The organism is Paenibacillus sp. CH40 (genome assembly GCF_024213605.1).
Classification (GTDB): domain Bacteria; phylum Bacillota; class Bacilli; order Paenibacillales; family Paenibacillaceae; genus Paenibacillus; species Paenibacillus polymyxa_B.
Genome location: NZ_JANAVQ010000004.1, coordinates 288,358 through 403,700, shown reverse-complemented (window position 1 = coordinate 403,700; position 115,343 = coordinate 288,358). Strand labels below are relative to the sequence as shown.

At 46.8% G+C, this 115,343-nt stretch carries 108 protein-coding genes, 1 pseudogene and 1 riboswitch (2 of these 110 only partly in view); of the genes and pseudogenes, 92 read left to right on the top strand and 17 right to left on the bottom strand.

From position 1 onward, the window contains the following. The 11 genes from NLX73_RS15125 to NLX73_RS15075 all read left to right on the top strand — a co-directional run. Positions 1-84 carry the end of a hypothetical protein gene (locus NLX73_RS15125; RefSeq protein ID WP_254326555.1) on the top strand. 2,502 nt of this gene lie to the left of the window's left edge, so the window shows 84 of its 2,586 coding nt (coding positions 2,503-2,586); the start codon falls outside the window, past its left edge; it ends in the stop codon at positions 82-84. 10 nt (positions 85-94) lie between these two features. Further along, positions 95-706, top strand: coding sequence for a hypothetical protein (locus NLX73_RS15120; protein ID WP_254326554.1), 612 nt, complete (start codon positions 95-97; stop codon positions 704-706). Between the two features lie 19 nt (positions 707-725). After that, on the top strand, positions 726-992 hold the full coding sequence (locus NLX73_RS15115) for a hypothetical protein (RefSeq protein ID WP_254326553.1): 267 nt from the start codon (positions 726-728) through the stop codon (positions 990-992). Between the two features lie 83 nt (positions 993-1,075). Beyond that, a complete protein-coding gene (locus tag NLX73_RS15110) occupies positions 1,076-1,522 on the top strand; it encodes a phage holin family protein (RefSeq protein ID WP_254326552.1) in 447 nt (148 codons plus the stop codon). A 157-nt stretch (positions 1,523-1,679) separates the two neighbouring features. Then, the gene (locus NLX73_RS15105) at positions 1,680-2,633 is read left to right on the top strand and encodes a glycoside hydrolase family 25 protein (RefSeq protein ID WP_254326551.1); all 954 of its coding nucleotides are present in this window, start codon (positions 1,680-1,682) and stop codon (positions 2,631-2,633) included. Positions 2,634-3,401: 768 nt separating this feature from the next. After that, a complete protein-coding gene (locus tag NLX73_RS15100) occupies positions 3,402-5,057 on the top strand; it encodes an ABC transporter substrate-binding protein (protein ID WP_254326550.1) in 1,656 nt (551 codons plus the stop codon). Between the two features lie 29 nt (positions 5,058-5,086). Beyond that, entirely contained in the window at positions 5,087-6,091 is a 1,005-nt protein-coding gene (locus NLX73_RS15095; RefSeq protein ID WP_069291317.1) for an ABC transporter permease, read from the top strand. Positions 6,092-6,126: 35 nt separating this feature from the next. Next, positions 6,127-7,038, top strand: a complete 912-nt coding sequence (gene nikC / locus NLX73_RS15090; RefSeq protein ID WP_103048940.1) for a nickel transporter permease — start codon at positions 6,127-6,129, stop codon at positions 7,036-7,038. A 229-nt stretch (positions 7,039-7,267) separates the two neighbouring features. Then, positions 7,268-8,683 carry a deoxyguanosinetriphosphate triphosphohydrolase family protein gene (locus NLX73_RS15085; protein WP_061830290.1) on the top strand — a complete coding sequence of 472 codons (1,416 nt, stop codon included), beginning with the start codon at positions 7,268-7,270 and terminating at the stop codon, positions 8,681-8,683. A gap of 69 nt (positions 8,684-8,752) precedes the next feature. Further along, on the top strand, positions 8,753-9,697 hold the full coding sequence (locus NLX73_RS15080) for an MsnO8 family LLM class oxidoreductase (RefSeq protein WP_254326658.1): 945 nt from the start codon (positions 8,753-8,755) through the stop codon (positions 9,695-9,697). Between the two features lie 13 nt (positions 9,698-9,710). Beyond that, the gene (locus tag NLX73_RS15075; protein ID WP_254326549.1) at positions 9,711-10,697 is read left to right on the top strand and encodes a TRM11 family SAM-dependent methyltransferase; all 987 of its coding nucleotides are present in this window, start codon (positions 9,711-9,713) and stop codon (positions 10,695-10,697) included. A 4-nt stretch (positions 10,698-10,701) separates the two neighbouring features. Here NLX73_RS15075 and NLX73_RS15070 read toward each other — a convergent pair whose 3' ends face one another. Beyond that, a complete protein-coding gene (locus tag NLX73_RS15070) occupies positions 10,702-11,658 on the bottom strand; it encodes a D-2-hydroxyacid dehydrogenase (RefSeq protein ID WP_254326548.1) in 957 nt (318 codons plus the stop codon). A gap of 227 nt (positions 11,659-11,885) precedes the next feature. Between NLX73_RS15070 and thpR the strand changes: the two genes are divergently transcribed. The 24 genes from thpR to NLX73_RS14950 all read left to right on the top strand — a co-directional run bounded on the left by thpR (position 11,886) and on the right by NLX73_RS14950 (position 43,491). Next, entirely contained in the window at positions 11,886-12,452 is a 567-nt protein-coding gene (gene thpR, locus NLX73_RS15065; RefSeq protein WP_254326547.1) for an RNA 2',3'-cyclic phosphodiesterase, read from the top strand. 111 nt (positions 12,453-12,563) lie between these two features. Continuing rightward, positions 12,564-13,376, top strand: coding sequence for a cell wall hydrolase (locus NLX73_RS15060; RefSeq protein WP_209941246.1), 813 nt, complete (start codon positions 12,564-12,566; stop codon positions 13,374-13,376). Between the two features lie 135 nt (positions 13,377-13,511). After that, positions 13,512-14,195, top strand: coding sequence for a metal-dependent hydrolase (locus NLX73_RS15055; RefSeq protein WP_029516186.1), 684 nt, complete (start codon positions 13,512-13,514; stop codon positions 14,193-14,195). A gap of 463 nt (positions 14,196-14,658) precedes the next feature. Further along, entirely contained in the window at positions 14,659-19,257 is a 4,599-nt protein-coding gene (gene gltB / locus NLX73_RS15050) for a glutamate synthase large subunit (RefSeq protein WP_254326546.1), read from the top strand. 320 nt (positions 19,258-19,577) lie between these two features. After that, positions 19,578-21,215, top strand: a complete 1,638-nt coding sequence (locus NLX73_RS15045; RefSeq protein WP_061830283.1) for a sensor histidine kinase — start codon at positions 19,578-19,580, stop codon at positions 21,213-21,215. Between the two features lie 116 nt (positions 21,216-21,331). After that, positions 21,332-21,970, top strand: a complete 639-nt coding sequence (locus tag NLX73_RS15040) for a response regulator (protein ID WP_069291324.1) — start codon at positions 21,332-21,334, stop codon at positions 21,968-21,970. A 274-nt stretch (positions 21,971-22,244) separates the two neighbouring features. Next, positions 22,245-22,988 carry a YveK family protein gene (locus tag NLX73_RS15035; protein WP_023987416.1) on the top strand — a complete coding sequence of 248 codons (744 nt, stop codon included), beginning with the start codon at positions 22,245-22,247 and terminating at the stop codon, positions 22,986-22,988. Further along, positions 22,972-23,610 (top strand): CpsD/CapB family tyrosine-protein kinase, encoded by a 639-nt coding sequence (locus tag NLX73_RS15030; RefSeq protein WP_013309150.1) that lies wholly within the window; start codon positions 22,972-22,974, stop codon positions 23,608-23,610. Before NLX73_RS15035 ends, NLX73_RS15030 begins: the two co-directional genes overlap by 17 nt. A 38-nt stretch (positions 23,611-23,648) precedes the next feature. Next, a complete protein-coding gene (gene galU, locus NLX73_RS15025) occupies positions 23,649-24,542 on the top strand; it encodes a UTP--glucose-1-phosphate uridylyltransferase GalU (RefSeq protein ID WP_013309151.1) in 894 nt (297 codons plus the stop codon). 16 nt (positions 24,543-24,558) lie between these two features. Then, on the top strand, positions 24,559-25,257 hold the full coding sequence (locus tag NLX73_RS15020; protein ID WP_013309152.1) for a sugar transferase: 699 nt from the start codon (positions 24,559-24,561) through the stop codon (positions 25,255-25,257). Beyond that, a complete protein-coding gene (locus tag NLX73_RS15015; protein WP_061830280.1) occupies positions 25,257-26,192 on the top strand; it encodes a glycosyltransferase in 936 nt (311 codons plus the stop codon). Before NLX73_RS15020 ends, NLX73_RS15015 begins: the two co-directional genes overlap by 1 nt. A 10-nt stretch (positions 26,193-26,202) precedes the next feature. Next, positions 26,203-27,540: an O-antigen ligase family protein gene (locus tag NLX73_RS15010; protein WP_071639860.1), complete on the top strand. Its 1,338-nt coding sequence runs from the start codon at positions 26,203-26,205 to the stop codon at positions 27,538-27,540. A 4-nt stretch (positions 27,541-27,544) separates the two neighbouring features. After that, the gene (locus NLX73_RS15005) at positions 27,545-28,315 is read left to right on the top strand and encodes a WecB/TagA/CpsF family glycosyltransferase (protein WP_028543109.1); all 771 of its coding nucleotides are present in this window, start codon (positions 27,545-27,547) and stop codon (positions 28,313-28,315) included. 5 nt (positions 28,316-28,320) lie between these two features. Further along, entirely contained in the window at positions 28,321-29,763 is a 1,443-nt protein-coding gene (locus NLX73_RS15000; protein ID WP_061830308.1) for an O-antigen ligase family protein, read from the top strand. 5 nt (positions 29,764-29,768) lie between these two features. Further along, entirely contained in the window at positions 29,769-31,148 is a 1,380-nt protein-coding gene (locus tag NLX73_RS14995; RefSeq protein WP_165176469.1) for a lipopolysaccharide biosynthesis protein, read from the top strand. Between the two features lie 22 nt (positions 31,149-31,170). Then, on the top strand, positions 31,171-32,010 hold the full coding sequence (locus NLX73_RS14990) for a glycosyltransferase family 2 protein (protein ID WP_254326545.1): 840 nt from the start codon (positions 31,171-31,173) through the stop codon (positions 32,008-32,010). Next, positions 31,997-33,184: a glycosyltransferase family 4 protein gene (locus tag NLX73_RS14985; RefSeq protein ID WP_254326544.1), complete on the top strand. Its 1,188-nt coding sequence runs from the start codon at positions 31,997-31,999 to the stop codon at positions 33,182-33,184. Before NLX73_RS14990 ends, NLX73_RS14985 begins: the two co-directional genes overlap by 14 nt. Next, positions 33,181-34,329: a glycosyltransferase family 4 protein gene (locus NLX73_RS14980; RefSeq protein ID WP_023987423.1), complete on the top strand. Its 1,149-nt coding sequence runs from the start codon at positions 33,181-33,183 to the stop codon at positions 34,327-34,329. The genes NLX73_RS14985 and NLX73_RS14980 overlap by 4 nt, the downstream gene beginning before the upstream one ends. Positions 34,330-34,357: 28 nt before the next feature. Next, the gene (locus tag NLX73_RS14975) at positions 34,358-35,458 is read left to right on the top strand and encodes a glycosyltransferase (RefSeq protein ID WP_023987424.1); all 1,101 of its coding nucleotides are present in this window, start codon (positions 34,358-34,360) and stop codon (positions 35,456-35,458) included. Positions 35,459-35,463: 5 nt separating this feature from the next. Continuing rightward, positions 35,464-36,792, top strand: a complete 1,329-nt coding sequence (locus NLX73_RS14970) for a UDP-glucose dehydrogenase family protein (protein ID WP_254326543.1) — start codon at positions 35,464-35,466, stop codon at positions 36,790-36,792. Positions 36,793-37,455: 663 nt separating this feature from the next. Beyond that, positions 37,456-38,832, top strand: coding sequence for a sugar phosphate nucleotidyltransferase (locus tag NLX73_RS14965; RefSeq protein WP_013309163.1), 1,377 nt, complete (start codon positions 37,456-37,458; stop codon positions 38,830-38,832). A gap of 157 nt (positions 38,833-38,989) precedes the next feature. Beyond that, positions 38,990-39,070: riboswitch (cyclic di-GMP riboswitch) on the top strand. Positions 39,071-39,084: 14 nt separating this feature from the next. After that, on the top strand, positions 39,085-40,653 hold the full coding sequence (locus tag NLX73_RS14960) for a glycosyl hydrolase (RefSeq protein WP_165176463.1): 1,569 nt from the start codon (positions 39,085-39,087) through the stop codon (positions 40,651-40,653). Positions 40,654-40,701: 48 nt separating this feature from the next. Next, a complete protein-coding gene (locus tag NLX73_RS14955) occupies positions 40,702-42,996 on the top strand; it encodes a PD-(D/E)XK nuclease family protein (RefSeq protein ID WP_254326542.1) in 2,295 nt (764 codons plus the stop codon). A 312-nt stretch (positions 42,997-43,308) separates the two neighbouring features. Continuing rightward, positions 43,309-43,491 (top strand): hypothetical protein, encoded by a 183-nt coding sequence (locus NLX73_RS14950; protein ID WP_061830271.1) that lies wholly within the window; start codon positions 43,309-43,311, stop codon positions 43,489-43,491. A gap of 53 nt (positions 43,492-43,544) precedes the next feature. On the opposite strand, the gene NLX73_RS14945 is transcribed toward NLX73_RS14950, so the two are convergent. Continuing rightward, on the bottom strand, positions 43,545-43,913 hold the full coding sequence (locus NLX73_RS14945; protein ID WP_025720479.1) for a helix-turn-helix domain-containing protein: 369 nt from the start codon (positions 43,911-43,913) through the stop codon (positions 43,545-43,547). A 327-nt stretch (positions 43,914-44,240) separates the two neighbouring features. On the opposite strand from NLX73_RS14945, the gene NLX73_RS14940 reads away from it, so the two are divergent. From NLX73_RS14940 to NLX73_RS14910, 7 genes are all read left to right on the top strand, one after another. Then, positions 44,241-44,990, top strand: a complete 750-nt coding sequence (locus NLX73_RS14940) for a YveK family protein (protein WP_039269541.1) — start codon at positions 44,241-44,243, stop codon at positions 44,988-44,990. Next, positions 44,971-45,657 (top strand): CpsD/CapB family tyrosine-protein kinase, encoded by a 687-nt coding sequence (locus NLX73_RS14935; protein WP_061830270.1) that lies wholly within the window; start codon positions 44,971-44,973, stop codon positions 45,655-45,657. The genes NLX73_RS14940 and NLX73_RS14935 overlap by 20 nt, the downstream gene beginning before the upstream one ends. 85 nt (positions 45,658-45,742) lie before the next feature. Further along, the gene (locus NLX73_RS14930; RefSeq protein WP_039269544.1) at positions 45,743-46,441 is read left to right on the top strand and encodes a sugar transferase; all 699 of its coding nucleotides are present in this window, start codon (positions 45,743-45,745) and stop codon (positions 46,439-46,441) included. Positions 46,442-46,477: 36 nt separating this feature from the next. Further along, positions 46,478-47,416, top strand: coding sequence for a GDP-L-fucose synthase family protein (locus NLX73_RS14925; RefSeq protein WP_250267672.1), 939 nt, complete (start codon positions 46,478-46,480; stop codon positions 47,414-47,416). Positions 47,417-47,438: 22 nt separating this feature from the next. Then, positions 47,439-48,428 (top strand): GDP-mannose 4,6-dehydratase, encoded by a 990-nt coding sequence (gmd, locus tag NLX73_RS14920; RefSeq protein ID WP_061830268.1) that lies wholly within the window; start codon positions 47,439-47,441, stop codon positions 48,426-48,428. A gap of 122 nt (positions 48,429-48,550) precedes the next feature. Continuing rightward, a complete protein-coding gene (locus tag NLX73_RS14915; RefSeq protein WP_254326541.1) occupies positions 48,551-49,894 on the top strand; it encodes a flippase in 1,344 nt (447 codons plus the stop codon). Further along, complete coding sequence (locus NLX73_RS14910; RefSeq protein WP_254326540.1) at positions 49,881-51,143, top strand: hypothetical protein; 1,263 nt, start codon at positions 49,881-49,883, stop codon at positions 51,141-51,143. The genes NLX73_RS14915 and NLX73_RS14910 overlap by 14 nt, the downstream gene beginning before the upstream one ends. Positions 51,144-51,154: 11 nt before the next feature. Here NLX73_RS14910 and NLX73_RS14905 read toward each other — a convergent pair whose 3' ends face one another. Further along, the gene (locus tag NLX73_RS14905) at positions 51,155-51,331 is read right to left on the bottom strand and encodes a hypothetical protein (RefSeq protein ID WP_254326539.1); all 177 of its coding nucleotides are present in this window, start codon (positions 51,329-51,331) and stop codon (positions 51,155-51,157) included. 602 nt (positions 51,332-51,933) lie between these two features. Between NLX73_RS14905 and NLX73_RS14900 the strand changes: the two genes are divergently transcribed. The 9 genes from NLX73_RS14900 (at position 51,934) to NLX73_RS14860 (ending at position 61,331) form a co-directional block, all read left to right on the top strand. Continuing rightward, positions 51,934-53,166 carry a glycosyltransferase family 4 protein gene (locus NLX73_RS14900; RefSeq protein WP_254326657.1) on the top strand — a complete coding sequence of 411 codons (1,233 nt, stop codon included), beginning with the start codon at positions 51,934-51,936 and terminating at the stop codon, positions 53,164-53,166. Further along, positions 53,163-54,404 carry a glycosyltransferase family 4 protein gene (locus tag NLX73_RS14895; protein WP_254326538.1) on the top strand — a complete coding sequence of 414 codons (1,242 nt, stop codon included), beginning with the start codon at positions 53,163-53,165 and terminating at the stop codon, positions 54,402-54,404. The genes NLX73_RS14900 and NLX73_RS14895 overlap by 4 nt, the downstream gene beginning before the upstream one ends. Further along, a complete protein-coding gene (locus tag NLX73_RS14890; RefSeq protein ID WP_028543099.1) occupies positions 54,382-55,191 on the top strand; it encodes a WecB/TagA/CpsF family glycosyltransferase in 810 nt (269 codons plus the stop codon). The genes NLX73_RS14895 and NLX73_RS14890 overlap by 23 nt, the downstream gene beginning before the upstream one ends. A gap of 51 nt (positions 55,192-55,242) precedes the next feature. Continuing rightward, positions 55,243-56,583, top strand: a complete 1,341-nt coding sequence (locus NLX73_RS14885) for a UDP-glucose dehydrogenase family protein (RefSeq protein ID WP_250268891.1) — start codon at positions 55,243-55,245, stop codon at positions 56,581-56,583. A 14-nt stretch (positions 56,584-56,597) separates the two neighbouring features. Further along, entirely contained in the window at positions 56,598-57,575 is a 978-nt protein-coding gene (locus NLX73_RS14880) for an LCP family glycopolymer transferase (RefSeq protein ID WP_250267680.1), read from the top strand. A gap of 132 nt (positions 57,576-57,707) precedes the next feature. Continuing rightward, positions 57,708-58,199 carry a hypothetical protein gene (locus NLX73_RS14875; protein WP_061830260.1) on the top strand — a complete coding sequence of 164 codons (492 nt, stop codon included), beginning with the start codon at positions 57,708-57,710 and terminating at the stop codon, positions 58,197-58,199. A gap of 109 nt (positions 58,200-58,308) precedes the next feature. Next, positions 58,309-59,229 (top strand): ABC transporter ATP-binding protein, encoded by a 921-nt coding sequence (locus tag NLX73_RS14870; RefSeq protein ID WP_061830259.1) that lies wholly within the window; start codon positions 58,309-58,311, stop codon positions 59,227-59,229. Next, the gene (locus NLX73_RS14865; protein ID WP_250267682.1) at positions 59,222-60,004 is read left to right on the top strand and encodes an ABC transporter permease; all 783 of its coding nucleotides are present in this window, start codon (positions 59,222-59,224) and stop codon (positions 60,002-60,004) included. Before NLX73_RS14870 ends, NLX73_RS14865 begins: the two co-directional genes overlap by 8 nt. 241 nt (positions 60,005-60,245) lie before the next feature. Further along, entirely contained in the window at positions 60,246-61,331 is a 1,086-nt protein-coding gene (locus NLX73_RS14860; protein WP_254326537.1) for an AI-2E family transporter, read from the top strand. 18 nt (positions 61,332-61,349) lie between these two features. Here NLX73_RS14860 and NLX73_RS14855 read toward each other — a convergent pair whose 3' ends face one another. Next, on the bottom strand, positions 61,350-61,811 hold the full coding sequence (locus tag NLX73_RS14855; protein ID WP_061830256.1) for a bactofilin family protein: 462 nt from the start codon (positions 61,809-61,811) through the stop codon (positions 61,350-61,352). Positions 61,812-61,856: 45 nt separating this feature from the next. Further along, entirely contained in the window at positions 61,857-62,888 is a 1,032-nt protein-coding gene (locus NLX73_RS14850) for a M23 family metallopeptidase (RefSeq protein WP_250267685.1), read from the bottom strand. Positions 62,889-63,034: 146 nt separating this feature from the next. On the opposite strand from NLX73_RS14850, the gene cls reads away from it, so the two are divergent. Further along, the gene (cls, locus tag NLX73_RS14845) at positions 63,035-64,465 is read left to right on the top strand and encodes a cardiolipin synthase (protein ID WP_250267687.1); all 1,431 of its coding nucleotides are present in this window, start codon (positions 63,035-63,037) and stop codon (positions 64,463-64,465) included. Positions 64,466-64,660: 195 nt separating this feature from the next. Further along, a complete protein-coding gene (locus NLX73_RS14840; protein WP_013309188.1) occupies positions 64,661-65,605 on the top strand; it encodes a YitT family protein in 945 nt (314 codons plus the stop codon). 69 nt (positions 65,606-65,674) lie between these two features. Here NLX73_RS14840 and ligD read toward each other — a convergent pair whose 3' ends face one another. Next, positions 65,675-66,577, bottom strand: coding sequence for a non-homologous end-joining DNA ligase (gene ligD / locus NLX73_RS14835; RefSeq protein WP_061830254.1), 903 nt, complete (start codon positions 66,575-66,577; stop codon positions 65,675-65,677). Between the two features lie 214 nt (positions 66,578-66,791). On the opposite strand from ligD, the gene NLX73_RS14830 reads away from it, so the two are divergent. The 8 genes from NLX73_RS14830 to NLX73_RS14795 all read left to right on the top strand — a co-directional run bounded on the left by NLX73_RS14830 (position 66,792) and on the right by NLX73_RS14795 (position 75,548). After that, positions 66,792-68,060 (top strand): sulfotransferase family protein, encoded by a 1,269-nt coding sequence (locus NLX73_RS14830; RefSeq protein WP_250267688.1) that lies wholly within the window; start codon positions 66,792-66,794, stop codon positions 68,058-68,060. Further along, positions 68,057-69,982, top strand: a complete 1,926-nt coding sequence (locus tag NLX73_RS14825; protein ID WP_254326536.1) for an asparagine synthase-related protein — start codon at positions 68,057-68,059, stop codon at positions 69,980-69,982. The genes NLX73_RS14830 and NLX73_RS14825 overlap by 4 nt, the downstream gene beginning before the upstream one ends. Before the next feature lie 53 nt (positions 69,983-70,035). Continuing rightward, on the top strand, positions 70,036-70,164 hold the full coding sequence (locus NLX73_RS14820) for a paeninodin family lasso peptide (protein ID WP_134902123.1): 129 nt from the start codon (positions 70,036-70,038) through the stop codon (positions 70,162-70,164). Positions 70,165-70,354: 190 nt separating this feature from the next. Continuing rightward, positions 70,355-71,398 (top strand): dephospho-CoA kinase, encoded by a 1,044-nt coding sequence (locus NLX73_RS14815; protein ID WP_254326535.1) that lies wholly within the window; start codon positions 70,355-70,357, stop codon positions 71,396-71,398. Beyond that, positions 71,385-71,687, top strand: coding sequence for a lasso peptide biosynthesis PqqD family chaperone (locus NLX73_RS14810; protein WP_025720436.1), 303 nt, complete (start codon positions 71,385-71,387; stop codon positions 71,685-71,687). The genes NLX73_RS14815 and NLX73_RS14810 overlap by 14 nt, the downstream gene beginning before the upstream one ends. Before the next feature lies 1 nt (position 71,688). Next, entirely contained in the window at positions 71,689-72,174 is a 486-nt protein-coding gene (locus NLX73_RS14805) for a lasso peptide biosynthesis B2 protein (RefSeq protein ID WP_254326534.1), read from the top strand. Between the two features lie 45 nt (positions 72,175-72,219). Further along, entirely contained in the window at positions 72,220-73,716 is a 1,497-nt protein-coding gene (locus tag NLX73_RS14800) for a nucleotidyltransferase domain-containing protein (protein ID WP_254326533.1), read from the top strand. Between the two features lie 20 nt (positions 73,717-73,736). Next, on the top strand, positions 73,737-75,548 hold the full coding sequence (locus NLX73_RS14795; protein ID WP_254326532.1) for an ABC transporter ATP-binding protein: 1,812 nt from the start codon (positions 73,737-73,739) through the stop codon (positions 75,546-75,548). Positions 75,549-75,570: 22 nt separating this feature from the next. On the opposite strand, the gene ku is transcribed toward NLX73_RS14795, so the two are convergent. Beyond that, positions 75,571-76,485: a non-homologous end joining protein Ku gene (ku, locus tag NLX73_RS14790; protein ID WP_013309197.1), complete on the bottom strand. Its 915-nt coding sequence runs from the start codon at positions 76,483-76,485 to the stop codon at positions 75,571-75,573. A 211-nt stretch (positions 76,486-76,696) separates the two neighbouring features. Here ku and NLX73_RS14785 point away from each other — a divergent pair, with 211 nt between their 5' ends. Together NLX73_RS14785 and NLX73_RS14780 are read left to right on the top strand one after the other, a co-directional pair. Then, positions 76,697-76,936 carry a hypothetical protein gene (locus NLX73_RS14785; protein WP_061829618.1) on the top strand — a complete coding sequence of 80 codons (240 nt, stop codon included), beginning with the start codon at positions 76,697-76,699 and terminating at the stop codon, positions 76,934-76,936. Positions 76,937-76,992: 56 nt separating this feature from the next. Further along, positions 76,993-77,172: an H-type small acid-soluble spore protein gene (locus NLX73_RS14780; RefSeq protein ID WP_250243683.1), complete on the top strand. Its 180-nt coding sequence runs from the start codon at positions 76,993-76,995 to the stop codon at positions 77,170-77,172. A gap of 245 nt (positions 77,173-77,417) precedes the next feature. Here the strand turns inward: NLX73_RS14780 and NLX73_RS14775 are convergent, their stop codons facing one another. From NLX73_RS14775 to NLX73_RS14755, 5 genes are all read right to left on the bottom strand, one after another. Continuing rightward, positions 77,418-78,074: a 3-oxoacid CoA-transferase subunit B gene (locus NLX73_RS14775; protein ID WP_165176411.1), complete on the bottom strand. Its 657-nt coding sequence runs from the start codon at positions 78,072-78,074 to the stop codon at positions 77,418-77,420. After that, on the bottom strand, positions 78,071-78,736 hold the full coding sequence (locus NLX73_RS14770; RefSeq protein WP_235307615.1) for a CoA transferase subunit A: 666 nt from the start codon (positions 78,734-78,736) through the stop codon (positions 78,071-78,073). The genes NLX73_RS14775 and NLX73_RS14770 overlap by 4 nt, the downstream gene beginning before the upstream one ends. A 41-nt stretch (positions 78,737-78,777) precedes the next feature. Further along, positions 78,778-79,518 carry an acetoacetate decarboxylase gene (locus NLX73_RS14765; RefSeq protein WP_254326531.1) on the bottom strand — a complete coding sequence of 247 codons (741 nt, stop codon included), beginning with the start codon at positions 79,516-79,518 and terminating at the stop codon, positions 78,778-78,780. Between the two features lie 55 nt (positions 79,519-79,573). Beyond that, positions 79,574-80,758, bottom strand: coding sequence for an acetyl-CoA C-acetyltransferase (locus tag NLX73_RS14760; RefSeq protein ID WP_254326530.1), 1,185 nt, complete (start codon positions 80,756-80,758; stop codon positions 79,574-79,576). Between the two features lie 610 nt (positions 80,759-81,368). Further along, positions 81,369-81,899 (bottom strand): cysteine hydrolase family protein, encoded by a 531-nt coding sequence (locus tag NLX73_RS14755; protein ID WP_061829613.1) that lies wholly within the window; start codon positions 81,897-81,899, stop codon positions 81,369-81,371. A 133-nt stretch (positions 81,900-82,032) separates the two neighbouring features. Between NLX73_RS14755 and tsaE the strand changes: the two genes are divergently transcribed. Genes tsaE through tsaD form a run of 4 tightly spaced genes read left to right on the top strand, consistent with a single transcriptional unit; the run spans position 82,033 to position 84,946 of the window. Further along, a complete protein-coding gene (gene tsaE / locus NLX73_RS14750; RefSeq protein ID WP_023987468.1) occupies positions 82,033-82,512 on the top strand; it encodes a tRNA (adenosine(37)-N6)-threonylcarbamoyltransferase complex ATPase subunit type 1 TsaE in 480 nt (159 codons plus the stop codon). A 3-nt stretch (positions 82,513-82,515) separates the two neighbouring features. Continuing rightward, positions 82,516-83,352: a tRNA (adenosine(37)-N6)-threonylcarbamoyltransferase complex dimerization subunit type 1 TsaB gene (tsaB, locus tag NLX73_RS14745; RefSeq protein ID WP_039269583.1), complete on the top strand. Its 837-nt coding sequence runs from the start codon at positions 82,516-82,518 to the stop codon at positions 83,350-83,352. A 17-nt stretch (positions 83,353-83,369) separates the two neighbouring features. After that, a complete protein-coding gene (gene rimI / locus NLX73_RS14740; protein WP_039269584.1) occupies positions 83,370-83,885 on the top strand; it encodes a ribosomal protein S18-alanine N-acetyltransferase in 516 nt (171 codons plus the stop codon). Then, positions 83,882-84,946 (top strand): tRNA (adenosine(37)-N6)-threonylcarbamoyltransferase complex transferase subunit TsaD, encoded by a 1,065-nt coding sequence (gene tsaD, locus NLX73_RS14735; protein ID WP_254326529.1) that lies wholly within the window; start codon positions 83,882-83,884, stop codon positions 84,944-84,946. The genes rimI and tsaD overlap by 4 nt, the downstream gene beginning before the upstream one ends. Positions 84,947-85,492: 546 nt before the next feature. Here the strand turns inward: tsaD and NLX73_RS14730 are convergent. Beyond that, positions 85,493-87,457 (bottom strand): ABC-F family ATP-binding cassette domain-containing protein, encoded by a 1,965-nt coding sequence (locus NLX73_RS14730; protein WP_039270134.1) that lies wholly within the window; start codon positions 87,455-87,457, stop codon positions 85,493-85,495. A 270-nt stretch (positions 87,458-87,727) separates the two neighbouring features. Between NLX73_RS14730 and NLX73_RS14725 the strand changes: the two genes are divergently transcribed. The 7 genes from NLX73_RS14725 to groL all read left to right on the top strand — a co-directional run bounded on the left by NLX73_RS14725 (position 87,728) and on the right by groL (position 93,072). Further along, on the top strand, positions 87,728-88,360 hold the full coding sequence (locus NLX73_RS14725) for a 5-formyltetrahydrofolate cyclo-ligase (RefSeq protein ID WP_254326656.1): 633 nt from the start codon (positions 87,728-87,730) through the stop codon (positions 88,358-88,360). 52 nt (positions 88,361-88,412) lie between these two features. Next, positions 88,413-88,901, top strand: a complete 489-nt coding sequence (gene moaC / locus NLX73_RS14720; protein WP_013309211.1) for a cyclic pyranopterin monophosphate synthase MoaC — start codon at positions 88,413-88,415, stop codon at positions 88,899-88,901. A gap of 113 nt (positions 88,902-89,014) precedes the next feature. Beyond that, on the top strand, positions 89,015-89,497 hold the full coding sequence (locus NLX73_RS14715; RefSeq protein ID WP_013309212.1) for a MogA/MoaB family molybdenum cofactor biosynthesis protein: 483 nt from the start codon (positions 89,015-89,017) through the stop codon (positions 89,495-89,497). A gap of 103 nt (positions 89,498-89,600) precedes the next feature. After that, on the top strand, positions 89,601-89,852 hold the full coding sequence (locus tag NLX73_RS14710; RefSeq protein ID WP_013309213.1) for a twin-arginine translocase TatA/TatE family subunit: 252 nt from the start codon (positions 89,601-89,603) through the stop codon (positions 89,850-89,852). 111 nt (positions 89,853-89,963) lie between these two features. Beyond that, positions 89,964-90,731, top strand: coding sequence for a twin-arginine translocase subunit TatC (tatC, locus tag NLX73_RS14705; protein WP_254326528.1), 768 nt, complete (start codon positions 89,964-89,966; stop codon positions 90,729-90,731). Positions 90,732-91,087: 356 nt separating this feature from the next. Then, positions 91,088-91,369 carry a co-chaperone GroES gene (gene groES, locus NLX73_RS14700; protein ID WP_007429271.1) on the top strand — a complete coding sequence of 94 codons (282 nt, stop codon included), beginning with the start codon at positions 91,088-91,090 and terminating at the stop codon, positions 91,367-91,369. Between the two features lie 74 nt (positions 91,370-91,443). Next, the gene (groL, locus tag NLX73_RS14695; RefSeq protein WP_013369880.1) at positions 91,444-93,072 is read left to right on the top strand and encodes a chaperonin GroEL; all 1,629 of its coding nucleotides are present in this window, start codon (positions 91,444-91,446) and stop codon (positions 93,070-93,072) included. An 80-nt stretch (positions 93,073-93,152) separates the two neighbouring features. Here the strand turns inward: groL and NLX73_RS25155 are convergent. Beyond that, a pseudogene (locus tag NLX73_RS25155) lies at positions 93,153-94,326 on the bottom strand (tyrosine-type recombinase/integrase); the annotation flags it as partial. Here NLX73_RS25155 and NLX73_RS14680 point away from each other — a divergent pair. The 8 genes from NLX73_RS14680 to NLX73_RS14645 all read left to right on the top strand — a co-directional run bounded on the left by NLX73_RS14680 (position 94,292) and on the right by NLX73_RS14645 (position 101,520). Further along, positions 94,292-95,302 (top strand): DNA-methyltransferase, encoded by a 1,011-nt coding sequence (locus NLX73_RS14680; RefSeq protein ID WP_231109421.1) that lies wholly within the window; start codon positions 94,292-94,294, stop codon positions 95,300-95,302. The pseudogene NLX73_RS25155 and the gene NLX73_RS14680 sit on opposite strands and share 35 nt — an antisense overlap. Positions 95,303-95,576: 274 nt before the next feature. Beyond that, the gene (locus NLX73_RS14675) at positions 95,577-96,083 is read left to right on the top strand and encodes a hypothetical protein (RefSeq protein ID WP_254326525.1); all 507 of its coding nucleotides are present in this window, start codon (positions 95,577-95,579) and stop codon (positions 96,081-96,083) included. Between the two features lie 294 nt (positions 96,084-96,377). After that, a complete protein-coding gene (locus NLX73_RS14670; RefSeq protein WP_061829608.1) occupies positions 96,378-96,677 on the top strand; it encodes a metal-sensing transcriptional repressor in 300 nt (99 codons plus the stop codon). A gap of 19 nt (positions 96,678-96,696) precedes the next feature. Further along, complete coding sequence (locus NLX73_RS14665; protein ID WP_367997106.1) at positions 96,697-98,067, top strand: MATE family efflux transporter; 1,371 nt, start codon at positions 96,697-96,699, stop codon at positions 98,065-98,067. A 108-nt stretch (positions 98,068-98,175) separates the two neighbouring features. After that, complete coding sequence (locus NLX73_RS14660) at positions 98,176-98,658, top strand: phage terminase small subunit-related protein (protein ID WP_061829606.1); 483 nt, start codon at positions 98,176-98,178, stop codon at positions 98,656-98,658. A 570-nt stretch (positions 98,659-99,228) separates the two neighbouring features. After that, positions 99,229-100,644 (top strand): helix-turn-helix domain-containing protein, encoded by a 1,416-nt coding sequence (locus tag NLX73_RS14655; RefSeq protein WP_165176391.1) that lies wholly within the window; start codon positions 99,229-99,231, stop codon positions 100,642-100,644. A 176-nt stretch (positions 100,645-100,820) separates the two neighbouring features. Next, positions 100,821-101,024 carry a hypothetical protein gene (locus NLX73_RS14650; RefSeq protein ID WP_165176389.1) on the top strand — a complete coding sequence of 68 codons (204 nt, stop codon included), beginning with the start codon at positions 100,821-100,823 and terminating at the stop codon, positions 101,022-101,024. Positions 101,025-101,097: 73 nt separating this feature from the next. Next, a complete protein-coding gene (locus tag NLX73_RS14645; RefSeq protein ID WP_372239070.1) occupies positions 101,098-101,520 on the top strand; it encodes a hypothetical protein in 423 nt (140 codons plus the stop codon). Between the two features lie 762 nt (positions 101,521-102,282). Here NLX73_RS14645 and NLX73_RS14640 read toward each other — a convergent pair. Beyond that, positions 102,283-102,690 (bottom strand): MerR family transcriptional regulator, encoded by a 408-nt coding sequence (locus tag NLX73_RS14640; RefSeq protein WP_254326524.1) that lies wholly within the window; start codon positions 102,688-102,690, stop codon positions 102,283-102,285. A gap of 228 nt (positions 102,691-102,918) precedes the next feature. On the opposite strand from NLX73_RS14640, the gene NLX73_RS14635 reads away from it, so the two are divergent. The 3 genes from NLX73_RS14635 to NLX73_RS14625 all read left to right on the top strand — a co-directional run bounded on the left by NLX73_RS14635 (position 102,919) and on the right by NLX73_RS14625 (position 106,782). After that, complete coding sequence (locus NLX73_RS14635) at positions 102,919-103,863, top strand: MBL fold metallo-hydrolase (RefSeq protein WP_250243743.1); 945 nt, start codon at positions 102,919-102,921, stop codon at positions 103,861-103,863. A gap of 608 nt (positions 103,864-104,471) precedes the next feature. Next, a complete protein-coding gene (locus NLX73_RS14630) occupies positions 104,472-105,353 on the top strand; it encodes an AraC family transcriptional regulator (RefSeq protein ID WP_254326523.1) in 882 nt (293 codons plus the stop codon). 100 nt (positions 105,354-105,453) lie between these two features. After that, on the top strand, positions 105,454-106,782 hold the full coding sequence (locus tag NLX73_RS14625; protein WP_254326522.1) for a prolyl oligopeptidase family serine peptidase: 1,329 nt from the start codon (positions 105,454-105,456) through the stop codon (positions 106,780-106,782). Positions 106,783-106,985: 203 nt separating this feature from the next. On the opposite strand, the gene NLX73_RS14620 is transcribed toward NLX73_RS14625, so the two are convergent. Further along, complete coding sequence (locus tag NLX73_RS14620; protein WP_190298823.1) at positions 106,986-107,774, bottom strand: polysaccharide deacetylase family protein; 789 nt, start codon at positions 107,772-107,774, stop codon at positions 106,986-106,988. 371 nt (positions 107,775-108,145) lie between these two features. Between NLX73_RS14620 and NLX73_RS14615 the strand changes: the two genes are divergently transcribed. Next, a complete protein-coding gene (locus NLX73_RS14615; RefSeq protein ID WP_165176370.1) occupies positions 108,146-108,520 on the top strand; it encodes a PH domain-containing protein in 375 nt (124 codons plus the stop codon). Between the two features lie 112 nt (positions 108,521-108,632). Here NLX73_RS14615 and NLX73_RS14610 read toward each other — a convergent pair whose 3' ends face one another. Further along, complete coding sequence (locus NLX73_RS14610; RefSeq protein WP_254326521.1) at positions 108,633-108,953, bottom strand: hypothetical protein; 321 nt, start codon at positions 108,951-108,953, stop codon at positions 108,633-108,635. Positions 108,954-109,145: 192 nt separating this feature from the next. Between NLX73_RS14610 and NLX73_RS14605 the strand changes: the two genes are divergently transcribed. From NLX73_RS14605 to NLX73_RS14580, 6 genes are all read left to right on the top strand, one after another. Further along, entirely contained in the window at positions 109,146-110,111 is a 966-nt protein-coding gene (locus NLX73_RS14605; protein ID WP_043882098.1) for a carbohydrate ABC transporter permease, read from the top strand. Further along, positions 110,108-110,929, top strand: coding sequence for a carbohydrate ABC transporter permease (locus NLX73_RS14600; RefSeq protein ID WP_061829595.1), 822 nt, complete (start codon positions 110,108-110,110; stop codon positions 110,927-110,929). Before NLX73_RS14605 ends, NLX73_RS14600 begins: the two co-directional genes overlap by 4 nt. 124 nt (positions 110,930-111,053) lie before the next feature. Continuing rightward, positions 111,054-112,418 carry an ABC transporter substrate-binding protein gene (locus NLX73_RS14595; RefSeq protein ID WP_103048871.1) on the top strand — a complete coding sequence of 455 codons (1,365 nt, stop codon included), beginning with the start codon at positions 111,054-111,056 and terminating at the stop codon, positions 112,416-112,418. A 257-nt stretch (positions 112,419-112,675) separates the two neighbouring features. Then, positions 112,676-113,260, top strand: a complete 585-nt coding sequence (locus tag NLX73_RS14590) for a TetR/AcrR family transcriptional regulator (RefSeq protein ID WP_025721531.1) — start codon at positions 112,676-112,678, stop codon at positions 113,258-113,260. A gap of 23 nt (positions 113,261-113,283) precedes the next feature. Further along, positions 113,284-114,648 (top strand): HlyD family secretion protein, encoded by a 1,365-nt coding sequence (locus NLX73_RS14585; RefSeq protein WP_235307717.1) that lies wholly within the window; start codon positions 113,284-113,286, stop codon positions 114,646-114,648. Position 114,649: 1 nt separating this feature from the next. Then, positions 114,650-115,343 carry the 5' portion of an ABC transporter permease gene (locus NLX73_RS14580; protein ID WP_254326520.1) on the top strand. It continues 530 nt past the right edge of the window, so 694 of the gene's 1,224 nt are visible here — the first part of the coding sequence; the start codon lies at positions 114,650-114,652; its stop codon lies off the right edge, out of view.

Genomic DNA, 115,343 nt, shown 5'->3' with positions numbered 1-115,343 from the left:
TCTGGCGGACAGGTGCAAATAGGAAATTCAGTGCCTGTCATATGGGTGAGATTAGATGGCATTCAGTTCATCGCAGAAAGGTAGGAGTTGACACATGAAAGTAGTACCTAAAGTAAATACAAACGGCCTCTATCTGGAGGACGAGTTGGTGGACGATGCCCTTTCGGGTGTCGTCCCTTTTTATACAGCATCTTCACCCACGCTATCTGATACAAGTCAGCAGCTAGACACCCATCGGCTTACTGACAGTAGCTCTAGTACCATAAATGAAAAAAGTTTAGAAAGCGTCCCTGCTGGTTATACAGTAGGGATCCCAGTACCACCTGGTCTATACCATCCTCGTTTTGACATCCAAGGTTGGCTGACCTATGAAGCGGAATATAATCAAAAGGTGATAGAAGCACAAAACGCATACGAGCAACTTAGCAAGGAGGCTCAGGCAACGTTTCAGAAGCTGCATGATGAATGGCAAAACAAGCCTGAAAACGAACGCGGGGATGAACCTGTATATTTTGCACAGACATTCACGGCTCCAGAACGAAGAGACCCAACGGCATTCTGGAATGAAGGATTGAGTGCCGAAGCGATTAAGGAACTTACACAAAAGGCAGAGCAACAGCCAAGTGAGACAGATCAATTGAAGCAGCGTATTGCAGATCTCGAAGTGACGCTGACCCAGCTTATGCTTGGAAATACACAAAAATAAACGAGGTGAAGTTATAACTATGACCGCTTTATCAGAGGCTCAATTGCGTATTTGTGCTCATGCTTGCATCACCCGCTATGAGCGAGGAGAGGGCGATATAGCAACGATCATGGGAAGCTACGCTTTAGATGAAGAACAACGTGAACAAGTAATGAAGATTATTTTATCCAAGTGTTCTGATTTAGTAGCGGACAACGTAGATAATTCATCATCAACCAATGCTCTGAATAAACAGGAAGAAACGGGTAAATGGTATAACTCTATTTTTCGTAAAAAAACAGTATAGAGAATAAAACAAAAAAATGTTTATTTGCCCTTGGACAACCAAGGGCATTCACTTTAAAGCTTGGTTCAAAAGGGGGAACAAACATGCATGAAAAGATCGATCAGATTTGGCTGGGGTTTTCCACGGGGACCTTGATCGGTTATTTTTTTGGGGGGTGGACCACAATGTTGACGTTGCTGTGGTGGATGGTCGTGATCGACTTTTTCACCGGATGGGCAGCGGCCTGGATTAATGGGGAGCTAAAAAGTCGCCAGGGGTATTACGGTATTTTTCGCAAGGTTACCGTGTTTTTGCTCATTACGGTAGCTCATCTAATCGACGGTATTCTCGGGGATGCACATTACTTCCGGGATGCCGTCGTTTTCTTTTATTTAGCGAACGAGCTGTTGTCCATTATTGAAAATGTGGGCAGAATGGGAGTGCCGATGCCGGATATTTTGCGGAATGCAGTAGCTATTTTTGAGTCTAAGTCGAGTGGAGAAAAAATAAAGCCAACCGACCCTTCCGAAAAAGAAAATAAAGCTTCATAAAGTGCGACCAGTGGCCACTACAAAATAGGCAGACTACCTTTTTGCCCTTTTTTCGGTGTAAAAGTGGAAAAGCCCAGACCGTATGGATGGTCCAAGCATATGGATAACAGAGACAGAGTGATCTACAACATTATGAATGATAAGGAGGGAACGCCTTATGCAGAATCGCAGCCCTAACGCTGCCGAAGGCATTGACGTATCCCGATACCAGGGAACGATAGATTGGAAGCGTGTACGAGCCGATGGTAAATCGTTTGCCTTTATTAAAGCGAGTCAAGGACAGCGTTACGTTGATCCGACATTTATCACGAATGCAAAAGGGATCAAGGCAGCCGGGCTCTTACTCGGAGCTTACCATTTTGTAGATGCCACCAGTGTAAACGCAGCAAAAGCGGAAGCCAGGCATTTCGCCGAGGTGCTGGATCAGGTGGGTGGTGCGAAAGCGCTGGACTTGCCAGCGGTGATGGATTATGAAAATAATCCGGGAGGGCTTAGCTCGGCCGCGATTCATGAGGTTGCGTTGGCATTTTTAACAGAATTTGAACGGGTAAGCGGCCGTAAGCCGATAGTATATACAGGGAATGCTTTTGCTGCCCATTTCAAAGCGCCATTGGGTAGTTATAAGCTGTGGATTGCACGTTATAGTACACGGGTGCCCGGCGACACCACAGCATGGAAGAACTGGGACTTTTGGCAATACAGCGATAGTGGACGGGTTGATGGAATTCAAGGGCCGGTTGACCTGAATGTATACGCCGGAACAGAGGCCGAGCTACGCCAAGCATTTGCAGGAGAAGAGGGGGATGAGCCAATGACAGCAGAGGAAAAAGCGGCATTTAAGGCCCTGCAGCAGCAGATCGCCGCTCTTGAAAACAGCAAAGATGTGCTCAAGCAGACGTTGAATGAACAAAGCGCTTATATTAAAAAGGTGGATCAGCGGGTAGCTGAATTGGAGGGGCGTCAGGCTATGCCTGTACCGACCTGGGCGAAGGAAGCGATGGCTGCCGCTGTTGCATTTAATCCGGCAAGCCCGATTGTGGATGCGAAACTGCCAAGCAGTTACGATTTTTATCGCTTACTGGTCGTACTGAACCGTCTGGATGTGTTTTAAAAAAATAAATGACCTTTTGCAAATCTTATGCCCGGAAGGGATTATTTTCATGTGAACCAAGCCATACACCTGAAACGTAAATTGACAGGCGGTTCAAAGGCAACCGCCTGCACTTATTGTAAAGTAATGTTCTTCATGATTTCTACATAAGCTGAACTCCAACGCTTTAAAAGTGTGAATCATTGGGTGAAAATGCAGCATGTCTACCAGCCGGATCGAGCTGTAAAGGCCCCTGTATGTTTGTTTATTTCAGAACATACCTGGGAATTAGGATATAAAGGATGTAGGTTTGGTGTTGAATACATTTTTGAGGTAAGATCATGCTCCTGCTTGGAGGTTGAAGACTCCAAGCAGGAGTATTTATTTGATATGATTGTGTAAATTGGTTTGTAATATTAATTGACATGATGTATAAAAACATATGGTAATGTATGAAAAACCCCCTTGTCTGCTTCCAGATTTTATAGTAAAGTATCCAATAATCAACTTTGTTTGAGCATAGTATTCACTGTTTGTGAGTATATATCACACTTTCACCACGACCTGACATACTCCTCTTTCTATTTATTACATCACATCTATTCATTACCCTACAGCATCTCTTACACCACTAGATTATGAACACTTCTGTCCTACTACACCTATTTGATGAACTCGGAATTTGGGACCACAGCTTGAGGACAAGCTTGTCATGTCAATCTAAAGGAATTGGCATTCATCCGGTATCAACGAATTAACAATATATAAGGTGTGAAAGGGGTTTGCTGCATGAGCAAAAAGTATGCAAAACACAAAATCTGGACCGTTCTGCTGGTGCTTGCGCTAGGAGCTGTTTTGGCGCTTTCCGGTTGTGGGGGATCAGGTGAAGGAGCAAAGCCAGAGGCAGGGAAAACACCAAGCGGAGCAGGAGAGGGCGTGCAGGACACACTCATTTATGGACGCGGCGGAGATTCCGTGGCGCTAGATCCTGCCATTGTGACTGAAAGCGAGTCGCTAAAAATCGGAATGCAAGTGTTCGACACACTGCTGGAATATAAGGAAAATACAACGGAGATCCAACCGGGGCTTGCAGAGAGCTGGGAAGTATCACCGGATGGACTGGTCTATACGTTCAAGCTGCGTCAGGGTGTGAAATTCCATGACGGAAGTGACTTTAACGCAGAAGCGGTTGTGTTTAACTTTGACCGCTGGGCTGATCCGAAAAGTCCATACAAATTTGAAGGTGACTCGTTTGACTATTATGATTCTATGTTCGGTCCTGAAGGAAGTAGGGTGATTAAGGAGGTTAAAGCGGTAGATGCGAGCAGCGTCCAGTTTATACTAAACAAGCCGCAGGCGCCGTTTTTACAAAATATCGCTATGCCATCCTTTAGTATTTCAAGTCCCAAGGCTATTCAGGAGAAAAAGGCTGATTTCAAAAGTAATCCGGTCGGCACGGGGCCTTTTGTATTTAAGGAATGGAAACGGAACGATACCATCACGCTGGAGAAGAATCCAAACTATTGGAAAGAGGGGCAGCCGAAGCTGGCTAAGATCATTGTTCGTTCCATACCCGACAATACCGCACGATTTAATGCTCTGCAAAACGGGGAAATTGACCTGATGGAGGATTTGAACCCGGATGATGCAAAGCAGTTAGACGGCAATAGCGAATTGGTGAAAATTGAACGTCCCTCCTTTAATGTGGCCTACATTGGCTTTAATTTAAAGAAAAAAACATTCAATAATCCCAAGGTGCGGCAGGCACTGAATCATGCAGTGAACAAGCAGGCTATTATTGATGCATTGTTTGCAGGGCAGGCTAAGCCTGCGGTCAATCCGATGCCACCTACGTTATGGGGGTACAACGATAGTATTCAGGATTACGCCTATGATCTGGATAAGGCTAAATCTTTGCTGGCGGAAGCGGGCTTTCCTAACGGGCTTCCCGAGCCTTTAACCTTCTATGCAATGCCCGTATCTCGTCCTTATATGCCTGACGGCAAAAAGGTGGCAGAGGCCATTCAAGCCGATTTTGAAAAAATAGGCGTCAAAGTAAACATCCAATCCCCGGAATGGGCTACGTATCTGGATGATCTTAAGGCGGGGAAAAAGGATGATCTGTATATGCTGGGATGGAACGGGGATAATGGTGACCCGGATAATTTCCTTTATACATTGCTGGACAAGGATACGATTCCAGGCAATAACCGTAGTTTTTATGTGAATGAGGAACTCCACAAAATATTGGTGAAGGCGCAGGTTGAGGTCGATCAGGACAAGCGTGCGGAAATGTATAAAGAAGCACAAGTGATTATTAAACAGGATGCGCCGTGGATTCCATTGGTTCACAGCACACCGCTGATGGCAGGTAAAGCGAATCTCAAGGGTTTTGTACCTTCTCCGGCAGGTATTGAAGCGTACGGAAATATTTATTTTGAATAGCCCAAACGCAAGCAGGCGGTGAATAGGATATGAACTCATATATTGTAAAAAGACTGGCCATATTGATTCCTGTATTACTGGGCATGACGCTCATCGTTTTTTCCATTATTCATGCTATTCCGGGAGATCCGGCTGAAACCATACTGGGAGATAAGGCTACGGAACAGTCCAAGCAGGCGCTACGTGAGCAATTGGGACTGAATAAGCCGTGGTTACAGCAATATGGGACCTATTTAGGTGAGCTGGCACAAGGGGACTTGGGCGATTCCATTCGCACCAAGCAGCCGATTGCCCGGGAAATGGTCCCTTATCTGGCGGCTACACTGGAGTTGACAGTAGCAAGCATGTTTTTTGCCGTTGTAGTCGGAATGAATGCCGGCATCGTGAGTGCCTGGAAGCGAAATTCCTGGTTTGACTATGTGAGCATGGTCATTGCACTGGTCGGAGTATCGATGCCGATTTTTTGGCTGGGCTTGATGGAGCAGTGGATCTTTGCAAATAAACTGCATTGGCTTCCTTCTATCGGACGCATGAATTCCCGTGATCCGGTGGAAGCTGTGACACATTTAGCCGTGATTGATGCGTTCATAGGTGGGCGTATGGATCAGGTATGGACCGTCATCAAGCATTTGATCCTGCCCAGTATCGCACTTGGAACGATTCCAATGGCGGTCATTGCGCGCATTACTCGTTCCAGCATGCTGGAGGTTATGGATGCGGACTATATCCGTACGGCTCGGGCGAAGGGGCTGGCATCTTTTCAAGTCGTGTACAAACATGCGCTTAAAAATGCTGCGATCCCCGTACTTACTGTCATCGGTCTTCAGACTGGATCACTACTGGGAGGCGCGGTACTAACAGAAACCATTTTTGCCTGGCCCGGCATCGGACGGTACATTTTTGAAGCGATCAGCTCGCGTGACTATCCGGTTATCCAAAGCGGAATTCTGATCATAGCGTTCCTGTTCGTCATCATTAATCTGATTGTCGATTTGCTGTACGCGGTGCTCGACCGGCGTATCCGTTATCAGTAATCAAGTCGTCAATTGTTCAAGGGGGAGCTTGTCCGATGTCACAATTTTCAATGGAACCCAACAACATACCGACGACACGCAGCACATTGGCGCATTTGCCTGTCGTGACTGGCCCTTGGAGAGACGCATGGAGGGCTTTCCGTCACAATAAAATGGCGTTCGTCGGCCTGAGCATTATTATCTTCTTTGTCATCATTGCTTTGATCGCGCCGTGGATTGCTCCTTTTGACTATAAAGAGCAAAATTTGGTGAGCCGTTTGCAGCCTCCTTCTGCGGAGCATTGGTTCGGTACGGATGATCTCGGTCGAGATTTACTGACTCGCACGCTGTATGGAGCCAGAATCTCGTTGTGGGTCGGTTTCTTGTCTGTTATTGGTTCAATGATTGTAGGAACAGCCTTAGGTTTAATCGCAGGATTTTACGGAAAATGGGCAGATATGGCCATTTCGCGGCTATTCGACATTTTACTGGCATTTCCGGGGATTTTGCTGGCCATTGCTATTGTGGCCATTTTAGGGCCTTCATTGGAAAATGCGTTGTACGCCATTGCCATTGTCAATGTGCCAACGTATGGACGGTTAGTTCGCTCTAAGGTGCTGAGTGTCAAAACGGAGGAGTATATCACTTCTGCTAGAGCGCTTGGAGCCAATAATACACGAATCATCCTCCGCTATATTTTGCCTAACAGCCTGACACCAATCATCGTACAGGGAACGTTGGGGATCGGAACGGCCATCATTGAAGCGGCAGCGCTTGGATTTCTGGGCTTGGGTGCACAACCTCCTGAGCCAGAGTGGGGTAAAATGTTGTCCGATTCGCGGCAATATATCCAGAACGCGCCGTGGACAGTTATCTTTCCGGGGATATCTATCATGCTGACCGTATTGGGATTTAACCTGATGGGAGACGGCCTGCGGGATGTATTGGACCCGAGGGCAAAGCGTTAGAGCAAAAGTGGTGAGGTATATAACGTTGAGTAAGAGGTGTTCTCTGGCCTGAAGCAAATGGCTGGAGAACACCTTTTTTATATGACATTTTTTGTATTGGAATAGAAAGCACCATCCGACTGCGCAGTGGCGCTAAAAGTAACTTTTACAGCTGAAAGTCATGTGAGCTTTCCTGAGGCGCGAAAAAAATGTATAATCACTCCAATTGAGTACGTAGGGAGTGGGCTTTATGACATGGCAGGACAAGAGAGAGCATCGGCAATTTGCGGAACAGACACGAAGCGACGCTTCACGGGCCGCATATGAACGGGACTACTCCCGTTTGATCCATTCACCGACTTTCCGGCGATTGCAGGGTAAATCACAGGTGTTTGGCGCAGGTACGGGCGATTATTACCGCACACGACTGACGCATTCTTTGGAGGTAGCGCAAATTGCGCGTGAAGCATCACGAAGCTTGCTGCGCCGCCATCCCGAAGTAGAGCTGGAACAGGCAGATAACGCAGGACTGATCATTGACCCTGAGGTGGTAGAATGTGCTTCCATTGCACATGACTTTGGGCATCCACCGTTCGGACACAAGGGAGAAGAGGTGCTGGACGGGATTTTAGATCAACTGATTGAAACAAAGGTAGAAAAGATATCCTCTGCCGGAGGCTTCACACCGGAGTCCAAGCGTGGACAGGAGGCCTATGCGCGTGAGCGACAAATTTATGAGCATTTTGAAGGGAACGCGCACAATTTCCGACTGATTATGTTTTTGGAGAAGCGTGAGAACGTGGATGGTTTGAATTTGTCGGACGCCGTGTTACTGGGGATCAACAAATACCCATACCCGGGGATTCTGAACAAAAAAGGGTTGTACCTGCATGAGTGGGAATACATACGTTCTATCCGCGAGGATTGGGGTATCCCTGATGGTAAAAAGACGCTAGAAGCCCAGCTTATGGACCTATGCGACGATATCGCTTATTCTGCGCATGATCTGGAGGATGGGATTAAGGCTGGGAAAATCGAGGTGCACGAGCATTTCTTATATGATCCGTATTTAATTCGTCTGATTACGGAGAAAATCACCACGTTGGAGGATAGCTTCTGGCAAGGCTGGCAACTGGCTCAGATTGAGCAGAAGGTAGCGGCTGTGCTGAGCGAATTTTTGAAGGTGTGGAATGGCAAGATGCCGATGTGTGAACACGATTATTCCCGTACTCGCCGTGAAGTGAAGGCATACTGGGTCAGCCTGTTTGTCAGCAGCTTGGGTGTAATTGATGATGGAAATTGGAAAAAGGTGACCTTCGTACGGGATGGAAGCGAAGATTTGGATATGCTGCGTACTGTGAGTGTGTTGAAAAGCTTTGCTTGGGTTACGATGATCCGCGATCTGCGCGTACAGCGACTGCAAAAACGGAGTGAGTGGATGCTCAGACGGCTGTGGCTGGCGTTTCTGGACCCGGAAACGTCCAAATCTATTATTCCAAGCGACTGGCTCCAGCGCTATGAGCGCGACCAAGCCAAGGCGAAACCGATCTGGACATGGGAGCATATGGTCATAGACTATATTGCAGGTATGACCGATGCTTTTGCTGAAAAAATCTATAATGAGTTATACGGTCTGAAGGTGGGTTCCATTTATGATCTGGATTGACCATTAAATTTCCCCTATATAGTAGAAGGAACTGGTTTGTAATGGATAGCAGGAGGGAGGGATGTGTCTATGCAATCTCGGTCTTTATCTATAAAAAGGTTGAATCTCGGTGTGCTCGATATGGTGCCGTTGCTGCCCGGTAACCGTCCGGAGCAAGCGGTTCAACGAGCTGGTGAACTAGCGAGACAGGCAGAAGCATGGGGATATACACGCTACTGGACCTCGGAGCACCATGATATGGAGGGGCTGGCTTCCTCTAGCCCGGAAGTGCTGCTGTCGCATATCGGGGCGGTGACGAAGACAATTAAACTGGGTGCGGGTGCTATTTTGCTCCCGCATTATAGTCCAGTCAAGGTCGCGGAATGGTTTCATCTACTGGCCGCTCTATATCCTGGCAGAGTCGAATTGGGCCTGGGGAGAGCACCTGGTGGGGGACCTCATGCTTCGATGGCACTGAGCGGTAATTTTCTTCAACATGTGGCGGAGCTGCCACAGACGATGGAAGCTCTATTGGCTTTGCTGGAAGGTACTTACGAATATGAACAGGTGCCTGTGTTTGCCCGGCCGATGCCTGAACAGCCGCCAGCAGTGTGGATGCTAGGTACAAACCGAAAAAGTGCCGAATATGCCGCCCAGTATTCAACAGGCTATGTATTCGGTCAGTTTATGAGTGAACAGCAAACGGAAGAAATGCTAAGCATTTACCGCTCCAGCTTTCAGCCATCCAACCGGATGGACAAGCCACGTACCATGGTGGCTGTAGGAGCAGTATGTGCCTTGACAAATGAACTGGCGCAGCAATGGGCTGTTCAGATTTCATTGGGCGACCCGGCAATGCGAGCCAGCTGGCTAGTGGGAACGCCGTCGGATATTGCCGAACGGTTACGCGGCTTGCAGATTAAATATGATAATGATGAGTTTCTGTTGGTCACACCGATTCCCGATTATGAGCAGCGGCTTCACTCCTACCGTCTAATAGCGGAGGCTGTAAATTCTAGCCTTGATTCCAAATGAAAAGAGATATGACATGAATAAACAGAAAACGAATATCGAAGAAATGAAACCAAGCTACATATATACCTATGCGTGTCATGAAACAGAGCGTGAGTTATGTCTTTTGGAATTGAAATGCTTGTTCGGTCAGCCGCCCGTGCAGGATTCCATCCTATTGTCCCATCGGCGGCTGGAGCCGGGTACCAGCCCGTTTATTCATCTTCGGCTGGATGTAATGACAGATGCGGGAACACTGGAAGAGCTATGCGAAGCAGCCTCTATGTTACAACTTGAGGAAGGAAAGACTTTCAAGGTGTTGTGCCTTAAAGAAGGTGACCATGAGGCCGACTATGACGAGCGGCGCGGAATCGAACGCCGAATTGGTGCACGCATTCATGGCCAGGCGCAAATGAAGACACCGGATATCACCCTTGGTGTTATTCGGATAGGAGAACGGTGGCTACTGGGCATGTGTCAGTATAGCGACAGATCGTGGCAGGAGCGTCGTCAGAAGCCGCAAAATTATTCTACTGGACTACCCGTTCTGGTAGCTAGGGCACTTGTGAATTTGGCAGCAACTGATCTAACAGCAGCAAAGGGAGAGTCAGGCTCATTGAAACTGCTAGACCCGTGTTGTGGTATGGGCAATGTAATGATTGAGGCATTGAGCATGGGGGAGGATATTCGCGGTTGTGACACCAACCCGTTGGCGGTGCGTGGGGCACGAGTGAATTTGCGTCATTTTGGATATGAAGAAGATCTAGTGAAGCTCGGGGATATGAATATGCTCGAAGGCACATACGATGCGGCCATATTGGATATGCCCTATAACCTGTGCTCCGTGCTCCCGACTGATGAACAAAAGAAGATGCTGCGCAGTCTGAGACGCTTGGCCGCGCGGGCAGTGGTCGTGAGCACGGAGCCGATGGAAACATTGTTATCCGAGTCAGGCTGGACCCTTACGGAGCAATGCCGCATACATAAGACAGGTATGAGTCGGGAAATCTGGATCTGTAAGTAGTGTATTAATACTGAGTTTTGTAGTTAACCAAATTCAGCGGTAACTCCTGATCAGCGGCATAGGCATTCAAATTAGTAAGAAAAATATCCACCGCCCGTTCGGCATATCGGTCCGTATCGCCTGCAATATGCGGTGTGATCAAGACATGGTCCAGACTCCATAGCGGATGTGAAGCAGGTAGCGGTTCTTCCTCGAATACATCCAGTCCGGCAAAGGCAATATGCTTTTGTTCCAAAGAGCGTACAAGCGCATCCGTATGAACGGTGCCACCGCGACCTACATTAATGAAGAAGGCACCCTTACGCATAGCTGCAAATGCTTTTTCGTCAAAGAAGTGATGGGTTTCCTCGGTGAATGGCAATATATTTACCACGATATCCGCTGCTCCCAATGCTTCGTGTAGTTGTTCGTTAGTATACATGTGCTCTACATGGGGAGCTTCCTTGCCAGAACGGCGGACTCCGATCACCCGCATGCCAAAGGCTTCTGCAATCCGCGCTGTTTCCCGGCCAATTTCGCCAACGCCTGTAATCAACAGCGTTTTGCCACGTAATTCCGTCAGTTGGCCTTTCGGTGGCTGCCATGTTTTCTGACGTTGCAAGAGAGCTGCTTGCTGTAAATAACGTGTATGCGATAGCAGCATTCCAAAGATCTGCTCTGTAATTGGAATTGCATGCACACCACTTGTATTCGTTAGTAAAATGTTACGCTTCTCCAATTCTGTAAGCGGTAGCTTATCAATCCCGGCCGACCAGGTTTGTATCCACTTCAGCTTGCTGTCTGGATGTAAGGCCTCTTCGGCAATATGCTTGGACCAGCCTAGAATAACCTCGGCCTCCCGAATTTGTTTAGACTCCAATTCCTGAGCTTTGCCAATAATCAACTCGTAGCCCGGAGCCGTTGCACGAACTTGTTTTTTTTGCTCTTCCGTAAGTTGATGTAAGCTTAAAATGTTTCCCATAGTTCATAGCCTCCTCGATTTTTGATTCCTTGGAGTTTCCAATATATTCTGGCGAACCATCCTTTCAAGAATAACAGATTGCCGAAAAAATTGCATAAGGAGGGTAAAAACGAGCTCGCAGTGTCACTATATATAACAACAAATGGCTTTACCCTGATCAGGGACAATCCAAACAGCTACTTTTTGAGATATCCACAAATATCAATTAGGAAAGGAGGTATAGGTTGATGAAAAATGAATCGCAAAGACTTTTTACAGCTATTGCTCTCCCGAATGAGCATAAGAAGAAGCTACATTATTGGGTGGAGCAGGATTTAAAAGACCTGACTTTTCGCAAATGGAGTGATTTCAGAGATTACCACGTGACACTTCAGTTTTTGGGTGATGTGGAGACCTCGCTTATACCGAAACTTGAGCAGGTTTTAGTTCAAGCTGCAGCTGAGCATGACCCGTTCACACTCGGCATTGGAGAAGCAGGTTTTTTTGGCCGTGAAGAATTTCCGCGTGTACTGTGGAGGGGAGTGACCGGGCAGCGTGATTCACTGGATCAACTGTACCAGTCCATACTCCAGGCTACCGAACCGCTGGGTTTTAAACCCGAGGAGCGACCTTATCGACCTCATATCACCCTAGCGCGTTCGTACACAGGAGAACAGCCTATTCCACCGTCTATTTGGCAGCCAAATGATCGATGCAGCGAGCCATGGAAAGTGGAAGAATTTGTTTTATATGCAACCCGAATGGGCCAAAAACCAATGTACCAAATAATTCAAACATTCCCATTAATGAGGTGAAAGCCTTGATCTATCAGCGAATTTAGTGATATAGTGTTTCAGCGTTATTCAAAAAGCGCATTTTAGGTTACATATCTGAGGAATGTGCTTATAGTTAACGGGAGGAACATTATGGAAATCGTTAAAGAACATCGTTGGTTTGCACCTCTATTGAGTGTGCTGCTTGTTTGTATATTGGGGATAGGCCTCTACGCTGAGGTTCAGCAAACACAGAAAAATCATAAAAATGCACCTATGCAATCTCTGAGCTGGTCAGGGAACTCTTCGTCTCCTACATATGGCGACAGGATGGGGACCCATAACGGGTCAAACAGGACAAGCCCCATCTTTGTCGCTGCTCATGGGCAGTCAAGCTGGAAAGAAATCATGCCGACTCCGTTACCTGCTTCCCAGATGAAGCAGGCGGAACAAGCTCGGAATAACGTTGCTACAGGCAAGAAAAAGCCTGAGGTCCAGCATAGCAAGTCCGCAATCCTAACCCCTCCTACAACCATCTACTTTACGAAGACAAAAATGCTCACGCAGGATGACAAGGCGTTGTCTACCTGGAGCTATCCTGTCTCCGCTAAAGAACTGCTCCTGCTGCAAAAAATAGTGATGGCAGAAGCAGAAGGCGAACCGTACGAAGGCAAAGTGGCAGTTGCCAACGTTGTCTTAAACCGGCTGCGGTCAGCCCCATTTCCCGATACGATTCAGGCAGTGATTTATCAAAAAGCGCAATTTAGTCCGGTCGCGAACGGGCGTCTTCGTCGTGTTCAACCCAACCAGGACAGCATCCGTGCGGTTACTGCTGCTTTGAACGGCCATAAAGCCGTGCCTGATAACACCTGTTTTTTCCTGTCGCTTACGTTGGCCCAGGACCTTACGGTTCATCATTCGCGTACGAAGGTGAAAACTATCGGTCATCATACTTTCTACAAATAACAGCCCTTTCTAAACAATAGGGTTCAGCTTTGTGAACGAATTTTAGGGTACAGGTGAAGCCAGTATGCAAAAGAGGTATAATAGGTAAAGGAAAGTAACCAAAATAATGAAAGTGACAAAGGAGGCGTAGATGATATGAAAATCACATATTATGGACATTCAGTTGTACTGGTAGAGGCAGAGGGGAAACGGATTATTATTGATCCTTTTTTGACGGGAAATCCTAAAGCAACCGTACAGGCGGAGGATATTCAGGTGGATGCCGTGTTGTTGACACACGGCCATGCCGATCATTTTGGAGATGCTGTTGAAATTGCCAAGCGCAATGATTGTCCAGTAATCGCAGTCGCGGAACTGGCCGAATATTGTTCATCCTTGGGGGCCAAAGCTCACGGTATGAATCTGGGTGGAGGTCACCACTTTGACGGTTTCCATGTGAAATTCACGCTTGCATTCCACAGCTCATCTTTGACGGTGGACGGGCAAACCATTTACATGGGAGAGCCGGCGGGGATCTTATTGACCATGGGAGGCCAAACCTTTTTCCATGCAGGGGATACTGGCCTGTTTGGCGATATGCGTCTCATTGGCGAAACTAACTCCATCGATGCTGCGGTATTGCCCATCGGAGATGGTTATACGATGGGACCGGAGGATGCACTGCTGGCAGCAAAGTGGCTGCGTGCAAGCCGCGTAATACCGGTGCATTACAATACGTTCCCGGGTATTGAGCAGGACGGAGACGGCTTCTGTGATCGTCTGCACAAAGAAGGCATTGAAGGGAAAGCATTGAAGCCCGGCGAAAGTCTCGAATTTTAATACGGATATCTGATTTACGGGAATATACTTGATGGTCTAAAAACTCATCAAATCTCCTTTGTCAGCCTTTTCTGTTCCTTAGAGGAATAGGGAAGGCTGTTTTTTAAAAGTGAATATTTATACATAAAAATGAGATATTTTTGCATTGATACGTTGAAGCTGTAATGTAAAAGATTTATTATCACAATCATAAAAACTTTGAATTGCTAACATGATAGGTCAATGATAAAATGATAGAACTAATTAGATTCATCAGTGGAATCGACGTATTTTTCAAGTCAAGCCATTGCATAATTATTGAAAAACATACGCATTCGGCGGACCGTACCGCCTTGAATACGTCACATGTTTTGTCCCCCATTCCTCGTAGTTGTTCTTTGAGTTACCTCTTGTCGCCACTGTCTTCTATTCGGCCGCCTGTATTTCAGGCCAGCATGACTTTATAACAGAAAGGTTGCGTTCCATGAGACAGACAGGTTTACCACCCAAACAGGGACTATATGATCCCCAATTCGAAAAAGACGCCTGCGGCATGGGCTTTGTTGCCCACATCAAGGGAAAACCATCGCACGATATTGTAAGTCAGGCTTTGACCATGCTCGTGAATATGGAGCATCGGGGCGGTCAGGGAAGTGAACCAAACTCCGGTGACGGAGCAGGGATCATGATTCAAGTTCCTCATCTGTTTTTTCAAGAGGAAGCGGAGCGATTGGGCTTTAAATTGCCAAAGGCCGGACATTATGGCGTGGGTATGCTTTTTGTATCCAATGATCCAAAAGTTCGTGAAGTGCATGAGCAGAAGCTAAGAGATATCATCGTGGACGAAGGTCAAAATTGTTTGGGTTTTCGCGATGTTCCAACTTATGACGAAATGCTGGGTAAATCGGCAAAAGCAGCTAAACCAGGCGTGCGTCAGGTATTCATCGGTCGCAGTAGCGATTTGAAGGAAGAGCTGGACTTCGAACGGAAACTGTATGTCATTCGCAAACGTGCAGAGCTTGCTATTCGCTATAACCAAGAGGATGAGAACCGTGAGTCGTTCTATATTCCAAGTTTGTCATGTCGCAAGGTTGTATACAAAGGAATGCTCACAACCGAGCAGGTAGGCAAATTTTATCTGGATTTGCAGGATGAGCGGGTGACATCGGCGATCGCGCTGGTCCATTCCCGTTTTAGCACGAATACGTTCCCGAGCTGGGACCGTGCGCATCCTTATCGTTTTATGATTCACAACGGCGAAATTAATACTATGCGCGGCAACGTGAACTGGATGCATGCTCGCCAGGCGCAGTTTGAAAGCGAAGCGTTTGGCGGAGATATCAAGAAGGTAAAACCAGTCATTAACCCAGATGGCTCAGATACAGCCATGTTTGATAATACACTAGAGTTTCTGTATCTGAGCGGACGTTCCCTTCCTCATGTAGCCATGATGATGGTGCCGGAACCTTGGAACAAGCATGAAACCATGGACCCGAAGAAACGAGCATTTTATGAATATCACAGCACCTTGATGGAGCCGTGGGATGGACCTGCTGCGATGGCGTTTACAGATGGTATCCAAATCGGGGCGATTCTCGACCGCAACGGTCTGCGTCCTGCACGTTACTATGTGACCAAGGACGATCTGATCGCACTGTCTTCAGAGGCGGGTGTATTGGATATTGCTCCTGAAAATGTGCTCTATAAGGATCGTCTCCGTCCGGGTCGTATGCTGCTGGTTGATACTCAAGAAGGCCGTATCGTTTCTGACGAAGAGTTAAAGGAACGTATTGCTTCCGAGGAACCTTATCAGCAATGGCTGGATGAGCACTTGGTTGATTTGGATGAGCTGCCGGAAGCACTAGAACAGCCGGAGCCTAAACATGAAAATGTAAATCAGCTTCAGCTCGCTTTTGGATATACGTTTGAAGAATTGCGCAAAATTCTGGAGCCGATGGCACTTACAGGTGCAGAACCGATTGGTTCAATGGGGTACGATGCACCATTGGCGGTGCTGTCTGATCGTCCGCAACGTTTGTACAATTACTTTAAACAAATGTTTGCTCAAGTCACGAACCCGCCGATTGACGCCATTCGTGAGGAGATTGTAACGTCAACCGCAACTACGATTGGGCCAGAGCGCAATTTACTGCATCCAGAACCGGAAAGCTGTCGTCAGATTCGTTTGGATTCGCCGGTGTTGTCGAATGAGGAGTTTGCTAAAATTCGCCACGTACACCGTCCTGGCTTCAAATCGATGACAATTCCGATCTTCTTTGAAGCGAAGGAAGGCGCTGAGGGCTTACGCAAGGCGCTGGAAGGATTGTTTGAGGCGGCTGACCGTGTCATTGACAAAGGTCATAACATCCTGATTTTGTCCGACCGTGGAGTGGATGCGGAAAATGCGGCCATTCCGGCGTTGCTAGCTGTTTCCAGCCTGCATCACCATCTGATTAAGCAGGGTACACGCACACGTGTGAGCATTTTGCTGGAGTCCGGGGAGCCAAGGGATATTCACCATTATGCGGTGCTGCTTGGCTACGGTGTGAGCGCGGTTAATCCGTATCTGGCTTTTGAAACGCTGGATGTCATGATTCAGCAGGGCTTGTTGCGCGGCATCTCGCACGAAAAGGCAGTTAAAAATTATATTAAAGCGGCAACGAAGGGTGTCGTTAAAATATTGTCCAAAATGGGTATTTCCACGATTCAATCGTACCGTGGAGCACAAATTTTTGAGGCTGTAGGTCTGAAGCAGGATTTTGTTGACCGTTATTTCACCTGGACACCTTCCCGCATTGGCGGTATTGGTCTGGAGGAAGTGACTACGGAAGCGCTGGTTCATCATAACCGTGCTTTCACTGACAAGGACGGCAACGACAAAGTACTGGATTCGGGCGGCGACTATCAATGGCGTAACGATGGGGAAGAGCATTTGTTTAACCCGCAAACGGTGCATTTGCTCCAGCAGTCGGTACGCTCGGGAGACTACGAGCTTTACAAGAAGTACGCCAAGCTGGTACAGGGTGAATCTGAACAGTATTTGACGATTCGCTCCATGCTTCAATTGAAGCCTGCTGGTGAGCCTGTGCCGCTGGATGAAGTGGAATCCGCTGCATCCATTATGCGCCGCTTCAAGACAGGAGCCATGTCCTTTGGCTCGATCAGTCAGGAAGCGCATGAAGATATGGCGATTGCGATGAATCGGATCGGGGGCAAGAGCAATACGGGTGAAGGTGGGGAGAACCCTGCACGTTTCATACCGGATGCCAATGGCGATTCTCGTCGCAGTTCGATTAAGCAGGTAGCGTCGGGCCGATTCGGTGTAACATCGAATTACTTGGTGAATGCCGACGAAATTCAGATCAAAATGGCGCAAGGCGCTAAGCCGGGCGAAGGTGGACAACTGCCAGGACGTAAGGTATACCCTTGGGTCGCTGAGGTACGTGGTTCTACGCCTGGAGTAGGTTTGATTTCACCACCGCCGCATCACGATATTTATTCTATCGAGGATTTGGCAGAGCTCATCTATGATCTCAAAAACGCTAATCCGCGTGCTGACATTAACGTGAAACTGGTGTCAGAAGTAGGCGTAGGCACGATTGCTACAGGGGTAGCAAAAGGCCGTGCTGACATTATTCTGGTCAGCGGTTACGACGGTGGTACAGGCGCTTCCCCGCAAGGCTCCATCCGCCATGCGGGTATGCCTTGGGAGCTGGGTCTGGCGGAGACGCATCAGACGCTGATGCTAAACAACCTGCGCGACCGCGTAGTATTGGAGACAGACGGCAAGATGCTGTCTGGCCGCGATTTGGTAGTAGCTGCCCTGTTGGGCGCGGAAGAATACGGCTTCTCTACAGCGCCGCTCGTAGCGTTGGGCTGTATTATGATGCGGGTATGCCAAATGGATACATGTCCGGTTGGTGTGGCTACGCAGAATCCGGAGCTACGCAAAAATTATATGGGCGATCCTGCCCATGTGGTGAATTTTATGCGTTTCATCGCAGAAGATGTCCGTGAAATTATGGCGGAATTGGGCTTCCGTACGATTCAGGAAATGATTGGACGTACGGATTGTCTGGATACCGTGAACGCCGATTCGCACTGGAAGAAGAAGGGCGTAGACCTGAGCTTGCTGTTGCATGTTCCTGAGTTGGAAGAAGGTAGTGTACGTTACCGCGTACAACGCCAAAATCACGGTCTGGAAGAAACACTCGACATGCAACAGCTCGTACCGATGGCTGCGGAAGCGCTGGAGAACGGAACGCCTGTTGAGGGTACCTTACCTATTACAAACGTGAATCGGGCGGTAGGAACGATTCTGGGCAGCGAGGTCACCCGTAAGTATGGAGCGGCGGGTCTGCCTGAGGATACAATTCGCTTTAACTTTATTGGATCGGCAGGTCAGAGCTTCGGGGCATTTATTCCGAAAGGCATCACGCTGAGCGTGGAAGGCGATAGCAATGACTATGTTGGTAAAGGGCTATCTGGTGGTAAGGTTATTGTGAAAAAGTCTCACAAAGCGACCTTTAAGGCAGAAGAAAACATTATTATCGGAAATACAGCCTTGTATGGAGCGACCAGCGGTGAAGCTTACATTAGCGGAATCGCAGGCGAGCGCTTTGCCGTTCGGAACTCCGGCGCACGTATTGTAGTTGAGGGCGTTGGTGATCATGGTTGCGAATATATGACGGGTGGACGTGTAGCTGTATTGGGTGGAACCGGACGGAATTTTGGAGCCGGAATGTCCGGAGGTATTGCCTATGTCTATGACCCTGAGGGGACGTTCCTGAGTCGTTGTAATCTGGAAATGGTGTTGCTGGAAGGTGTGGAAGATCCTGCAGAAGCAGCGGATTTGCGCGGCTTGATTCAACGCCATGTCACTTACACGGGTAGTGAAGCGGGACAACGTATTTTGGATGATTGGCAGACTGCGATTCAGCAGTTTGTACGAGTGATTCCAAAGGATTACAAGCGTATGGTTGAACAGATCCAAAAAGAAGAGGCAACTGGTTTGAGCGGAGATGAAGCTCTGTTGGCAGCATTTGAAGCCAATATGCGTGAATTGGCGCGTGCCGGGGGCTAAAATGTAGACTACCAAATTTACTAAAAAAGGACTCGCTGAATACCGCTGTTATAATCACGGTGGTACCAGCAAGTCTTTTTTAGGTTACTAAAATGTGATTTATTTCCTTGACAAACGTTATAAATTCTGACATTACCCCCAAAATGTTTTCCTGAAACGGTAAATATGTTATAAAAAGTACCAAATTTTTTGGAATGTAACCGTTTACGTAAGAGTTTATGTCTTGTTATTTATTTTTGGATTGGTTATGATTTTTTTAGAGTACACAAACAAACCTAATATGCCCATCGTCCCTTCAAAACACAGAATAGGGTGACAGGATGAAGTTGAGGAAGTCAGCAGAAGACCAAATGATTTTTTTATACCGTTATGTATCACTATCTTTAACGTCACTTGTTTTTCTGTTCGAATCATCTAGATTAATCGTGTGGCAGAAGCTATTACTGATTGGTTTTCTATTTTTATCCGTTACAGCATTTACTTGGATTTACCGCAAGTACAGACTTCATGATATGGTATTGAAATGCAGCATTGCGCTTGAAACAGCAGGGATCATTTTGTTGTTATTCCCAACCGGAGGGATGGATAGCCCGTTCAAATGGTATGTGATTACCCCCATGCTGGTGGCTTGTGCTCATCTGTCTATGAGATACAGTTGGACACTCCTCCTTTCTTATATCGGCTTGGTGCTTACATTTTGTTATATCTTTTTTACACCAGGTCAATATTTTTTGTGGGATCTTATATTGCAGAACATCAATTTGTTTCTGGTACTGATCGCAACTACGATGGCAATGCAGGTTATCGGCGTCATGAAGGACGAACTGAAGGTGGCTAAAGAACAAGCCAATGAGACGATGGATCATATCAAGTCGATTTACCACATCATGGAGACGACCAGCCACAATGAGGCTTTAAATCTCGGTCAAGTCATCTCGGACTATACGGTCAAGCTAACCAAGCAGAGCCGTGCATTTTTCTGGCTGGATAGTCAGGAGGAGGATGCACCGGAAAGCAGCCAGACAGGCTGGACGGTAGAGGAGGAGGAGCAGCTATTTGAGGAGCTGGGGAATTATCGGGAGGAATTCAGGGAAGAGCGTGAACCATTTTTTAGACATCTGCCAGAATGGGGCGATTTCCTCATGATTACCGTACCGATGACGACCCGTTTTGTAGCGACGATTGGCCTCAAGCTGGGCCCGGATCAAAGTCTGACAGGAAGACGCTGGCTCGTGCAACAACTGATATTCTTGGCTGAGCTGAGCGCTGTGTTCTTGGAGCGCTATGAGCTGGAGCGTATTGAAAATCAGCTGATTGTGACGAATGAGCAGAACCGGATTGCAAATGAAATGCATGACAATGTTTCTCAAAGTCTTTTTGGTATTGTGTACGCAACGCATTCTCTCCGGCAAACCTGGTGTCATCAGCCAAAGGAGCAGGTGGAGGAGCAAATTGATCTAATTCAGCAATCAGCCAACCAAGCGGTTAGAGAGCTGAAAGGGGCGATTCATAGTTTAAGTTCGAAAAAAAGCGGAGGCTCAACTTGGTTAGGGACGGTGAAAAGTCATCTGCATACACTCTCCAAGCTGAACCATGTACAAATTGATTTTGACATTCATGGTGATCATTATTCACTTCCGTATTTGTACCAAAAGGCTTTATTCCGCATCATTTCCGAAGCGGCGGGGAACGCAATCCGTCATGGATTGGCCAAGCGAATTGATGTGAAGTTAAAATTGACGCCCCAAGTGATTAGACTGTCTATTCATGACGACGGAGTAGGGTTTGAGACGGCGAGAATGGTAGCAGGAGGTGAGGCGGTCAGTGCAGGCGGGGGCCTGGGCATGATGAATATGGAATATTTAGCTCAATCGATGGGAGGCGAATTTGATATTTCAAGTCGAATCGGAGAGGGAACACAGATCCGATTGTCCATTCCGGTAAATGCTTATGAATGAGGATTTTGCAAAATCCTCGAATAAAATGTGTGAACATTCTGCAATACAAAATCTGCGGTAACAATCGGATACATAGGGATTATGCAAATCCTGAACTGTAGACAGGAGGCCGAATCATGAAAATTGTCATTGTCGATGATCATCCTTTAGTACGGAAAGGACTCGCTGCAGTTATATCCATGCAGCCCAATGTTCAGTTTGCGGGAGAGGCCCAGAATCAACAGGAAGCACTTGTGGTGATCGAGGAAACAGATCCGGATCTGGTGCTGCTGGATTTGAAACTAGCTGATGAATCGGGGCTGGATATTATCAAGATAGCGCGCGGACGCGGTTTCAGAAGCAAATTTATTTTGCTGACTTCTTCCGCAACACGTGAAGATTTTCTAAAAGCAGAGGAAGCTTCCGTGGACGGTTATGTGCTTAAGGAAGCATTGCCTGAGGAACTAATTTACGCGATTCATCTTGTCAACAAAGGACGCAAATATTATGATCCGGCTATTCTCGAAAACAAGCTGCGTGAAGATGCGGGCAATCTGACCGACGACCTGACGCCAAAGGAAAAGGAAGTACTGGTCGAGCTGGGACAAGGAGCTTGCAATCGTGAAATTGCATCCCGGTTATTTATCAGTGAGTTCACAGTCAAAAAGCATGTCAGTCAGATCTTGGCCAAGCTGCGGCTAGCGGATCGTACGCAGGCAGCATTGTATGCCAATGCCATCGGTCTGGCGAAGTACGAGCCAACAATGATGCGCTGACTCTATAAGCTACGCTGCACTTTCATGTGCGAGTGGAAAGAAAAGCCTCAAAATCACCAAGCTTTGTGATTTTGAGGCTTTTTTCGATTTCTTTTTCCATAATCGACAAAGCATGGTACAAAAGTATACCATGCCGTATCCGAAAGTATACATTTCCCTCCCCCCGTAGTGAGGGAGAAAGTGCCATTCGGTTCCATGTCGTTCAGACAACGGATTGTTACAATTAGATCATACTTAAAATAAGAAGAGAAATTGTGTAGGAGGGAGGATTTTTGTGGAGAAAACCATTTTGGATTATCTAGTCCTGATCAAAAGAAGATTGTGGCTGATCGCAATTTTTGTCATTCTCTCATGTGTAACAACATACTTTGTGAGCGACAATGTCGTGAAGCCAGTCTATTCCGCTTCAAGCCAACTGCTGGTTAATCATATTTCCGCCAAGCAGGGGAGCAACAATCTGAACGACGTCAACACAAGTCTTAATTTGGTGGAAAGCTACAAGCAAATTCTCACTTCACCTAAAATTATGGACGCTGTTGTAGCGGCTCATCCCGAATTCGGTTTGACACAGCAGAAGTTGGCAGAGAAACTGCAGATTAAATCCTCGGATAAAAGTCAGGTTATCGGTTTGACGTTTGAGGCAGGGAGCTATCCACAGGCCGCAGCGGTTGTAAACGCGGTAACCCAGAAATTCGTACAGACAGTTCCGGGATTGATGGAATTGAATAATGTGAAAATTTTAAATGAAGCGGACCCTCAGGCCAATCCTGACCCGATTAATGGGAACCCGCTCATGAATATTGCGATTAGTTTTCTCGTATCGCTGATGATTGCATTGGGCACGATTGTGTTCCTGGAAAGCATTAACGGTACGCTGCGCTCGGAGAAAGAAGCGGACGCGGACATCGGTATTCCGGTAATTGCATCGATTCCAGTCATTCGCAAGAAGGACGTCGATGGAGCAGCCGGAAATTCCAAAGAACGGGTAGGGGAGCGTAAATATGCTGCGATTGAATGACATGTTGATTACAGAAAGTAATCCATCATCGTATATCTCGGAATCATTTCGATCCCTCCGTACATACATTCGGCAGCAGGTGATTGGGCAAAAGGACCGTGGCACGGTTCTATTGTTGACCTCGCCGGAAAGCGGAGCGGGTAAAACAACACTGCTCGCCAACATCGGAGTTTCCTTCGCGCAAGAAGGAAAGAAGGTGGCTCTGGTGGATTGCAATCTGCATAAACCAGCGCTGCACGAGATATTCGGAATGGAGAATACCGGAGGTCTATCGGCTTATTTGCGCGGTGGGGCTTCTTCCAAGTCTATCGTTAGACATGGTGGCCTGGAGCTATCGGTTGTTCCCGGTGGAGACACCCTGTACAACGCAGCAGATCTGCTCGGTAGCGAACGTATGGCTGAGCTATTGGAAGAGCTCAAACGTGAATATGACATCATTTTACTCGATTCGGCTCCGGCGCTGAATTATACGGATGCTCGCCTGATTGCAGGCTTAACGGATGGTGTGATTCTCGTCGCTAGACATGGTCGTACCAAACGGGAAGATCTACGTAAAACAAAGCAACTCATGGAGCAGGCCAGTGCGACGCTGGTTGGAATTGTGATGAATCAGGTGAAGTAAGCAACACCAAAATTCGATAAGCAAGGAGAATGAGTGCGATGACGAAAAGAGTGAAAAAGGCCATTATTCCAGCAGCAGGGTTAGGTACGCGCTTCCTCCCTGCCACAAAAGCGATGCCTAAGGAAATGCTTCCAATTATCAATAAGCCTACGATTCAATATATCGTGGAAGAAGCGATTGCTTCTGGTATTGAGGACATTATTATCGTTACGGGTAAAGGCAAACGTGCCATTGAGGACCACTTTGACAACGCATTTGAGCTGGAATCCAAACTGCTCGAGGACGGTAAGCTGAAGCTTCTGGAGGAAGTACAGCGTTCTTCGGGAGTGGAAATTCACTACATTCGCCAAAAAGAACCCAAAGGTCTTGGACATGCGGTATGGTGCGCAAGACGCTTTATCGGGGACGAGCCGTTTGGTGTGCTGCTGGGCGATGATATCGTAACAGGTCAAAAGCCTTGCCTGCGCCAGCTGATGGATCAGTATGAGGAAACTCAAAATTCGGTTATCGGTGTGCAGCGGGTACCACAGGAATTTACGAACCGGTACGGCATCATTGAACCGGATCAGCAGGACGGACGCTTGTACCGAGTGAATAATTTTATAGAAAAACCGGCTCCAGGCACAGCGCCATCCGATTTGGCTATTATGGGTCGCTACGTGTTCTCGCCGAAAATTTTCAAATATCTTGATCTTCAAGAAAAAGGAGCTGGCGGCGAAATTCAGTTGACGGATGCGATCCAAAAGCTGAATCAGAGTGAGCGTGTGTACGCCTATGATTTTGAAGGCACACGTTATGACGTAGGTGAACGTCTTGGATATATTCTAACCACACTTGAATTTGCACTTGCCAGCGATGATTTGAAGTATCCGGTTATGGAGGCCATGAATGAATGGTTGAAAAAGACCGAGAAAGCAACCACGGCAGGTTGAGAGGGGGTACGTCAGCATGAGCATGGAAAATTTACCGGAGGACGGCGAGGCTGTCATGTCAGGTAAAGCGTTTTACATGCCATACGGAAATACACAAATTCAGGATAAAACGTCCTACCTGGTCACAAAACGCCTCCTTGATATGCTGCTGTCGTTCGTGGGCTTGATCGTCTTGCTTCCGCTTTTTGTAGTGGTAGGCGTTTTGATTAAGCTCGAAGACCCAAAGGGAAGCGTGTTTTTCAAGCAAACTCGGGTGGGCAAGAATGAGAAGTTATTCGATATGTATAAATTCCGTTCAATGGTGTCCAATGCTGAGGAACTGAAAAAGGACTTGATGGAGCTGAATGAAGTGAGCGGCGCCATGTTCAAAATTAAAAACGATCCTCGGATCACGAAAATTGGCAGTTTTCTGCGCAAGACGAGTATTGATGAGATTCCGCAGCTGTGGAACGTGTTGGTCGGCGACATGACTTTAGTCGGTCCGCGTCCGCCGTTGCCCAGCGAGGTCGAGCAATATTCCGATTATGATAAGCAACGCCTGATTGTAACACCGGGATGTACGGGTTACTGGCAGGTGAGCGCACGTAACAGTGTAGGCTTCGAAGAAATGGTGCAAATGGATTTGAAGTATATTCATGTTCGCAATACGTGGCTCGATTTGAAAATCATCATGAAAACAGGCGTTAAAATGCTGTTCTCCAAGGATGCTTACTGATGGATGCATTCAAGCGATGTCCCGCAGTGTCCGTCGTTATTTGCACCTATAACCGGGCGGACCTGCTGGAGAAAACGTTAATGTCCCTGCTGGAGTTGGAAGACCTTGCACTGGCTGAGATCATTGTGGTCGATAACCGATCCACCGATCATACAGCAGCGACGATCAAAAGGTTCACCGTCGCCCATGGTCAGAATATCCATCTCCGATATCATTATGAGCGCGAACAAGGACTGTCTGCTGCTCGTAATGCAGGCATTACGTTATCAAGAGCGGAAGTCATTGCTTTTCTCGATGATGATGCAATTCCGTGTGTTACATGGTTGCAAACGATTATGTCAGCATTCGGGAACAATCCTGAGCTGACGGCTATGGGTGGGAAAATTGACCCTATGTTTGAGACGGAACGACCGGGTTGGCTGACAGGCCCGCTTGAACTGCCTTACACGATTATTGATCTGGGCAAAGCCGTTCGTGAATATCCGTCGGGACTGAATCCATTTGGAGCGAATATGGCGATGCGCAAAACGGCTTTTGCCGCCGTTATGTTCCCGCTTCATCTAGGCAGAAAGGGAGACATCCTTCTATCTGGTGAAGAATCGTGGGTATTCGAGCAAATCCGTAAAAATGGTGGAACGATTATGTATCATCCACACATGTCTGTGGAACATTTTGTGCCTGCTTCACGGTTAACGAAAGAATGGATCATGAACCGCTACTATTGTCAGGGCATGTCTAACGCTGCTCAGGCCGTAGGTCTGCGCGGCAACGCGATGCTGATGGCGAAGACGGCAGCCAAAGTGTTATACATCACTGTGGATTCCCTGCTGGCGCGTAGTGAGGGCAGGAAGCTGTTGAACCGGTGCAGGCTTGAAAGTATCCGTGGGACGCTGGATACACTGCGCAACCGGAAAAGCGAGTCAGCTGCGGGGTGAAAGATGGAACATGAGTAACTATCCTTGGACTACTAGAATAAACACCATACAGCATGTTTTTATTTTTCTACTGGGCGCTCTTGCTGTAGGAATTGCGGCTACCTATCAGCCGGTGGTCAGTATTGCGGCGGTATGTTTACTGCTCTTGCTGGCTGTTTCCATACATCATCCGGAGCGCATCAGCTACGCTGTTTTGCTAAGTACAGCAGTCTCAGTCGATTCTCTGTATCAGGGTGGCGTGTTCGGTATTGAGATTTTGTCATTGTACAAATTGGGCATTTTGGCTCTGCTGGTGCCGTGCATGCTCGTGTATGGCATACGTCTCAAGTTCAGCTATCCGGTCTGGGCATTGGTGATCATGCTGGGGATCACATTTGGATTTTCAGCATGGCTGCCTTTGTTAACGACCTCGATTGCCGTCAAGGCGTTCGTCGGTTTATCACTCCCTTTCTTTTTTTTACTGATCCAGTGGAAAAAGGATGTGGCAGAAAAGCATATCCGACTGATCAGTTTGTTGCCCATTATTAGTGTGGTCATTGGACTGGGTTTGCAGGTTCTAGGGCTGCATTCGTTTACGGATGTAGAATTTACGGGCGCAGTCAGAGTACAAGGAGCGAATATACCGCCGCATCTGGCAATGCTCTCCTTTCTCGGAATTGCTGTCTCTCTAATTGAGGTCAAGCGTAAACCCAAGCAAGCCGCTTTTTATTACACTGTGTTGGCACTGAACTTTCTGATTCTGATCGCCACCGGTACACGTGGACCGATTCTGGCATTGTTATTAATGTTTGCTGTGTATCTGTTTGATATTGCCCGTCAGTACCTCAAGGGGAAAGTCAATTATTTGCTACCGCTGGCCGGATCGTTTTTGGTTGCTCTGGGGGCGGTGGCCCTGCAATGGAACAATTTAAAAAAACGCTCCTTCGAACGGGAGACCGATACAGGCATTGACCTGTCGGGACGCTCGGAGGCATGGGAATATTTTTTGAACAGAGTACATGATTACCCTTGGTCAGGAAGAGGTCTTGGCGCGGTAACGGTCGCGAACGACGGGACATTATTCAATGGCTTTGTTGTACCGCATAACGAGTATATACGCTTTTATTTTGACACGGGATATATCGGTTGCGGGCTATTAATGCTTTCATTGCTGATCGTGTTCGCTCTCATTTACCGGTCGCTTGCCAAGTCTATCAAACCTTATTTTGCAAGCTTAATTGCAGGCTTTCTGATCTACTCGTTTTCAGATAATACGTTGTCGACGGTTCAGATGATTATTCCATTTTGCTGGTATTTGAACGCGTTATACCAGACATCTACTCAAACCGATTTTCGCAAAGAGAAGTGATACGATGAGCAGAGTGAACATGTTCGATGTCAACTTTGATAATTACGATTTTAATGATCTACTCGAATTTATAGATACTTCTATTGAACATCAGCGTCATTCCTACATTTTGACCTGTAATGTCGATCATGTGATCAAGCTTCGCAAGGATGATGAATTCCGCAAGGTGTATTCGGATGCCGGAGCTGTAGTGGCCGATGGGATGCCTATCATATGGGCGTCCAAGTTACTGAAAAAACCCCTCAAACAAAAGGTGTCCGGGTCAGATTTGTTCACTCGGCTGGGAGAGGCTTTTGAGGATCGAGGCTATCGTTTATTTTTTCTGGGTGCAGCTGACGGTATTCCTGAGAAGGCTATGCTCAATCTCCAGGAATCTTATCCGAACATGAATGTGGTGGGCTGTTACTCTCCTTCTTATGGTTTTGAGAAAAACGAGGAGGAGAATAGGCACATTATCCAACTACTTCAAGAGGCTCGCCCGGACATCGTTTTTGTAGGTGTAGGCGCACCTAAACAGGAAAAATGGATCTACAGATATTATGAGACTTACCGTGCTCCGATTTCGATTGGGGTGGGAGCGACCTTTGATTTCCTGTCGGGAAATGTGAAAAGAGCACCGGAGCTGATGCAGAAGACGGGATTTGAATGGTTCTGGAGGTTGTCTCAGGAGCCTAAACGATTGTGGAAAAGATATTTGATTGAGGATTCCCAATTTCTCGTTCTGCTGTTTAAGGAGATGTTCAAGCGGAAACGGATGAAGGGAGGTCAGGGGTGAGAAACATGAGTCGGTTGGCAGATCAGCAGATTTCCGTTTGGCTAGGAAATCGGCGTGGAATCAGCATGATCGGCATGGGATTGCTGGCTTGTATGCTGCCACTCGCCATCGGATTTGTCAGCGCCAAGATGAATCCCACCATGAGCCAGCAGGGAGCCATATTGCTGGCGCTCGTTTTTCCGGCCTTCCTGCTGGCGATCCTGCAATCGCGGCTACTGATTCCTTACACACTGGCAGTGTGGGCAGTAGGCCCGGAAATCCGCCGCATTGCGGATTGGATGGAGGGAACGTATCACTCGGTTTCCTTGTTGAGCGTGGCACCGCTGCTGGTAAGCAGTATGTTGATTATTCCTGTGTTGCGAGGCATTCATCAGGCGGAAAAACCCTTGACCCGAATTGCTGTATTTTTCGGCATAGAATTGGCCTACGGAAGTGTGGTCGGGTTATTCAAAAATGGTATTGTTTTTGCTTATGATTTAGCCAATTATGTGGTTCCTTTGATCCTGTTGCCTTATCTTGCGATTAAGCCCATGAAGGCGAAGGAGCTGGACCGACTGCTGTATTCATATGCCAACATTGCTGTTCTTGTGGCAATTTACGGCATTATCCAGTACTTGACGGTGCCTCCGTGGGATGCATTTTGGATGAATCATGTAGAAATGAATTCCATTGGTGTTCCAGAACCACTTCAAATCAGAGTATTTTCTTCCATGAACTCGCCCGGTCCCTGCGCTATTTTCTTGGCGATGGCACTTGTACCCATGCTAATGGAAAAACGTTGGCGCGGCACTTTGGGATGGATCGGAATCCTGCTGACGGTCGTTTGTCTTTTAATCACGCTGGTACGTTCAGCCTGGCTAATTGCCTTCGTCATGTTGCTGGCTTACATTCTCAGTTCATCTTCCAAGGGAAAGTGGAAAACCTTGTTTCAACTAGCTATAGTTGGCCTTCTTCTCTACATCATTGTTCCAAAACTTCCAGGGGCAGAAGGTTTGGTGGCTCGCATGCAGACGCTGACGGATATTCAGCAGGATCATTCGTACAATGAACGTTTGGATTTACTGCATACGATGCTTCCGGCGATTGCTGGCAATCCGGTCGGGCAGGGAATCGGGAGTGTAGGAATCGGAACGAAGCTTGATAACGGCGGCGATCTCGGCGAACTTGGGATTATGGATAATGGATATATCGCCATTTTCCTCACCTTCGGTATTTTCGGGGCATTCTTTTTCTTCGGTGGTCTGTTCGTTATCATCAAGCGCCTTCTCGCCCGTATTGCCGAACGAGATGCCAGTCAGCCTTATATCAGACTGGCGTTGGCTACGTGGGCCGGAGCTGTAGCCAGTCTCATATCAGATAATGGTTTCCCCGGTATGCGCGGCTATCTGATCTGGATGATGATCGGAATAGGACTATGGGCAAAAGATGTCATCGCGGAAAGAAGGTAAAGGCTGTGCAAAACTTACAAGCATTATCCGCACCTGTCCGGACACTATGGTCCACAGTGATTCGGTTTGCCAAAAGCAAGGATAACAGCTCTGCAGCAGTAAAAACGATGATATTCAGTATGCTGATTCTCGTCGTGAATATGCTGACTGGTGTGCTAACGGCACGATTCCTGGGTCCTACTGGACGCGGGGAACAGACAGCGATGGTGAACTGGTCCCAATTTCTCGCCTTCTGCATGAGCTTCGGTGTCCCGTCTGCATTGATTTACAATGCGAAAAGGAAACCGGAGGAAACGGGCAAGCTGTATGGTCTGGCCTTGCTGCTGGCTACCATGTTCGGGGGCTTGGCGACACTCGTCGGAGTTTTTCTAATTCCTTATTGGCTGCGCTCTTTTTCTTCATCGGTCATACTTTTCGCGCAGTGCTCCATGATGATGTGTCCGCTCATAGCGATTTCACAGATCAATAATGCATTGCTTCAAGTTCGCTCGGAATATAAGCAGTACAATTTATTCCGGTATCTGGTACCGCTGAGTACACTGCTGGGTCTGGCGATTCTGATCTTAACCGGAAATATGAATCCGTACACCTCGGCATTGGCCTATTTACTGCCAGGCTTGCCGATTTATATCGGTGTCACGATACGAATGATTCGGCTGTACAAACCAAAGGTAAAGAACAGCTGGACGCAATTTAAAAATCTCTTTACCTACGGTATGGGTTCATACGGAAATGATCTCATGGGGCAGGTTTCCACTTATATTGATCAGATTTTGATTGCGGGTCTGCTCAGACCCGCTGATCTCGGTTTATATGCAGTAGCGGTCAGCTTGGCCAGGATGGTGAATGTATTTTCTACCTCGATCATTGTCGTGCTGTTTCCCAAAGCCTCTGGTCTGAATAAGGAAGAGGCGGTGGCCATAACATTTCGGGCATTTCGAGTGACATCAACGGCAACCTTTCTGGCTGCGGTGATGCTGATGCTGATTGCTCCGTTCGTATTTACATTGTTATATGGTCAAGAGTTTAAACAAGCGCTCACGGTATTCCGGTTCTTGGTGCTTGAGGTTGCTATCAGTGGAGGGACCATGGTGCTGGCACAACAATTTATGGCGTTGGGTAAGCCCAAACTGGTTACCATTCTACAGGGTGTCGGATTGTCGCTCGTCATTCCATTGCTGTCCATACTCGTGCCGAGATATGGATTGACGGGTGCAGGGATAGCAATGCTGTCTTCGGGGATTCTACGGTTCATTTTCATTTTATGTAATGTTAAATTCGTTCTAAAAATGAAGATTCCAAGACTGCTTATTTCCAAACAAGATTTTCAATGGCTCCGATCAACGATGTCGCACTACATCCGGAAAAAGCCAGTTAACGGTTAGATAAAGAAGGAGGCACCCGCTAATGAACCACATGTCTAGCGTTCCCGCGGACAACCGGATATCCGTAGTTATTATCGCTCAGGATGATGGCACTCGAATCACAGCCGCCATTAAATCCTGCAAGCCCTTTGCGGACGATATCGTCGTCATTGACGGAGGGAGCAAGGACAATACGATTCAGGTAGCTGAATCCTTGGGCTGTCGGGTGTTTTCTAACCCGTGGCCCGGGTATGCCAAGCAGCGCATGTTTGGTGTTGAAAAAGCGGAATTTGATTGGATATTCCTGATTGATACGGACGAAGTAGTGGATGCAGAGTTGCTTGGAGCCTTGTTGAAAGTAAAGGAAACGCTCCACGATCCGGCCAAAGCATATTCCGTATTCCGGATTGGAGATTTTCTCGGCAAATGGATGAACAAAGGTGAATACCTGGTTCGTTTGTACAATCGGCGTATTTATGGCATTACGAATAGTCTTGTTCATGAAATGCCGGATGTAGCCTCTTCCCAGATTGTCAATCTGGAGGGCGTGTTATGGCACTACGGCTTCCGCAGCATCAGTGATCATATGACCCGTTTTAACAAATATACAGATCTGGAAGCAGAGACGGCATTTAACAAAGGAAGATCCTTTCGGATTACCAGACTGTTGTGGCGGCCTCCTGCCCGCTTTGTGCAGAAGTATTTTGTCCAAGGCTTATACCGCAAGGGATTGGCGGGTTTTGCCGTAGCAGTATTCTGGGTGATGTATGAGTTTCTCGTCTGCTTCAAGCATTATGAGCTAACCAAGCGGCGAAAAAAGATAGAAATCGTGGATGACGGACATACCGAGCAGAAAGGAGAAACCAGCTATGTCGTACAATAACGGATTTCGTATTGCGGCAACGGGGCTGAGCTGGCCGTCCTTGCAGCCAGGAGGCCTCAACACATATTTCAAATCCATCTGTGAGCAGCTTACATTAGAGCGCAATACGCTGGATGCTCTAATCTGTAGTGACGAGCAGCCGCAGGCGCCCGACCGTATTCGGATTCATTCGATTGGCAGCAAGCAGCAATCCATGTGGAAGCGTCGAGAGCTAATGCAAAAATATGCAGCAGAGCTGTTCGACAAGCAACCGACGGATGTACTGTATTCCCATTTTGCTCCCTATGGTGTCGGACCGGCGCTGGAGGCGAAAAAAAGAGGAATCCCGGTAGTTACCACCTTTCACGGACCGTGGACGGAGGAAATGAAGATTGAAGGACAGGGCCTCAAGCATTTGTTAAAAACGACGTTGGCCAAATCCATTGAAATGAAGGCCTACGGATTGGCGGATAAATTTATAGTGCTAAGCGAAACTTTTCGGGATATTTTGCATGAGCACTATAAGGTTCCACTCAGCAAAATTCATATTATTCCTGGTGCGGCGAATGTAGAAAGGTTCCACCCGGCAGAGGATCAAGAAGCGGTGCGGAAGCGCCTGAATTTGCCGCAAAATGCGACGATTGTGCTAACCGTTCGTCGTCTTGTTAATCGAATGGGACTACTACAGCTACTGGAAGCATGGCGACGAGTAACCGAGCGTCATCCTGATCATGTGTTGCTGATTGGAGGGAAGGGCCCCTTGATGGAGGAATTGGCTTCCAAGGTGGCGGAATACAATCTTCATAACCATGTAAGGCTGCTCGGTTATGTGTCGGATGAAGAGCTTCCACTGTACCACCAAGCATCGAATTTGTTCGTTGTACCCACACAGGCACTGGAAGGTTTCGGTCTGATTACAGTGGAGGCGATGGCCTCGGGACTGCCGGTGCTGGCGACTCCTGTGGGTGGCAACAAGGAGATTTTAAGAGGATTCCGTCCCGAGCTTTTGTTCAAGGGAACGGATAGTGAAGCCATTGCTGAAGGGTTGCTGCGTGTGTTGGATCATCGTGAACTTCTACCGAATGCAAGGGACTGCCGGGACCATGTCCTGAGTAGATATACATGGGGACATGTAGCGGAGCAGGTGGAAGAGGTGTTCCGACAAGTCCTTGATAGAAAGGCGGCGGCGAAATGATGAGAGTAGCTTATATTGACCATACGGCAAGATGGAGCGGCGGCGAAGTCGCTTTGTACAACATACTGACGAATATCGGGGAACATATCGACCCGCTCGTTATTTTGGCAGAGGAGGGCGATTTAGCAGATCGGCTTCGGCAGCGTGATATTGATGTGCGCATCGTTCCATTGGACGATTCGATTCGCAATCGGGGACGGAATGCCGTGAATCTAGGTGCGCCTGCAGCAGCTTTTCGTTTGCTGGCTTACGGTAGAAAACTTGCGCCCTTGCTGCGTGAGGAAAAGGTCGTGTGCGTTCACACGAACTCGCTCAAGTCTGCACTGTATGGTACAGTAGCCGCCAAATCGGCGAAGCTGCCCTTGATCTGGCATATCCGTGACCACATCGGTCCGCCGTATCTGAAGCCGATTGTGGCCAAAGGGATTCGGCTGATGTCCCGCTTTTTGCCCAATGGAGTGATTGCTAATTCCAAGTCCACGCTGAGTGCGTTGGAGTTACCCCCGGACAAAAAGACGCTTGTCGTTTATTCCGCTTTTGCCAAAGCGATTACAGCACGTGACACGGCTGCCCATGTACGTGGTGATGACTCGTTTAACGTCGTATTGGTCGGCAGATTGGCGGAATGGAAGGGACAGCATATTTTACTGGAAGCAGCACGCTCCTTTTTACCGGATCAGCGCGTGAAATTCTGGCTGGCTGGAGATGCATTGTTCGGAGAAGAGGAATACAAGCAACGATTAGAGTCCACGATGCGCGAATACGGGTTGGCTAACGTCAATCTGCTGGGACACGTCGATGACATTCAAGGCCTGATGCAGCGTTGTGATTTGCTGATTCATACCTCTATTACACCAGAACCATTCGGTCAGGTCATTATTGAAGGCATGGCTGCGGGGCTCCCCGTGATTGCTTCCAATGAGGGTGGACCCAAGGAAACGGTGGTACCCCATGAAACCGGGCTGCTTATTGAACCGGGTGATCCGGCTAAGCTGGAAGAAGCCATCCGCTGGATGTTGGAGCATCCACAAGAACGTCAGCAGATGGGTGAGAGAGGGATGGAACGGGTCAAGAAGCATTTTGTCATCGAGAACACAGTTAAGGATATAGTTCATTACTATAAGGGTTTGTTGGCAGGAGTCTGACCGACATTCGCGTTAAAGGATGATTCAGATGAAAATAGCGATAGCACACGATTACTTAATCCAAATGGGCGGAGCGGAAAGGGTAGTAGAGGTATTCCACGATATGTATCCGGAGGCTCCTATCTTCACAACGGTGTTCAGCGACGACCGCCTGTCGCGTAACTTGAAGGATGCGGATATTAGAGCCACTTGGCTACAAAAAGTCCCAGGAGTGAAGGACAACTTCAAAGGAGTGCTGCCGCTGTATCCCATTGCTATCCGTGATTTCGATTTTAGGGATTTCGACATTGTTTTAAGCTCCAGCAGTGCATTTATGAAAAGCATCCAGGTACCCAAACATACGTTTCACATTTGTTATTGTCACACACCGATGCGGTTTGCCTGGGATTACGATACATATATGGCCCGGCAGTCCAAATCCAACCTGCTCAAAAACATGCTCAAGCTGTACATGAACCGGTTGAAAACATGGGATGCCAAAACTTCTCGCAACGTAGACCAGTTTGTCGCCAACTCTTCGGTTGTTAAACGAAGAATTTTGCACTATTACCAAAGGGATTCGGATGTGATTTTCCCACCTATTAATACATCCCGTTTTAAACGCGCTACAAACATCGGTGACTATTACCTGATCGTATCCCGATTGGTGTCCTACAAGCGCATCGATCTCGCGATCGAAGCATTCAAACGTAACGGTCTCAAGCTGCGCATTGTGGGTGAAGGACCGGACCGTAAACGACTCGAAGGTATGGCTGCCCCGAACATTGAGTTCCTCGGCAGGCTTGAGGATGAAGAGGTTAACAAGCTGATGGCAGAATGCCGAGCGCTCGTTTTTCCGGGTGAAGAGGACTTCGGTATTACGCCTTTGGAGGCGAATGCGGCCGGACGGCCTGTCATCGCTTTTCAGGGTGGGGGAGCGCTGGATACGATTGTTCCTCATGTGAACGGCGTATTTTTCCGCAAGCATCAAGTAGAGGATGTGCTGGAGGCCGTCGAAAAGGTTGAGCAACATGCATGGAATGTGGACGATATCATTACCCATGCGCGCAAATTTGATGAAGAAAATTTCAAGGATCAATTAAAAAAGTATGTAGAACAAGCCTATGTGAACTTTCTAAAAGGAGGATGAACGGAATGAAGCTGGCTGTAATCGGTACTGGATACGTTGGGCTCGTCTCGGGTGTATGTTTTGCGCAAAAAGGTAATGAGGTGATTTGTGTCGATCTGGAGCAGCACAAAATCGACATGTTGAACCGGGCAGAATCTCCGATTTATGAACCGGGTATTGAGGAATTGATCGCGTTGAATCTGGAAGCGGGCCGATTGGAGTTCACCTCGGATTTGGCCGATGCGGTACGCCGCTCGGATATCGTAATTTTGGCGGTAGGTACACCTTCTCTGGCTAACGGCGAGGCGAATTTGTCATACATTGAACAGGCGGCCGCTGATGTTGGGAAAGCCATGAACGGGTATAAGATTATTATGACCAAGAGTACTGTACCTGTCGGAACGAACGAAAAGATTAAGGACGTGTTGGCTCGTCACACGAGTTTGTCTTTCGATATCGTCTCCGCGCCGGAGTTCCTGAGAGAAGGCTCAGCCATCAATGATACGCTTTATCCGGATCGCATCATTATTGGTTTGGACAATACAGGATTGCGTGAAACCATGGTCACTCTGCATCAGGTGTTCACGGATAAAATCTATGTGACGGATATCCGTAGTGCTGAAATGATCAAATACGCGTCCAATGCGTTTCTGGCAACTAAAATTTCGTTCATTAACGAAATCGCTAATATTTGCGAAAAGGTTGGCGCTGATGTAACCTGTGTGGCTGACGGTATGGGGATGGACAAACGGATTGGCTCCTCTTTCCTACAAGCAGGGATCGGGTATGGTGGCTCTTGCTTTCCAAAAGACACAAATGCGCTTATCCAAATTGCAGGTAATGTAGACTATGAATTTAAGTTATTGAAATCGGTGGTCGAGGTGAATACCGACCAGCGCTTTATGATTGTATCCAAGCTGCGCGAATCGCTGGGTCAACTGAACGGTGTGTCCATTGGCATTTGGGGCCTCGCCTTCAAGCCAAATACAGATGACATCCGCGAAGCTCCAGCACTGGAAATCGTAGAAACGCTCATTCAGGCAGGCGCTATTGTCAAACTGTATGATCCCATTGCGATGGATAAATTCAAGGAGCGCGTGGATCACCCGAATATTATGTGGTGCTCATCCCCACAGCAAGCCGCTGAAGGTAGCGACGCTGTGTGCCTGTTGACCGATTGGGAAGAGTTCAAAAAAGTCGATCTCGTACAACTGGCCTCCATTTTGCGCAAGCCGGTTCTCATTGACGGTCGTAACGTATTCGGTGAGGAACAGATCCAAGGCTCCGGGCTGGAATACTACTCCGTGGGTCGTCCGCGGATGAGTGGGTGGAATAGAGATAAAGTGGAAGTTTAAAAGTGACAGATTAAAAAGTGACTGTGGCGGTGTTGGAGGCGCTGAAGGCGCTACGCGTGCAGATTGTTCTTCCGATTGCTGTTACCCCCGGATTTTCTGGATTATATAAAACATTCAAAGGTTAAAATCCGGGGATAAAGGCAAACGCTGACGCTTCTTCAGAACAATTCTGCCCGCTCAGCTGCTTTTCGCCGTGGAGTCACAGTTTTTAAATTTCCACCTTATGGGGGGGGAGTAGGAAGGGCGTATCGGAAGGAGCGGCGCGGTTGAAGCCGCTCCTTCCGATCAAGTACGCCATTGCGGTTGCCGAAGGCAATCTGGGCAAGGTGTTACGAAACCTCGATTACTTGAAGCTTGCAAGCACAGCGGGCAAGCTCTGAGTTCTCGAACGTCTTACAGGCTGACCGGACTTAATAATGTCCGGTCGTGCCTTTTGCAATAAACGGTATGATCGGCATGATGCATTTTTGAGTAGCGCAGGGATGGATTTGAATCTGGAGAAGCGGAGCGTTCGCCTTTGACGTGGTATTCTTACATTTAAATGTCTTATACAATCCAAAGAATCCCACGTCAACAGCGATCATAAGATTAAATCCAGCCCGTAGCGGGCTACTCATCATTCAGAACGATCATCCAACCAATATAGAGAGGAAGTGGAGAGTTATGAAGCTCGTACTTTTGTCTGGTGGTTCCGGTAAAAGATTATGGCCTTTGTCCAACGATTCCCGTTCCAAACAATTTTTGAAGGTACTGGAGAGCCCGGAGGGGATTTCGGAATCCATGGTACAGCGGGTATGGAGACAATTGGGAGACAACGGATTATCAGAATCCTCGTTTATTGCGACAGGGAGAGCACAGGTCGAAATGATCCAGAGTCAGGTCGGCCCGAATACGCGCATCATTGTTGAGCCGGAACGCAGAGACACCTTTCCTGCGATTGCGCTGACAGCGACTTATCTATATTCCATTGCTGGTGTTTCCCCTGATGAAATTATAGCTATATTGCCTGTAGATCCTTATGTTGAGGATGCTTTCTTCGCTTCCGTAGCCCAGCTGGAACATACACTCCAGGAGAGTGAAGGCAAGCTTGCTTTAATCGGGGTTGTCCCTTCCTATCCTTCAGAGAAATATGGTTACATTATTCCGAAAAACGATGCCACCCAAGGTAGCACTGGCTACCGCGAAGTGAGCCATTTTCAAGAGAAACCCGACCGGGAGCAGGCGGAGCGTCTGATTGAACGCAATGCTCTATGGAACTGCGGGGTTTTTGCATTCAAATTAAGTTATTTGCTGGATATCTTGGCATCCAAGGGGTTGCCGCTGAATTATGAAGAAATGCAAAAGCAATACGCATCTCTGGAAAAAATCAGCTTTGACTATGAAGTAGTCGAGAAGGAAAAGGATATCGTAGTTCTTCCGTATGATGGTTTTTGGAAGGATTTGGGCACCTGGAATACGCTCACAGAAGAAATGTCTAATCAACAAGTGGGCAGAGGTGTAGTAACGGAGGATTGCGTCAATACGAGTCTTATTAACGAGTTAGACATTCCTGTGGCGATCATTGGAACGAATGATCTGATTGTAGCCGCTAGCCCGGATGGTATTCTTGTGACCAATAAGGCTGAAAGTCCTCGCATTAAGGAAGTGCTCAAGGCTCATGATCAGCGTCCAATGTATGAAGAACGTCGTTGGGGGCAGTATCGGGTTGTGGATTATGTCAAGTATGACGAGGGTAACGAGGTATTGACCAAACGAATCCGCGTACGGAAAGGCAAAAATATCAGCTATCAGCTTCATTTCAAACGGAGTGAAATTTGGACCATTATTAGCGGTGAAGCGGAAATTATTTTGAATGAGAAGCTGCACAAAGTAAAAGCTGGTGATGTAGTTCGCATTCCTGAAGGAACGAAGCATAGCATTTTGGCTGTGACCGATGTGGATTTTATTGAGGTGCAGACTGGTTCTGAATTGGTTGAAGAGGATATTGTCCGCTTTTGTATGGATTGGAATGAAATTTCCCGTCACCAATTTATTTCATAAATTTTTTCGTTAAAATGAAAAAAAGAGACGAATTGACGAACGTTTATAGCCCGAAATGTCGAAAATGAGCGAAAACCTGTAAATCCATGAACATGTCCTATTAAATTTTGGCAAAAGAAAGTCGATACTTAGGGTAAGAAGGAATCCAAACTCCTTCCAACGATAAACGCAGCCCTGTCGAAAGGCAGGTACGCAAAGCTAAAGGGCCTTCCGTAGGGATGGCAGCCTGGCTACCGAAAGGAAGAGCAAAAAGTGAGATTCAATTTTATTCCTCTGTATCGACTGATACGTCATGCACTCCCCGTAGTTATGCTTTTTTCTTTGTTGCCCGTCGGTTTTGGTGAATCTCTGTCTGTGGCGAATGCCGCTGCATTACAACCTGTTAATTCGGACGCTTCTACTCAGGCCCGTGAACTATACAGCTATTTACTCAGCATCTCGGGGAAAAAAATAATCACCGGTCAGCATGATTATTTGGAGAGTCCGGATGAATTAAGTAACAAGGTCCAAAAAATCAGTCAGGCGTATGTGGGTGTGCACGGCTATGAGATGGGAGCCATCTCAGGTCAATCTGCCGCTTCGGAAGCAGCACAACGTAAAAATGTTGTCGATAGCGCGATCCGCTGGAGCAGATCCGGAGGCATTGTGACGATGACTTTTCATGAAGCGCTGCCGGGTAGACCACTGACTTGGGCCAATGTGCAGGCGAAAGTAAGTCAGACGGAGTTCAATAAATACGTGACGCCAGGCACTGCGCAGTATAACCTCCTCATTGCCGATCTGGATAAGGTCGCTGTATCGCTAAAGCAGCTTCGTGATGCGGGTGTTCCGGTTTTATGGAGACCTTATCACGAAATGAATGGTGACTGGTTCTGGTGGGGAAACAAAACTAATTTCAATCAGCTATGGAATATCATGTATGACCGTTTTGTAAACACACATCAACTAGACAATCTGCTGTGGGTATGGAGCCCGAATGCTCCTAATTCGTATACCTTCCCGTATACCCCTAAATATCCGGGGGATGACAAAGTAGACATTTTGGCTGTAGACATTTACAACAATGATTTTGAACAAAGTCATTATGAAGGTCTGCTCGGGTTGGCAGGGGATAAGCCGATTGCCATTGGGGAACACGGTGAGATGCCCAGCTCCGAGGTATTACAGGCTCAGCCCAAATGGGTGTATTCCATGACTTGGGGAAAGATGCTGACCGAGAATAACACAACGGATCAAATTCAGGATTATATGAATGATTCGAGGAGCTTGACGCGAGATGATGTGAAAAATGGATTGGCAGCAGTTCAACAACCCGGGACAGATGTACCAACCCTACCGGACGAGGGGCAAAGCGAGCCTATCCCGGCTCCTCCTTCTGTTCCGGATATGGTTTATGCGAACGGGCTGCGGGGTGAATATTTTAACAACATGAATCTGGATGGTAGTGCTGCTTTGACCCGTACAGATAGCAAGCTGGACTATAACTGGCGTGCTGCCACAGCTGATGCAAGGGTGAACGCTGATCGGTTCTCCGTTCGCTGGACAGGTAAAATGAAGCCACAATATAGTGAGACCTATACGTTTACAACGATATCTGATGATGGAATCCGGGTATGGGTAGACGGCAAGCTGATTATTGATAGCTGGTTTAAGCAAAGCTGGACAGAGCGCAAGGGCAGTATCACCTTGCAAGCAGGTAAAATGGTAGATTTAAAAGTTGAATACTATGATGAATATGGTGACGCAATGGCACGTCTGATGTGGGAAAGTCAGCATGAAGCGAAAGCGGTGATTCCCGGTAACGCTTTGTTTCTTCCTTAATAGATTCTCTTTCCCGGTCAAAAATTTTGAGGAGAGAGGGTGGATCATATGATGAAAAAATGGTTGACCCACAGGTATACGCCAGTATTATCCGGGCTGCTGGGGGTCGTAGCTATAGCGCTGATCGCTTGGTTGATTTACACGCCTTCAAGGAGCGTAGAACTGCCGACGGATAAAGTAGCGGCAGCCAGTCCAGTATGGAAGCTGGGACAGAGGGATGATTCTTCAGCGGAATTTAGAGGAGTGATTGGTAGAGACAATATCAACATTCCTACAGCCTCTGCTTCTACCGAATCGTCGGCTAAAGGAATATCGTCTGCAACGTCCATAGCAGAGAATACAGCGGCCCCGGTATTGCTCAGCAGTGGAGATATTCCTCCCGGCTTGAATGCGTCCACGAATCCTGAACTGTCGCTCCAGTATAAGCTGGATCAAGTTCCTCCCAATGGAGTGATATTCCGTGTACGGATTTTGGATGCGGGCAAAGCTGTTCCGCAAATGGCTGTATTTTCAAATTATCAGCTGTCCGGTATCATTCAAATCGCTGGGGTTTCCGGTACGGGCAGTGCATATAATTACAAAAGCAACTACGAGCTGTATATACCCAAAGAGCAATTGCAAAGCGGTGTTAACGTACTCAAGCTAAAGACAGCGCGCTGCCTATACTGCTCCTCTGCAGAAGATAAAAATGTGTGGTGGACCTGGGATGACTTGAGCTTGGAGACGTTAGCTTCACCTGCGACCGAACCGGTACACGGTAAATATATACTGACCGGAACAAATGTGAACAATAAAGAATTTTATTATGATCAGGGTGCAGTTAAGCATTTACCATACGTTCTCAAATGGCTGGGAATTGCTTATAGTGGCAACGTCATGAGGGTCACCTGTGCCAGTAATGTGGGCAAGGCATGTACAGACGTGGATGATTACTATCAAACGTTAAAGCAGTATAATATGCAATCGTCTGCTTTGTATTTATATACAGGTGATATTAAGCTGCAAAAAGATGGTTCTCTGCCAGAGACAGCCAAGCAAAAGTTGCGCGATTATGTAAAAAAATACGGTTCTTATCTTCAATATTATGAAGTAGATAACGAACCTGGATTATTTAATCGCTCCAAGGCGGTAAACCTGGCTGTGGCCAAGTGGTTGAATACAGAAGGCAAGCAATTGGCACCGCATCTCAAAACCGTAGCACCGGGCTGGGCCTACTGGCCAACGTACTCTACCAAGGCGTGCAAAAATCAAACTAGTGGTACGCAAAAATGCGGTGACCCAGATGGATGGGAACGGGACCCGGCGCAACGTAAACAGCTGGAGGAAGTCACCGACCTGACCAATGGACACGCCTATGGTGAATCGTATAATGAAGAGGGCGGGGGTAGCTTCGTCCAAAATTTGAAAACCTTCGGCGGTTCGAGCAATGGACTGGCGAAAAAGATGCTGAACACAGAGTTCGGTACCAATGATACGCATCGAGACAATCCCGATTACGGGGCTAGTCAGCCACAAGCAGCTGCATTCGACCGGATTATGCGTTCGCAAATTGGATTTGCCGATATGTTTATCCAGCACGCTGCTTTTTATAAAGATTATACGCTGTTTAAAACAGGCTTCGATCTGCAAAGTCATAACCCGGCCAACACAGAAATTTATCCGTTCGGGCAAGGACAGGACACCCGCGTTAAGATCATGAGACGCTTGAGCTTAGCCTATGCCACCCATGGAAAACCTCTGACTTATACAGTGCTGAATCCAGAGGATACCAAGGACAAGATGGTCTATGTTCGTGCGGTGGATACGTCCAAGCTTAAACCGCTGGCAGGTAGCGGCGCTACTTCAGACAAATTGCTGGTGAATCTAGTGAATTTCGAAGCTACCCCGCAGACCGTTCGTGTACGGGTAACGATGCCGAAAGCCGGTTTGTACACAGGTGAACGTTTTGGAGCGGGTTCTACTTACAGTCAGGCACAGCGTTCCATATCAGGGCTCAAGGCTTCTCCTGCCCTTGATTTTGAAGAAAAGCTGGGTCCTGGCGAAGCGGTACAATATATTTTGGAATTAAAAAGTACAGATCAGACCGCAGCTTCGGCCCCAACAGGGGTGAAGGCTGCCTCTGTTCAGGATGGGGCGGTAAAGATTAATTGGCTTCAGGCAGAAGGCGTATCTTCCTATGATGTGCTGCGTGCTGACGGGACCGACGGGGCCTATCAGGTGATTGCCTCGCAAGTAGCGGGAAGCACGTATACAGACCGCACAGTAAAAGCTGGAGGCCACTATGTCTACAAAGTCCGGGCGACCGGAGGCACTCAGGTTTCCCAGGCAGCGGAGGTCGCTTAATAACAGATCGGAATGTATATAGGACCTGAGTTAACGAATACCTAACATCATTTCGAAAGAAAACAAAAAAGAACCTATCAGGAGAAAATAGGACCTGACAGGTTCTTTTTTGTTGGAAAATCGTTCTGATTTGCCAATACTTTACGTATAATGAAGAAAAAAATAAGAAAATCCTTTTATATTCTCGTCATAAGACGACAACATTGCAGGTATGTATTCATATATAATAGTTTTGTTCATGACTATACATACATGGTTTTGTGGGAAATCTCTTTCCGGTGACCAAGAATAATAAAGCGAGGTTAGTGCTGAATGAACAAGGAGACAGAATTAGGGGTGAACAACCCTCTTTTTCAAAACAACGTACGGAAAGTAGACAAAGCCGCTATCGACTTGGACATCCGGGACATTTTGCTTCAATGTGGGTTCACGATGCCAGAATGGCTAGAAAACGACGCTGATGGAACCACATACCGGAAGGACAAGCGCGTGTAAATTCCACCGGCTGGTCCTACTTGAGCGAGACGTGAAGCAGTCGGCCGCTTTCTTTATTCCATCATTCGTTCCATTCGGACAAATGCAATAAAACGTTTGGCTTCTTCCTCAGACAAGGTGCGTCCGTCAATGGTCAGGTTGAAACGTTGCAGAATATCCTCGTCGGACAGTTCAAGCTGGTCCACAAATTCCCTCACATCTGAATCCAATATCGCTGCCGGATGGCTCGTACGTCCCACCAAGTAGTCAATCGTTACCCCGAAAATATCAGCGAGCTTGGTCAGGATCTCAAAATCTGGCTTGCGCCTATTTTTTTCATAGTGAGAAAGAGCTGCCCGCGTAATTCCGAGGGATTGCGCTAGTTCCTCTTGTTTTAATCCCTTATGTTCTCGTAATTCAGCGATGCGGGTGCCATAATTCATCTGTTTTTCCTCCTGAAGGCAAGGTTAAGAAAGGTAAAAAAGCAATTTTACGCTTGACAAGATACGTTTTGTATCATAAATTAGTTATGTAAGTTACATAACGTATCTTTATTTCATAGTTTTCACTTATGTCTTCGTTTATATACCCTAAGAGGCCACCGATTATTGAGCATTTTGTGCTTATTCGCTGGCTAGACCTTCTATGCGCTATTATACAACATTTTACTATAGATTAGAGGGTCATGCATCGTTCTTTTCCCCGTTATGCAGAGGATCAGTACAAGCGTTATTGCATCGAAAACAAGTCAATCAGGGAGGACTGGTCTTGTGCAGTTGAAAGAGTACATCCGTTTGATCCGTAAAAGAATGTGGTTGATTGGTAGCATCGTACTGCTGGTATGTACTGTAGTGGGCATAAAGAATGTATATTTTACCCCGCAGATTTATGAAGCTACCGCAAAGCTCATTATCAACCAGACGCCACGACCGGATCGTGCAGGTGTCGTTGATTACAGTGTAGTTCAAACGAATATAGCCTTAACGAACTCCTATAAGCAAATTATGATCTCCTCGGCGATTATGGATCAGGTGGTCGCCAGCTTCCCCGACCTTAAGGTCACTCCGTCAGCTTTGGCGCAAAAATTAAGAGTGAACACCGCAGGTGATTCACAGGTCATGGATGTAACAATCCGCGATTTATCGTATACGAAGGCTGTGAAAACCGTCAATGCGGTAGCCAAAGTATTCAAACGGCAAATTCCCTCTATCATGAAAATGGACAATGTCACCATCCTAAGCGAAGCCAGTCTGAATGATCCAGCAGTTCCCGTGAACAGTAATCCCGCTATACAGATATTTATTGCTTTTGTCACCTCTTTATTGTTGGGAATCGGCTTGGCATTTTTGCTGGAGGTACTGGATGATACATTTAAGAATGAAGAGGATATTGAAAAAGAACTCGGTCTGCCTACCCTATCCTTGATTACGAAAATGAAAAAAGAAGATAAACGCTCTGACAGCTCGACTACAACTCCTAAACAGGTAGGTGAAGGGCAATATGCCGCGATTAATCAATAATCAGCTCGTTACATCCCTACATGCTCAGTCTTCCGTTTCGGAGGAGTACCGCATGCTTCGCACTAACATCCAGTTTTCTTCTATAGACGAGCCGATTGAGGTTATGATGGTGGCGTCCGCTCAGGCGGGTGAAGGCAGAACGGTCACGATTAGCAATTTGGCTGTAACCTATGCGCAAGAGGGGAAAAAGGTGCTGATTATGGATATGGATCTGCGTCGTTCCTCTTTGCACCATATGTTTGGTTTGCGTAACCATACAGGGCTGACACGGGTGCTTGCCAATCAACAGGCATGGCAGGATGTGGTTCAGGAAACCGGGATTGACCATCTGCATGCAATTACAGCCGGGCCGAACCCGCCCAATCCGTCCGAGATGCTCAGTTCCCGTAGAATGAATGCTCTGCTAGTTGAGCTAAAAGAACATTATGACGTGATCTTAATGGATACGCCGCCGTTGCTGTCCTTTCCGGATGGCTTAATTATAAGCGCTATGTGTGACGGAGTCATTCTGGTGGTGCAGGCAGGGAAGGTCAAAAAGGATGTCGTCAAGAAAGCAAAAGCGAATTTGGAAAGAGTAAAGGCGCGCATTCTGGGTGTAGTACTTAATAATGTGAAGCGTTCGAATACCCGCGCCGAGAGGGGTATGGAGGAACGCAATCTGACATGAATAAAAAGGAGGAAAATGAGAGTATATAAAATTCTTTTAACAATGTATAAATAATAATTATCAATAAGGAGCGAGGTGATGAGACGTGTCTTCTTCCCGCTCGAACGAGGCCGAAGTGCTGGGCGCGTCAGTGGATGTATATTCGGTCGCTCATGGGCTTGAACGGCGGCAAGGATGGAACGTATACCCGTTCGTGAAGCGAAGCATGGATATTATATTGTCTTTCATTGGAATCATCGTGCTATGCCCGGTATTTCTGCTTGTCATTCTGCTGATTAAGCTGGAGGACCCAAAAGGCAGTGCGTTATTTTATCAAGTACGTATTGGGAAAAATGAGCGTCCGTTTCGCATGATCAAATTTCGTTCCATGGTGTCTGATGCCGAGGCGAGATTGTCTGCACTGCTGGTGGAAAATGAAATTGAGGGTGCGATGTTCAAAATGCGGGATGATCCCCGAATTACCCGTGTGGGTCGCTTTCTTCGCAGAACGAGCATCGACGAGCTGCCACAACTGTTCAATGTACTGCGTGGGCAGATGAGTCTGGTAGGACCCAGACCCCCGTTGCCAAGAGAAGTCCATAATTACACAGTGAGGGATAAGCTGCGTCTGACGGTTACACCAGGCTGCACCGGTCTATGGCAGATCAGCGGTCGTAATCATCTAAGCTTTAACCAGATGGTAGAACTGGATTTGGAGTACATATCCAGACGCAGTTTCCGCACAGATATGATCATTATGCTGAAAACATTTCGTGTGCTGCTAGGCTCCAAGGATGCGTATTAAAGTCTTTCATTTTCACGAAGAAAGTAGGGGATAAGTATGGATCTTCATTCCAACATATATGTAGCAGGGCATAACGGACTGGTGGGTTCCGCTATTGTCCGAGCGCTTCAGAATGCGGGTTACCGTCATATTATTACTCGCACAAGCCGTGAGCTGGATCTACGCAATAAAGAGGCAGTAGATCATTTTTTTGAAACAGAGCCTGTGGATTATGTATTTCTGGCAGCGGCCAAGGTTGGTGGGATTTTGGCGAATAGCGAATATCCGGCTGATTTTATCCGTGACAATCTGCTTATACAAACGAATGTGATTGATGCGGCTTACCGGGTGAATGTAGGCAAGCTGTTATTCCTCGGCTCTACCTGTATCTATCCTAAATTTGCTCCGCAGCCGTTGCGAGAAGAATATCTGCTTACGGGTGAACTGGAGCCTACTAATGAGGCCTATGCGATTGCTAAAATTGCCGGGATTAAAATGTGTCAGTCTTACAACCGTCAGTATGGAACTCGGTTTATTTCTGTGATGCCGACGAATTTATACGGTCCGGGCGACAATTTTGATCTCCAGACCTCTCATGTGCTGCCTGCGCTCATCCGCAAGTTTCATGAAGCCAAGCTGAATCAATCTCCGACTGTAGAAGTATGGGGATCTGGTACGCCGCGCCGAGAATTTCTTCATTCTGATGATCTGGCTGAAGCCTGTCTGTTCCTGATGAACAATTATGAGGGAAATGAAATTGTGAATATCGGCGTAGGTGAGGATATCTCCATTCGTGAGCTGGCTGAACGAGTGAAGAATGTAGTTGGCTATGAGGGGGAAATTACCTTTAACACCTCCGCTCCTGATGGAACGCCGCGTAAGTTGGTAGATGTATCCCGAATTTCCGGGCTGGGCTGGTCGGCGCGTATTTCACTAGAAGAGGGATTAAGGTCTGTGTATCAGGCATTTCAAGGCCTGGATCTGGTTGAACAATAAAAAAAACGGTGGGGGAATTGGAATGAAAAAAGCGCTGATCACAGGGATTACCGGACAAGACGGGTCCTATCTGGCTGAGTTGCTGCTGTCCAAGGATTATGAGGTGTACGGGGTGCGCAGACGAACCAGCACACCGAACTTTGAAAATGTAGCGCATATCCAGAATGACATCCAATGGCTTTCCGGTGATATGACCGATCTGGCTTCATTGATCGAAGCCGTCCGTCAGTCCGACCCAGATGAGGTCTACAACTTGGCTGCTCAATCCTTTGTAGCGGCCTCGTGGCCGCAGCCGTTGGCTACAGGGCAGATTACAGCGCTATCTGTCACCAATATGCTGGAGGCGGTTCGAATTGCCAAACCGGAAGCGCGCTTTTATCAGGCGTCAAGCAGCGAGATGTTCGGTAAGGTGCTGGAGACACCCCAGACAGAAACGACTCCGTTTTACCCACGTAGTCCTTACGGTGTAGCCAAAGTGTACGGCCATTGGATTACAGTGAACTATCGCGAAAGCTTTGATATGTTTGCTTGCTCTGGCATTCTGTTCAATCACGAATCGCCACGCCGAGGACTGGAATTTGTAACGCGCAAGGTGTCGGATGCGGTAGCTCGTATCAAGCTAGGGTTGCAGCAGGAGCTGCGCATGGGAAATTTGGATTCACTGCGAGACTGGGGTTTTGCAGGCGATTATGTAAAGGCGATGTGGCTGATGCTTCAGCAGGATCAACCGGATGATTACGTCATTTCCACAGGAGAAATGCATTCTGTACGTGAACTGCTGCAAATTGCCTTTTCCCATGTAGGTTTAAATTATGAGGATTACGTCGTGATCGATCCTCAATTTGTCCGTCCGGCAGAGGTAGATTTATTGCTCGGCGATTGTGCCAAGGCGAAAGAAAAGCTGGGCTGGCGATTGGAAGTAGGCTTCGAGCAGCTCATTCATATGATGGTGGATACAGACTTGGAGCGGGTAAAAAGGCAGGCTGCAGTTGAAGCTTCTGTTGTCGTATAAGAGATGGAGGGGCCACCCGCCTGAGCGGGGGTCTCTTCGCTGTACATGATTGCAGCTGCATTGACAGAACAGCAGGTTATAAGGCTGTGCGAAAGGTCATTTTTTAAGATGGAGTAAAACCTATGACATTAGTCAAAAAACGCGCCAAACCGCGCAGAAGTTTGCTGGTGAATACATCCTGGCTGTTCGGTGACAAAATGATTCGCATGGTGTTTGGCCTGGCAGTCAGCATCATCATGGCGAGAGTGTTGGGACCAGAGGAACTGGGAAAGTGGAATTATGCGGAATCCTTTTTCGGGATGTTTCTGATTTTCACGACCCTTGGCTTTGATTCTATATTAGTACGCGATCTTGTCAAAGACCCCAAGGATGAGCATGAGCTATTGGGGACGGCAGTTCTGCTGAAATTGGTAGGTACTCTGATAGCCATTGTACTGTCCTATTCCTTCATTTCACTGCTCAGACCGGAAGATAGTTCAGTGCGGTTGATCAATCTGATCCTGGCTACGGCCTCGATATTTCAATTGTTTGATATCATCGACTACTGGTTTCGTGCGCAGATGCTGTCCAAATACACGGTCGTTGCCAAGAATACCGCTTTTGTTCTCGGCTCCATCATCAAAATCATTCTTTTGTTGTCCGGTGTTCCGATATGGTTGGTGGCGTTGTGTGCTCATGGAGAGTTTCTGTTGGGAAGCCTGCTGCTGCTGTATTTCTTCCATAAGGAAGGAAGACGTGTGAACCGATGGACGTTCCGCTTAACCACAGCTCGGCGAATCATGAATCACAGCTGGCCACTTATATTGTCATCCTCCGCTGTATATGTACAGGCACGGATCGATCAAGTCATTATCGGTGAACTGCTGGGGAACGCTGCGGTCGGGCAATACTCCGTTGCACTCCGACTCATCGAAGTGCTGGGCTTCATTCCGGTCGTTCTGACGACGGCTTATGCTCCGGTGGTGACGCGTTCAAAGCAGAAAGGAAGCGACGAATACAGACAGACATTGTCCAAGGTGTATCGGCTGATGTTTATATGCTTTCTTGTGACCTCGGTACCTTTATTTTTTCTATCCCAATGGGTAGTGGTTGTGCTGTATGGGAGAGAATTTACCGAAGCAGGTTCGCTGTTGTCTCTGTTTGCGATTCGTCTGTTTTTCACTAACTTCAGTGTTGCTAAAAGCTTGTTTATTACCAATGAAAATTTGTTTAGATACACGCTGCTGACCTCGGTGGTAGGGGCGGTTACGAATATCGCTTTCAATTACGCGCTAATCCCTTTGCTTGGTGTCCGAGGGTCGTTAGTGGCGACGATCTTGTCCTTTACGATATCTGTATTTCTATTAGATTTGCTGTTTAAGGAAGTTAAATCTAATTTGGGTTGGATGATGAAGTCCATCCTGACCTTTTGGCGTGTTCAAATTACAGTACCGAAAGTTGGAGAGAACAATCATGATACCCATTAAACCGTTTGTTCGGCATGAGGAACAGTGCCCGCATTGTGGAGGTAAGGTACGTGGTGGAGAGGTGCTGTGGCAGGGAATCCATGTATGTGTCAGTACTGCGTGTGAGGGGTGCGGACGCGAATATCTCGAGGACATGAGGGTCGGTCATGCCACGTATTCACCTTATCGTGTAGAAATGCCTGACTATATTCTGACCGGTGATGCGAAGTCGAGAAAATGGCTCGGAGAGCCTTTGCGGCAATCGTTGATGAATCCTTCCTATGACTTAGCAGTCGGTATGACCGTGCATAAAATGAAAGCTTCTACACGTGTAATCATCGTCAACACTATGGATTATTTGTATGGTCATGCTTTGCTCAAGCTGCTCAATGTGCAACGCGAATACGAGCAATCCCCGGACCTGGGAATTATTGTCATTGTGCAAAAGTCGCTGGAGTGGATGGTGCCAGCATATGTGTCTGAAATTTGGACGGTTGATGTGCCATTCAGCAGGGCACGTAACTTTTATCCTGTACTACATCATCGGATGATTGAGGAACTGATGCGTTTTGATGAGGTGTATGTCAGCCCGGTATATTCACATCCCAATCAGTTTGATATTGAGCAGTTTACAGGTGTCTCCCGCTATGACGAGGGGCGTGAGTCGGAGCCGCGCATTACCTTCGTATGGAGGGAAGATCGCTTGTGGAGCGGCAGCCATCATATCGCAAGAGCGGTACAGAAATTTCCGCAGCTCAAACGTGGGCTAAAACCGCTCATTTATCATCAGCGCAGTAAAATCATACGGCTGTTCCGCAGGCTAAAAGAAAGCTTCCCAGATCATCGTTTTACAGTCGCTGGACTTGGGCGTACCGGGAGCTTCCCGGCATGGATTTCTGATGAGCGTGTCACACGCTTCGACCGAGAAAGTGAGCTGCGGGTCTGTGAGGTATACGCAGCCAGCCAATTAGTAATCGGTATCCACGGCTCTAATATGCTACTGCCCTCTGCGCATGCCAGCATGACCATTGATTTGATGCCCAAGGACCGATGGGGGAATTACGCTCAGGATATTTTATTTCACGAAACGGATCATCGGCTTACAGCCTACAAATACCGCTTTGTGCCGATGGAATCGAGTGTGACTCTAGTGGCAGATATGGCAGCTGCCCAGCTCAAAGGGGCAGATCATTTTAATATGCAGATGACGGAGGAAAGGCAGCGTGAACATTCAAGTTGGAGGGGAAAGGCCGCTTCGGGACGGGTTTGATCCTGGAGCGACTATTGTGGATGGAAGTCCGCTTCGGGACGGATTTGATCTTCCGATCGCTGTTGACGAGGGATTCCCTGGATTGAATAGGCCCTGTAAGAGGTCGGAATCCCACGGGGAATATGCTTTCGAAGCGAGCTTTCCTTCGGAAAGCTTTGAGGCGAACGCTGACGCTTCTCCAGATTCAAACCCTTACCCTCCGCTACCTACCGCTGCCAAAAAGAATTTCCCCCAGCCCCTAGGGTGGGAAAGGTAAGAGCCGCCTGGCGATAGCTTCGCCCTATCGCCGCGAACTTCTCGCCGGGTACGCATCCCGGCATAATTAATGCTCTGTACCGTTCTCTGTCAGGGTGACAGCGTTTGGTGGATAGCAATCTTTTAGCAGGCGACAATCTAGTCATCGTTAAGGTCTTGTGTCAGCCCAGTGGTAGTAGCTCTATGCTGTTCAATCGTTTATCGCTATGGTGACCGGTATACAAGCTAGCGCGCAGTCAACGCCTGCGTGCATTCGCTCGCGTATATCCGCGCAGCGGGGGGCACTTCATGCCCAGCATTCCCTTTTTTGAAATGGGGTGACTTTATGGACCCGGCGGTCAGTAGCGGAGCGGTCCATTTGAATCTGAAGAAGCGCTAGCGTTCGCCTTTGCAGTGGGATTCTTACCTCGGAATGTTTTATATATCCAGGAATCCCACTGCAACAGCGATCGGAAGATCAAATGAAACGCGCAGTGTTCTCTGAACCCTCCGTGCTCCATAACTCACCCAATATGAAATGGCAGGAGCCCTGATGATGATTCAAAAAATATTGTATCTCCGCAATTTTGCCAGCAAGGTGAACGGGGACTCATACAATTTACAGGAAGTCGGTTTGGGCAAAGCACTCGTTCGAAAAGGCTATGATTGCGATATTGTTTACTACAACGATCGTAAAGAAACCCATCTGGAACAGGTCTACCGTCACGAAGGATGCACCTTGCGTATTATCTGGCTCTACGGGTTTAAGTTCTTAAGCAACAGCATCTACAGAGATGTTCTCAAAGATTCTTTTCTGGATGCTTATGGTCTGGTCATTACTACAGAATACAACCAGATCATGACCTATCTGCTTTCCCGCAAATGTCCTGATAAGCTGGCGTTGTATCACGGCCCATACCGAGATAACACGCACGCGCTGATCCGCAAACTATACGATATTATGCTGCTGCCGAAGGTAGCAAAATCTCTACGCCATACCTATGTCAAATCCGATCTTGCCAAGCGCTATTTGGAGAATAAAGGTTTTGACAACGTGGTTACGATTGGGGTCGGACTGGATCGCAGTAAAGTAGAGAGAGCATTTGACAGTGACACCAGTAACAACAGTGAAGACATAAGCGGAAAACGTGAGGAAAACCGTGAGGTTGCGAATGAGCTGCGTCGAATCGGAGATCGTCCGGTGCTACTGTATGTTGGCGTACTGGAGGAACGGAGAAATATACGTTTTATGCTGACTACGTTCAAAAGGGTACTCCAAAAGCATCCTAGCTGCCTTTTGTTAATGGTCGGGGATGGACGGAAGACGGACACAGACCGCTATTGGACATATGCTCATGAACTGGGAATAACGGACAGTATTATACATTTTTCAAGAGTGGAGCAACGTCATCTGTGGCAGGTTTACGGAGCGGCGGATGTGATGCTGTTTCCGACCCAATACGATATTTTTGGTATGGTGCTGCTGGAAAGCATGCTGTTTCGCGTCCCGATTATCTCTTCGGTAAACGGGGGCTCGGTTACCTTGATTGAGGACGGAGTGAGCGGAGTGATGCTGAGAAGCTTTTCAGAAGAGGAATGGTCTGGTCGGATAGGCGATTTGCTGGATAATGCTGAGCTGAGACGAAGTATGGCGGAGAAGGCCTTCCTTACGGTCGAGCGTATGTCGTGGGATCGCATTGCGGATGAAATAGTAAGCCATCAAGGGATCAAACCTACGAGTTCGAACCACGCTATGCAATCAACGCAGGAAAGAGGGGCAACCACGTGAGCCAACAGGTCAGCAGACAGATGAGCCCTCCTGTGAGCAAGGTGCTGATCATCCATAACTTTTATCAGCAAAGCGGGGGAGAAGACAAGGTTGTCGAGCAAGAATCAGCTATGCTGCGTTCCAGAGGAATAGAGACAGAGCATTACTATGTGCACAACGACAGCATTCAAAGCAGAGGGCTAGCGAACATGGCAAAGCTGGCGGTAGAGGCGGCATGGTCCCTGCCGGAATTCAAAAGAATCAAAAAGCTGCTTTTACAGGTGAAGCCAGATGTGGTACATGTGCATAATTTTTTCCCGGTTATATCCCCTTCGGTCTATCATGCTTGTGAACGGCTGGGGATTCCGGTTGTCCAGACACTGCATAATTACAGGCTGATTTGTCCGGCGGCAACCTTTATGCGAGGGAATAAGGTTTGTGAAAAATGCCTGCACGGCACGCTGCTGCATTCCATCCGTCATGGATGCTATCGAGGTTCACAGCTTCAGACGATTCCGGTAGCGGCGATGATTAAGTTCAACGATCTGATCGGCACATGGCAGCACAAGGTAAGTCGCTATATTGCGCTGACAGAGTTTGCACGGGACAAATTTGCCGAAAGCGGTATTCCACTAGATCGTATCGCGGTAAAGCCGAATTTTGTCCATCATAAAACAGTGAAAACCCAATATGACCCGAATGATCGTTATTTATTGTTCGTGGGGCGGATTTCAGCTGAAAAAGGGGTTCGCAATCTGCTGCAAGCTTGGTCACAGTTGGAAGATCGGGGGGGATTGAGACTGGTCATCATTGGGGATGGTCCGGAAAAGGCTGAATTGACCGCTGCTTATCCGCAGGAAGATGTTCGGTTTCTCGGTAAGCAGGATGGAGACACGGTACTGGATTGCATGAGCCGGGCCATGTATGTCATGGTGCCTTCCATTTGGTATGAAGGATTTCCCATGACCATTGTAGAGTCTTTTTCTGTTGGAACTCCGGTATTATGCAGCCGGCTCGGTGCACTGGAGGAAGTTGTGGAGGACGGGGTGACGGGTTTCCATTTTCAACATGATGATTTGGAAAATATAAAGACTGTGATTCGCTGTGCAGTAGTCTATGAAAACTATGCAGCTATGAGACAGAAGGTGTCGGAAAACTACGCTGCACGCTATACGGAAGAAGTGAATGTGAAGCAGCTGATGGCGATATATAGCGAGGCGATGGAGGAGCGTGATTATGAAGCAGCTGCCCCAATATAGAGTCGGAAGGATTGCGGATGCAGATATTGCAGCACTTACGTTTCAGGAGACGGTACACATGCTGGAACAATGGGCAGTCGAACGAAAGGACGGCTATGTTTGTATTTGCAACACGCATTCCATTGTCACAGCCGGGAATCATTCCGAGTTCCACGAAGCGCTCACTCAAGCCGATTTGTGTACTCCCGATGGTATGCCGTTGGTATGGGCGCTTAAGCTGTACGGATTTGAGCGTCAGGATCGGGTAGATGGTCCCAGTCTGATGCTCAAGTTGTGCGAACGTGCGCCACAGACGAAGGTAAGTATATATTTTTACGGCAGTACGCCGGATACGCTGGATAGCTTAAAAGAAAGAGTAGAACAGGATTACCCTGGAATCCGCATCGCTGGCAGCTTTTCACCACCATTTCGTGAGCTTCATCCAGATGAGGAGGAGCGGATCATTGATGAAATCAATGCGTCTGGCGCGCATATCATATTCGTCAGCTTAGGCTGCCCGAAGCAGGAAATATGGATGCATCGCAACAAAGACCGCATTCATGGCGTGATGATTGGAGTAGGGGCGGCTTTTGACTATATCACTGGAAAGGTTCGTAGACCGCCACTAGCGATACAAAAGCTTGGGCTGGAGTGGCTGTACCGTCTGATCTGTGAACCGAAGCGATTATGGAAGAGGTATGCCTATAACAATCCGATGTATGTATACCGTTTTCTAAAATCTTATCGGCAAAACAAACGGCTTACGCTTTATCATAATCGGCTTGCAGGAAGAGATATAGAGAAGTGAAGTCGGTAAAAGCAGGATGCAATGAGACAGCATGTAAAAGGGGGAGTTGCTTTGAAGTTATGTGTAATTGGTGCAGGGTATGTCGGGCTGGTGTCGGGGGTCTGTTTTGCCGCACTCGGGAATACCGTCGTCTGTGTAGATCAGAATGAGGACAAAATTCATCAGCTGCGTGCAGGTGGGGTGCCGATTTATGAACCGGGATTAAAGGCTCTAATTAAAGATAACGTAGAACAAGGCCGACTAAGCTTTACAACAGATACGGCTGCTTCGGTGGAGGCAGCCGAAATTGTTATTTTGGCGGTCGGCACGCCTTCACTGCCAGGCGGAGAAGCGAACCTGTCCTATATTGAAGAAGCCGCCTACGAGGTGGCAGACGCCATGAATGGCTACAAAGTAATTGTCACCAAAAGCACGGTGCCTGTCGGAACGAACGAACGTATTCAAAATTGGATTGCGAGCCGCACAAACTATTCGTTTGGTGTGGCTTCGGTTCCTGAATTTTTACGCGAAGGCTCAGCAGTCATAGACACCCTACAGCCAGATCGAATCATCATCGGAGCTTCCGATCCGCATGTGTCCGCTGTGCTGACTACACTGCACGAGCCGTTGACGACAAATATCGTAACCACGGATATCCGTTCGGCGGAGATGATCAAGTACGCGTCGAATGCTTTTTTGGCGACCAAAATTTCGTTTATTAATGAGATTGCAAATATTTGCGAAAAGGTGGGCGCAGACGTTACACGCGTGGCACACGGTATGGGACTGGATCAGCGGATCGGTTCCTCCTTTTTGTCTGCTGGTATCGGCTATGGGGGTTCCTGTTTTCCCAAGGATACACAAGCTCTGATCCAAATTGCAGGTAACGTGGACTATGAATTCAAGCTGCTGAAATCTGTGGTGGAAGTGAATCAGGGGCAACGTTTTAACGTGATTCGTAAACTGAAAGAGGCGCTGGGTGATCTGGAGGGAGCTACGATTGGTATATGGGGACTGGCTTTTAAACCGAATACAGATGACGTAAGAGATGCCCCGGCGCTGGATATCATGCAATCGCTACTGGAGGCAGGGGCGCAAATTCGTGCGTATGACCCGATCGCTACCGCTAACTTCCGCAGACTGCTGGACAGCTCGGAAGTAACGTGGGCAGATAGCGCACGAGAAGCGGCAGAGGGATGTGACGCACTGTGTCTATTGACGGAATGGGAAGAGTTTGGTGATATCGGGTTGGGTGAGCTGAATGAGCTTATGAAGTATCCAATTATGATTGACGGACGCAATGTGTACAGCGAAGAGCAAATCAGACAATCCGCCTTTGCATACTATTCTGTCGGCAGGCCACAGATGAACAATCTGGATGTAGATCGTCATCAGTCTGTAGTGAATCCGTAAAGGGGAGGCTGCGTATGAAACGATGGCTGAAGGTGACATTGGGGGCTGCGGCGATATTGGTCGTAGGGGCTACTGCCTACACCGCTTATGTGTATCATTCCTTTAAAACAGCGGCGAATGCGATGTATCATCCGCGCAGCATCGTGCAGCCTGGGGCGGTTTCTACCCTTGCAACGGACGGAGCAGGGCGATCTGTAGGTACAGACACTGGATCAAGTACACCCAATCCGGCAGCCATCTCCCAGTTCAAGCCGTTCACCGTGCTGGTGCTGGGCGTAGATCGGCGGCCTCACGATCCAGGACGATCGGATACGATGATCGTTTTGTCTGTTAACCCTGCCGAAGGCTCTATGTTGATGTTCAACATTCCGCGTGATACGCGAACAGAGTTGATCGGCAAGGGGCGTGAGGACAAAATCAATCACGCTTTTGCTTTTGGGGGCGTGGATATGTCGATTCGTACGGTTGAGCATTTTTTGAACCATCCGATAGATTACTATGTGCAGATGAACATGGAAGGGTTTGCGAAAATGGTGGACCTTATGGGGGGAGTGGAGGTTCATAATCCACTTGATTTTCAATATGAGGGCCATCATTTTGCGCAGGGTAATTTGAACTTAAACGGAGCTGAGGCGTTGGCCTACGCCCGTATGCGATTCGATGATCCACGTGGGGATCTCGGAAGAAATGCCCGCCAGCGGGAGCTCCTCAAGCAAATTCTGGCCCAGTCCATCAGCAAGAAAGGGCTGTTGAGGGTAAAGCCGATATTGGAAGCAGCGGGGGAGCAGATTCGCACAGACATTACCTTTGACGATATGACCACTTTCCTGACCCGGATCGGTCCGTCCCTCAAGCAGACGGATACCGTTGAACTGAAGGGACATGGGCGTAAAATTAACGGTGTATATTATTACATTGTGGAGGAGCAGGAACGCCAGCGTCTCCATGGAGTGCTGGAGAAGCATTTGCTTACCACGGCCATATCGCCTTAGGTAAGCCTTATGTAGACGGGTGCCCTATTTGGGAGGTCACCCGTTATTTTCTTCTAAAGACTTCTAAACAAGGCTTGTCCCACATACATCTGTAGAGAATTCGGTATAGTCGAACAGAGGGAGGGGCAATGTGTGCTGTTTAGAAGGAGAGCGGCTTCGGCGTTCGTCCGTAAGCTATTATATTTTGCCATCATATGTGGATTGTTATGGCTACTGTGGCTGGGTCTGCGTGGGGTGATGTCTACAGGCGAGGGCGATCAAGCGGTAGAAGCACTGAACGAGTTCTACACTATGGAGCAATCGGGAAATTTCGGAGGTTCATGGGAGTTTTTTCATTCGCAAATGAAAAAGAAATTCGAGAAATCTACGTATGTACAGCAGCGTGCGCACGTTTTTATGCAGGATATGGGGACGGATACGTTTACGTTTGAACTGGGGGAGCCGCAGGCTGAATATGACATTCGTACCGATCCGAATGGAGAGGAGTTAGGGAAGGTTTACCGTATTACGGTCACTCAGCATTACAAGACCCGATTCGGTAATTTTGATATCGTACAGCCTTGTTATGTGACACAGGAAGATGAGAAATGGCGGGTGCTTTGGATATACAAGGACAAGGAATAGAGGCTGCGTGGTGTTTCTAAAAGGTTAAATATGGTACAATACTTCCAAAACCGGAAATGTAAAGTAAAATGGATAACAGCTTCACTCCGGATGGAAGGAGTTTCATAGTATGCAGCAAGCGACAGGACAGGTTCCCGTCATACGTATGGAGGGTGTGAGTAAAATCATTTCCTCAAAAGCGATCGTGGATGATCTGACGCTGGAGGTTCCGGCGGGACAGGTATTTGGTTTCCTCGGACCCAATGGTGCGGGAAAAACGACTACCATCCGTATGATGGTTGGCCTGATTTCGATCAGCAAGGGCGATATTCATATTTGTGGAGACAGCATTAATACCGATTTTGAAAAGGCCGTTTCCCATGTCGGCGCAATTGTTGAGAACCCGGAGATGTACAAGTTTTTGACAGGCTATCAAAATTTGCAGCATTTTGCGCGAATGTCTCCTGGGGTGACCCAAGAGCGCGTGGATGAAGCGATTCGTTTGGTGGGACTCGGAAACCGAATTCATGATAAAGTAAAAACCTACTCGCTGGGGATGCGGCAGCGACTTGGGGTAGCTCAGGCGATTTTGCATCGACCGAAGCTGCTCGTGCTGGACGAGCCGACCAACGGCTTGGACCCGCAGGGTATTCGAGAACTGCGGGATTATTTGCGTCAATTGACCCGTACGGAAGGAATTACCGTGTTCGTATCAAGCCATTTGTTGTCCGAGATGGAGCTGATGTGCGACCGTGTAGCCATTATTCAGAGCGGACGGCTGGTTGATATCAAGCAGCTAAAGAATACAGGGGAGGAAGTGCAGACGGCAGAAATTGCTTTTGAGGTAAATGATGCCGAGCAAGCTTATGCGCTTGCTGGAGCAGGGCGCGTCGAAGGCAATCAACTGCTGCTTCACTTGGAGCGGGAACAGATCGCAGAGATGAACAGCCTGCTGGCTGCAAACGGAGTTAAAGTATATGCGATTCGCCCGATTGCCCGTACGCTGGAAGATCAATTTTTGGAAGTGACGGGAGGCGGGTTCATTGGCTGATTTCTTCAAGCTGGTACATAACGAAAATCTGAAAATTTACCTGCGTGTGCGCACATGGATTATGCTGGGTTTGCTGGCGGTCATCACGGCTGCGATTCCGATGCTGATTTCCCTGGTTTCCGATCAGGTCAGTGTGTGGGATGGAATTGCGTTGACAACGTTGTTTACATTTTTCCTCAATACGACGTTTACGGTCATTGTAGCCGCTGATTCGGTGGCTGGTGAATTTACTTGGGGAACGATTAAGTTGTTGCTCATCCGACCTTGGACTCGCAGCAAAATATTGTTGTCCAAGTATATATCCGTGATTTTGTTCAGTTTGCTCGGAACGATCATTTTGATCTTGATGGTTACGCTGTCCTCATGGCTGATGTTATCCAAGGATGCACCAGCGGGTTCTGTTCCGCTGTTCAGTGATCCGATATCTTATGTAACGCTGAACTTTTTGTATAGCTATATCGCCTTATTCGTGACGATGGCCTTTGCATTTATGCTATCCGCAGTTTTTCGTTCCAGTGCCTTGGCGATTGGGCTGTCGTTGTTCATGATGTTCACCAAAACAGTCTATAACTCTATTGGCTTGTTCAGCACAGATCGTTATGAATGGACCCAATACGTACTATTTACACATATGGATCTGAAAAAATATCTAGATATGCCGCCGGGTACAGTAAGTTCCAGTCTAACCTTTTCGCTCACCGTGCTGGCCGCCTATTATGTGATTTTTATCGCCATTGCCTGGGTGGTTTTCGTAAAACGGGATGTTTCGACCTAAATGGAAGTGCCATAGAGTAACACAAAGGACGTTCAAATGCCTAGCATTTGGACGTCCTTTTATTATTTCAGGAATTTGCAAAATCCTCATTTAACACTATTTTATCCTGTATATATGTCATTTTTGCTACACATTCTGCGTGTAGGGGTATATTGTAATCTATTTTCAGCAACAATCAATCAATAGGGTCATTTTGCGTTTAAAGAGGTAGAGAGAACAGAACAGAGGGGGGCCGCATGATATGCTGCAAAATAATCGTTTTTTTCGTCTGACTACTGGTATTGTCATGCTATTACTCATCATTTACTTGGGCTCCAAAGTAAGCTTTATATTCAGTCCTCTCGTATCTTTGGTCAGCTTGCTGGTTGTACCGTTGATGCTATCTTTTTTCCTCTATTATTTATTGAGGCCGATTGTAGATGTAATGGAACGTAGAAAAATCAAACGATCTATCTCCATCTTGCTGATTTATTTGGTCATTGGAGTGTTATTGTTTGTTTTCTCATGGGGTGTGTGGCCTACGTTGCGTGATCAGGTAACCAATTTATTTGAAAATGCGCCGAAGCTCATTAAAAGTCTGGTTGATCAATTGAACCAATGGCGGCATAATCAATCCTTGAGACAAGTGCTGCCTCCGGGTGAAGACCCGCTGTCACAACTGTCAGATACGTTGAACGAAGCTTTTTCGACACTGTCTGATTACTCGGTAAAGCTAGTATCGTTCGTATCCTACTTTTTTATCGTATTGGCTACTTTTCCCATATTGCTCTATTACATGCTGAAGGAAGGAAGCAAGTTTGGCCCTAAAATGCTAAACTTCTTTCCTAAAAAATATCACAAAGACGCGTTGGAGGTCATGGAAGATATCGATAGCGCGCTTAGCAGCTTTATCGTGAGTCGGGTGCTGATCAATGTCGCGTTGGGTGTGATGATGTTCCTTGGATTTTTAATTATTGGTTTGCCTTATGCCTTGCTGCTCGCCGTTATTTCGATTTTTCTTAATTTTATTCCCTATGTGGGGGCAGTGGCTGCTTCTATACCTGTAGTTATTATTGGATTTCTCGAATCACCTTCGATGGCGCTCTGGTCGCTGGTCGTGGTGATTGCTGCACAGCAAATTCAGGATAATTGGCTGTCACCTATAGTTTTTGGCAAACAGCTGGATATTCATCCGTTGACTGTCGTTATTTTACTGTTGGTTGGTGGCGACCTGCTCGGGATTCTGGGCATCATTTTGGTGATTCCATTGTATATGTGCGGAAAAATTGTCATACGTAAGGTGTACCAATTATTTTTGGAACGCAGAGTGGAGGATATTATGGAATGAATGGAGTGTATACTGATTTTACCCTGCTTCGGATTGCAGATCGGCTTGGCTGTCCTCCCTGTTTTTGCTGAAACTAGATTGGGTTTCGTCGTTTGACTCATCCGTAGAAGTTGACAACTCTACATCCTTTGTTCGGTTCATTTGACTTGTGCCGTCCAGTACACCGCCTTCAGATATGACCAATGCAGCGGTCGCCGTATTTCCGTACAGTTCACCTGTCGGCGTAATGGTCAGTCGTCCTTCTGTAGTAATGCTGCCGAACACCTTACCGGCAAGAATGACGTCTTGTGCGATGATGTCCGAACGTACCACAGCAGATTCTCCAATGACGACAGTACGAGTGCTGCGGATATCGCCCTGAAAATGACCGTCAATCCGAATATTGGCCTCTGCCTCAACTGTACCTTCAAAGCTGGTGCCATTAGCGAGCAGTGTATCCATAGCTGGGGCGGAGAGCTTTTTTTTGGATTCCTTGAACATGATGGTTTTCCCCCAATCTTTTATTGTAAGGATTTTGAAAAGTCCTCATTGTACATACAGTAATGGATCGACAGGTTGGTTATGCTTGACGATCTGAAAATGCAGATGAGGTCCCGTGCTTCTCCCGGTACTTCCTAACAGACCGATGGTCTGTCCTTTGTGGACACGATCTCCTGGAGCCACCTGCATGCCGCTCAGGTGCATATACCAGCTCTGGAGTCCGTCAGAATGCTGGATGATGATGCACTTGCCGCGGGCTCCGCTAGAAGCAGCCTCCAAGACGGTGCCTGCTCCTGCTGCATAGACAGGATCACCGGTTTGTCCGGCAATGTCCACGCCTGAATGAAAGGCAGATCTACCCGTAAAAGGGTCGCTGCGATAGCCGAAGCTGGAGGTCATTCGCCGTGAACCAACAGGCCAAACGGAGGGATTCCCTTGTTCGGCAAGAGCCAGCCTACGGGTCTGGAGTAGCTGTGCGGCTTGTTTGCGCTCCAGATTCTGCTGTACGGCATTTGCTTGCTGAATAGAGCGGGGAACCGTACGTTCCACCGTGTCCAACAGAGATTCGATCTCCTGAAAATCATCCATTGCCTGGCGAGTTAGGAGGGCAGTATTTTCATGCACTGCGATCAGTTCACCTCCAATATGGCCGGAAGCATCCCAGGAGAGCGGCGTCATGGTCTTTTTATGGTTACTTGTGGCAGATGAGTTTCCGTGTTTACGAATGAATTGCTGCATTTGTTGTTCCAGCTCTGTTACGCGCTGAAGGCGTTCACGAATATTGGTGGCTTGATTCGTCAGCTCCATGACTTCCTGCCGTAGTCGCCCAATGGCTGCATCCTTGTCCGCTACCGTGACCTCCATCTGCAAACTCTGGACAGCAAGATTCGTTTCCATTTGGGAGATAATATGGGAAGAACGGATTTGCAGCCCAATCACGAGTGTAGAGATAGACGCGATCACAAGAGTCGGGACGAGAATGACAGCGGCAGTAGAGCATTGTAGCTGCTTGGGCGGTTGCTGTGCATCCCGAATAACAAGCAGGGTCATCCGGCGATTTAGGCTTCCTTTTTTCATAATCGCTCCTTTCCGGACATCGCTCCTATAGTGCTTGGTTACTATCTATTCAGCTTAAGAGGCAAACATGTCAAAAAAATTGGAGCTTAGTATAAAACGTAGATGAGGATTTTGCAAAATCCTAAGATATATAAGGAGGCTTAGACATGCTGTGGTTGCTGTTGGTTTTAATTGTTTTTATTTTTCAGACCGGGACGATCCTGCTCTTTGAATTTCGCAAGCCGTCCAAAGCGGTAGCCTGGCTCTTTATTTTGTTTTGCTTCCCGCTCATTGGCTTTGTCGTGTACTACTTTGTTGCACAGGATTATCAGAAGCGCAAAATGGTCCGAAAAGGGGGATCGCAGCTGTTTCGTGAATTTCGCGAGCGTCTGTGGGCGCAATCCAAAGTGATTGAACATGTGGAGCAAATGCATAATCCTCATTTCAAGCATCAGGAGCGCCTGTTTAACCAGTTAATTCGCATGTCGGAAAACCCGTTGACTGGATGTAATCGCACACGTGTGCTGACGAACGGTGAAGAAACCTTCGAGGCTATGCTGACAGCGATGGAACAAGCCCAACATCATATCCATGTGGAGTTTTACATATTTCGGGCCGATGAAATCGGAAGAAAGTTTCAAGAGGTCATGATCCGCAAGGCACGTGAGGGAGTAAAGGTACGATTCGTTGTGGACGGTGTAGGAAGCTATAATTTGCCTTATTCCTTTATTCGTACCTGTAGTGAGGCGGGAGTGGAATTTCATTATTTTCTACCTCCGTTTTTCGCCACGTTGGATCGCCGGATCAACTATCGCAATCACAGGAAAATCGTGGTGGTGGACGGCATGATTGGATTTGTGGGTGGGATTAACATAGGCGACGATTATCTCGGAAAATACCCCAAAGTGGGATTTTGGAGGGATACGCATTTGCAGATTGAAGGAGATAGCGTCTATTTTCTCCAAAATGCATTTCTTAGCGACTGGAAGCTGGCTTCAGGGGAGAGATTGATGGATGTGAATTTATTTCCTCCACATACCTGCACCGGGGATGAGGAAGTACAGATTTTGAGCAGCGGTCCCGATCAGGTATGGGATACGATTCAGGAAATGTGTTTTGGTGCGCTCACGGTTGCCAAAAAGCGGATTTGGATTACGACGCCGTATTTTATTCCTGATCCGGGGATTCATGAGGCGCTCAAGCTGGCAGCAGTCAGTGGCGTAGATGTGAAAATCATTATTCCCTACCAATCAGATTCGAAGCTGGTTCATCTGGCGTCTTTATCCTATGTGCAAGAACTGTTGGAGACAGGGGTGGAGTTCTACCAATATCGAAAAGGATTTATTCACGCCAAAGTGGTGATTGTCGATGATTTACTCGGCTCGGTCGGGACCGCTAATATGGATATGCGCAGCTTTTTCTATAATTTTGAGTTGACCGCTGTAGTTTTTGCTAATTCAGCGCTGGAACGGCTTTCGGCAGATTTTGCAGAGGACATTTCCAACTCCTCACGCATTGATTTGAACGTGTTCCGCAGACGGCCTCGATCTCAGAAAACAGCTGAAATTCTAACTCGCATGCTCTCTCCACTCCTTTAAAGGCGATTTTCGACGTTTTTATCGCTATAATCCCACTTTATTGTGATTTATGTGCTCTTTGCTAACTTTTTTGCGCAAAATCGCAGTTTTATGGTATACTATTCATATAACACAAGCGCGGTAAAGGAGAGGGGACTGCGGATAGCAGCCCCTTTTTCGGTCCAATATACCATACTGTAACGGGGGGATTTATATATGAGTGTAGTGAGCAAGGAAGTCCAAAATCTGTCTGAGATCACAGATGTGACCGGAGAGTTGACCAAGATCAGCAAAATTCCAGCTAATCCGAAGAACAAAGCAAAACGCCTGTTTCAGCGTGCGGCCATGATTATTTTCGGTGCGGCGCTTATGGCAGTGGGCCTCGAAATATTTCTGGTTCCTAACGGCGTTATTGACGGAGGCGTTACAGGTATTTCCATCATGGCCTCCAAGATTACTGGCTATCCACTCGGCATTTTCCTGACCCTGTTGAACCTTCCATTTTTACTTATCGGCTATAAACAAATCGGTAAAACCTTCGCTTTATCCACATTATTCGGCATTATTGTGATGTCCATCGGTACCGCGTTACTTCACAATGTAAGTGCATTGACTCCTGGCGAACCGCTGCTCGGCGCTATTTTTGGGGGCGTCATTCTCGGTGTTGGGGTGGGTCTTGTAATTCGGTCCGGCGGCTCGCTGGATGGGACAGAGATCGTAGCTATTCTCGTCAGTGAAAAAACTCCTTTTTCGGTCGGTGAGATCGTACTGTTCGTTAATATCTTCATTCTGGGAAGTGCAGGTTTTGTGTTCGGTTGGCCGAATGCCCTGTATTCCATGATTGCTTATTATATCGCCATGAAAATGATTGATATTACAATTGAGGGTCTGGATCAGTCCAAATCGGTCTGGATTATTAGTGAAAAATACCGTGATATCGGGGATGCCCTGACAGACCGTCTTGGACGGGGCGTCACTTATCTGGAAGGTGAAGGCGGCTTTACGGGCGAAAGCAAGAAAGTGATTTTCGTTGTCATTACCCGACTGGAGGAAGCGAAGCTGAAGAGCATCGTTGAAGATTGGGACCCGCACGCTTTCGTTGCGATCGGTAACATTCACGATGTGAAGGGCGGACGCTTTAAGAAAAAAGGAATACACTAGCGCAAGGGGACAATTTCTCAGCCTAATGGCTGCGGGGTTCGTCCCCTTTTTTGTTCTTCCAAGCATGGATCAGGTTCGGTGTGCCTTGGTGCGCATATGCTTGAGGACGTCTTCTACGGGCTGGGGAGGAACCTTGTCGATTAAGTCGCCTACCTGGTTTAGTCGTTCCTCAATATTCAGCAAATGGTAGTCAAGTGGTGAGACATCTTGCCGTACCTCTTCCCAGGTTAGCGGAGTAGAGACCGTAGCACCGGGGCGTGCCCGCGGGGTATAAGGAGCGGCCAGAGTTTTCCCCTGATAATGCTGCAAGTAATCAAAATAGATGGCTGTTCCACGATCCTTCTTTAACCGTTCGAGTGTGAACAGATGCGGGTGCTTTTCTGTCACAAACTGCCCGACTAATAGCCCAATGCTGCGAAGTTCATCGAAGGTTATGCCTGTACGGATCGGAACGATAATTTGTACACCTGTAGCCCCGGATGTTTTGGGGACGGAATCCAAACCAAGCGAAGCCAGTACTTCACCGACAATAGAGGCGGCCTCCATAATACGTGGCTCCACCTCTCTGGATGGATCAAGGTCTATCATCCATTCACAGGGCAGCTTGCTTCCCGTTTCATGCAGAGAGGGATGGAATTCCAACGCAGCTTGATTACCAAGCCAGAGAAGTTGTGGCAATTTGCCGAGCACAATATATTCAATACCATCATGCAGAGCGGTTTCAATATAGTCTGGCCGAGGACGTGGGGCATTTTTTTGGTAAAAAAAATCACCATGAATCCCATGTGGCCAGCGGATGACGGTCAGCAGACGATGATGGCAATATTTGAGCAGGAAGGGAGCCAATACCGCGAGCTTGCGAAGATATAGCGCCTTAGTCACGCCTGCTTCAGGCCACAGCGGTTTATCTGGGTTTGTGATAGGAATTTCCTGACCTTCAATGGTAATTGTACCTTTAACAGCTTGTCCCATAGTGCTATCCTCCTTTGGCTAATATGCAGCAAAATCTTTATTTATAGGCTGATTGTTGAGCTCATAGATCTACATATGGTTTAACATGAACGTGAAGTGCTGAATTTATCCATCAAAGGGATTGACAAGATACACTATGTATCATAAATTTATAATAAAAAATACGATATGTATCTATTAAAGGGACTTGAGCAGAGGTAGAGGAGGAGTTTGCTTGATTGAAAAGCAAGGCGGAGGGCTGGTATTCCTGTTAAGTGTCCCTCGGAGTGGAAGCTCGCTGCTTACCGCCATTTTGCAAAACCATTCCCGCCTGTTTGCCACGCAGGAAATGTGGTTTCTGCTCAGTTTATATGATCTTCCTCAGTCACATGCACGGCCATATGGAGGAACAGGGATACTTCGGCAATTTTTTGAAGGTATGGTCCCCCCCGATGTATTGGAGCAGGCCTCCCGTTCGTATGCACTTGAAATATATAATGGTCTGCTTCAAGGAACAACAGCAGATATGCTTATCGACAAATCCCCGCGTTACTATACGGTTTTAGAATTTATAGACCGTTTATTCCCTGCTGCCCGCAGGCTGTGGCTTATCCGGAATCCTTTGGCCATTGTGGCCTCATTCAAAAAGGTTAATCAGCTACGGCATGGACGTTTTCAACTGCTGGAGGAACTGGGGGGTCCGCATTTTAATATGAAAATGACGGATATTACGGTTGGTTTATTCCGTTATGCTCATTATTTTGCTACACCTCATCCACTTGCATACCCGCTTAGGTATGAACAACTCGTATCCAATCCAACGATGGAGATCGAGAAGCTGTGCGGTTTTCTGGGAATCAAGTATGAGCTGGGGATGGAAAAGTACGGGGACTTTGTGGATACGCCCAAATCCAGTCTTTTTTATAGTATGGGAGCGGGTGATCCCTTCGTAGGAGAGCATGAGCAGGCGCATCAAGATTCGGTACATAGCTGGCAACACTTGTTGAGTAAAACGGAAATTGAGCTGTATTGCAGAAGCATTGGGTCCCGCATGTTTAAGCAGCTTGGTTACGCGGAAGAGCTGGAGCAGGCTGAGCAGATGACTGGAGTCCGCTTTGAGGATGAGCCGGATATAGAGTTGCTGAGTCGACGTACACAACAATTCCTCCAGCAAAGCGGCTTTGAATGGAAGGCAGCTTATCGGATGCTGCAAGAACAGGATGCAGATAACAGAGAACTCGTGATAAATGCAACCCGTCATGCTGCATCTCAAGATCCGGCAAGGATGCATGTGGACCAGATCGTGAACGATCGGCGGATTCAATCCCTGGAAAACAGGTTGGCACATAGCTATGAGGAGCGGAACCGTCTTATCGCTCAGCTCCAAAGCTATCAACGCCCAAATCAAGGTCTCCGATATCGCAGCCTCTTTGCCCGTAAGCTCGGGCGCTTGGCGTCTGTAGTGTTATCAAGTATAGGAAAAGAAAAAGGGGGAAGAACGTGAGTGCGATTGCCGGAATCTATAGCTTTGGGCATGAGTCCGTATGCACCGAAGAAGGCGGGAAAATGATGCAAGCCTTGCGAAAATATCCCGCTGACCGCGTATGCGCTTGGTGTGAAGGCTCTATTTTTTTGGGTTGTCATGCCCAGCATGTGACCCCGGAATCTGTTCATGAGCGTCTTCCCTTCCATGATGAGCTAAGAGATTTGGCAATCACAGCGGATGCAATTATTGACAATCGTTCCGAGTTGTTTGAACGGCTGGGAGTTGAGCAGGAACGGCGACAAGATATCACGGACAGCGAGCTGATTTTGCTGGCATATGACAAATGGGGAGTGGATGCAGCCGGTTATCTGATAGGTGATTTTGCCTTTGTTATTTGGGATGCCAAGGAACATCGATTATATGGTGCTCGAGATATGACAGGCAATCGTACGTTGTACATCTACCAGCATGACCGAGGATTCGCGTTTAGCACGGTAGTCGCTCCGCTTTTGGCCCTGTCCTCTCTGCGAAAAGAATTGTATGAGCCATGGCTGGCCGAATTTTTGTCCATCCGCGCCATGCAGGAATCCGTCGATATCGGAACGACCGCATACAAGCATATCAACCAGCTTCCTCCTGCACATTGGTTCACTATGGAGGAGGGAAAGCGAACCCTTCATAAATATGCATGTCTGGATGAGGTAGAGCCACTGCGGCTCAAAACAGGGGGCGAGTACATAGAAGCTTTCCGCGAGGTGTTCACACAAGCGGTCACTGCCCGACTACGGACGCATCGCGCTGTAGGGGCTGCCTTAAGCGGAGGGCTGGATTCTGGAGCGGTTGCCAGCTTTGCCGCGCCATCGCTGCACTTGCAACAAAAGCCGCTGCATGCCTACAGCTATGTGCCTGTTCAAGATTTTACAGACTGGACACCGCCTACATTGCTGGCGAACGAACGAAGCTATATTCAGTCTACGGCTCGCTATGTAGGCAACATTCACGAGAATTATATGGATTTTGAGGGGAAAAGTCCGTTTTCAGAAATTAATATTTGGCTGGAACTCATGGAAGCACCCTACAAATATTTTGAAAACTCCTTCTGGATCAGAGGTTTTTACGAAAAAGCACAGGAGCACAATGTCGGTGTACTGTTGACCGGGGCACGAGGCAACTTTACCGTATCGTGGGGCCCTGCACTAGACTATTATGCCCGGCAGTTTCGTCGTTTGCACTGGTTGCAATCCTTTCAGGGATTGTGGCGGTACAGCAAGCTTACGGGCAGGCGCATGTCACATCTACTCCCCGTAATGTTGAAAAAAGCAACTTCACTTGAATCTCTTTCATGGTTGCGGCGTAGCAATCGAAGTCCTGTTCCTTCCCTGATTCACCCGGAGTTTGCCAAACGGATGCATGTAGAAGATATTCCTGTATTGAGCGGAACAGGTTGGATAAAAAATGCCGATCAGACGAGAAAAGAGAAGTTCTCAAATTTGGCGATTGCCAACAAAAATGGTGTGGTTGCGACCAAACTTTCACTACGTTATGGCCTATGGGAACGTGATCCGACCGGGGACAGCCGGGTAATTCGTTTTTGCTTATCGGTGCCTTTTGAGCAGTATGTGCAAAACGGTCGGGACCGTGCCCTCATTCGTAAAGCCATGCGTGATCATCTACCTGATGATGTTCGGTTGAACCAGCGGGTACGCGGCGTGCAGCCTGCCGATTGGCTACATCGTATGCTTCCTTGCTGGGATATGTTTATGGGGGAGCTTCAACTGATGTGTCATGATTTACGAGCGGCTGAATATCTCAATATTGAGTTAATAAAGACGGCTATGGCGAAACTTCGCCACCCCCGCCCTGAACAGGCGTCTGATCCCAATATACGACTACTAATGCATAGCCTGATCGTGTACCGTTTTCTCTGTGGATTGAACTGATTCAGATTGATCTGGGCGGACAGTTCGTCATTCGTTGGAGGGGAGGTGATGAAATGAGTAAAAAAGAATGGCAGGAACCGACGATAGAGGTGTTGGATATTAGCCAGACCATGGCGGGGAAAGGCTGGAGACAGATTGATTGGGTGTCCGACCACGATGCCGATATTTATAATCCAAGCTAATAGATGGTTATACATGCAGCCGATGTTGGACTGGAAGCTAGACAGTCGGCCGATAACGATTAAATGAACGAAAATAGCATAATCCATTGGACTCGTATTCAATACAGAGCCGTCTTTATTTCTTTCGGGTTAGAGGTTTTGCCCAAGAAATAAAGACGGGATTTTTAAGGACAGAGGAGTGAGTCCTACCGTGCATGACAGGAGTGCAAATGTTAGTTGGACGAAATATACAGCCTTTGGACTCAGGATTGCCAGTGAACTGAATCTGCCTGAGCTGCTTCTGGCAGCACCGGAAGCAGTAGAGGATGTAGTCATTCGACAGGCTGATTTGACTGCATGGAGTGGTCAGCTGGAACAGGCCAATTTTGTGATGCTGGATGAACGATTTATGTTCCAAATACCAGGCACGGCCATTTATGCCGTCAGGGAAGGCAAGGAAATCGAGGTAAGCATATTCTCCGGGGCCGATCCTGACACCGTGCGGCTATTTGTGCTGGGTACGTGCATGGGTGTTCTGCTGATGCAAAGACGAATATTACCTATTCACGGAAGTGCGGTCGTCATTGGGGGGAGGGCCTACGCATTTGTGGGTGAATCGGGTACGGGGAAATCGACACTGGCGGCTACTTTTAGGCAGGCAGGTTATCAGATGGTTAGTGATGACGTGATTGCTGTAGAAGCTACGGCTTCCTCAGCCATCGTGTATCCAGCTTATCCGCAGCAAAAGTTGGGATTGGATAGCTTGCTCCAACTGGAGGCTTTACGGGAGAACAAGCATGCACGCACAATAAATCACATACGGTCCCTAACGGATGGCAATTCTGTAATGCCACAATACAGAGATCTGCGTATGCTTGCAGATGAGCTGAATAAATATGCCGTACCCGCCGTAGATGAATTTTTTAACGATCCGCTGCCCTTAGGGGGCGTATTTGAGCTAGTGGCAGATTCTCCAATCCGTGCGTCGATGCGCGAAGGGGAGTTAGTGGCAGTTACGGAACAGCCCTTGAACGTTCTGGAGTGCTTGCATACATTACTACAACATACATATCGTAGGGTGATTATTCCGCGAATGGGTTTGAGTGAATGGTCGTTTGATACAGCGGCTAGGATGGCTCGTAAAGTAGAGGGCTGGCGGCTGCTGAGGGATAGTTCCGTCTTTACTGCGTCCGAGGTTGTACAACGGGTACTTGATATCATTCGTAAGGAGGAAAAGAGTTATGGCAGCCACTAATCCAGCTAAAGACCATTATCGCGTCATTTACGGTGAAGAGGTCTACGTCAGTGATATGGACGGGGAAAAAGTGATGATGAGTATTAACACTGGTAAATATTACAACTTAGGCTTCACAGGAGGACGAATCTGGGAACTGGCAGAATCCGGTCCTTCACTTGGCGATATCGTAACTGTCCTGACGAACGAATATGAGGTGGACGAGGAACAGTGCAGACAGCAGGTACACACCTTTGTGGCTGAGTTGGAGCGGGAAGGACTGTTAAAGCTTCTACGGGAGTCGGTATAACATGCGGATACAACGGCTTCTTCTCCTGTCTCCAGAGGTCAGGAGATTGTTGCCGGAAGCTTGGCTGGAGCTGGGATGGGCGAGGCTGCGCCAGCGTCGTTCTTTTGGGGATTACTCAAGGGTTTGGGGTATATGTACGGAAGAAACTCCATGGCAGTGTGATGTCGGGCAGGAGAAGTCCATTCAGCAGATTTCGCACGCTGTGGAGCTGGCAAGCCGTTATACTCCTTGGCGCAGTAGTTGTCTTGTACAAGCCGCTGCGGCGATGACGTTGCTGGGACGTAGAAAACTGGACTGCACGCTGTATCTGGGCACAGCCAAAAATGCCGCTGGCCGCTTGGCCGCACATGCATGGGTACGTAGCGGACCGATTTATGTAACGGGGAAACGGGAGATGGAAGCATTTACGGTGGTGGGGATATTCGGGAGACGTGCTGTGACGGATACAAATACAAAGATGGAAGATAAAGGTAGTTCTTTGCTTTAATGCGATGAGACAAAAGAAGTCCAAAGAATCGAAGGAGAAGAATGCATGCCCACCAAGTCTGTTTTGGAACTTGCGAATTGGAATGAGGATCAGGAATTAACGTTGTTACTCACTCTATTGGGGAAAGACTTTTCTCATTGGCAGGATAAGACTGCTGCTACCCAGCTGCGTGAGATAGATTGGGGCCGCTTTTTACGTCTGACCGAGCACCATCGAGTGGTACCTACGGTGTATCTCCAACTGAAAACATTGAATCATCCGTTCATTCCCGCAGAATTGTTGCGAAACCTTCAGGCGCAATATCATCGAAACACGCTTCGCATGCTCCATCTTCAAGCAGAAGCCGGGCGTCTGACCAGGCTGCTCATAACTCATGGAATCCGTGTGCTTATACTGAAGGGTCCTGCTCTGGCACAGCAATTGTACGGGGATGTTTCTCTGCGTACCTCCAAAGACATCGATTTACTCATTGCCCCTGACGATATGGATGAGGCTGAGCATTGGATGAAGGAAGCCGGATATGCGTCCAAGAGCGGAGAAGTGCGTGTCCTTGGCAGTTGGAAATGGAAGGACCATCATGCATCCTACCTCCATCCGCAAAAACGGGTAGAGATAGAGTTGCATTGGCGTCTTCACCCGGATGGGGGTGGGGAACCCTCTTTTGACGAGCTGTGGAGCTGTCGGCAAATGGGTAAAGCTACAGGAGCCGGTCGGATGGTATCGTTGGCACCTGCCGACAACAGGACTGCGATGACGTCCTGTATGTATACGCTTGGCAGCGAGCATCAATTTCTGTACTTGAGTGCGCATGGTGCGCGTCACGGCTGGTTCAGGCTGCGCTGGCTGGTTGACATCGACAGGCTTGCGGTATGTGCTGTCGATTGGGAGGCGCTACTGCCGATGATGCGCCGCTACGGGGGCCTGCCTGCTGGCGGGCAGGCCTGGGCGCTCGCCGCTGCGCTGTTGGGTACGCCGATACCAGAGCCGATGCGTCCGGTATCGGCTACCCGGCAGGCGCACAGGCTCGCGCTGAGCGCGCTGGCCTTCATGCAGGCCAGCGTTCCCGCACCATACCCGATTGCCCACGGGTCGGGTACAGGTAGGCTTGCTCCATCAGAGCTGCTGCGCAGCAGAGCTTTGGCGGAGCAAGCGGAGGCCGCCCCTCTGGATGGCGGTCCTTCATTGTGTAGTACCTGTGGCGAAGCAGCCATGCTTGCCACCAGTGGCGTTACTAGCATCACAGAAGGTGCCAGTAACGACGACTATAGCCCGATGAGCACCGCTACCAGTTGTGCCCCCATTACTCCAGCTGTCGCCTCCAGCCAAGTCATGACCAGAAACACGGCGGCTGCCCATCAGCCGGTCAGCCGCACTTACTTGCTTTCCTTAAAAGAGCCAAGACACAGACTAAGGTACCTCATCAGCCGTTTATTTCCTTCTACGGGGGATTCGGCCGTTTTTCCACTGCCTCGCCAGCTGCATTTTTTGTATATCCCTTTACGTCCATTTCTTTGGCTGAAGCGGCGATTTTCAAAGCACTGACTCGATAAGGAGTGTGCATTATGGTTCACCTGCGATTATATATGACAAAGCTGTATAGCGTGAACGGCGGTGCGTTATTTCTCAATATTGGATGTATGATCATTGTTAGCCTGCTGGAGGGTTTTGGCATTTATATGCTTGTTCCTATGCTGGCGGCCATCGGCGTATTTGTCGGTCATTCAGGGATGCCATTTCTGTCTGATGGATTGGATCATTTTTTGGCGTTCATTCCTAAAAGCTGGCTGTTGCCGGGGATGTTGATGGTTTTTGTAGTGCTGCTTACAGGGCAGGCTTTGCTTCAGCGTTACCAATCCATCCTGAATTCGCGGATTCAGCAGCGTTTTATGCGTTCTCTGCGAGTAGACGTGTACACTTCCTTTATGAAGGCGCAGTGGGCTTTTTATTTGCGTCAGCGTAAATCTGATTTTAGCCATGTGATGACGACTGAGCTGGCGCGTGTCAGTCAGGGAACGAATTTACTTCTTCAACTGACTACAGCCGTCATGTTTACGCTGATCCAGATTGCGCTGGCTTTTTGGTTATCCCCCTCTTTAACCGGACTGGTATTTCTGAGTGGATTGGGGCTGTTTGTCGTGTTCCGCCGCTCCATTCGAAATGCCAAACAATTAGGTGATCGTACGACTGAGCTGTCGCAGGTTTATTTTGCTGGAATTACGGATCACATGAACGGCATGAAAGATATTAAAAGCAATCTGTTGGAAGCGGCGAATATCTATTGGTTTCGCTCCCTGACACAACGAATGGAGGATAATACGACCCAATTTGTCCGGCAAAATGCGACCACACAGTTTTTTCATCGTACAGCGGCAGCTGTTTTTGTCGCTTGTGTCATATTTATATCGTTGCAGTGGTTGCATGTTACATCTGAAAAACTGATTGTACTGATTCTTATATTTTCCCGCTTATGGCCTCGATTTGCCCTTATTCAAGCGAGTCTGGAATACATCATGTCTATGATCTCCGCTTTTGAAAGTGTCACCAAGGTGCAACAAGAGTGCGAAGCTTTCTCCGATCCATCGGTATTCAATCTATCATCTGCAGCTGTACGGCAACCCCTGTCCCTTCGTCATGGAATTGAATGCAGCCATCTGGGTTATCGCTACGATGGTGCAGCAGAGCCTGCGCTGCGTCGTATCAATTTGTTCATACCCGCCCAGGGAATGACAGCCATTGTAGGGAAATCGGGAGCAGGTAAAAGTACAATGGTCGATGTCCTGATGGGTTTTTTACGTCCAACTGGGGGGCAGATTACAATAGACGGGCTTGTTCTGGACGACGAATTGTTGCCCCAGTGGCGGCAGTCGTTTGGCTACGTGTCACAAGACCCATTTTTATTTCATGCGACTGTCCGCGAAAATTTGATGCTGGCAGATAAGGATGCTAGTGAGCAGCAACTATGGGAGGCGTTACATTTTGCAGCCGCAGACAGCTTTGTATCCAGACTGCCCGAAGGGCTGGACACGGTCATTGGAGATCGCGGGATTCGTCTGTCTGGAGGAGAACGTCAACGGCTAGTATTAGCACGGGCTGTCTTGCATCATCCTCCGGTACTTATACTAGATGAAGCGACAAGTGCGCTGGATGGTGAGCATGAAGCCGCAATTCAGGCAGCACTGGAACGGATGAAAGGTCAAATGACGTTGATCGTCATCGCTCACCGCCTGTCAACCATCAGACATGCGGATCAAATTGTCGTACTGGATCAAGGCGAGGTCATACAGCAGGGGAACTACCGCCAACTGGAACAAGAGGAGCGGGGGGCGTTCAGTCAGCTACTATCGTATCAAAGCAGTCTCACCGCCACCCCTTAGCCAGACTTTTCTGTAACTCAGCTTAAGTTTCTTTACGTTTGGCAGTGCTTCTTTTCTTTTTGACTGGAGTCGGAGAGATGTTCTCGCCTGCAACAGCCTGCTGTGCTGTTGGGGCTGCTGGTTTACGCGCAGGACGTTTTTTCGCAGCAGGGCCGGGATCGGTAACGACAGGTTGCACTGCCTCGATGCTGGCCTGAAGGGCGGCCATTAAATCTACTACGTTGGTCTGAGGTTGTGTTGGGGCGATTCGCACCTCTTCACCAGCCACTTTATGCTGAATGAGATCCAGCAGACGCTCGCGGTACTGATCCGTATACTTCGCTGCATCAAAAGGTGTAGATAGCTGCTCGATCAGCATTTTTGCCATAGTTAGCTCCTTCTCTTTAACCTCCTCCTGCCCCGGTAAGTTAGGAACTTGAGCAATGGGGCGAATTTCATCTGGGTAAAACATCGTCTCCACCGCCAAGCATTCATCCAACACCCGAATAGCCGCCAGGCTGCTTTTAGAGCGGATGGAGATTTGGGCAATCCCGATTTTCCCGGTATCCTTCATCGCATTCATGAGCAGCTTATACGCATTGGAGCCAGCTTGATCCGGGGACAAATAATAGGTTTTCTGAAAGTAAATCGGATCAATTTCCTGCAAATCCACAAAATCTAAAATGACAATATTTTTATCCGCTTGTCCGCTAACTTGCTCCAGTTCCTCCTTGTCGAACATGACAAATTTTCCTTTTTCATATTCGTAGCCTTTTCCAATTTCCTCCCACTCAACCTCTTTATCACAAACGGGACACTTTCGTACATAGCTAAGTGGGCTTCCACACTCCTTGTGAATATAACGCATGGAAATGTCCTTATCCTCCGTCGCTGAAAACATTTTAACGGGCACATGAACCAGCCCGAAGCTGATTGCGCCTTTCCAGACCGTATGCATACCGCCAGTCCCCCTTTTCTTAAATCCGCATTTTGCACCTTCGATTCCGGTCACCCCGGGATATGAGCATATGATTTTTCACTTAGTATGCTTCGTACAAGTGATTGTATGAGGTGCAAATGAAGACTGCGAATTACTTCTGCTTGCGCATGGTTACAACAATTTTGGTGCATAGTAAGGCATATCCGATTCAAAAGGAGGTACACAATTTATGTCCGGAAAATCCTTTCCTCGGCAAATCAGGCATCGTGTAGGTCAAAACCATGTCGCCTTTCGGGGACCCGCCGGAGGAGAACAGGATGCATTGCCGCCAGAGTTTGCCCTTTCCCATGGAATCCAACCGCCTTTTCCCATAGCTGTGGCTCATGTGGATTTGGAGGCTGTAGTTTCAACTTCGCCTTCTCATAGCATCCCTTCATTAGATGTTGAACGGATTATAGATGAAGACTAGGTGAACTATATTTCTGAATGAATGCAGACAACAACAATCAGGAGGGGAAGAATAGCATGAACGTGGAACGAGCAAAAGCTATTTATGATTCATCTGAAAATATTGCCGTACAATTGGATGGTAAACCGATCTGGATTGAGCATGTAGACGAAGCGAACGGTATGGCCACTGTACAGATAGGTAGCAGACCCACCAATACCCAAACCGTCCGTGTGGATCGTCTGGAAGAACAATAGAAGAGGAGCACCAAAACAGATTTTTTTCCATAGTATGGGGTATAGCTGTAGAAAGATCTTGGACAGCTGTAGTCTTTCATCGCAGAATGCTGCTTGAAAGGTCCCACTCCAACAAAAAAAGGCTCGCAATTGCTCAATGAGCAATTAGCGAACCTTATTTGTAATAATAAATGCAGTCGAGAGAGCATGTTAAACGCCAGACAAGTTAATTTGAAGGTGCAGCTGGTTCCTTTCTAGGATGACCTTTATACTGCTATGGCCCTCAAATGTGGTGAAACCATCAGTTTAGCCTCTGTTGCTAATTGAACATCTTCCACCGACAAACCCGGAGCAATTTCTTTTAGCATCAGCCCTTGACCCGGAATAACATCGATGACAGCCTTTTCGGTTACTATGGTCTTTACAACATTTACAGCGGTCAGGGGCAGTTTACATTGTTCCAGTATTTTCGGAGCTCCATTTTTGTTCACATGCTCCATGGCTACAATCACTCTCTTGGCTCCGACCACCAAATCCATGGCTCCCCCCATGCCTGGCACCTTTTTCCCTGGGATCATCCAGCTTGCAAGGTTGCCTTTCTCATCGACCTCCAGGGCGCCCAGCACGGTGATATCCACATGCCCTCCGCGGATGATGGAAAATGAAAGTGCACTGTCAAAAAAGCATGCTCCTTCCATAGTTGTAACGTAGTTTCCGCCTGAATCGATACAATCGAGCCTTTCTTTTCCCTGAGCCGCTTTGGGGCCTACACCGAGGATTCCGTTCTCCGCCTGCAGCATAATATGAATGTCCTCGGGGATATAGTCCACTACCATTGTAGGCAATCCGACACCAAGGTTGACAACTTCACCATTTTTGAATTCCTGGGCTATTCTTCGAGCAATAAATTCTCTGTTATTCATGCGTTTTCACCCACCTTTACAATTGCGTCGACAAATATTCCGGGAACGTTGACATGATTGGGGTCAATTTCACCCGTCTTTACGTATTCGTCTACCTGAGCAACTACATACTCTGCCGCTGTAGCCATAACCATATTGAAGTTACGTGAAGAGCCGTTGATGACAAGATTCCCCGCTTCATCAGCCTTATGGGCTCTAATTAATGCCACATCGGCTTTGAGCGGCAGTTCGAGCAAGTATTCCTTTTCATCAATTTTGATTTTCTGTTTTCCTTCCTCTACAACGGTGCCTACACCTACAGGTGTTAAAACCCCGCCCAAACCGGCTCCTCCTGCGCGTATTTTTTCAGCGAGCGTGCCTTGCGGGAAGAGTTGGACCTCAGCTTCTTTCGTCATCAGGAGCCTTCCCGTTTCCGGATTGGAGCCGATATAGGATGCAAAAATCCGCTTTACTCTGCCGCTTTTTACAAGTTTATAGATAGATAATTCCGGTGTGCCTGTGTCATTGGAAACAATCGTAAGATTGCTGGCAGGATTGGTGTCGACAAGCGCACGAACCAGGTCCTCTGGAAAGCCTCCTGCCAGAAAACCTCCGACCATCACCGTGTCTCCGTCTTTGACCTTCTTAACTGCTTCTTCAGCGGAGATTACTTTGTTATTCATGGTTCCTTCTCCTTATATATATATTTTTAGGAAAGCAAACTTTATTGGAGATAGTCGTAGAGGACTCTTCCATATGGAAGCGTTAAATCAGCAATAAAATGTTTCCCGCCAATATAAGCTTTAACCGGCAAATCTGCCACTGGAGCGTTGACATGGGGGATCAAGCTTAATCTGGCAGGCCCTGACCAGGCGCCTTTTACAGTAATGTTCTCGAGATTATACGCTACTAATTGAGCGATTTTGGGGGTACCGTCAACATCAGGAATTAGCTTTAAATTAACTTGCGTTTTTGCGATGGCTTTTGCCGTTTCCTTTTCATCAAGAATGTTATATTTGAAAGGCATAGTTCCCGTGGCCACCAGGACGTTATTATAATGCAATGTACCCGTCAGCGTCTCCGTTTCCTCCACGCTCAGGCGAGGCTTTGCCCATTTTTTCGGAAATCCCCAGACTTCGCGTCCCCCCAGAATAGCAGGCGCGTTATCCAAATACATTTGGGCGACAAAATTGCAGGGTTCTCCTTGAAAAGTACACGGAATGACAATACCGCTTTCCTCATAGCATCCTAAACCGGATGAATCGGGCATCTTGATCCATTCATAGGAGACCGTATTGCTTCCATCCGGCTCAAGAGGCTCTGGGACCGCCTGTCTAATCGCAGCAGGATCGGTCTCATAGGTAATGATAAAAAATTCCCGGTTGATGAAGCGGTATGGTGGGCGCCCGTAGCTGCCGCTAGCCGCAGGCATAGATTGGAGTGAAAGTACATCTTTTTGATTCATAGCGATCTCCCTTCCTTTTAAGAGATAGTTCTAAAAGTCATCCTGAACACGCACTTTAAATGAGCGCATTTTCAACTAGCATGGCTATTCCCATTCCTGTTCCGATGCATAACGAGGCGATGCCGTAGCGTGAAGATCTTCGCACCATTTCGTGAACCAACGTAGTCAATATCCTAGCACCGCTGGCACCGACAGGATGCCCGATCGCGATTGCGCCGCCATTGACATTCACCTTCTCAGGAGTGACCCCTAGCTCTTTCACTACCGCTAATGCTTGTGAGGCAAACGCTTCATTAATTTCAAAAAGATCAATGGCATCGATGGATATACCTTGCTGCTTAAGAAGTGTCGAAATGGCTTTCACTGGCCCCATTCCCATATATGCAGGGTCAACGCCAACAAGTGAATATCCCTTGATATATGCCAATGGCTTTAATGCATGTTCCTTGCATTTGTCTTCCGACACTACAAGCACGGCCGCCGCGCCATCATTGATTCCTGAAGCATTTCCAGCGGTAACCGTCCCGTTCTCCTTAAATGCAGGTTTTAATTGAGAAAGTTTTTCTTGCGTTGTATTTCCTCTTATGTGTTCGTCCTCTGTGAAAGAAATAGTTTCTTTTTTGGTTTTGATCATGACCGGAACAATTTGCTCTTCAAAAAGCTTCTTGTTTTTTGCTTCTACGGCTTTTAGCTGGCTTTGATAGGCAAATTCGTCCTGTTCAAGTCTTGAAATTCCATATTTCTCGGCAACATTTTCTGCGGTAATTCCCATATGGTAATGGTTGATCGGGCACGTAAGGCCGTCGGCCACTAGGGAGTCTACCAACTCACCGTTGCCAAGTTTGTAGCCGTTTCTTGCATTCCTTAGCAGGTAAGGGGCATTCGACATGCTCTCCATGCCTCCGGCCAAGACGATGTTGCCTTGTTCAGCCAATATTGAATTGTAAGCTAAAGCAACGGCATGAAGTCCTGAACCGCAAACCGTGTTTATCGTTGTTTCGGGTACATCAATAGGGATACCGGCTTTTAATGCCGCCTGTCTGGCAGGATTTTGTCCATTGCCCGCCTGAAGAACATTTCCCAAATAAATCTGATCAATCAAAGAAGGCTCTAATTTACTTTGCTGAAGGCATGCTGTCATCACAGTTGCCCCCAGTTCGGAAGCGCTTAGAGGCGCAAGGGTTTTGTTAAAAGAGCCGACCGCTGTTCTCAACGGGCTTACTAAAGCTACTTTTTTCATTAAAAACTCACATTCCTTTCGCTGTGTTCAAAACACAATACATCCATGATTGCACTTCAATTCGTAATTTCCGCTCTTAACCTACGAGAAGCAGCGACTGCAAGATACATTTGCATGCGGGCATATCATGGTGCCTAAGACAGTGAGTGTGACGGTTCGATCGCCTTCTCTCATTGGAAATTAAAACCATTTTCATCATAGTTCTAATGCAGATTTTGCTCAATGTCCAAATATTTACACATATCTATGTACAGATGTTTATAGGGCCATATACTCCACAATAATTAGGCCATTCTAACGTTTTCTGTTAATTTCTTAATTTTTCTGAAAATCATGATCATTAATTGAATTTTATGTTAAAAATGAAAGTTGCAATCCATACGTGAGAAAGTTTTCCTCGCAATATCATCTAACTCATCGCTGGGTAATAAAAAAGCCTCCAGAATTTTCTGAAGACGGCTTTGCCTTTCAATATTCATGATCTTCGTTATATTGTGCTAGCTCGCTTCTTGTTAACAGTGTCACCCGAAAGTGCGCTTTTTTCGCATGAACAAAAAAAGAAGCCGACTTGCTTGAAAGCAATCGGCTTGGAACATTAAACTTCAACAACTCACGAAAAATGTACATCTTCCGTCGCAAGTAAACGCACAAAACGATTGCCAAGCATACCATTATGATGAGCTACGATTTGTTCACCGCTTAGCACCTTGCTATCAAATGTACTATGCGCATCCAATACGAGTACGTTGTTCTGGTATCCCAGACTATAGGCGCTTCGGCAAGTCGTGTCGAGGCAAAACTCGGTCTGCATCCCCGCGATTACGAGTTGATCGGCCCCCAGTTCCTTCAGTACATGGCCCAATTCGGTTTGGTAGAAGCTGTCCCAGGATGATTTACGGACAATTCGTTCATGAGGAAGAGGACGCACTACGTCGGCGATGGCCCAGCCTACACTGTTTTCTCGGAAATCCTCATCCGCTTCATCGGTATGCTGTACAAAAATCACCGGTGTACCTGTAGCTCTGGCTTTGTCCAAAAGCTGCTGCAAATGCGCTACAACTTCCTGCTCACGATACAGCTTCTCATCATACATGAACATAGCCTGCTGAACATCAATCATGAGTAAAACGGTTTGCCCCATCGTTTCAATCCCTCCCTGTGTGTATCACTAACTTACAATAGCATGTCTTCATGCCTTGCGGCGACATAAGGTGAACTATATAATAAAGAACAAGTTGGAACGGTCCGATTCGGACGAAAGGTGATTAAAATATATGACAATTTCGCAGGAGCAGTTTACGTTCCGTTCTGTCTCAGAGGCACAGACCGGGTCATTGGCTGGTTTTTTGGCAGCCAAAGCGGTTCCCGGAACGGTGATTGTGCTGGATGGAGATCTGGGAGCGGGCAAAACTGCTTTTTCCAAAGCTTTTGCCGGCCATTTAGGTGTGCCGGGTATCGTTAATAGTCCAACCTTTACCCTCATTAAGGAGTACGAGGGCCGATTGCCTTTGTATCATATGGATGTGTACCGGATTTCCCAGGACGAGGCGGAGGATCTCGGGCTGGACGAATATTTTTACGGGACAGGAGTATGTCTGGTGGAATGGGGTAGTATTATACCGGATATATTGCCGGAGCAGCGGCTTCACATGTATATAGAAACAACGGATGTGGGGGAGCGCTTGATTCACCTGACCGGGTACGGAGAGCCTTATGAACAATGGTGCCGCAGTTTGCGGGAGAATGGAGTTTGAACCATGCAAAGAGAGCATACAGATGTGAATGTAAAGCCGCGTGAGCGGTTTTTGACGTTAGATACAGCGACGACCGTGATGGCGGCCGCTCTGATGAACGGAAGAGAATTGCTGGGAGAAAGCAACGTCTATGGCGAACGTAATCACTCCGTGCATGTGATTACCGAGCTGGAACGACTGCTGAATGAAGAAGGGCTGACACGAGATGATGTAGATGGTATTGCAGTTGGTGTTGGACCGGGGTCTTATACCGGTATCCGGATTGCGGTGACCGCAGCCAAAACACTCGCTTGGGCCTGGGGTATCCCGGTGACGTCCATATCCACTTTGCATGCTTTGGCGTGGGGTGGTTGGAATCGCGGCATCGAGATGAAGGGACAAGAAGATAAAAATGAGTCTGTGAATAACGGTTCGTCCGGAGCGCAGGCAGCAGACTGGATTGTGCCTGTGCTGGATGCGCGCCGTGGTCAGGTTTACACGGGGCTGTTCGGCGTGAATACAGTTGACGACACCGAGAGCCCTCAACGGCTGGAGCCAGATGCAATTCGCTTGATGACTGCTTGGACCGATGATCTGCTGCAACGGCTCGAGGCTTTGCCTTCTGAAGAGCGTCCTCCGGTCATTTGGCTAGTCGGTGAAACGGCGGTTCACGCCGAAACAGCCGAGCGCCTGCGTGCATGGAGCGAGCTGCGTATCGTACCTTATGAGCTGGAGGGAAGATGGGTTGGCCGCCTTGGGGCGGATAAGCTGCTTCGTCAGGAACATGACGAGCTACATACGCTGGTTCCTAATTATACCCAGCTGGCTGAGGCGGAAGCCAATCTGCTTCGTCAGCGCTGAAGAGAGCGGTGAACAACATGGCAAAGAACATACAGCGGGAAGAGAAACTTGAGTTTCGCTTGATGCAACTGGATGATATTCCCGATGTGCTGGAGATTGAGCATGAAGCGTTCACGCTGCCGTGGACGGAGGAAGCATTCCGCAATGAGCTGACGATGAATCATTTCGCTAAATATATGATTATGGAACTAGACGGACGAGCCATTGGTTACGCAGGCATGTGGACGATTATGGATGAGGCCCATATTACGAATATTGCGATTCGAGAGGCTTATCGCGGACGCAAGCTTGGAGACAAGCTGTTGGATGAGCTGATGCAGACCGCCTCTTATTTAGGGATGGAACGTATGACTCTGGAGGTGCGGGTAACGAACCGGATCGCTCAGGGTTTGTATGAGAAAAAAGGCTTTAAGCCCGCAGGTGTGCGCAAAGGCTATTATTCGGATAATAACGAGGATGCCGTGATCATGTGGGCGGATCTTCCCGCGCATGGGGCATCCGGTGAACAGGAAGGAAGCGTGCAGAAGCAATGACGCAAGAGGAAAAAGCAGGTACAGGCTCCGCCTCCGGCGAGCCTTGCTATATACTGGCAGTGGAAACGAGTTGTGATGAGACGGCTGTTTCCGTCGTGAAAAATGGTACAGAGGTGCTCTCAAATTTGATTTCCAGTCAGATTGAAACACACAAAGCCTTTGGTGGTGTTGTGCCAGAGGTGGCTTCACGCAAACATGTGGAGAGCATCACCTACATGCTGGACGAGGCCATGCAAACATCGGGAATTACCCCTCGTGAGATTTCGGCGGTTGCCGTGACACAAGGACCAGGACTGGTTGGCGCATTGTTGGTTGGAATTGTCGCTGCCAAGAGTGCTGCCTTGGCGTTCGGCAAGCCATTAATCGGGACGCATCATATCGCGGGACATATTTATGCCAATCAGCTGGAGCATGATATCGTATATCCGTGCATTGCTCTCGTTGTGTCAGGAGGACATACAGAGCTGGTGCTGATGGAGTCGGAAGGTCATTTTCAACTCATTGGTCGTACAAGAGATGATGCGGTTGGGGAAGCCTACGACAAAGTAGCGAGAGCGATTGGGTTTCCGTATCCGGGTGGCCCGCATGTGGATCGTGTGGCTCATGAATCGGAGGAAGTGGTTACTTTGCCGCGTGCATGGCTGGAGCCGGATTCTTATGATTTTAGCTTTAGCGGTTTGAAATCTGCGGTGCTGAATGTAATTAACCAGACGAAAATGCGCGGAGAAACCGTTGATGTCGGAGCGATCGCAAGAGGCTTTCAAGAGTCGGTCGTCGAGGTGCTGGTGGAAAAGGCGATTCGTGCCATGCGTGAATACGGTGCGAAGCAGCTCCTGCTTTGTGGCGGTGTGGCTGCTAATCGCGGACTGCGTACAGCATTGCGGGAGCGTTGTGAGCGCGAAGGAATTGAGCTGCTTGTACCATCGATGAAATATTGCACAGATAATGCAGCGATGATCGGCGCTGCGGCCTACGCCAAATGGAAGCGCGGGGAATTTACCTCATTGGATATGAAGGCTGATCCAGGGCTGTCTCTGGAAGATTGGTCTGTCCAAACTTAATTGAAGAAGAATGAGCAAGACACGGCACAGTTGAGTCGTGTCTTTTTTGTCCGCTCCAAAACTATCATAAAAATATAAATTCAAGAGGATAAAATACAGGAGTTTGAGCAAATGAATGGCAGCCTCTCATTCATTCGCATTATTCGTCACGATTGTTCACGATTTTTCATGATCCATCAAAAAAATCTGGAATTTTGATATTGCCCGAATAATGATGTGATTTGTCAAGTTGTGAACAAAGTTATCCACATATACCGATTTGAATGTGGATAACCGAGTCCGAAGCAAGCAGGCTAAGACTTTTTGGAGATAGCAAGTTGGGGGATATGTAACACCTTTAGTTCTTGTGAAATCTGTGGATAATGTGGATAAAAGGGTGGATAAATTTGGTTTTCATTTGAAAATGGCTTTTTATCAATAAAAAAATGGCCCAAAAGGCCATTTTTCAATCTCATTCATACACATAAGTTGTGGATAATCTTGTGTACAAAAATATAGAAGAGGAAAATGTGAAATTTTTAAGGCTAAGATTTTATGCAGTAGTTTTTATTCTTCTAACAGCTCTTCCCAAGAGGTATAGGTTTCAGTCAATTCCTGTTTATGGGTGTCGAGTTGTGCCTGAATATTCTGAAGCGCTGTGTAATCCTGATAAATCTCAGGCAGGGTCATTTGTTCCTCCAGCCCTAAAATTTGTTCTTCCAGCGTTTTGATCTGGTTTTCCAATGCCTCCAGCTTGCGTTGACGGCTACGTTCCTCGCTTTTGGCTTGCTTGTCTGCCGCATAGGTGGCGGCGCGTGATTTGGATGTGGTCTCGTCTGTCACGGATGCAGAGGTAGCCGATGTTTTGCCGCGTGTGGCCTGATTTGCCTCCAGAGCTTCCTGCGCAATTTCCTCTAACTCCTGCTTTTTGGCTACATAGTCATCATAATTCCCCAGGAAATGTTCTATCCCTCCAGGATGAAGCTCGATGACACGTTCCGCCATTTTGTTCAGGAAATAACGGTCATGGGAAATGAACAACAGCGTACCGTCATAGTCCATCAAAGCCGCTTCCAGCACTTCCTTGCTGAACAGATCCAGATGGTTGGTAGGCTCATCTAGAATTAATACGTTGGCTTCGCGCAGCATGAGCTTGGCCAGAGAAACGCGGGCTTTTTCCCCTCCGCTTAATGCAGCTACCTTTTTTAGTACATCGTCACCGCTAAACAGGAAATTACCCAGCACTGTACGAATACGTGCTTCTTCCATATGAGGGTACTCGCTCCACAACTCCTCCAGTACGGTATTGGCGGGGTTCAGGTTCGTCTGCTCCTGGTCATACAGGCCGATTTTGATTTTCGTGCCCCAGTGGATGGAGCCAGCAGCAGGTTTAAGTGATCCGGTCAGACATTTGAGCAACGTCGATTTTCCGATCCCGTTCGGACCAATCAGTGCCACGGTATCTCCACGTTTTAAGTCGAACGATGCGTGCTGGAATAAAGGCTTTTTACCTTCATACCCCACAGAGAGGTCACGTACCTCCAGTACTTCCTTACCTGACATATGGGCTGTTTCAAAGGAAAAATGAGCCTTTTTCAAGTCTCCCATGGGCCGATCCATACGCTCCATTTTATCTAGCTGCTTGCGCCGACTTTGAGCGCGTTTGGTCGTGGAAGCCCGCACGATATTACGTTGTACGAATGCTTCTAAACGGGCAATTTCTCCTTGCTGCTTTTCGTAATGCTTCAGATTCGTTTCGTACTCGGCAGCCTTCAGCTCCATGTAGCGGCTGTAGTTGCCTGTATATCGAGTAGAACGATGGCGTTCAATTTCAATAATCGTCGTTACCAGTCGGTCCAGGAAATAACGGTCATGTGATACTACCAGCAGAGAACCGGAGTAGCCGCGCAAATAATCCTCCAACCAGGTCAGTGTTTGAATATCCAGATAGTTGGTAGGCTCATCGAGCATAAGAACATCTGGTGCGAGCAGTAGGATGCGCGCTAGCGCAAGCCGAGTTTTCTGTCCTCCGCTCAGAGTAGCTACGGGCGTCTCAGGTGCAAATGAACCAAAGCCCATACCGTGCAGCACGCTGCGAATACGGGTCTCCATTTCATAACCACCGTGATCCTTGAACCAGTCTGAACGACGTGCATAGCGTTCCAGCAGATCTGCGTAGCGTTTTTCGTTTTGAGCATTGGCCAGGTCAGCGATGTCCTGTTCCATTTGCCGCAGTTCCCGTTCCGCTTCAATCAGAGGAGTGAACACCAGCATCATTTCCCCCCAGATAGAACGGTCAGAATTCAAGCCGCTGTTTTGCGCCAGATAACCGATGCTGGTCTCCTTCGCCTTGAAAATTTGTCCACTGTCATAGGATATTTCACCAGCAATGATTTTGAGCAGGGTCGATTTGCCTGCACCGTTCACACCTACGAGTCCAATACGTTCACGTTCCAATATTTGAAGGTTAATCCCGTCCAGAACGGGCTCAATTCCATAAGATTTAGTAATTCCGGTTACTTGCAATAGCATAGCGTATCGTTCCTCCATTACATTTTGCACAGTTCTACCTGCTTTCTTCACAGGTACCTTCCTTCCAGTTTACATGAAATTACCCACTATTGCACTGCTTTCACCCTGTAAACCCTTGAGCCGCGTGTAGTCAATTTGTATAAACAATGATAAACTTAAACGAGAAGTGAAAAAGAATGAAAAAAACTTGCAACGTACAGCACTTACTGACAAATGGGACAATAGTAACGTTTTAAAGATTATCGACGATTGTGCGGGAGGGCGGATGTGATGGATGTCTGTAATGTGAAGAACGCGCTGCGTTTGCAGCAACGGGAAGCGCGTGACTCCATGGACCCGCTGACAAGGCAGAAGGCATCGGCTGTGGCCTGTCGGCATGCAATCGAGGCATGGGAGCAGCTTAGAATAGACAGAAACGGAGATAAGCTAACCTTATTTAGTTATCTCTCTTTTGGCAGCGAGATTTCGACGACTCCCCTCATTGAGCATTGCTGGTCACAGGGAGATCGTGTCCTGGCCCCAAGAGTGGACCCGGTAACTCGAACTATGGAGCTGAGGGAGATGGATCAGTACGGAGATATTGTACCCGGCATCTGGAACATCCCTGAGCCTGCTTTGACATGCAAGGAATGGTCGCCTGAAATGTGGACGGGAATTGACTGGGTTGTTGTGCCCGGCTTGGCCTTTGATCGTCGTGGGGGCAGGATCGGCTACGGCGGAGGCTATTATGACCGCTTTACCGTACAGGTAGAGGCAGAGAAGCGTAACAACAGCCATGTAGGTCCGCTTTATGTCTCGCTGCTGTTGCCGGGACAATTGCTGACACAGGTGCCCATGGAGCCAAGGGATTTGCGAGTGGACGTGCTGTTTACTCTGGATGGACGCTTAGATTGTGATTATTGACAAATGATGAATGAAGTAAAGTTGGGTATGTGAAAGGAGCTGTGAGGGAGTCGTGGATTCCTTTACTCATTTTAACGAACAGGGACGGGCTCGGATGGTAGATATTTCGGGTAAAACGTCTACGATTCGTACAGCAGTTGCCGTGACTCAGATTACAATGAATCCGGCTACATTGACGGCTGTAAAAGAAGGAAGAATCGGCAAGGGTGATGTTCTTGCTGTGGCGCAGGTCGCAGGGATTCAAGGCGCGAAAAAAACGTCAGACTGGATACCGATGTGTCATCCACTGGCCCTGACAGGCGTGAACATTACTTTTTCCGATAATGGACATGATGTGCTTCATATTGAAGTTGAAGTGAAGACCGAGGGTAAGACAGGTGTAGAAATGGAAGCTTTGACAGCGGCTTCAGCCGCAGCGTTAACCGTGTATGATATGTGCAAGGCGCTGCAAAAAGATATGATCATCGGCCCTACCATGCTGCAATCTAAAACAGGTGGCAAGCATGGGGATTTTCAAAGGGAGGACCACCGGGAACCTTGACATAGACAACATTGTCGCCGAGAGGGTACTGTGATGTGATGGAGGATGCAGCGTGGCTGTTTCTGATTTTCAGAAGAGAAAGTATTCTTTCATGATAGGAGAAGGGTGATCTTATGGTGTGGAAAACGGCGATCCTAACTGCCAGTGATAAAGGGGCAAGGGGAGAGCGCGAGGATACAAGCGCACAGGTCATCCGGGAACTCATCGAAGAAGAACTGGGCGGAGAGATTGTGGAATACCGGATCGTTCCCGATGAACCGGATGAAATTATTGCAGCTTTAATCGAAATGACGGATTATTTTCATGCAGACCTGGTACTAACTACGGGTGGAACCGAGCTGGCGATCCGTGATGTGACACCGGAGGCGACTAGGCGGGTTGTGGAACGGGAAGTGCCAGGCATGGCGGAAGCCATGAGAATGATCGTGATGCAGAAAAATCCAGCGGCTATGCTATTCCGTGGAATCGTAGGAATACGCGGACGTACACTGATCGTCAATTTGCCAGGAACGCCCAAAGGTGTGCATGAAAATTTGGCAGCGATAATGGACCAACTTCCAGAAGCGCTGCTTATGGTGACAGGCCAGTTCCGGTAGAAGGCAGCACATCGTGTGTGGTATGATACCTATAAGAATTTATAAGGCCGTATACGGACAAAGATTCTTATTTTGTCCGTCAACATAAGGAGGATTACTACACATGCCCAATATTGGAGCACCGGGTTATATTTTGTTAATTATTCTGGCGCTGCTGCTATTTGGTCCGAACAAGCTGCCTGAGCTGGGTCGAGCTGTAGGGCGTACATTCCGTGAGTTTAAAAACGGGGCACGCGATATTTTATCAGAAGATGAACGGACTGAGCGTAAAGACAGCAAAGATAGTGTGGTCAAAGCATCACAAACGACGTCTTCAGAAGTTCAACCTCAGCCTGAGGATAAACGCTTGTCATAGATTTAGTGATCGATTCTTGATCTTGTACAATAAACAAAAGCCTCTTCTTCAGTGAAGGGCTTTATTTTTTAGGAGGCGCTGCTGCGTTCCGTTCAGAAAGGAGGAGTGGACTTGACCCCACCAGAGCATGAAATGCCGCTAATGGAACATCTGGGAGAGCTTCGCCGCAGAATTATCTATGTGCTAATTGTATTTGTATTGGCACTGGCTGGTGGTCTGTTCGCGGCGGGTTCTGTCTATGACTGGCTTATTCGCTCCGGTTCGGCGCAAGCTTTTCAGTTAAACGCGTTTTCCTTTTGGGACGGGATCGGTATCTACATGAAGATCGCCATGATCATCGGGATTGCGGTGGCGCTACCGTTTGCTTGCTACCAACTGTGGAAGTTTGTCAGCCCGGGCTTAAGACCACAAGAACGAAGTGCGACTTTGCGGTATGTGCCTTATGTGCTGCTTTTGTTCATCATTGGGACAGCTTTTGCTTATTTCATTATTTTCCCGATGGCAATTCAGTTTACATCGTCGGTCACCAAAAGTATGGGATTACAGGAAACATACGGGATCGCACAATATTTCACCTTTATGTTTAATATTGTACTACCTGTAGCGCTGCTGTTTGAGCTCCCCCTGCTTATCATGTTTCTGACGGGGATTCATGTTTTAACACCAATGCGGCTTCGCAAATGGCGGAAGATTTCTTATTTTCTGCTTGTGTTCGTTGCGGTTGTCATTACCCCGCCGGACTTTATTTCCGATTTTTTGGTGGCGCTACCGTTGCTGGTGCTATATGAAGTGAGCGTGTATTTGTCTTCGGTCGTGTACCGCAGGCAGCTGCGTGCACAGGAGGAACGTGAGGCCCAATTGCGTGTAGCTTCAGAATAATAAAGCAGGACCTGAATGGCTCAGTAAACAATTTATTCGGGTCCGCGCTACATGGCAATTGCAGATAATGAATGGCATTTGTATCATGGCTATTTATAGAGCATAACAGCAGCAGCTTAGTTGCCTTAAATCTAACCATTAGTCTTGAGTTAACGGTTATTTTTCAGATAGATGGATATAATCGGGAAGGGCTGTCCATAAAAATTCCCATAAAAAATACATTAGGGACTTGAAATTCAATCCCAAGTTGAGTATCATAAAGTTGGTTGTTAGCACTGACGACTGTCGAGTGCTAATACATACAACATAACAACCAAATTACAGGATAAAACACTTAATAAGGAGGCTATTTTTTCATGATCAAACCTTTGGGTGAACGCGTATTGGTGGAAGCAATTGAGCAAGAGACAACGACTTCCTTCGGGATCGTACTTCCTGACTCTGCCAAGGAAAAGCCGCAAGAAGGCAAAATTATCGCGGTTGGCGCAGGCGCATTGAAAGACGGTGCCCGTATTCCTCTGGAAGTAAAAGAAGGCGACCGTGTCATTTTCTCTAAATACGCTGGAACGGAAATCAAATATGAAGGTAAAGAATATTTGATTATGAAAGAAAGCGATATCCACGCGATCATCGGTTAACCGGAACCCGGACAAGACCTGAATATAGGAATTGAAACAAATTCATTCATAATCCATAGGGAGGTTTATCACAAATGGCTAAAGATATTAAATTCAGTGAAGACGCTCGTCGCTCTATGTTGCGCGGGGTTGACGCATTGGCTAATGCTGTTAAAGTAACACTCGGACCGAAAGGCCGTAACGTTGTACTGGAGAAAAAATTCGGTAGCCCGCTCATCACCAATGACGGTGTAACGATTGCAAAAGAAATCGAGCTGGAAGACGCGTTCGAAAACATGGGCGCTCAACTGGTTAAAGAAGTAGCAACCAAAACGAACGATGTAGCTGGTGATGGTACGACTACTGCTACTGTTTTGGCTCAAGCCCTCATCACAGAAGGCCTGAAAAACGTAACTGCTGGCGCAAGCCCAATCGGTATCCGTAAAGGGATCGACAAAGCGGTTAAAGCGGCTGTTGCTGAACTGCAAGCCATCTCCAAACCAATCGAAAGCAAACAATCCATTGCTCAAGTAGCCGGTATTTCCGCTGCTGATGACGAAGTAGGCGAACTGATCGCTGAAGCTATGGAAAAAGTGGGCAAAGACGGTGTAATCACTGTTGAAGAATCCCGCGGTTTTGCAACAGAGCTGGAAGTGGTTGAAGGTATGCAATTTGACCGTGGCTACATTTCCCCGTACATGATTACAGATACGGACAAAATGGAAGCTGTACTAGACAATCCGTATATCCTGATCACAGACAAAAAAATCACAAACACACAAGAAATCCTGCCATTGCTTGAAAAAATCGTACAACAAGGCAAGCCACTCGTTCTGATCGCTGAAGACATCGAAGGCGAAGCACTGGCTATGCTCGTTGTTAACAAACTGCGTGGTACATTCAACGCTGTAGCTGTTAAAGCTCCAGGCTTTGGTGACCGTCGTAAAGCAATGCTGCAAGATATCGCTGCCCTGACAGGCGGTCAAGTGATTACAGAAGAACTGGGTCTGGACCTGAAAACAGCTTCCGTAGACCAACTGGGTACAGCACGTCAAGTGCGTATCACTAAAGAAAATACGATTGTGGTTGACGGTGCTGGAAACAAAGCCGACATCGACGCTCGTGTTAGCCAAATCCGTACGCAACTGGAAGAAACCACTTCCGAGTTCGACAAAGAGAAACTGCAAGAGCGTCTGGCTAAATTGTCCGGCGGCGTAGCAGTCATCAAAGTCGGTGCGGCAACTGAAACAGAATTGAAAGAACGCAAACTGCGCATCGAAGATGCCCTGAATGCAACCCGTGCTGCGGTTGAAGAAGGTATCGTATCCGGTGGTGGTGTAGCGCTCCTGAACGTATACAAAGCAGTTGCAGCTGTTGAACTGCAAGGCGACGAGCAAACAGGCGTGAACATCGTGTTGCGCGCTCTGGAAGCTCCAATCCGCACCATCGCTGCTAACGCAGGTGAAGAAGGCTCTGTAATTGTTGAGCGTCTGAAACGCGAAGAAGTTGGCGTAGGCTTTAACGCAGCTACTGGCGACTGGGTAAACATGATCGAAGCTGGTATCGTAGACCCTGCGAAAGTAACTCGTTATGCATTGCAAAACGCTGCTTCCGTAGCAGCAATGTTCCTGACTACCGAAGCGGTTATCGCTGACAAGCCAGAACCAGAAAAGGCTGCAATGCCTGACATGGGCGGAATGGGCGGCATGGGTGGAATGATGTAACAAAGGGTATCAAAACCCTGTAATACCGCTATTTAAAAGGCTCCCGAAAGGGGGCCTTTCTTCGTTAAATCACGAAAAAATCACATTTCTTGCAAAGGGAGATGATCTTTCGTGAAATTGAAGTTCAATATATCTGCAAAGTGAATTCTTATTTTCTCATTAGCATCCTTTTTCATCTTTTCTGTGACGTGTGTGTAGATCTTTAGAGTTGTTTCTGGGTCATCATGTCCAACGCGCTTCATAATCGTTTTTAGGTCTACTCCAGCCTCTGAGAGCATGCTTATGTGGGTGTGTCTGAAGATGGGGAGTGGCTTCTTTTTTGATTGATGTTTTCTTTAAGATTCTATCCATTCTAATCAAGATATTTTTTTGGATGAATGGATATCCATTGTCACGACAGAATACGAAATCCTTGTCATGATAGTCAGGGTACATTTTTCTGTTTTCCTGAACTATTTTTTGCTGCGTATTTCTATAATCGGCAAGCAAGTCCATAATGGTTTCGTCCAAGTCGAAAGTGCGGATAGACCCTTTAGTTTTAGGTGGGGTGAGTTTATATAGCTTCATATTGTTTTGCTCATTATAGAGAGTCTTGGTCACTCGAATTTCATTCGTTTCAAAATTAATATCCGTCCATTTTAAGGCACATAGTTCCCCTGAACGCATGCCTGAAAAGGCGAGAAGATAAAAACGCTCTAAATCCATTGGTAGGCCATGCAGGTATACTGCCTGAAGGAATTCCGTTATTTCAGGCTTTTCTAAAAATTCGTCTTCAATGGTCGTATTTTCAATTTCTTCTACAGTCAGCATTTTGGCTGGTATGACTGCACCGGTGCAAGGATTGTCCAATCGCATTTTATTTTTTATTGCATATTTCATAATCATATTCGCAGTGACATGTACCCCTTCAATTGTGGTTCGGGCATATTTTTTATCATCGAGATCATTGAGTTTGTTTTGATATTGCTTATGCGTTATCTTGTCAATATTTACTTTGGGAATGTATCTCACCAAAATTTTAATTTCTTTGCTTCTGACTCTGACGGTGCTTTCTTTGACCTCCCCTTTAGAGTAGGTCTTAAGCCAATCCCATGCAACTTCCTCGAAAGGGAGCTTTTTTACTTTCTTGGCATCCACGCCATGTTTAACAAGATCATCTAGAACTCTTTGAGCACGAGCAAGAGTTTCCTTCTGCGTGTCTCCCCTACGAGGTATCTGCTTGCGCTTCCACGTCACAGGACTAGGTAGGCCGTCTACTCAGGAAAGCGGAGCTGATCTGGCCATGTCCGGCTTCGATTTGGAAGAGTTCGAGGATCTGGCGGCAGAGTTTGCTGTCCCACAGGATGAAACCTTGGACCTTCCGGTTACCGATGATGACTTTGACGTCCAGCGTGCTCTAGATGGAATCAAGGAACCGGAGACGAGGCGCGGGGATGTATGGCAGCTTGGTCGGCATCGATTAGTGTGTGGAGATGCGACCAATCCTGATGATGTAGCACTTTTAATGGACGGAGCCAAAGCAGCGTTGGTCGTTACTGATCCACCTTATAATGTGGCTGTTGAGAGTGTTTCAGAGCGTCTGGCCGCTGATGGCCGTAGCAGCATAATGAACGACAACATGCCCGCTGAGGACTTCGGGGGCTTTTTGTATGCCGTTTTTTCCAACTATGCAGTGGTGATGCAGCCAACTGCAGCTATATATGTATTCCATCCTTCGACCTATCAGCGGGAGTTCGAGGATGCGATGAACGCAGCTGGCATCGTCGTCCGGACACAGTGTGTCTGGGTTAAGAATGCGGCTACCTTCGGCTGGGCACAGTACCGTTTCAAACATGAGCCTGTCTTTTATGCTCATATGAAGGGCAAATCTCCTGCTTGGTACGGCGATCGGACACAGACAACAGTATGGAAGGCTGGCCTGCCTGTTGAGGACCCGCTCCCCGAGACAGTATGGGAGGTTTCGAGGGGCGATGTGAACAAGTACGTTCATCCCACTCAGAAGCCTCTTGACTTGTTAGCCATCCCATTCAAAAATAGCAGCCAGCGCGGTGACGAGATCGTTGATTTCTTCGGCGGCAGTGGCTCCACGCTTATGACCTGTGAGCAGATGGACCGGACATGCCGAACATTGGAACTAGATCCGATCTTCTGCGATGTGATCAAAAAACGATTCATGGAGAGCACTGGTATTGAGCCAGTCCTGTTGCATCGAGCTGAACCCGAAGCATAGTGAATTTCAATTAGATAGGCTTCAAAGTGAACTTACTAAGCGATTAACTGAACTGATTGACCTTACTGAAAAGTATGAAAAATATGCCGTCTCTGAGAAAGAAAATGAATAGTGAAGGACGAGCCGTGAACACGTTTAATAATACTGTTAGTCAATACATAAATATGTATTTATTAAACATCAATATGATTTTATTGTAAAAGAAATTAGAAAGATGGAATCTTTTAGTAGTATGAAGAGGTAGTTTAATATACAAATATAGGAGGAAAAAGCTTTGAAGAAAAAACATTTTATTGTACCGGCCCTGGCTCTGGGTCTAATAGGGGGAGCTATTGCAGTACCCAATGCGATTTTAGCAGATTCAGATGTTGCTGTAACTGATTCTGCAACATCGACTGCGGTGACTCAAGATGCTGGTAAAACAACTACTGGTGACCATGTAGTAACGCCTCAAAGAGCAAGAGATGTTTTTGATGACACGTTCGACAGAAAGGACCCAGTATCACGCTTTGTATTAGACCCTGGATACGGGCATCTTAAAATTTCTGCGAAAAACACAGGTGATTCAACCATTACTTTTAGTGTGGTGCATACAGACAGCAATAAATTATATGTTACTAAGACTATAGGCGCTCATAGCAGTTTGAACTGGGATAGTTTAAATTCTTTTTCGTCAGGTCTGCGTTCAGGAAATTATGAAATTCAATGGAGAGCTGGCGGCGATATTGTGCACGTCTCAGCATATGGTGTGTCAGGTCAATACCCAAGCGATATTCAATAAGAAAAACGCGACAAGCGAAACAAAGAAAGCTCCAACCTTTTCCGGTTCGGGGCTTTCTTTGTTTTGTATCTCAAAAGAGCGTAGTTTAAATGAGTCCGGTATCTTTATATTTGTTGGGGTGGTGATTGTGTAGCATAGCCAGAGAACGAAGCGGTTCAGGACTTGGACCGTCTCATTGAATTGGATATTAAGCTTAAAAGGACGAATTTAGGTAGCATTCTTTGTGAAAAAATCACTTGAATTAACCCCCTGGGGGGGATACTATTATCCTAAACCAGTGTGGAGGTTAAAACTATGAGTGATCTTAATCAAGAACATCATCATGACCACGAGCATAAGTATCGCAAACAAATCGTGAACCGATTGGCACGAATCGAAGGTCATCTCAGGTCTGTTAAGGAGATGACAGAGAACGGGCGTGACTGTCCTGATGTTCTTCTGCAAATTGCAGCAGTTCAAAAGGCATTAGACAAAGCGGCGAAACTTTTACTCAAAGACCACTTGGAGAACTGTGTCGTGAAAGCAGTTCACCATGGGAATGAAGATAAAGTTATAGAGGATCTCAACAAGGCGCTCAACAATTATATTCGCTAAGGGCAAGGAGGACGGCTCTGTGCCTAAAGGACTTGAAATTAAAGACACAAGCGGTAAACAAAAAATAAAAATTGTATTGGCCTTGGGAATACCAGCGATGATTGAAAATCTTCTGCAGACTGTCGTTGGCTTCGTGGATACTCTATTCGTTTCTAAAATAGGTCTTTTAGAGCTTACCGCTGTTGGCGTAACTAATGCCATAATGGCTGTATATTTGGCAGTATTTTTAGCTATGGGTATCGGTACCTCTTCATTGATTGCGAAAAGTGTAGGTGCTGGAGATATTAGTAAGGCTAAAGCAATTGCAAAGCAATCGACGTTAATTGCTGCTATTTTAGGGATTATTTTTGGTCTGGTTACGTTTTTCTTTGCTAAACCAATATTGCAGATCATGGGGGCCGAGCCGGCTGTGCTAAGTAGCGGAATTGTTTACTTCCGCATTGTTGCTGTGCCCTCAATATTCATCTCTTTAATGACGATTTTTGGGAGTATATTAAGAGCAGCAGGTAATACCAAAACACCGATGAAAGTTGGCCTATGGATCAATATTTTGCATATAGGCCTTGATTATATTTTGATTTTTGGACTTGCTGGTATTCCTGCTATGGGAATTGCAGGGGCCGCCTGGGCAACTGTTATAGTTAGGATAGTTGGCGCAATCGCATTATTTATGTATATCCGAAAATCGGAATTATCTTTCTCTTTCAGGATGAAAGCTGGAGACTACACTCTTCCGTTGCTACAATTATCTATTCCTGCGGGTATTGAACGCCTGATCATGCGTTTTGGGCAGGTGTTGTATTTTGGTCTGATTGTACGTATTGGAACAGAGGTATACGCAGCGCATACGATAGCTGGGAATATTGAGATATTTTCATACATGCCAGGTTATGGAATGGCGGTTGCTGCGACCACATTGGTGGGACAGTGTTTAGGCGCTGGTCGTAATGACGATGCGTATAGGTACGGACTTTATACGACAGGTGTTGCAGTTGTATTCATGTCCTTTGTGGGTGTGCTGTTATTTGTTTTCTCTCCTGTGGCGGCTACCTGGTTTACAGATGATCCAACCGTTATAAGCATGGTTACGACTGCACTAAGAATAGATGCCTTTGCACAACCATTCCTTGCTATAGGGCTAGTGTTGACTGGTGCTTTGCAAGGAGCCGGAGATACAAAGGGTCCCATGTACAGTACAGCTATAGGAATGTGGGCAATCCGAGTCATTGGTGTCTATATTTTATGCATTCATTTTAATTATGGGATTGCTGGAGTATGGCTATCCGTTGCTTTTGATATTTTTGTTCGATCTATTTATCTTTTTGCTCGTTTCAAAAGTAGGTTAACCAAAAACCCGTTGCAAAAAGGTAAGCAAGCATCTTCATCTTGATGCATATAAAACAAAGCCTTATGAACCATAAAAGCAATAGGAGTAAAGAATATACCATTAGACGAGCTGAGTTGGGCTCGTTTTTTTGTTGGGGGTGGTGATGATGTAGTGGCAAGAGAGAGAAGTCCTGACCGGGACAAGGCAAAAAAGATGTGGCTGGAGAGCGGCGGAGCGATGAAGCTAAAAGACATCGCCGCCGCTCTTTCTGTTGGCGAGACTCAGGTCCGAAAATGGAAGTCACAGGACAAATGGGCAGACGATCTGAATAGTAACGTTACCAATGAATCCAAAAGTAACGTTACTAAACGAGGAGCGACCAAAGGGAACAAAAACGCTGTCGGCAATCGCGGCGGTGCTCCCCCAGGTAACCAAAACGCCAAGGGGAATAGTGGCGGGCCGGGTGGGCCGTTTCGTAACAAGAAGGCACTAAAACATGGGCTGTACGAAACAATCTTTCTGGACACGCTGGATGAGCAAGAGCAGGCGCTTTTTGATTCTATTGAAGTTAAGCCCCTTGATCAGTTGGAAACTACTTTGAAGACACTGATTCTCCAAGAGCGAAAATTGGGAATGCAGTATCGGATGCGTTAGATTCAATGATAAAATGGATAGAAAAAACTAAAGATAATAACTCGATTGCTGATGAGAATGAGTTGATTTGTAAATTTAATAAAATCTTGTCAATCCGAATCGGAGTACAGTACCATATGTTCATATGCTTTGTTTAGTGATGATAACTACTATGAAGTTAAGAAACATATGATTGACAAGAACATTTGGGATAGCGACTTAGAGGATTTAGAGAAGAGATGTTTAGAGCATTGTTTAATTAAAGATATGGTATTGAATTGAATCAGTGTAGTGTTCAAATTTCTGTCCATATATCAAAAGGGTGCTCAGACGTTGTGTATTTGCAACTTATTCAGCCAATGTATACCTATAACAACACATACGGAAGCGTTGTTGTGCATCCCGAAGCATCGTGGTACCCTGCTGGCTTAATGCCGGTGGGGTGTTTTTTGTTTACAGGAGTGCTCTTATGACAAACGCAGTATTTCTACATAATTCGCAAAAAAAGATATTGACAACTGGTTAATTGCTGGACAAAAATAGTAAATGATTATAAAATTATGGGATTTTTAAGCGAAGGGTGGCTATGGCATGAAGCATACACCTACGATTCGAGCAGAATTAGATAGATACTTACAACAAAAGGGTTTGAGCATAGCGCAATTTGGACAACTTGCAGGCATGAATAGGGGAATAGTAAGTGCTATTGTGACAGGGAATAAGTCAATGTCTGTTAACCAGCTTGACCTAATCACTGAGGCTATGGGTTTACCAGAAGGGGATTTTTACGATCTGTTTATAGAAAACTACATTATCGACCATCCCCCGAATATGAGGCGAATCGAGCCATTTTTGTTTCGCTGTGCGGAGTTGGACAAGCTGGATGCGATCCGTCGAGTGGTGGGAGCTATCATGGACAATCTACTATATTCACCCAAGCTATTTGAAATTGCAGAAGAATTGTTGGCGCAGGGACGACATGAGGCTGCGCTACTGCTCTATGAGGGTGTGGCTGAAGCGGAGAAATATCAACATTCTGAGCGTTTGGCAGTCTGTCAATATCGTATATTCACGATTCAAGTTGGAGACGATCAAAGTCGGAATCTCAAGGCAGCAACGCTATTTGAACCCTTCGTGGAACGTCTGGATGAAATAGAACAGCTTGACGCGCTGAAGGATTTGGCTAACGTGTACAGGTCTTTGCGTAAATGGGACAAGGTAGAGGAAGTAGCAAAAATAATGAGGACTAAAGCGGAAATTCAATATAATTTGAAACATGAACACAAGAGTCGAGAATGTAATGAATCTACTAATAAGCTGACTCGTCCTTTGTTTGTATACATTTCCTATGCTGACCTGCTGTGTGCAAGTGTCTATGAAGCCCAAGGCGATTATCAACAAGCTCTACAATATACATACGCCTATGCTAATTTAGATTGGGTTAAAGAAACAGATGAAGATACCCAACACTGGATTGGCTTGTTTAAGCACTGGGCAAAAGCTAATGTTATTGTGAATAAGCTTTTATCCGGAGATACTAAGGTGCTACAAGATTATGTTGAATATATTGATACGGCGGAGGATACAACTCAGGAAGACAGGGTCATCCAACTGCTGAATATTATGATAGCGGCTAACCGATATGATATCGATGTTAGTAATATAATTAAACGCTTTGAAGCGGACATGGTATCATTATTGCAACACTCATCAAGTGATATGTATACTCAACAAGTGGTACCAGACTATTTTGCGTGGTGTGGTTACGAGTTAGCTCATTATTATTTACATCGAAGCTTTTACGATGATGGTTTTAAACATTTGATGTATTCAATGGTAAGTTATCATACACTAAGTAATGAGACTTACTTCATAAATTGTATGGGGCTGTTTTTACATTTTCGGGAGTATGCAGTTCCTGAAACCAAAGCAGCATTTTTAAATCTCATTGAAAAGGTGTGGATGAACAATGTTAAAAAAAATGGTACTGTTGATCATCGCGGCTAGCTTTTTATTTATCGTTACTGTACCCGTTCACTCGCATGATATACGGCCTCAAGTACAGCATGGGGGCGCTTAAACGTAAGCAGTGCAAATCCCCGCTAACCTTAACTGGTGGGTGGGGATTTTTTATTGAAGGAATTACCACACCGTTCACCGAATGAATTATCGAGGTGATCAGCATGAACCATACATATAAAGTGTTAAACTCAGATATCGAACTATTTGCAGCTGCATTAACCCAGGTAAGAGTATACGTTGTTCAGTCATTGGGAGAAGACGTGGTATCGGTTGTAGACTATGGAGGGACAGTAGAAAAGTTTTCGCCCGATACGATTAAGATTGCCGGAGCGTACTATATGCGGAATCAGTTTGAATTAGAGTAGATATGAAAGGACCTACCAGATTGTAGACGGTAGTCTCTTTAAGGTAGACCATATCAAAAAATAGAAGGGGAAAATGATGAAGAAAAGAATATTTCTGTTCTCGGTTTTGTCTTTAAGCATGGCGATTACGGTAGGGGCTACTTCAGCTTCAACAAGTAAAACTAGCGAAAACATCATAATTAATCAAAGATCGAGCGGAGGCGCAACTGTAGGAGAGTCCTTTGATGTCCCTAAGGGATGGGGGCATGTTAAACTTCGTATGAAAAATCACTCTAATCATCCAGTAAAAGTAAGTTTAACTCATAACGGTTCAAACAAACTATATATTGAAGCATTAGTAATTGCTCCTCATGACACAGTTATTTGGAAAAGTACTGATGAAGGTATCACCAACGGTTTGCGTTCTGGAAACTACACACTTCAGTGGAGAGGCAGTGATTATAAAGTTAATGGGGAAACATGGGGAATAGCTGATTCACAGCCTGGAAACCTCTAAATTACCCTGCTATACAACTTGTCCTTAGCCATTTGGTGAGGAAGGTTAATTATGTGTTTGTTCAAGCCAGCAAGTGAATTAATCCCCTTAATTGGTCGGGAGAGCTTTTTTCATTGATCAGTTTGAATTTAGAGTAGATATGAAGAATTAGGTGTCGGGATGGTTAGCTGATATTATTGCTAGAGCTATCGAGCTATATTCCTTTAATAACTGTGATTAACAACGATTAATGACGGAGGAAGAATGAAAAGAAAGTGGTATTTAAGACCAATGGTCATAATTTTAATGATCCTCATAACTCCACCGATAGGCTATTTGATTGTGTTCTTCAATAAAAAGAAATTTGAACCATCTGAACGCTTAGGCTATTTGACAATAGCCACAGTATTCGCTGCCCTATGGTTAACAAAATTTCTACCGAATCCATGGCGAATTCCCGCTATAATAGTTGTTGCACTTATTGGGATGTTCATATTCAGAAAAAATAAATAGTCGAGTAATAAAAAAGCTCTGCAAACCTTAATTGGTCGGCAGAGCTTTTTAATTAAAGAAATTGTTTACAGACGGACATTCAAGGTCCTATGAATCCACTTTTTAAATGTTCGATGAAAATAAAGTTTTGCTAACTACAACAAAAGAAACAATGGTAGCCTAGGACGGGAAAATAAAGCCCTAGACTATCGCTATTTCATTGAACTAACGTTTCCCGTTAGTTCAATCAATTCTGTTGCCATCGTATATGCTGGTGGTGAACCAGGTCTTCTACATTACTATATCGTCTTTCGTAAGTTTTTGGTATAGGGCTATCTTCTCGTTAGCAAGGGAAATCATGCACTCAAGTTCCTGCCGCTTGGATTCCAGTTCCACCAGATGCTTTTCAAGAATTTCTATTCGTATGTGTAAGGCAGGAGTAAAATTAGCAACTTCTTCCCCTTGTTGAATTTTATCCAGTACACATCCGTCACGAGTAAATTCCGTAATCTCCTCAAGCGACAATCCCAATTTTTTTAATCTAATTAAACATTGTATATATGAAACCTCACTTTCGGTATAAATGCGTGTCCTTCCATTTCTTCGATTTGGTTCCTGTAGCACTCCAATTTTTTCATAATAGCGAATCGTATAAGGAGTTAGCCCCGTTCTTTCTGATACTTGACTTATAGTAAGCATTGTTTTTTTTGTCACTCCTTTATTCTAAACCAAAATTTAAAACTATTATACATCTTTAAGTCAACTCGAAGTCGATATTAGCACCTCTAACTTCATTTCAAAAATTTGTGCTTGATTTCTAGTTAACTCTAACTTGTAAGCTAAAGTTGCTAATTGATATACATGAAACATAAAAAACTAAAGATAAAAGGAAATGGTGTCAAACTTATTTTGATGGAGGCATAAACAATGAACAACAAATATTTCACGATTCAACAAGCAGCGGAAGGTATCTGGGGTGCTATTTCGGTACCTGGTAGTGGTTCGCTGGGGAATGCGGCAATTATTGACATTGGGGATTTGACCGTTGTTGTGGACACAACCAACCTACCGCATTCTGGTGCTTTGTTACGTCAAACCGCAGAACAATTAACGAATAAACCAATTAAATACGTGATCAATACTCATTTCCATGGAGATCATGTCAACGGCAATCAGGAATTCATGGAAAGTGATTTTATATCTACCGTTTGGACAAGAGATTTGCTATCTGAAATGGGTAAAGTGAATATTGATCTAATGCAACAAAACATTCAGAAGTTAATAAATAGCCTACATCAAGTACGTTCACAAGAAAAAAATCCGCACATGTTAACCGAAATCGGCTATGATCTTTCCGTGCAGAGAGCCCTGTATGATGCTATCCCTTCCCTTCGTAGGGTGATACCCACGATAACTTTTGACGATAAACTAGTTATAAAAGGAGCAAAACGCACTGTCGAAGTTTTATCCTACGGAGGCGGCCATTCTTTAAGCGATGCCGTTATTTACGTGCCTGAAGAACGAACCTTGATTGCTGGTGATTTAATAACCAACAAGACGATTCCGGTCATGCCATACGGTAATCCCTACGCTTGGATACGAATCCTTAGACGCATTCAAAGAGATCTGAAGGTAGATACTGTCATTCCCGGGCATGGAGATGTGTCCACTCCAGATAGAATCCTAGATGTCATTCGCTTTTTAGAAAAAATGATCGCTTATGTGTCTGAAGCTGCGACGAGCGGAAAACCAGAGTCTTACTGGTTAAATGAAGGTGTATTAAATGGCTATGAAGATTGGCATCTAGCTCAGTATTTCAGATGGAATTTTCGCTGGCTCTTCAATACAATGCTTGTTCAAAATAATAGATGAGACACAACTAGCACTCCCTTTAACTCCACCAGATTCACAAGGCCAGTTCTGAATGTCAACCCGGCAGCACGTTTGGGTATTTTCAAACGTAATTGGCAGTCTGCTTGTTAGGTTAACCTGCCACGATACCCCATTATACAATTGTAAGGAAGTTGTTGATTAGAATGAATTATGTGGGGGGCAAAAAACCTTATGCATCAAGGGCTTCTATGATTAGACGCCCTGTTTGACCACATAGCGTAAAACAAAAGGCTGATTATGGACACTCTCATAATCAGCCTTTTTTAATGATCCAAATTGTAGTGTTATATATAGATTTACGCATGATCTATAAGACCTTTTCGTTTATTACGCCTTGAATGAAAGCGTTGACATGATTTTCAACCCACTATATACTTAGCTTAATTAAATGAACAGCACTAGGATTGTTACTGTTACGCAGGCAAAACCTAAGGAACAAAATGTTAAGATCTAAGGATCTTATGTATTTTGTTATACTTAGGTTTTTTTGTTTATAGAGAGAGGAAGGTTAAATACAAGTGGTTTCGGCACTTTGCTGAAGCCATTTTCTTCTATTTATGAGTTCACATCTGAGAGGAGCGACAAACTTGGAATACAAATATGAGTTGGTCCAGGCAGACAATCATTTTCCGTTAAAAATTATAGTTCATTCCTCCAATGAACCAGCGTACATACCTGGGCATTGGCACGATAGCATCGAAATATCCTATGTGCTTTCAGGAAAAATCGAAAATATCTATATTGATGGCGCCAGTTATAGCTCCAAAGAAGGAGATATTGTGCTCATTAATTCGAATGCTATTCATTCCTTCTCTGTGGCTAAGGGACAAGGAAGAGAGGCTATAACCGTTCTGATTCCTTCTGGATTTATTCGAGAAAATGTTAACGGCAGTGACCCGATTTCATTTGACTGCATATCCATTTTTGAAACTAACGAGCAGAGATTACTGCATTTTGCGGAGCTGCGTGATTTGTTAAACACCTTATTTGTGGCTTATCTCAACCAGCATAATGACCCTTTAGCGCATATCCATTTAACGTCATTATCTTATAAACTGGTGTATCTGTTATTAATGCATTTTAAAATGGATCATGAATCTATCCGTGGCTTTAACTCCGATAAATATTTGGAGCGGCTGACGTTGATAACCGATTATATCAAAAAGAATTACGATCAAAGTTTATCCTTGGATTCGATAGCTCAGGTTTTTGGGTTGTCTCCCGAATATTTGTCCCGTTTTTTTGTGAAGCATGTAGGGATGACCCTATTTCAATATATCAATGCCATCCGTCTGGAGAGATCTTTTCGAGTTCTCATGAATACGGATCATTCCATCATACAAATTGCGCTGGAGCATGGATTTCCGAACGAGAAGTCTTTTGCCAGGGTATTTAAAAGGGTTTATCAGGCAACACCGCATCAATATCGAAAAGAGAACAAGAGGTATTCTGGAGCAAGGAGTCAGTAATTGACCTGAAATAGGCTAATAAAAGACAGGATACAAATAAAAAAATCATTAAAATAAATAATGTAAGCGTTTTATTAATGGACCCGGGAGGTAAGACATCATGTTTAAACGGTTTCAAAAGGCTGCTAAAACAACTATGTTATTCACTTTAGCTATCGGTACGACCCTTGCTTTCAATTCCGGTGCATGGGCCAAGGATGTAAAGATACAGCCCACCTCGTACCGGACGGTTGCGGAGGTTAAGGATTGGGGAGCAGCCATTACGAAGATCATTGTTAACCTGGGTAAGCCAGTACCTAAAGATGCGATAACAAAGGATACATTTAAGGTGCATGTGGGAAGAAGCGACAATAGGCTGGTCAATCCCTTTATTGAGAGTGGCAACCGGAAAGTCACCAAGGCCTATGTATCGGACAAAAGTGGCAACCCTGTAAATAAAACCGGAAGCTACGTTGTATTAGAAATGGAAGTCGGCCCAGCCCTAACACTAAGCTCAGCTATTCATTATGATGCGGCAGGTTCCGGGTTTAACGCATGGAATGATAACAAATACACAATCACGCAGCAAAAAGCTATTAAAACCACATCAGGAACGATTTCCGGCTTGAAAATTGATACTTCCGCAGGTCAGATACGGAAGCTAGTTGATCAATTTGCAACCGGCAAAGCTACTTTTGACGGGATTACTTTAACCTATGCGGACTATGCACCGCCAAAAGACAAAGTGAAAAACCCCTTGGTGATCTGGCTGCATGGTATGGGTGAGGGAGGTACAGATCCGACGATTCCGATTTCCGGAAATAATGCAGCGAATTTTGCATCTAAAGATATTCAATCCTATTTTGAAGGGGCTTATGTACTGGCACCTCAGACTCCAACCTACTGGATGGATGGTTTTACAAGCTTCGGAGACGGCACCTCCAAATACGAGCAAGCATTGATGTCCTTAATTAAGGAGTACGTGGCCAAGAACAAAGACATTGATACAGATCGAATCTACATTGGTGGAGACTCCAACGGCGGTTACATGACTATGCTGATGATCCGTGATTATAAAGACTATTTTGCAGCCGCTGTGGTGGCCTGTGAAGCCTTGAAGGACAGCCTTATAACCGATGAACAGATTAACGAAATGAAGGACCTGCCGATCTGGTTTGTGGCTGCCAAAACCGACACCGTAGTACGGCCGAACGATTATACGGTTCCGACCTACAACCGTTTAGTGAATGCTGGAGCAAAGGATGTTCATATGTCGTTATTTGATAACGTAGTAGATACCTCTGGTTTGTACAAAAAGAGCGACCAAACACCGTATGAATACAATGGCCACTGGTCTTGGATTTACGTTTATAACAACGAAGTATCGAAGGTGATTAACGGAAAGAAAATAACGATGATGCAATGGCTAGCCTCCAAAACGTTGGACTGAAAGGTATAGCTAGCAAATGAAAATAGCAATATGATGTAATAGGCTTCTTTAAAGTTCAAGCCAGCCTTACCGTACATTCTCTGAGTCATTCGTTAACAACACATTATCGCTCGGAGAATTATCAGTTCCTTATTAGGTTTTCGCAAAATCCACATGTATAAAACTCCGTCAACAAATAATTGACGGAGTTTTATTGCTCTCTTTTACTTATTCACTTCAATGAGCCCATCCGGTTTTTCACGATTAGAGAGCAATTCGGATACCGTTACGAAGGTAAACCCTCTCTTCTTGAGCTCCGGTAAAATGATTTTCAGGGCTTCGACGGTTTGTGTACTTTGATGTACATAATCGTGCATCAGGACAATGTCGCCATTACGGGCGTTACGAAGCACCCTATTAGCGATACGGTGTACACCTGGTTTTCGCCAATCTAGGGTATCCTGATGCCAGGACCATAAAATAATTTTCAGCCCCTTCTCCTTGGAGAGCTTGACTAACGAATCGGTGTAGGAGCCGCCGGGGGGTCTAAAAAGATGGGTTCCCGCACCAGTTGCTTGAACGATGCTCGCTTGGCCTTGATCCAATTCTGACAGAGCTTTGTTACGGGAAATATACTGAAAAGATGAATGATAAAAGGTATGATTACCCACTTCATGCCCTTCTGCTCGTTCTCGTTTCACAATATCAGGAAGCTTTTCTACACGGCTGCCGACGACAAAAAAGGTTGCTTTAGCATTGTATTCTTTAAGCAAATCCAAAATGGCAGGCGTATTGCTTTCGTCCGGTCCGTCATCGAATGTGAGAGCGATAAGCTTACGATGGGTAGGAACTTCCCATACAATGTCCCCCCGTTCTTCGTAATAGGCCCTTCCCTTTGTAGGAGTAGGGGAGGCGTATGATGGGGCTTGTGCATTGGTAGATGGAGTGGGACAAGAGCTGATACACAGTAAAGAAACAGCAATTCCAGCGCACAGCAAACGGTTATATTTCATAAGGCTTCTTCTCCGTTCTAACGTATTCTCACATTAGCTTGCCAAGAAGAAGCGTATACCATTCCTCGTTTCTGAAATTCATCCATTCCAATCACTAAAATTTAGATCTAATTGCTTCTTCAGCAATGCGCAGATTGCGAAGTTATGCTGAAAAAGAGTGATAGCTTGCTTGTTGATAACATCCTGTACCCATGTTAAGTTGTACATATCCATCCTTGGTTTCAATGTGCAGTTGAGGTAGGTCATTGTCCAGTTCGTGAGAGTCTTAATCTGACGAAAAATGAAGAGGTCGACGGGACAAGCCGCAAAAGCTGATCTGAGGTCAAGGAGCTGCGACTCGTTCCTGAACTTCGAACAGGAGATGAGACGGGATGCAAACAAATGAAAAAGAGTTGCGAGCTATTAGTCTGACGTTAGAAGCGGGCGAACACATCCGATCATGTATGGGGTGTACGTATGATTTGCAACAGAGCTCCCAGAAGATATCGCATCATGGAATGCTGGCAGTGACATCCCAACGAATCATCTTTTATTCCTGTACTATGGGTACTCCTTGGGTCAAGTTCATCAATTATCACCATATTTCACTGGCTAAGCTGGATAAGGGTTTGTCGGATTCTAGGGGGAACATCACGCTGATCAATCAGGGTGTGAACGAGGTGTTCACCCACCTGCCGAGTGGAGATTGTATAGAAAGGTTTATAGCTGTACTAGAGCAAGAAGCAGGTATCTCTTGTGAGAACTAATGATTATGAAAAACAAATAACTAAAACCTCCAACTTCGTAATGTGCCAAGAAGGATCCTTACAGAATTTGGAGGTTTTTTTGTCTTTTAATTAGAGAGATGTGGATCGAGCGTCAGCTCAACAGAGTTATAACCAATAAATTATATAACACCAACGGCAGAATGACATTGTTGTAGGCATAGGAGCGATCAGGGGTGGTGTTGCCTGAGAAGGGTGAGTGATATTGCTGAGGGACTCTTAAATACAAATGATCCGCATCGATGTGTATAATCGTTCCTTCATATACTTGATGATCCATCGTTTGCACCCTAACCGTGTGATTCATGTAGGGGCTTAATTGATAATGCAAATGATCGCGGATATTTTTGAGTTCCGCCTGTAATTCCGGTCTAGCTTGATATAACGTTTGCGGACTGACGGTGTTGTATGGCATTCGCCTCTAACCTCCATACCCTGTAATGATGCATTATATGTAGGAGTCTATGTCCTTGTGCTTATACCTATAGAGAGTTGCTTTTACAAAATGAAAAAACATTAACATTTTACTCCAGTCCACTTGACGTTCCCTTTACATCAAAACGATACACTTACTGAGGTTGGTTTGAAAAGAAAGGGGCGCTCCGTTTTGGGTGAGCTTAACAAATCTATGGGACTAGGGACGAGGAGTCAGCAACAGACTTCGTCTAAAGCCCGCATACGCACGGGTTCGCTAAAAATTCAAAGATTGCGCGAAAACGCGCTGGCGTATACCTTTTTGGCTCCATCGCTTATTTTGTTTGCTGTATTTATGTTTTACCCGATGATCAAGTCCGTATATCTCAGCTTGCATTCTACAGATCCCGCAGGAAACGTTGCAGCTTATGTGGGGTTAGATAATTTTACTACACTTTTCAGCTCGGGACTGTTTCTACAAGGAATTAAGGTCACACTCCTGTTTGCACTGTTAACAGTACCAGTAGGTATTTTATTGGCGCTGGTACTGGCTGCACTTACACACAGTAAATTGCGGGGAATGCGTATCTTCCAGTTTGCCTTTTCGCTGCCGATGGTGTTGTCGGTCGGTTCATCTGCAGTCATTTGGAAATTTCTTTTTCATCCGACACTGGGGATGTTCAACTATGTGCTTTCCCTCCTACATATTAATCCGGTTCCGTGGCTGACCAGCCCGGATTGGGCGCTGTTCTCAGTAGCCATGATGACCATCTGGATGAATCTTGGCTTCAATTACATTATCTTATCGAGCGGACTTCAAGGGATTCCAGATGACATGTATGAAAGTGCCAAAATGGATGGAGCTGGCCCGCTCGTCACGTTCTGGCGTATCTCCCTGCCACTGTTATCACCGACGATCTTTTTTGTAACAGTAGTTTCCATCATTGGAGCCTTCCAGTCTTTTGCTCAAATTAACATTTTGACCAAAGGCGGTCCGGTGAACAGTACGAATGTATTCGTGTATTCCATCTATCAGGAAGCTTTCGTTAATTTCCGGTTTGGAACGGGGAGCGCGCAGGCCATTGTCTTGTTTGCCGTCATTCTGCTGCTCACGATGATTCAGTTCAAATGGGTGGAAAGAAAGGTGCATTACCAATGAAACGACACCTGAATTCAACATTGCTGTATGTACTGCTTACGATTGCAGCTGCTCTCATTTTGTATCCGGTTATATATACGTTTTTTATGGCAGTCATGTCGCCGGAGGAAGCAAGCGCTTATCCACCAAGCTTTCTTCCGCATTCCTTTCATATGGAGAATTTCACTGAAGTGTTTGAAATTGTTCCGATTGCAGCCTTTATTGGAAATACATTTCTCATTTCGGGTCTGACGATGATTGGGCAGTTGATTACAGCGAGCTTGGCGGCCTACGCCTTTGCCAAAATGGACTTCAAGGGAAAAAACTTCATTTTCAGCATGTTTGTAGCGACGATGATGATCCCTTGGGAAGTGACCATTATTCCAAACTACCTGACGGTACGAAGCTGGAACTGGCTTGATACGTATCAAGGGTTGACGGTTCCTTTTCTGGCGACGGCATTCGGAACATTCCTGTTAAGGCAATTTTTTCTCCAGCTTCCCAAGGAACTGTTTGAGGCGGCTCGTATGGATGGGTGCGGACATATCCGTTACTTTGTGTTCCATGTGCTTCCGTTATCGCGCCCTGCGCTCGGAACACTGGCTGTGTATTCGTTCCTGAATATGTACAATTCGTATCTCTGGCCTTTACTGATCACCAATAGTGAGAATATGCGTACGGTACAGATCGGAATATCCATGCTCGAATTTCAGGAATCGACTTCATGGAATCTGGTGTTTGCGGGTACGGCACTTGTCATTTTACCGTCTCTGCTCCTGCTGATCTTTGGACTAAAGCAGTTGGTACGTGGAATGGCAGCGGGTGCGCTTAAAGGCTGATCACATATTTCAAATGAAAAGCAACACCTGCGCAAGCAGCCCATATACAGAGCTTCAACACACAAGAATATCGCAAGAGAATGCCAATTCAAGATCATTTAATCAAAGGGAGAGAAGAGAGATTATGAGATTTTTTCGTCTGAAAAGTACATTGACCCTGCTTATTCTGACTGCCATGGTGGTTGCAGCAGGTTGTAGCAATAATACTGCTGCAGAGAAGCCGAGTAATGGTAGTGATGGGGCAGCAGCGACTTCTCCAGTGAAGCTGACTTGGTGGCATTCGATGTCCGGTAACGGTGAAAAAGCAATCAAGCAGATCGCTGCTGACTTTAACGCCAGTCATAAGGACATTCAGGTAGAGCCAGTATATCAAGGCAAATATGATGATAGCTTGAACAAGCTGAAAGCGTCGCTTGGTTCCAACAGCGGACCGGACATCATTCAAGTATACGAAATCGGTAGTAAATTCATGATCGACTCCAAAATGATCACACCTGTACAACAATTTATTGATGCAGACAAGTTCGATCTGTCGCAGTTAGAGCCAAATATTACACGTTACTACACGATTGATGGTAAATTGAACGCTATGCCGTTCAATACGTCAAACCCGATACTATACTATAACAAGGATGCATTCAAAGCCGCAGGACTTGACCCAGCTAATCCTCCGAAAACGTATGATGAGTTCGAAAAGGCTGCAAAAGCCTTGAGCAAGGATGGTAAATCCGGTGCTTCCATTGCCATCTACGGCTGGTTTATGGAGCAACTGTTTGCCAATCAGAACGCGGATTATGTGAATAATGGCAATGGTCGTGACCAAGCGGCAACGGAATCCATGCTGAATTCGGATGCTGGTGTAAAAACGCTGACGTGGTGGAAGAAAATGATCGATGAAAAGGTTGTATCCAATTTGGGACGTAACTCGGACGATACGGCAAAGGCATTTTCCGCAGGACAAATTGCGATGACGCTGGATTCCACCGCTTCGCTGCGTAATATTGTGGAGCAGGTTGGCGATAAATTTGAAGTAGGCACAGGATTCCTGCCAAGAGCCAATGAAGCTAAAGAAGGCGGCGTGGTTGTAGGCGGCGCGAGTTTGTACATTATGAACAACAAGCCCGAAGCCCAACAGAAGGCAGCGTGGGAGTTCATTAAATTCGTCGCTTCCCCAGCTGTACAGGCACAATGGAGTGTAAATACCGGGTACTTCCCGATCACGAAAGCAGCCTATGACGAGAAGGTACTCAAAGACAATATGGTAAAATATCCGCAATTCCAGACGGCGGTTGACCAATTGCACGCATCGGCACAATCCACCGCTACACAGGGCGCAGTGATGGGCGTATTCCCAGAAGCGCGCCAAATCGTCGAAGGTGCAATCGAGGCCGTTCTGAGTGGCCAGCAACAGCCAAAACAGGCATTGGATCAAGCTGCACAAGAAATTACAGGCAAAATTGCGCAATACAATCAAACGGTGAAAAAATAGTCGGCCTTCCCTTAAAATCGGTTGATAATCTGTAGAATGGCCCCCTTATCACCCGATTTTATGACATAGCGGATCGAATGAGTGACCCCCTCACTTATTCGATCCGTTTTTGCATTTTTATTTTTTTAGAATAAGCGTTTAGACGAAATGTCTAAAATGAATTATTTTCATTTTTCCTATTGCTGGGTAACTAAAGATGGGCTTATAATAAATACATAATTTTTGTACTGGACGGTCAGTTCAAAAAAGGAGGAAGCATGAAACAGCAAACGAAGGAAATTATTTTTAACGGCGCACTTAAAGCTTTTTCCGAACGAGGATTTAACGAAACAAACATGGAAGAAATTGCTAAGGTTTGTGGCATAGCCAAAGGAACCCTGTACTACAATTTTAAAAACAAGCAAGAATTGTACATTTACATTTTGAAGATGGGGATGGAGCGATTTGTGCAGGATATCCATGAAGCAATGGCTCAGGTTCCTATGGATCAGGTAGAATTGAGGGTTCGCAAGCTGATCCAAGTACATATTGAGTTCATTGGGAGAGAACCGGATTTTTGCCGTTTACTGGTTAGCAAGGGATGGGTCTCACAGGAACAGCATTTTAATATTAGGCAGGTGCTGGCAGATTATTTTGATTTTATGGAGGCGGAGATCGATTCCGGTAAGTTATATGGGAAAATTTCAAGTAAGCTGGATGCCAAAACAACAGCCAATTGCTTATTTGGGATTTACATTTTCGCTCCGATGCGGTCCATGGTTTGGGGCGAAACGATGAATCTGCAAGAGGTTCGAGAAAGTATTGAAGTATTTGTGTGTAATGCATTGGGCATGCAACATTAATAGACAGATGGAGTGATGAAAACATGAAAGCTAAAAAATATACGATTTACGTCGTACTTATTATTTTAATCGCGGTAGGAATTTATGCCTTGACTGCTTTCCCACGGGGTGGGAGCAGCTTGTCTGCGGATCAGTCTTCTTCCATACCTACGGCTTATGTGGAGTCGGATACCCTCAATGCCAGCTTTAAAATGGCAGGACGGATTGACCAGATGCTCGTCAAAGAAGGCGATCAGGTTAAAAAGGGGCAGGTGTTAGCCCATCTGGAAAGTCGCGAGTTGGAAGATAAGGTGAAGCAGGCACAGGCGGCGTTGCTGGCAGCTAAGAGTAATGTATCCAAAGCAAAAGCCAGTGTGTTGCAGGCTCAAGCAGGCGTAGGTCAGGCACAGGCTACTGTAAGCGCCGCTCAGGCCAAGAAGAGCCAAGGTACGACATCGGTCAGTGTGACCGCTGAGGCATCCTCCAGCCAGATCGAACAGGCCAAAGCGGCTGCGAACGCCGCCAAGGCAAAACTGGATGCGCTCAAGAGCGGGGCAAGACCGCAGGAGCTTGAGCAATTGCAAGTATCTGTGAAGATAGCCAAGGAAACGCTGGACCTGACCGTTAAAAATCTGGAGCGTGCCAAAAAACTTCAAGAAGCCGGAGCAGCAACCCAGGCATCTTTGGATCAAGCGACATTGGAACATCAACAGGCAGTGGCCAAGTATAATGCAGAGTCGCAAAAATTGGATATGGCACGGGAGGGAAGCCGCAAGGAGGAAATTACGGCGGCTGAAGCTCAATACCGTCAAGCCTTGGCTGCGGTGAAGGAAGCACAGGCAGGAGCGGGCAAAGTTGCTGTGCAACAGGAAGATGTCAAAGCTGCTCAGGCTTCGGTAGAACAAGCGCAATCTGCTGTGAAGGCGGCGCAATCCACAGTTGAGCAGGCTCAATCTGCGGTTGCAGGTGCCAATGCTCAGGTAGCCCAAGCGGAAGCCGCGCTTCAAGAGGCTCAGACCTATTTGAGTTACACGACTCTATATGCGGCCGAAGATGGAATCGTAAAATCCAAGTCGCTTAGCTTAGGTGAAATGGCTAGCGCAGGATTCCCGGTCTATACCATTGAAACTTCGACACAACGTTGGGCTAAATTCTATGTACCTGAAACGTCTCTGAATGGCCTTCAAGCAGGGGATACTGTCCAAATTAAATTGCTGTCTGGCGGTAAGGAGCTGAAGGGTAAAGTCATTCTGTTAGAATCGGCTGCTGACTTTGCCATTCAAAAACCGAGCCAAAGCTCCGGTGACAAGGATGTCCGTTCCTTCGGTGTTAAAGTAGCATTGCCGGACCTTGCTGCTTCGGTTCCAACAGGCTCCACGGTCCTGTTTACAGGCAAAGGGGCGCAGTAATATGCAGGATTCACAGGAAAGACTTCGTATCCGCGATGTGTTTCGCGAGGAATGGCTGAGCATCTTCCGGGACCGCCGCTTTATGGCTATTCTGCTGATTACGCCGATTGTGTATACGATACTATTCGGCTTCCTATATTCACATCAGCGGATTACCGAGATGCCTGTCACAGTGTACGATGGAGATAATTCACAGCTCAGTCGCCAGATCATTCAGGCGTTCGATTCGACCGACTCATTTGCCGTTACACGGCAAGCGAGCAATCAGGAAGATGCTGTCCGTCAGGTAGAGACCGGGGAAGCTAAGGTCGGAATCGTCATTCCCGACAACTTTACGACTCGGCTTAAGCATGGGGAGAACCCACCCGTGCTCACGCTGATTGACGGCAGTAATATGATGTATTCCAATAGTGCCAGTCGGATTGCGAATCAGGTCATTAGCAGCGTGAGCGCTGGAGTATCGGTCAATTCCATGAAACAAAAGGGAATGAACGCCGATCAGGCCGCGTCGACGCTGACTACCATCCCGTTCCGATCCAGAGTGCTATTTAACCCGGTATATGATTATAAGCTTTTCATGCCACTAGGGGTTATCTCTGCGGCTCTCCAGCAGTGTTTGCTGCTTGGTATCGCGTTGTCCTGCACGCGTGATAAGGAAGCAGGGACTTGGGGAAGATTTGGTGCATGGAGAAATA

What these genes read in the sequence shown, in the direction of transcription:
- NLX73_RS14870 (WP_061830259.1), top strand. Translation starts at nt 58,309, where the DNA reads ATGCAGCAAGCGACAGGACAGGTTCCCGTCATACGTATGGAGGGTGTG.
- NLX73_RS14590 (WP_025721531.1), top strand. Translation starts at nt 112,676, where the DNA reads ATGAAACAGCAAACGAAGGAAATTATTTTTAACGGCGCACTTAAAGCT.
- NLX73_RS15055 (WP_029516186.1), top strand. Translation starts at nt 13,512, where the DNA reads ATGAAAATCACATATTATGGACATTCAGTTGTACTGGTAGAGGCAGAG.
- thpR (WP_254326547.1), top strand. Translation starts at nt 11,886, where the DNA reads ATGAAAAATGAATCGCAAAGACTTTTTACAGCTATTGCTCTCCCGAAT.
- NLX73_RS14780 (WP_250243683.1), top strand. Translation starts at nt 76,993, where the DNA reads ATGAACGTGGAACGAGCAAAAGCTATTTATGATTCATCTGAAAATATT.
- NLX73_RS14650 (WP_165176389.1), top strand. Translation starts at nt 100,821, where the DNA reads ATGAACCATACATATAAAGTGTTAAACTCAGATATCGAACTATTTGCA.
- NLX73_RS14640 (WP_254326524.1), bottom strand. Translation starts at nt 102,690, where the DNA reads ATGCTTACTATAAGTCAAGTATCAGAAAGAACGGGGCTAACTCCTTAT.
- NLX73_RS14810 (WP_025720436.1), top strand. Translation starts at nt 71,385, where the DNA reads ATGGCAGCCACTAATCCAGCTAAAGACCATTATCGCGTCATTTACGGT.
- NLX73_RS14620 (WP_190298823.1), bottom strand. Translation starts at nt 107,774, where the DNA reads ATGAAATATAACCGTTTGCTGTGCGCTGGAATTGCTGTTTCTTTACTG.
- NLX73_RS14655 (WP_165176391.1), top strand. Translation starts at nt 99,229, where the DNA reads ATGAAGCATACACCTACGATTCGAGCAGAATTAGATAGATACTTACAA.
- NLX73_RS15075 (WP_254326549.1), top strand. Translation starts at nt 9,711, where the DNA reads ATGAATAAACAGAAAACGAATATCGAAGAAATGAAACCAAGCTACATA.
- NLX73_RS14935 (WP_061830270.1), top strand. Translation starts at nt 44,971, where the DNA reads ATGCCGCGATTAATCAATAATCAGCTCGTTACATCCCTACATGCTCAG.
- NLX73_RS15030 (WP_013309150.1), top strand. Translation starts at nt 22,972, where the DNA reads ATGCTGCGATTGAATGACATGTTGATTACAGAAAGTAATCCATCATCG.
- NLX73_RS14770 (WP_235307615.1), bottom strand. Translation starts at nt 78,736, where the DNA reads ATGAATAACAAAGTAATCTCCGCTGAAGAAGCAGTTAAGAAGGTCAAA.
- NLX73_RS14800 (WP_254326533.1), top strand. Translation starts at nt 72,220, where the DNA reads ATGCCCACCAAGTCTGTTTTGGAACTTGCGAATTGGAATGAGGATCAG.
- NLX73_RS14900 (WP_254326657.1), top strand. Translation starts at nt 51,934, where the DNA reads ATGATTCAAAAAATATTGTATCTCCGCAATTTTGCCAGCAAGGTGAAC.
- NLX73_RS14725 (WP_254326656.1), top strand. Translation starts at nt 87,728, where the DNA reads ATGGATGTCTGTAATGTGAAGAACGCGCTGCGTTTGCAGCAACGGGAA.
- NLX73_RS15105 (WP_254326551.1), top strand. Translation starts at nt 1,680, where the DNA reads ATGCAGAATCGCAGCCCTAACGCTGCCGAAGGCATTGACGTATCCCGA.
- NLX73_RS15085 (WP_061830290.1), top strand. Translation starts at nt 7,268, where the DNA reads ATGACATGGCAGGACAAGAGAGAGCATCGGCAATTTGCGGAACAGACA.
- galU (WP_013309151.1), top strand. Translation starts at nt 23,649, where the DNA reads ATGACGAAAAGAGTGAAAAAGGCCATTATTCCAGCAGCAGGGTTAGGT.
- NLX73_RS14975 (WP_023987424.1), top strand. Translation starts at nt 34,358, where the DNA reads ATGAAAATAGCGATAGCACACGATTACTTAATCCAAATGGGCGGAGCG.
- tsaE (WP_023987468.1), top strand. Translation starts at nt 82,033, where the DNA reads ATGACAATTTCGCAGGAGCAGTTTACGTTCCGTTCTGTCTCAGAGGCA.
- NLX73_RS14755 (WP_061829613.1), bottom strand. Translation starts at nt 81,899, where the DNA reads ATGGGGCAAACCGTTTTACTCATGATTGATGTTCAGCAGGCTATGTTC.
- NLX73_RS14990 (WP_254326545.1), top strand. Translation starts at nt 31,171, where the DNA reads ATGAACCACATGTCTAGCGTTCCCGCGGACAACCGGATATCCGTAGTT.
- NLX73_RS14925 (WP_250267672.1), top strand. Translation starts at nt 46,478, where the DNA reads ATGGATCTTCATTCCAACATATATGTAGCAGGGCATAACGGACTGGTG.
- NLX73_RS14635 (WP_250243743.1), top strand. Translation starts at nt 102,919, where the DNA reads ATGAACAACAAATATTTCACGATTCAACAAGCAGCGGAAGGTATCTGG.
- NLX73_RS14860 (WP_254326537.1), top strand. Translation starts at nt 60,246, where the DNA reads ATGCTGCAAAATAATCGTTTTTTTCGTCTGACTACTGGTATTGTCATG.
- NLX73_RS14880 (WP_250267680.1), top strand. Translation starts at nt 56,598, where the DNA reads ATGAAACGATGGCTGAAGGTGACATTGGGGGCTGCGGCGATATTGGTC.
- NLX73_RS15100 (WP_254326550.1), top strand. Translation starts at nt 3,402, where the DNA reads ATGAGCAAAAAGTATGCAAAACACAAAATCTGGACCGTTCTGCTGGTG.
- NLX73_RS15110 (WP_254326552.1), top strand. Translation starts at nt 1,076, where the DNA reads ATGCATGAAAAGATCGATCAGATTTGGCTGGGGTTTTCCACGGGGACC.
- NLX73_RS15095 (WP_069291317.1), top strand. Translation starts at nt 5,087, where the DNA reads ATGAACTCATATATTGTAAAAAGACTGGCCATATTGATTCCTGTATTA.
- NLX73_RS14715 (WP_013309212.1), top strand. Translation starts at nt 89,015, where the DNA reads ATGGTGTGGAAAACGGCGATCCTAACTGCCAGTGATAAAGGGGCAAGG.
- NLX73_RS15020 (WP_013309152.1), top strand. Translation starts at nt 24,559, where the DNA reads ATGAGCATGGAAAATTTACCGGAGGACGGCGAGGCTGTCATGTCAGGT.
- NLX73_RS15010 (WP_071639860.1), top strand. Translation starts at nt 26,203, where the DNA reads ATGAGTAACTATCCTTGGACTACTAGAATAAACACCATACAGCATGTT.
- NLX73_RS14950 (WP_061830271.1), top strand. Translation starts at nt 43,309, where the DNA reads ATGAACAAGGAGACAGAATTAGGGGTGAACAACCCTCTTTTTCAAAAC.
- NLX73_RS14965 (WP_013309163.1), top strand. Translation starts at nt 37,456, where the DNA reads ATGAAGCTCGTACTTTTGTCTGGTGGTTCCGGTAAAAGATTATGGCCT.
- groL (WP_013369880.1), top strand. Translation starts at nt 91,444, where the DNA reads ATGGCTAAAGATATTAAATTCAGTGAAGACGCTCGTCGCTCTATGTTG.
- NLX73_RS14760 (WP_254326530.1), bottom strand. Translation starts at nt 80,758, where the DNA reads ATGAAAAAAGTAGCTTTAGTAAGCCCGTTGAGAACAGCGGTCGGCTCT.
- rimI (WP_039269584.1), top strand. Translation starts at nt 83,370, where the DNA reads ATGGCAAAGAACATACAGCGGGAAGAGAAACTTGAGTTTCGCTTGATG.
- NLX73_RS14670 (WP_061829608.1), top strand. Translation starts at nt 96,378, where the DNA reads ATGAGTGATCTTAATCAAGAACATCATCATGACCACGAGCATAAGTAT.
- NLX73_RS15040 (WP_069291324.1), top strand. Translation starts at nt 21,332, where the DNA reads ATGAAAATTGTCATTGTCGATGATCATCCTTTAGTACGGAAAGGACTC.
- NLX73_RS15080 (WP_254326658.1), top strand. Translation starts at nt 8,753, where the DNA reads ATGCAATCTCGGTCTTTATCTATAAAAAGGTTGAATCTCGGTGTGCTC.
- NLX73_RS15115 (WP_254326553.1), top strand. Translation starts at nt 726, where the DNA reads ATGACCGCTTTATCAGAGGCTCAATTGCGTATTTGTGCTCATGCTTGC.
- NLX73_RS14985 (WP_254326544.1), top strand. Translation starts at nt 31,997, where the DNA reads ATGTCGTACAATAACGGATTTCGTATTGCGGCAACGGGGCTGAGCTGG.
- NLX73_RS14645 (WP_372239070.1), top strand. Translation starts at nt 101,098, where the DNA reads ATGATGAAGAAAAGAATATTTCTGTTCTCGGTTTTGTCTTTAAGCATG.
- NLX73_RS14600 (WP_061829595.1), top strand. Translation starts at nt 110,108, where the DNA reads ATGAAACGACACCTGAATTCAACATTGCTGTATGTACTGCTTACGATT.
- NLX73_RS14890 (WP_028543099.1), top strand. Translation starts at nt 54,382, where the DNA reads ATGAAGCAGCTGCCCCAATATAGAGTCGGAAGGATTGCGGATGCAGAT.
- NLX73_RS14710 (WP_013309213.1), top strand. Translation starts at nt 89,601, where the DNA reads ATGCCCAATATTGGAGCACCGGGTTATATTTTGTTAATTATTCTGGCG.
- tsaD (WP_254326529.1), top strand. Translation starts at nt 83,882, where the DNA reads ATGACGCAAGAGGAAAAAGCAGGTACAGGCTCCGCCTCCGGCGAGCCT.
- NLX73_RS14910 (WP_254326540.1), top strand. Translation starts at nt 49,881, where the DNA reads ATGATACCCATTAAACCGTTTGTTCGGCATGAGGAACAGTGCCCGCAT.
- NLX73_RS14840 (WP_013309188.1), top strand. Translation starts at nt 64,661, where the DNA reads ATGAGTGTAGTGAGCAAGGAAGTCCAAAATCTGTCTGAGATCACAGAT.
- NLX73_RS14955 (WP_254326542.1), top strand. Translation starts at nt 40,702, where the DNA reads ATGATGAAAAAATGGTTGACCCACAGGTATACGCCAGTATTATCCGGG.
- NLX73_RS14945 (WP_025720479.1), bottom strand. Translation starts at nt 43,913, where the DNA reads ATGAATTATGGCACCCGCATCGCTGAATTACGAGAACATAAGGGATTA.
- NLX73_RS14615 (WP_165176370.1), top strand. Translation starts at nt 108,146, where the DNA reads ATGCAAACAAATGAAAAAGAGTTGCGAGCTATTAGTCTGACGTTAGAA.
- NLX73_RS14855 (WP_061830256.1), bottom strand. Translation starts at nt 61,811, where the DNA reads ATGTTCAAGGAATCCAAAAAAAAGCTCTCCGCCCCAGCTATGGATACA.
- gltB (WP_254326546.1), top strand. Translation starts at nt 14,659, where the DNA reads ATGAGACAGACAGGTTTACCACCCAAACAGGGACTATATGATCCCCAA.
- cls (WP_250267687.1), top strand. Translation starts at nt 63,035, where the DNA reads ATGCTGTGGTTGCTGTTGGTTTTAATTGTTTTTATTTTTCAGACCGGG.
- ligD (WP_061830254.1), bottom strand. Translation starts at nt 66,577, where the DNA reads ATGGGACAAGCTGTTAAAGGTACAATTACCATTGAAGGTCAGGAAATT.
- NLX73_RS14980 (WP_023987423.1), top strand. Translation starts at nt 33,181, where the DNA reads ATGATGAGAGTAGCTTATATTGACCATACGGCAAGATGGAGCGGCGGC.
- NLX73_RS15060 (WP_209941246.1), top strand. Translation starts at nt 12,564, where the DNA reads ATGGAAATCGTTAAAGAACATCGTTGGTTTGCACCTCTATTGAGTGTG.
- ku (WP_013309197.1), bottom strand. Translation starts at nt 76,485, where the DNA reads ATGCATACGGTCTGGAAAGGCGCAATCAGCTTCGGGCTGGTTCATGTG.
- NLX73_RS14765 (WP_254326531.1), bottom strand. Translation starts at nt 79,518, where the DNA reads ATGAATCAAAAAGATGTACTTTCACTCCAATCTATGCCTGCGGCTAGC.
- NLX73_RS14915 (WP_254326541.1), top strand. Translation starts at nt 48,551, where the DNA reads ATGACATTAGTCAAAAAACGCGCCAAACCGCGCAGAAGTTTGCTGGTG.
- NLX73_RS14625 (WP_254326522.1), top strand. Translation starts at nt 105,454, where the DNA reads ATGTTTAAACGGTTTCAAAAGGCTGCTAAAACAACTATGTTATTCACT.
- NLX73_RS15005 (WP_028543109.1), top strand. Translation starts at nt 27,545, where the DNA reads ATGAGCAGAGTGAACATGTTCGATGTCAACTTTGATAATTACGATTTT.
- groES (WP_007429271.1), top strand. Translation starts at nt 91,088, where the DNA reads ATGATCAAACCTTTGGGTGAACGCGTATTGGTGGAAGCAATTGAGCAA.
- NLX73_RS14585 (WP_235307717.1), top strand. Translation starts at nt 113,284, where the DNA reads ATGAAAGCTAAAAAATATACGATTTACGTCGTACTTATTATTTTAATC.
- NLX73_RS14785 (WP_061829618.1), top strand. Translation starts at nt 76,697, where the DNA reads ATGTCCGGAAAATCCTTTCCTCGGCAAATCAGGCATCGTGTAGGTCAA.
- NLX73_RS14805 (WP_254326534.1), top strand. Translation starts at nt 71,689, where the DNA reads ATGCGGATACAACGGCTTCTTCTCCTGTCTCCAGAGGTCAGGAGATTG.
- NLX73_RS14850 (WP_250267685.1), bottom strand. Translation starts at nt 62,888, where the DNA reads ATGAAAAAAGGAAGCCTAAATCGCCGGATGACCCTGCTTGTTATTCGG.
- NLX73_RS15000 (WP_061830308.1), top strand. Translation starts at nt 28,321, where the DNA reads ATGAGTCGGTTGGCAGATCAGCAGATTTCCGTTTGGCTAGGAAATCGG.
- nikC (WP_103048940.1), top strand. Translation starts at nt 6,127, where the DNA reads ATGTCACAATTTTCAATGGAACCCAACAACATACCGACGACACGCAGC.
- gmd (WP_061830268.1), top strand. Translation starts at nt 47,439, where the DNA reads ATGAAAAAAGCGCTGATCACAGGGATTACCGGACAAGACGGGTCCTAT.
- NLX73_RS14775 (WP_165176411.1), bottom strand. Translation starts at nt 78,074, where the DNA reads ATGAATAACAGAGAATTTATTGCTCGAAGAATAGCCCAGGAATTCAAA.
- NLX73_RS15070 (WP_254326548.1), bottom strand. Translation starts at nt 11,658, where the DNA reads ATGGGAAACATTTTAAGCTTACATCAACTTACGGAAGAGCAAAAAAAA.
- NLX73_RS14970 (WP_254326543.1), top strand. Translation starts at nt 35,464, where the DNA reads ATGAAGCTGGCTGTAATCGGTACTGGATACGTTGGGCTCGTCTCGGGT.
- tsaB (WP_039269583.1), top strand. Translation starts at nt 82,516, where the DNA reads ATGCAAAGAGAGCATACAGATGTGAATGTAAAGCCGCGTGAGCGGTTT.
- NLX73_RS15015 (WP_061830280.1), top strand. Translation starts at nt 25,257, where the DNA reads ATGGATGCATTCAAGCGATGTCCCGCAGTGTCCGTCGTTATTTGCACC.
- NLX73_RS14820 (WP_134902123.1), top strand. Translation starts at nt 70,036, where the DNA reads ATGAGTAAAAAAGAATGGCAGGAACCGACGATAGAGGTGTTGGATATT.
- NLX73_RS14610 (WP_254326521.1), bottom strand. Translation starts at nt 108,953, where the DNA reads ATGCCATACAACACCGTCAGTCCGCAAACGTTATATCAAGCTAGACCG.
- NLX73_RS15045 (WP_061830283.1), top strand. Translation starts at nt 19,578, where the DNA reads ATGAAGTTGAGGAAGTCAGCAGAAGACCAAATGATTTTTTTATACCGT.
- NLX73_RS14730 (WP_039270134.1), bottom strand. Translation starts at nt 87,457, where the DNA reads ATGCTATTGCAAGTAACCGGAATTACTAAATCTTATGGAATTGAGCCC.
- NLX73_RS15120 (WP_254326554.1), top strand. Translation starts at nt 95, where the DNA reads ATGAAAGTAGTACCTAAAGTAAATACAAACGGCCTCTATCTGGAGGAC.
- NLX73_RS14795 (WP_254326532.1), top strand. Translation starts at nt 73,737, where the DNA reads ATGGTTCACCTGCGATTATATATGACAAAGCTGTATAGCGTGAACGGC.
- NLX73_RS14595 (WP_103048871.1), top strand. Translation starts at nt 111,054, where the DNA reads ATGAGATTTTTTCGTCTGAAAAGTACATTGACCCTGCTTATTCTGACT.